The organism is Arthrobacter paludis, from assembly GCF_056782315.1.
Map to the genome: position 1 here is coordinate 1 of NZ_JBXAEW010000012.1, position 110,994 is coordinate 110,994.

At 73.7% G+C, this 110,994-nt stretch carries 105 protein-coding genes, 1 pseudogene and 1 riboswitch (1 of these 107 only partly in view); of the genes and pseudogenes, 55 read left to right on the forward strand and 51 right to left on the reverse strand.

Annotation, left to right across the window (positions count from 1 at the left end; genetic code table 11):
* Positions 1-188 precede the first annotated feature (188 nt).
* Both AC1Q5D_RS11280 and AC1Q5D_RS11285 read right to left on the reverse strand, forming a co-directional pair.
* Positions 189-1,070, reverse strand: coding sequence for a shikimate dehydrogenase (locus AC1Q5D_RS11280; RefSeq protein WP_481738691.1), 882 nt, complete (start codon positions 1,068-1,070; stop codon positions 189-191).
* Between the two features lie 17 nt (positions 1,071-1,087).
* Entirely contained in the window at positions 1,088-1,846 is a 759-nt protein-coding gene (locus AC1Q5D_RS11285) for an IclR family transcriptional regulator (protein WP_481738690.1), read from the reverse strand.
* 95 nt (positions 1,847-1,941) lie between these two features.
* On the opposite strand from AC1Q5D_RS11285, the gene AC1Q5D_RS11290 reads away from it, so the two are divergent.
* The 3 genes from AC1Q5D_RS11290 (at position 1,942) to AC1Q5D_RS11300 (ending at position 6,885) form a co-directional block, all read left to right on the forward strand.
* Positions 1,942-3,780 carry a bifunctional sugar phosphate isomerase/epimerase/4-hydroxyphenylpyruvate dioxygenase family protein gene (locus AC1Q5D_RS11290; RefSeq protein WP_481738689.1) on the forward strand — a complete coding sequence of 613 codons (1,839 nt, stop codon included), beginning with the start codon at positions 1,942-1,944 and terminating at the stop codon, positions 3,778-3,780.
* 83 nt (positions 3,781-3,863) lie between these two features.
* Complete coding sequence (locus AC1Q5D_RS11295) at positions 3,864-5,252, forward strand: MFS transporter (RefSeq protein ID WP_481738688.1); 1,389 nt, start codon at positions 3,864-3,866, stop codon at positions 5,250-5,252.
* 193 nt (positions 5,253-5,445) lie between these two features.
* Entirely contained in the window at positions 5,446-6,885 is a 1,440-nt protein-coding gene (locus AC1Q5D_RS11300) for a lipase maturation factor family protein (protein WP_481738687.1), read from the forward strand.
* A gap of 21 nt (positions 6,886-6,906) precedes the next feature.
* Here AC1Q5D_RS11300 and AC1Q5D_RS11305 read toward each other — a convergent pair whose 3' ends face one another.
* Positions 6,907-7,254, reverse strand: coding sequence for a MerR family transcriptional regulator (locus AC1Q5D_RS11305; RefSeq protein WP_481738686.1), 348 nt, complete (start codon positions 7,252-7,254; stop codon positions 6,907-6,909).
* Between the two features lie 160 nt (positions 7,255-7,414).
* Here AC1Q5D_RS11305 and AC1Q5D_RS11310 point away from each other — a divergent pair, with 160 nt between their 5' ends.
* Positions 7,415-8,938, forward strand: coding sequence for a SulP family inorganic anion transporter (locus tag AC1Q5D_RS11310; protein WP_481738685.1), 1,524 nt, complete (start codon positions 7,415-7,417; stop codon positions 8,936-8,938).
* Positions 8,939-9,028: 90 nt separating this feature from the next.
* Entirely contained in the window at positions 9,029-9,196 is a 168-nt protein-coding gene (locus tag AC1Q5D_RS11315; protein WP_481738684.1) for a hypothetical protein, read from the forward strand.
* A 57-nt stretch (positions 9,197-9,253) separates the two neighbouring features.
* Here the strand turns inward: AC1Q5D_RS11315 and AC1Q5D_RS11320 are convergent, their stop codons facing one another.
* Positions 9,254-9,691, reverse strand: coding sequence for a VOC family protein (locus tag AC1Q5D_RS11320; RefSeq protein ID WP_481738683.1), 438 nt, complete (start codon positions 9,689-9,691; stop codon positions 9,254-9,256).
* A 159-nt stretch (positions 9,692-9,850) separates the two neighbouring features.
* Between AC1Q5D_RS11320 and AC1Q5D_RS11325 the strand changes: the two genes are divergently transcribed.
* The 3 genes from AC1Q5D_RS11325 to AC1Q5D_RS11335 all read left to right on the forward strand — a co-directional run bounded on the left by AC1Q5D_RS11325 (position 9,851) and on the right by AC1Q5D_RS11335 (position 13,319).
* Positions 9,851-11,146 carry a GAF domain-containing protein gene (locus AC1Q5D_RS11325; protein ID WP_481738699.1) on the forward strand — a complete coding sequence of 432 codons (1,296 nt, stop codon included), beginning with the start codon at positions 9,851-9,853 and terminating at the stop codon, positions 11,144-11,146.
* Positions 11,147-11,264: 118 nt separating this feature from the next.
* The gene (gene adh / locus AC1Q5D_RS11330) at positions 11,265-12,788 is read left to right on the forward strand and encodes an aldehyde dehydrogenase (RefSeq protein WP_481738682.1); all 1,524 of its coding nucleotides are present in this window, start codon (positions 11,265-11,267) and stop codon (positions 12,786-12,788) included.
* A 153-nt stretch (positions 12,789-12,941) separates the two neighbouring features.
* Positions 12,942-13,319, forward strand: coding sequence for a DUF779 domain-containing protein (locus AC1Q5D_RS11335; RefSeq protein ID WP_481738698.1), 378 nt, complete (start codon positions 12,942-12,944; stop codon positions 13,317-13,319).
* 67 nt (positions 13,320-13,386) lie between these two features.
* Here AC1Q5D_RS11335 and AC1Q5D_RS11340 read toward each other — a convergent pair whose 3' ends face one another.
* Positions 13,387-14,394 (reverse strand): GTP-binding protein, encoded by a 1,008-nt coding sequence (locus AC1Q5D_RS11340; RefSeq protein ID WP_481738681.1) that lies wholly within the window; start codon positions 14,392-14,394, stop codon positions 13,387-13,389.
* An 84-nt stretch (positions 14,395-14,478) separates the two neighbouring features.
* Between AC1Q5D_RS11340 and ykgO the strand changes: the two genes are divergently transcribed.
* Both ykgO and AC1Q5D_RS11350 read left to right on the forward strand, forming a co-directional pair.
* The gene (gene ykgO / locus AC1Q5D_RS11345) at positions 14,479-14,601 is read left to right on the forward strand and encodes a type B 50S ribosomal protein L36 (RefSeq protein WP_481738680.1); all 123 of its coding nucleotides are present in this window, start codon (positions 14,479-14,481) and stop codon (positions 14,599-14,601) included.
* A 178-nt stretch (positions 14,602-14,779) separates the two neighbouring features.
* Positions 14,780-16,087: an SLC5/6 family protein gene (locus tag AC1Q5D_RS11350; RefSeq protein WP_481738679.1), complete on the forward strand. Its 1,308-nt coding sequence runs from the start codon at positions 14,780-14,782 to the stop codon at positions 16,085-16,087.
* On the opposite strand, the gene AC1Q5D_RS11355 is transcribed toward AC1Q5D_RS11350, so the two are convergent.
* Together AC1Q5D_RS11355 and AC1Q5D_RS11360 are read right to left on the reverse strand one after the other, a co-directional pair.
* Complete coding sequence (locus AC1Q5D_RS11355; RefSeq protein WP_481738678.1) at positions 16,084-17,241, reverse strand: MFS transporter; 1,158 nt, start codon at positions 17,239-17,241, stop codon at positions 16,084-16,086. The genes AC1Q5D_RS11350 and AC1Q5D_RS11355 overlap by 4 nt on opposite strands.
* 38 nt (positions 17,242-17,279) lie before the next feature.
* Positions 17,280-17,873 (reverse strand): HhH-GPD-type base excision DNA repair protein, encoded by a 594-nt coding sequence (locus AC1Q5D_RS11360; RefSeq protein WP_481738677.1) that lies wholly within the window; start codon positions 17,871-17,873, stop codon positions 17,280-17,282.
* A gap of 81 nt (positions 17,874-17,954) precedes the next feature.
* Between AC1Q5D_RS11360 and AC1Q5D_RS11365 the strand changes: the two genes are divergently transcribed.
* Together AC1Q5D_RS11365 and AC1Q5D_RS11370 are read left to right on the forward strand one after the other, a co-directional pair.
* A complete protein-coding gene (locus AC1Q5D_RS11365; RefSeq protein WP_481738676.1) occupies positions 17,955-19,163 on the forward strand; it encodes a hypothetical protein in 1,209 nt (402 codons plus the stop codon).
* Between the two features lie 4 nt (positions 19,164-19,167).
* Positions 19,168-19,761 (forward strand): DedA family protein, encoded by a 594-nt coding sequence (locus tag AC1Q5D_RS11370; protein WP_481738675.1) that lies wholly within the window; start codon positions 19,168-19,170, stop codon positions 19,759-19,761.
* Positions 19,762-19,795: 34 nt separating this feature from the next.
* Here AC1Q5D_RS11370 and AC1Q5D_RS11375 read toward each other — a convergent pair whose 3' ends face one another.
* From AC1Q5D_RS11375 to AC1Q5D_RS11435, 13 genes are all read right to left on the reverse strand, one after another.
* On the reverse strand, positions 19,796-20,323 hold the full coding sequence (locus tag AC1Q5D_RS11375; protein ID WP_481738674.1) for a DUF421 domain-containing protein: 528 nt from the start codon (positions 20,321-20,323) through the stop codon (positions 19,796-19,798).
* 43 nt (positions 20,324-20,366) lie between these two features.
* Entirely contained in the window at positions 20,367-20,813 is a 447-nt protein-coding gene (locus tag AC1Q5D_RS11380) for a pyrimidine dimer DNA glycosylase/endonuclease V (protein ID WP_481738673.1), read from the reverse strand.
* A 76-nt stretch (positions 20,814-20,889) separates the two neighbouring features.
* Complete coding sequence (locus tag AC1Q5D_RS11385) at positions 20,890-22,530, reverse strand: aldehyde dehydrogenase family protein (RefSeq protein ID WP_481738672.1); 1,641 nt, start codon at positions 22,528-22,530, stop codon at positions 20,890-20,892.
* The gene (locus AC1Q5D_RS11390) at positions 22,527-23,267 is read right to left on the reverse strand and encodes an HD domain-containing protein (protein WP_481738671.1); all 741 of its coding nucleotides are present in this window, start codon (positions 23,265-23,267) and stop codon (positions 22,527-22,529) included. The genes AC1Q5D_RS11385 and AC1Q5D_RS11390 overlap by 4 nt, the downstream gene beginning before the upstream one ends.
* 22 nt (positions 23,268-23,289) lie before the next feature.
* Positions 23,290-24,603, reverse strand: coding sequence for an NAD(P)/FAD-dependent oxidoreductase (locus AC1Q5D_RS11395; protein ID WP_481738670.1), 1,314 nt, complete (start codon positions 24,601-24,603; stop codon positions 23,290-23,292).
* 2 nt (positions 24,604-24,605) lie between these two features.
* Positions 24,606-24,926 carry a 2Fe-2S iron-sulfur cluster-binding protein gene (locus AC1Q5D_RS11400; RefSeq protein WP_481738669.1) on the reverse strand — a complete coding sequence of 107 codons (321 nt, stop codon included), beginning with the start codon at positions 24,924-24,926 and terminating at the stop codon, positions 24,606-24,608.
* A 47-nt stretch (positions 24,927-24,973) separates the two neighbouring features.
* A complete protein-coding gene (locus AC1Q5D_RS11405) occupies positions 24,974-25,732 on the reverse strand; it encodes an SDR family NAD(P)-dependent oxidoreductase (RefSeq protein ID WP_481738668.1) in 759 nt (252 codons plus the stop codon).
* Between the two features lie 188 nt (positions 25,733-25,920).
* Positions 25,921-27,816, reverse strand: coding sequence for a PEP-utilizing enzyme (locus tag AC1Q5D_RS11410; protein WP_481738667.1), 1,896 nt, complete (start codon positions 27,814-27,816; stop codon positions 25,921-25,923).
* 105 nt (positions 27,817-27,921) lie between these two features.
* A complete protein-coding gene (locus AC1Q5D_RS11415) occupies positions 27,922-29,169 on the reverse strand; it encodes a PEP/pyruvate-binding domain-containing protein (protein ID WP_481738666.1) in 1,248 nt (415 codons plus the stop codon).
* Between the two features lie 3 nt (positions 29,170-29,172).
* Positions 29,173-30,447: a cytochrome P450 gene (locus AC1Q5D_RS11420; RefSeq protein WP_481738665.1), complete on the reverse strand. Its 1,275-nt coding sequence runs from the start codon at positions 30,445-30,447 to the stop codon at positions 29,173-29,175.
* Positions 30,448-30,600: 153 nt separating this feature from the next.
* Positions 30,601-31,413 carry an IclR family transcriptional regulator gene (locus AC1Q5D_RS11425; RefSeq protein ID WP_481738664.1) on the reverse strand — a complete coding sequence of 271 codons (813 nt, stop codon included), beginning with the start codon at positions 31,411-31,413 and terminating at the stop codon, positions 30,601-30,603.
* A gap of 63 nt (positions 31,414-31,476) precedes the next feature.
* Entirely contained in the window at positions 31,477-32,154 is a 678-nt protein-coding gene (locus AC1Q5D_RS11430; protein ID WP_481738663.1) for an HD domain-containing protein, read from the reverse strand.
* A gap of 43 nt (positions 32,155-32,197) precedes the next feature.
* Positions 32,198-34,360, reverse strand: coding sequence for an HNH endonuclease signature motif containing protein (locus tag AC1Q5D_RS11435; protein ID WP_481738662.1), 2,163 nt, complete (start codon positions 34,358-34,360; stop codon positions 32,198-32,200).
* 970 nt (positions 34,361-35,330) lie between these two features.
* Between AC1Q5D_RS11435 and ectA the strand changes: the two genes are divergently transcribed.
* The 4 genes from ectA (at position 35,331) to thpD (ending at position 38,898) form a co-directional block, all read left to right on the forward strand.
* A complete protein-coding gene (gene ectA, locus AC1Q5D_RS11440; RefSeq protein ID WP_481738661.1) occupies positions 35,331-35,876 on the forward strand; it encodes a diaminobutyrate acetyltransferase in 546 nt (181 codons plus the stop codon).
* 142 nt (positions 35,877-36,018) lie between these two features.
* Positions 36,019-37,290: a diaminobutyrate--2-oxoglutarate transaminase gene (gene ectB, locus AC1Q5D_RS11445; protein ID WP_481738660.1), complete on the forward strand. Its 1,272-nt coding sequence runs from the start codon at positions 36,019-36,021 to the stop codon at positions 37,288-37,290.
* A gap of 180 nt (positions 37,291-37,470) precedes the next feature.
* A complete protein-coding gene (locus AC1Q5D_RS11450; protein ID WP_481738659.1) occupies positions 37,471-37,875 on the forward strand; it encodes an ectoine synthase in 405 nt (134 codons plus the stop codon).
* A gap of 120 nt (positions 37,876-37,995) precedes the next feature.
* Positions 37,996-38,898 (forward strand): ectoine hydroxylase, encoded by a 903-nt coding sequence (gene thpD / locus AC1Q5D_RS11455; protein WP_481738658.1) that lies wholly within the window; start codon positions 37,996-37,998, stop codon positions 38,896-38,898.
* A 220-nt stretch (positions 38,899-39,118) separates the two neighbouring features.
* Here thpD and AC1Q5D_RS11460 read toward each other — a convergent pair whose 3' ends face one another.
* The 3 genes and pseudogenes from AC1Q5D_RS11460 to AC1Q5D_RS11470 all read right to left on the reverse strand — a co-directional run bounded on the left by AC1Q5D_RS11460 (position 39,119) and on the right by AC1Q5D_RS11470 (position 43,183).
* Positions 39,119-40,021: an Orn/Lys/Arg family decarboxylase gene (locus tag AC1Q5D_RS11460; protein ID WP_481738657.1), complete on the reverse strand. Its 903-nt coding sequence runs from the start codon at positions 40,019-40,021 to the stop codon at positions 39,119-39,121.
* A 100-nt stretch (positions 40,022-40,121) separates the two neighbouring features.
* Positions 40,122-41,333: pseudogene (locus AC1Q5D_RS11465) on the reverse strand (Orn/Lys/Arg decarboxylase N-terminal domain-containing protein); the annotation flags it as partial.
* 209 nt (positions 41,334-41,542) lie between these two features.
* Positions 41,543-43,183 carry a PucR family transcriptional regulator gene (locus AC1Q5D_RS11470; protein WP_481738656.1) on the reverse strand — a complete coding sequence of 547 codons (1,641 nt, stop codon included), beginning with the start codon at positions 43,181-43,183 and terminating at the stop codon, positions 41,543-41,545.
* Positions 43,184-43,318: 135 nt separating this feature from the next.
* Here AC1Q5D_RS11470 and rlmN point away from each other — a divergent pair, with 135 nt between their 5' ends.
* Positions 43,319-44,794 (forward strand): dual-specificity RNA methyltransferase RlmN, encoded by a 1,476-nt coding sequence (gene rlmN, locus AC1Q5D_RS11475; RefSeq protein ID WP_481738655.1) that lies wholly within the window; start codon positions 43,319-43,321, stop codon positions 44,792-44,794.
* Between the two features lie 10 nt (positions 44,795-44,804).
* On the opposite strand, the gene AC1Q5D_RS11480 is transcribed toward rlmN, so the two are convergent.
* Complete coding sequence (locus AC1Q5D_RS11480; RefSeq protein WP_481738654.1) at positions 44,805-45,236, reverse strand: DMT family transporter; 432 nt, start codon at positions 45,234-45,236, stop codon at positions 44,805-44,807.
* A 2-nt stretch (positions 45,237-45,238) separates the two neighbouring features.
* On the reverse strand, positions 45,239-45,553 hold the full coding sequence (locus AC1Q5D_RS11485; protein WP_481738653.1) for a DMT family transporter: 315 nt from the start codon (positions 45,551-45,553) through the stop codon (positions 45,239-45,241).
* Positions 45,554-45,565: 12 nt separating this feature from the next.
* Positions 45,566-45,632, reverse strand: a riboswitch (guanidine-III (ykkC-III) riboswitch).
* Positions 45,633-45,740: 108 nt separating this feature from the next.
* On the opposite strand from AC1Q5D_RS11485, the gene AC1Q5D_RS11490 reads away from it, so the two are divergent.
* Complete coding sequence (locus AC1Q5D_RS11490) at positions 45,741-46,583, forward strand: oxygenase MpaB family protein (RefSeq protein WP_481738652.1); 843 nt, start codon at positions 45,741-45,743, stop codon at positions 46,581-46,583.
* Here AC1Q5D_RS11490 and AC1Q5D_RS11495 read toward each other — a convergent pair.
* Both AC1Q5D_RS11495 and AC1Q5D_RS11500 read right to left on the reverse strand, forming a co-directional pair.
* Positions 46,580-46,963, reverse strand: a complete 384-nt coding sequence (locus tag AC1Q5D_RS11495; RefSeq protein WP_481738651.1) for a VOC family protein — start codon at positions 46,961-46,963, stop codon at positions 46,580-46,582. The genes AC1Q5D_RS11490 and AC1Q5D_RS11495 overlap by 4 nt on opposite strands.
* 106 nt (positions 46,964-47,069) lie before the next feature.
* A complete protein-coding gene (locus AC1Q5D_RS11500; protein ID WP_481738650.1) occupies positions 47,070-47,576 on the reverse strand; it encodes a GNAT family N-acetyltransferase in 507 nt (168 codons plus the stop codon).
* 198 nt (positions 47,577-47,774) lie between these two features.
* On the opposite strand from AC1Q5D_RS11500, the gene AC1Q5D_RS11505 reads away from it, so the two are divergent.
* Positions 47,775-48,929 carry a pyridoxal phosphate-dependent aminotransferase gene (locus AC1Q5D_RS11505; RefSeq protein WP_481738697.1) on the forward strand — a complete coding sequence of 385 codons (1,155 nt, stop codon included), beginning with the start codon at positions 47,775-47,777 and terminating at the stop codon, positions 48,927-48,929.
* A 99-nt stretch (positions 48,930-49,028) separates the two neighbouring features.
* Here the strand turns inward: AC1Q5D_RS11505 and AC1Q5D_RS11510 are convergent, their stop codons facing one another.
* A complete protein-coding gene (locus AC1Q5D_RS11510) occupies positions 49,029-49,406 on the reverse strand; it encodes a hypothetical protein (protein ID WP_481738649.1) in 378 nt (125 codons plus the stop codon).
* 206 nt (positions 49,407-49,612) lie between these two features.
* Between AC1Q5D_RS11510 and AC1Q5D_RS11515 the strand changes: the two genes are divergently transcribed.
* From AC1Q5D_RS11515 to AC1Q5D_RS11530, 4 genes are read left to right on the forward strand one after another with little or no spacing between them, the layout of a single operon-like run.
* On the forward strand, positions 49,613-50,674 hold the full coding sequence (locus AC1Q5D_RS11515) for an ABC transporter ATP-binding protein (protein ID WP_481738648.1): 1,062 nt from the start codon (positions 49,613-49,615) through the stop codon (positions 50,672-50,674).
* On the forward strand, positions 50,671-51,426 hold the full coding sequence (locus tag AC1Q5D_RS11520) for an ABC transporter permease (RefSeq protein ID WP_481738647.1): 756 nt from the start codon (positions 50,671-50,673) through the stop codon (positions 51,424-51,426). The genes AC1Q5D_RS11515 and AC1Q5D_RS11520 overlap by 4 nt, the downstream gene beginning before the upstream one ends.
* On the forward strand, positions 51,423-52,517 hold the full coding sequence (locus AC1Q5D_RS11525; RefSeq protein WP_481738646.1) for a sensor histidine kinase: 1,095 nt from the start codon (positions 51,423-51,425) through the stop codon (positions 52,515-52,517). Before AC1Q5D_RS11520 ends, AC1Q5D_RS11525 begins: the two co-directional genes overlap by 4 nt.
* The gene (locus AC1Q5D_RS11530) at positions 52,514-53,119 is read left to right on the forward strand and encodes a response regulator transcription factor (protein WP_481738696.1); all 606 of its coding nucleotides are present in this window, start codon (positions 52,514-52,516) and stop codon (positions 53,117-53,119) included. Before AC1Q5D_RS11525 ends, AC1Q5D_RS11530 begins: the two co-directional genes overlap by 4 nt.
* A gap of 49 nt (positions 53,120-53,168) precedes the next feature.
* Here the strand turns inward: AC1Q5D_RS11530 and AC1Q5D_RS11535 are convergent, their stop codons facing one another.
* Positions 53,169-54,344: a metallophosphoesterase family protein gene (locus tag AC1Q5D_RS11535; protein WP_481738645.1), complete on the reverse strand. Its 1,176-nt coding sequence runs from the start codon at positions 54,342-54,344 to the stop codon at positions 53,169-53,171.
* A gap of 280 nt (positions 54,345-54,624) precedes the next feature.
* A complete protein-coding gene (gene purB / locus AC1Q5D_RS11540; protein ID WP_481738644.1) occupies positions 54,625-56,034 on the reverse strand; it encodes an adenylosuccinate lyase in 1,410 nt (469 codons plus the stop codon).
* 253 nt (positions 56,035-56,287) lie between these two features.
* Between purB and AC1Q5D_RS11545 the strand changes: the two genes are divergently transcribed.
* Entirely contained in the window at positions 56,288-56,707 is a 420-nt protein-coding gene (locus AC1Q5D_RS11545; RefSeq protein WP_481738643.1) for a hypothetical protein, read from the forward strand.
* Positions 56,704-58,122 (forward strand): alpha/beta hydrolase family protein, encoded by a 1,419-nt coding sequence (locus tag AC1Q5D_RS11550; RefSeq protein ID WP_481738642.1) that lies wholly within the window; start codon positions 56,704-56,706, stop codon positions 58,120-58,122. The genes AC1Q5D_RS11545 and AC1Q5D_RS11550 overlap by 4 nt, the downstream gene beginning before the upstream one ends.
* Before the next feature lie 88 nt (positions 58,123-58,210).
* Here the strand turns inward: AC1Q5D_RS11550 and AC1Q5D_RS11555 are convergent, their stop codons facing one another.
* From AC1Q5D_RS11555 to AC1Q5D_RS11570, 4 genes are read right to left on the reverse strand one after another with little or no spacing between them, the layout of a single operon-like run.
* Positions 58,211-58,618, reverse strand: coding sequence for a phage holin family protein (locus AC1Q5D_RS11555; protein WP_481738641.1), 408 nt, complete (start codon positions 58,616-58,618; stop codon positions 58,211-58,213).
* Positions 58,615-60,147, reverse strand: a complete 1,533-nt coding sequence (locus AC1Q5D_RS11560) for an FAD-dependent oxidoreductase (protein WP_481738640.1) — start codon at positions 60,145-60,147, stop codon at positions 58,615-58,617. The genes AC1Q5D_RS11555 and AC1Q5D_RS11560 overlap by 4 nt, the downstream gene beginning before the upstream one ends.
* On the reverse strand, positions 60,144-62,255 hold the full coding sequence (locus AC1Q5D_RS11565) for a molybdopterin oxidoreductase family protein (RefSeq protein ID WP_481738639.1): 2,112 nt from the start codon (positions 62,253-62,255) through the stop codon (positions 60,144-60,146). The genes AC1Q5D_RS11560 and AC1Q5D_RS11565 overlap by 4 nt, the downstream gene beginning before the upstream one ends.
* Positions 62,256-62,257: 2 nt before the next feature.
* The gene (locus AC1Q5D_RS11570) at positions 62,258-63,625 is read right to left on the reverse strand and encodes an MFS transporter (RefSeq protein ID WP_481738638.1); all 1,368 of its coding nucleotides are present in this window, start codon (positions 63,623-63,625) and stop codon (positions 62,258-62,260) included.
* A 141-nt stretch (positions 63,626-63,766) separates the two neighbouring features.
* On the opposite strand from AC1Q5D_RS11570, the gene AC1Q5D_RS11575 reads away from it, so the two are divergent.
* The 11 genes from AC1Q5D_RS11575 (at position 63,767) to AC1Q5D_RS11625 (ending at position 74,351) form a co-directional block, all read left to right on the forward strand.
* Positions 63,767-64,888: a histidinol-phosphate transaminase gene (locus AC1Q5D_RS11575; RefSeq protein WP_481738637.1), complete on the forward strand. Its 1,122-nt coding sequence runs from the start codon at positions 63,767-63,769 to the stop codon at positions 64,886-64,888.
* A 122-nt stretch (positions 64,889-65,010) separates the two neighbouring features.
* The gene (pdhA, locus tag AC1Q5D_RS11580) at positions 65,011-66,183 is read left to right on the forward strand and encodes a pyruvate dehydrogenase (acetyl-transferring) E1 component subunit alpha (RefSeq protein ID WP_481738636.1); all 1,173 of its coding nucleotides are present in this window, start codon (positions 65,011-65,013) and stop codon (positions 66,181-66,183) included.
* On the forward strand, positions 66,180-67,154 hold the full coding sequence (locus AC1Q5D_RS11585) for an alpha-ketoacid dehydrogenase subunit beta (RefSeq protein ID WP_481738635.1): 975 nt from the start codon (positions 66,180-66,182) through the stop codon (positions 67,152-67,154). Before pdhA ends, AC1Q5D_RS11585 begins: the two co-directional genes overlap by 4 nt.
* A 97-nt stretch (positions 67,155-67,251) precedes the next feature.
* The gene (locus AC1Q5D_RS11590) at positions 67,252-68,817 is read left to right on the forward strand and encodes a dihydrolipoamide acetyltransferase family protein (RefSeq protein WP_481738634.1); all 1,566 of its coding nucleotides are present in this window, start codon (positions 67,252-67,254) and stop codon (positions 68,815-68,817) included.
* 152 nt (positions 68,818-68,969) lie between these two features.
* Positions 68,970-69,911 carry a hypothetical protein gene (locus AC1Q5D_RS11595; RefSeq protein ID WP_481738633.1) on the forward strand — a complete coding sequence of 314 codons (942 nt, stop codon included), beginning with the start codon at positions 68,970-68,972 and terminating at the stop codon, positions 69,909-69,911.
* A gap of 175 nt (positions 69,912-70,086) precedes the next feature.
* Positions 70,087-70,974, forward strand: a complete 888-nt coding sequence (locus AC1Q5D_RS11600; RefSeq protein WP_481738632.1) for a LysR substrate-binding domain-containing protein — start codon at positions 70,087-70,089, stop codon at positions 70,972-70,974.
* Positions 70,971-72,074: an enolase C-terminal domain-like protein gene (locus AC1Q5D_RS11605; protein ID WP_481738631.1), complete on the forward strand. Its 1,104-nt coding sequence runs from the start codon at positions 70,971-70,973 to the stop codon at positions 72,072-72,074. The genes AC1Q5D_RS11600 and AC1Q5D_RS11605 overlap by 4 nt, the downstream gene beginning before the upstream one ends.
* Before the next feature lie 56 nt (positions 72,075-72,130).
* Positions 72,131-72,409, forward strand: coding sequence for a muconolactone Delta-isomerase (gene catC / locus AC1Q5D_RS11610; RefSeq protein WP_481738630.1), 279 nt, complete (start codon positions 72,131-72,133; stop codon positions 72,407-72,409).
* A 229-nt stretch (positions 72,410-72,638) separates the two neighbouring features.
* Positions 72,639-73,493, forward strand: a complete 855-nt coding sequence (gene catA, locus AC1Q5D_RS11615; RefSeq protein WP_481738629.1) for a catechol 1,2-dioxygenase — start codon at positions 72,639-72,641, stop codon at positions 73,491-73,493.
* A gap of 70 nt (positions 73,494-73,563) precedes the next feature.
* Positions 73,564-74,154 (forward strand): flavin reductase family protein, encoded by a 591-nt coding sequence (locus AC1Q5D_RS11620; RefSeq protein ID WP_481738628.1) that lies wholly within the window; start codon positions 73,564-73,566, stop codon positions 74,152-74,154.
* Positions 74,155-74,198: 44 nt separating this feature from the next.
* Positions 74,199-74,351 (forward strand): hypothetical protein, encoded by a 153-nt coding sequence (locus AC1Q5D_RS11625; protein ID WP_481738627.1) that lies wholly within the window; start codon positions 74,199-74,201, stop codon positions 74,349-74,351.
* A 132-nt stretch (positions 74,352-74,483) separates the two neighbouring features.
* Here AC1Q5D_RS11625 and AC1Q5D_RS11630 read toward each other — a convergent pair whose 3' ends face one another.
* Both AC1Q5D_RS11630 and AC1Q5D_RS11635 read right to left on the reverse strand, forming a co-directional pair.
* On the reverse strand, positions 74,484-75,098 hold the full coding sequence (locus tag AC1Q5D_RS11630) for a flavin reductase family protein (protein WP_481738626.1): 615 nt from the start codon (positions 75,096-75,098) through the stop codon (positions 74,484-74,486).
* A gap of 89 nt (positions 75,099-75,187) precedes the next feature.
* The gene (locus AC1Q5D_RS11635) at positions 75,188-75,790 is read right to left on the reverse strand and encodes an NAD(P)-dependent oxidoreductase (protein WP_481738625.1); all 603 of its coding nucleotides are present in this window, start codon (positions 75,788-75,790) and stop codon (positions 75,188-75,190) included.
* A gap of 83 nt (positions 75,791-75,873) precedes the next feature.
* Here AC1Q5D_RS11635 and AC1Q5D_RS11640 point away from each other — a divergent pair, with 83 nt between their 5' ends.
* The 4 genes from AC1Q5D_RS11640 (at position 75,874) to AC1Q5D_RS11655 (ending at position 79,958) form a co-directional block, all read left to right on the forward strand.
* Positions 75,874-76,269 carry a winged helix-turn-helix transcriptional regulator gene (locus AC1Q5D_RS11640; RefSeq protein ID WP_481738624.1) on the forward strand — a complete coding sequence of 132 codons (396 nt, stop codon included), beginning with the start codon at positions 75,874-75,876 and terminating at the stop codon, positions 76,267-76,269.
* Positions 76,262-77,038, forward strand: coding sequence for an NUDIX hydrolase (locus AC1Q5D_RS11645; protein ID WP_481738623.1), 777 nt, complete (start codon positions 76,262-76,264; stop codon positions 77,036-77,038). The genes AC1Q5D_RS11640 and AC1Q5D_RS11645 overlap by 8 nt, the downstream gene beginning before the upstream one ends.
* Before the next feature lie 119 nt (positions 77,039-77,157).
* Positions 77,158-78,261, forward strand: coding sequence for a flavin-containing monooxygenase (locus AC1Q5D_RS11650; protein WP_481738622.1), 1,104 nt, complete (start codon positions 77,158-77,160; stop codon positions 78,259-78,261).
* Between the two features lie 56 nt (positions 78,262-78,317).
* Positions 78,318-79,958 carry a LuxR C-terminal-related transcriptional regulator gene (locus AC1Q5D_RS11655; protein WP_481738621.1) on the forward strand — a complete coding sequence of 547 codons (1,641 nt, stop codon included), beginning with the start codon at positions 78,318-78,320 and terminating at the stop codon, positions 79,956-79,958.
* A 63-nt stretch (positions 79,959-80,021) separates the two neighbouring features.
* Here AC1Q5D_RS11655 and AC1Q5D_RS11660 read toward each other — a convergent pair whose 3' ends face one another.
* The gene (locus tag AC1Q5D_RS11660) at positions 80,022-81,314 is read right to left on the reverse strand and encodes an aminotransferase-like domain-containing protein (protein ID WP_481738620.1); all 1,293 of its coding nucleotides are present in this window, start codon (positions 81,312-81,314) and stop codon (positions 80,022-80,024) included.
* A 46-nt stretch (positions 81,315-81,360) separates the two neighbouring features.
* Complete coding sequence (locus tag AC1Q5D_RS11665) at positions 81,361-81,765, reverse strand: helix-turn-helix domain-containing protein (RefSeq protein WP_481738619.1); 405 nt, start codon at positions 81,763-81,765, stop codon at positions 81,361-81,363.
* A gap of 293 nt (positions 81,766-82,058) precedes the next feature.
* On the opposite strand from AC1Q5D_RS11665, the gene AC1Q5D_RS11670 reads away from it, so the two are divergent.
* The 3 genes from AC1Q5D_RS11670 to AC1Q5D_RS11680 all read left to right on the forward strand — a co-directional run bounded on the left by AC1Q5D_RS11670 (position 82,059) and on the right by AC1Q5D_RS11680 (position 85,169).
* Positions 82,059-83,237, forward strand: a complete 1,179-nt coding sequence (locus tag AC1Q5D_RS11670; RefSeq protein ID WP_481738618.1) for an NAD(P)-dependent malic enzyme — start codon at positions 82,059-82,061, stop codon at positions 83,235-83,237.
* A gap of 194 nt (positions 83,238-83,431) precedes the next feature.
* Positions 83,432-84,211 (forward strand): IclR family transcriptional regulator, encoded by a 780-nt coding sequence (locus AC1Q5D_RS11675; RefSeq protein ID WP_481738617.1) that lies wholly within the window; start codon positions 83,432-83,434, stop codon positions 84,209-84,211.
* Between the two features lie 64 nt (positions 84,212-84,275).
* Entirely contained in the window at positions 84,276-85,169 is an 894-nt protein-coding gene (locus tag AC1Q5D_RS11680) for a GntR family transcriptional regulator (protein ID WP_481738616.1), read from the forward strand.
* 72 nt (positions 85,170-85,241) lie between these two features.
* Here AC1Q5D_RS11680 and AC1Q5D_RS11685 read toward each other — a convergent pair whose 3' ends face one another.
* The 3 genes from AC1Q5D_RS11685 to AC1Q5D_RS11695 all read right to left on the reverse strand — a co-directional run bounded on the left by AC1Q5D_RS11685 (position 85,242) and on the right by AC1Q5D_RS11695 (position 88,182).
* Complete coding sequence (locus AC1Q5D_RS11685; RefSeq protein ID WP_481738615.1) at positions 85,242-86,564, reverse strand: MFS transporter; 1,323 nt, start codon at positions 86,562-86,564, stop codon at positions 85,242-85,244.
* A gap of 116 nt (positions 86,565-86,680) precedes the next feature.
* Entirely contained in the window at positions 86,681-87,613 is a 933-nt protein-coding gene (locus tag AC1Q5D_RS11690; RefSeq protein ID WP_481738614.1) for an EamA family transporter, read from the reverse strand.
* Positions 87,610-88,182 (reverse strand): TetR/AcrR family transcriptional regulator, encoded by a 573-nt coding sequence (locus tag AC1Q5D_RS11695; protein ID WP_481738613.1) that lies wholly within the window; start codon positions 88,180-88,182, stop codon positions 87,610-87,612. Before AC1Q5D_RS11695 ends, AC1Q5D_RS11690 begins: the two co-directional genes overlap by 4 nt.
* Before the next feature lie 223 nt (positions 88,183-88,405).
* On the opposite strand from AC1Q5D_RS11695, the gene hutU reads away from it, so the two are divergent.
* Entirely contained in the window at positions 88,406-90,100 is a 1,695-nt protein-coding gene (hutU, locus tag AC1Q5D_RS11700) for a urocanate hydratase (protein ID WP_481738612.1), read from the forward strand.
* A gap of 30 nt (positions 90,101-90,130) precedes the next feature.
* Entirely contained in the window at positions 90,131-91,681 is a 1,551-nt protein-coding gene (gene hutH, locus AC1Q5D_RS11705; protein WP_481738611.1) for a histidine ammonia-lyase, read from the forward strand.
* Positions 91,682-91,686: 5 nt separating this feature from the next.
* Here the strand turns inward: hutH and AC1Q5D_RS11710 are convergent, their stop codons facing one another.
* The gene (locus AC1Q5D_RS11710) at positions 91,687-92,691 is read right to left on the reverse strand and encodes an IS481 family transposase (RefSeq protein WP_481738610.1); all 1,005 of its coding nucleotides are present in this window, start codon (positions 92,689-92,691) and stop codon (positions 91,687-91,689) included.
* A gap of 229 nt (positions 92,692-92,920) precedes the next feature.
* Positions 92,921-93,946, reverse strand: coding sequence for a formimidoylglutamase (hutG, locus tag AC1Q5D_RS11715; protein WP_481738609.1), 1,026 nt, complete (start codon positions 93,944-93,946; stop codon positions 92,921-92,923).
* 343 nt (positions 93,947-94,289) lie between these two features.
* On the opposite strand from hutG, the gene AC1Q5D_RS11720 reads away from it, so the two are divergent.
* The 7 genes from AC1Q5D_RS11720 (at position 94,290) to AC1Q5D_RS11750 (ending at position 102,836) form a co-directional block, all read left to right on the forward strand.
* Positions 94,290-95,954 carry an ABC transporter substrate-binding protein gene (locus AC1Q5D_RS11720; RefSeq protein ID WP_481738608.1) on the forward strand — a complete coding sequence of 555 codons (1,665 nt, stop codon included), beginning with the start codon at positions 94,290-94,292 and terminating at the stop codon, positions 95,952-95,954.
* Positions 95,951-96,940, forward strand: a complete 990-nt coding sequence (locus tag AC1Q5D_RS11725; RefSeq protein WP_481738607.1) for an ABC transporter permease — start codon at positions 95,951-95,953, stop codon at positions 96,938-96,940. The genes AC1Q5D_RS11720 and AC1Q5D_RS11725 overlap by 4 nt, the downstream gene beginning before the upstream one ends.
* A 41-nt stretch (positions 96,941-96,981) precedes the next feature.
* Positions 96,982-97,860: an ABC transporter permease gene (locus AC1Q5D_RS11730; RefSeq protein ID WP_481738695.1), complete on the forward strand. Its 879-nt coding sequence runs from the start codon at positions 96,982-96,984 to the stop codon at positions 97,858-97,860.
* Positions 97,857-99,536, forward strand: coding sequence for a dipeptide ABC transporter ATP-binding protein (locus AC1Q5D_RS11735; RefSeq protein ID WP_481738606.1), 1,680 nt, complete (start codon positions 97,857-97,859; stop codon positions 99,534-99,536). Before AC1Q5D_RS11730 ends, AC1Q5D_RS11735 begins: the two co-directional genes overlap by 4 nt.
* Positions 99,533-100,771 carry an acyl-CoA dehydrogenase family protein gene (locus AC1Q5D_RS11740; protein ID WP_481738605.1) on the forward strand — a complete coding sequence of 413 codons (1,239 nt, stop codon included), beginning with the start codon at positions 99,533-99,535 and terminating at the stop codon, positions 100,769-100,771. The genes AC1Q5D_RS11735 and AC1Q5D_RS11740 overlap by 4 nt, the downstream gene beginning before the upstream one ends.
* Positions 100,768-102,159 carry an NtaA/DmoA family FMN-dependent monooxygenase gene (locus tag AC1Q5D_RS11745; protein ID WP_481738604.1) on the forward strand — a complete coding sequence of 464 codons (1,392 nt, stop codon included), beginning with the start codon at positions 100,768-100,770 and terminating at the stop codon, positions 102,157-102,159. The genes AC1Q5D_RS11740 and AC1Q5D_RS11745 overlap by 4 nt, the downstream gene beginning before the upstream one ends.
* 116 nt (positions 102,160-102,275) lie before the next feature.
* Positions 102,276-102,836: a DJ-1/PfpI/YhbO family deglycase/protease gene (locus AC1Q5D_RS11750; RefSeq protein WP_481738603.1), complete on the forward strand. Its 561-nt coding sequence runs from the start codon at positions 102,276-102,278 to the stop codon at positions 102,834-102,836.
* A 15-nt stretch (positions 102,837-102,851) separates the two neighbouring features.
* On the opposite strand, the gene AC1Q5D_RS11755 is transcribed toward AC1Q5D_RS11750, so the two are convergent.
* Positions 102,852-103,490, reverse strand: coding sequence for an HD domain-containing protein (locus AC1Q5D_RS11755; RefSeq protein WP_481738602.1), 639 nt, complete (start codon positions 103,488-103,490; stop codon positions 102,852-102,854).
* A 92-nt stretch (positions 103,491-103,582) separates the two neighbouring features.
* Between AC1Q5D_RS11755 and AC1Q5D_RS11760 the strand changes: the two genes are divergently transcribed.
* Positions 103,583-104,641 carry a GlxA family transcriptional regulator gene (locus tag AC1Q5D_RS11760; protein ID WP_481738601.1) on the forward strand — a complete coding sequence of 353 codons (1,059 nt, stop codon included), beginning with the start codon at positions 103,583-103,585 and terminating at the stop codon, positions 104,639-104,641.
* Here AC1Q5D_RS11760 and AC1Q5D_RS11765 read toward each other — a convergent pair.
* Positions 104,581-104,877: a DUF503 domain-containing protein gene (locus tag AC1Q5D_RS11765; RefSeq protein ID WP_481738600.1), complete on the reverse strand. Its 297-nt coding sequence runs from the start codon at positions 104,875-104,877 to the stop codon at positions 104,581-104,583. The two genes, AC1Q5D_RS11760 and AC1Q5D_RS11765, sit on opposite strands and share 61 nt — an antisense overlap.
* 80 nt (positions 104,878-104,957) lie before the next feature.
* Here AC1Q5D_RS11765 and AC1Q5D_RS11770 point away from each other — a divergent pair, with 80 nt between their 5' ends.
* Entirely contained in the window at positions 104,958-105,803 is an 846-nt protein-coding gene (locus AC1Q5D_RS11770; RefSeq protein ID WP_481738599.1) for an HpcH/HpaI aldolase/citrate lyase family protein, read from the forward strand.
* A 127-nt stretch (positions 105,804-105,930) separates the two neighbouring features.
* On the opposite strand, the gene AC1Q5D_RS11775 is transcribed toward AC1Q5D_RS11770, so the two are convergent.
* The 3 genes from AC1Q5D_RS11775 to rraA all read right to left on the reverse strand — a co-directional run bounded on the left by AC1Q5D_RS11775 (position 105,931) and on the right by rraA (position 107,466).
* Positions 105,931-106,581, reverse strand: a complete 651-nt coding sequence (locus AC1Q5D_RS11775) for an SDR family oxidoreductase (protein ID WP_481738598.1) — start codon at positions 106,579-106,581, stop codon at positions 105,931-105,933.
* Positions 106,582-106,671: 90 nt separating this feature from the next.
* The gene (locus AC1Q5D_RS11780) at positions 106,672-106,929 is read right to left on the reverse strand and encodes a GlsB/YeaQ/YmgE family stress response membrane protein (protein ID WP_481738597.1); all 258 of its coding nucleotides are present in this window, start codon (positions 106,927-106,929) and stop codon (positions 106,672-106,674) included.
* Between the two features lie 60 nt (positions 106,930-106,989).
* On the reverse strand, positions 106,990-107,466 hold the full coding sequence (rraA, locus tag AC1Q5D_RS11785; protein WP_481738596.1) for a ribonuclease E activity regulator RraA: 477 nt from the start codon (positions 107,464-107,466) through the stop codon (positions 106,990-106,992).
* Between the two features lie 147 nt (positions 107,467-107,613).
* Between rraA and AC1Q5D_RS11790 the strand changes: the two genes are divergently transcribed.
* Entirely contained in the window at positions 107,614-108,228 is a 615-nt protein-coding gene (locus tag AC1Q5D_RS11790; protein ID WP_481738595.1) for a class I SAM-dependent methyltransferase, read from the forward strand.
* Positions 108,229-108,235: 7 nt separating this feature from the next.
* On the opposite strand, the gene AC1Q5D_RS11795 is transcribed toward AC1Q5D_RS11790, so the two are convergent.
* The 3 genes in view from AC1Q5D_RS11795 to AC1Q5D_RS11805 are tightly spaced (at most 46 nt apart) and all read right to left on the reverse strand, a layout consistent with a single transcriptional unit that may run on beyond the window.
* On the reverse strand, positions 108,236-109,168 hold the full coding sequence (locus AC1Q5D_RS11795) for a ribokinase (protein WP_481738594.1): 933 nt from the start codon (positions 109,166-109,168) through the stop codon (positions 108,236-108,238).
* A gap of 14 nt (positions 109,169-109,182) precedes the next feature.
* A complete protein-coding gene (locus tag AC1Q5D_RS11800; protein WP_481738593.1) occupies positions 109,183-110,043 on the reverse strand; it encodes a fumarylacetoacetate hydrolase family protein in 861 nt (286 codons plus the stop codon).
* A gap of 46 nt (positions 110,044-110,089) precedes the next feature.
* A protein-coding gene (locus AC1Q5D_RS11805) for an HNH endonuclease signature motif containing protein (RefSeq protein WP_481738592.1) crosses the window boundary here: on the reverse strand, positions 110,090-110,994 show its 3' portion. It continues 427 nt past the right edge of the window; 905 of the gene's 1,332 nt are visible here — the last part of the coding sequence; the start codon falls outside the window, past its right edge; the stop codon is at positions 110,090-110,092.

Sequence of the window (110,994 nt, forward strand, 5' to 3'; positions counted from 1 at the left end):
TGCGAACCGACAAAACTGCCCGCAACTTCCACGCCGCCATACAACTCGCCTCAGCCCTAGTCTGGCTCGGAACCAGCTTTAGCAACACTCCCTAGCGGGCGCCTGCTCGGGAGCCCGGGGCTGGCCTGAGCGCGGGATCCGCGTGCCCGGCCGTGGGGCTTCGCTCCCGAGCGTTGGCGGGTCCCGAACTACCGGGCGCCCTCGCGCTGCGGCAGCAGGGACAGGAAGTGCGCGCGCATGCGGCCGCGGTCCGGCTCCACGCCCGTGATTAGGCGGAACGCATCGACGGCCTGCCCCACGGCCATGTGCCCGCCGTCCAGGACGGGGCACCCGGCGGCGCGGGCCGCGGAGACCAGCTCGGTCTCGATGGGCAGGTACACGACGTCGGCCACCCACTGCGTGCCGTCGAGCAGCGCCGTGTCGAACGGCGTGCCCTGATGTTGGTGCATGCCGACGGGGGTGGCGTTGACGACGCCGTCGGCCGCACGGATCCGGCTGGGCAGGTCGCCGGCGCCGACGGCCTCCACCGTGCTGCCCGAGTGGGCGGCAGCGAGCGCCGCGGCCCGTTCACGGGCCCGTTCCAGGTCGACGTCGTAGAGGCTGAGATGGGCGGTGCCGGCGTCCAGCAACGCGGCGGCGACGGCGGAGCCCGCCCCGCCCGTCCCGACCTGGACGACGTGGTCCCGTGCAGCGCCCGGCAGCCCGGCGGCCAACCCCGAGGCGAAGCCCGTGCGGTCGGTGTTGTGGCCGACGAAGCGGCCGTCCCGGATGAGGACGGTGTTGACCGCGCCGAGGACGGCCGCCGCCGGGTCCACCTCGTCGAGGTGCCCCAGGACCAACTGCTTGCACGGGTGCGTGATGTTGAAGGCGTTGAAGCCCAGGTCCCGCCCGGCGCGGAGCAGCTCCCCGACGTCGGCCGGTCCGCGCCCGATCGCGTCGAGGTCGATGGGGCGGTACAGGTAGTGGAGGCCGTGGTGGCGGGCTTCGGCCTCGTGCATGGGCGGGGTCAGGCTGCGGGTGATGCCGCCGCCGATGAGGCCGACGAGGTGGGACTCGGACGTGGTGCTCATGGTTCTCCTAGGGAGCGCTAGCGCTGGGGCAGGGTGAGGGCGAGTTCGGCGGCCGTGGACCGCAGCGCGGGCAGGAAGCGCCGCAGGCCGTCGAGGTCGGAACGGAAGACGGGGGAGGCGAGGGCCACGGCGGCGATCGTGCGGTCGCCATGGCCAAGGACCGGGACGGACAGGGCGGCCATGCCCACGTCGTTCTCCTCCTGCTGGCCGGCCCAGCCCTGGGCGCGAACGCGCTCGATCTCCTCCCGGAGGGTCGCCCGGTCGGTGATGGAACGCTCCGTGAGGGCCGGCAGCTCGAGGCCCTCCAGGAGCCGCTCCCGGTCTGCGTCGGGGGCGAAGGCCAACAGCACCTTGCCTAGGGCGCTCGTATGCAGGTGCCCCCGGTCGCCCGGATCGGTGGTCGTGCGGAACTGCGGCCCGTCCGTCTTGTGGACCGTCAGGAAGCGGTCGACGTCGAGGACAGCCAACAGGGAACTCTCGCCGGTCGCCGCCGTGAGCTGCTCCAGCAGCGGCACGGCCGCGCCGGCGAAGCCACGCGCGCTGGCCACCTTCCGGCCCAGCTGGTAGACGCGCAATCCCAGCCGGTACCGCTTCTCGCGCGGCTCGAACTCGGCGAAGCCCGTCTCCACCAGCGTGTTCAACAGCCGGTAGGCCGTGCTGAAGGGGTAGCCGACCGCCTCGGCAACCTCGCCCGCCGTCGCGCCCGACGGGTAGTCCCCCAGCAGGGTCAAGACGCCGAACGCCTTGCCGACGGTGCCGGACGCTTCCTTGGCCATGGCCCTCCTTGACAGTGTCGCGAGACCTACATCATACTCAACAACCAGAATACAGCAATCATTGCCAATATTTGGCAATTAGGTGAAAGGCGTTCATGCGGACATCCATCGCCACCGTCTGCCTCTCTGGCGGGCTCGAGGAGAAGCTGCATGCGTGCGCGGCCGCCGGGTTCGACGGGGTGGAGATCTTCGAGCAGGACCTGACCGTCAGCCCGCTCTCCCCCGAGGAGGTCCGCGCGCTCGCCGACCGGCTCGGCCTGCGCCTGGACCTGTTCCAGCCGTTCCGCGACTTCGAGGGCGTGACGGAGGAGGTGCTGGAAGACAACCTGCGCCGGGCCGAGGCCAAGTTCCGCCTCATGAACCGCCTCGGGGTCGACACGATGCTCGTGTGCAGCAACGTCGCCACCGCGTTGATCGACGACGACACCACCGCGGCCCTCCAGTTGCGTCGCCTCGGCGGGCTCGCCGCCCGGTACGGCGTCCGCATCGCTTACGAGGCGCTCGCGTGGGGCCGCTACGTCAACACGTACCGCCACGCCATGCGCATCGTCGAGCTGGCCGACCACCCCGCCGTCGGCACCTGCCTGGACAGCTTCCACATCCTCTCCCGCGGGGACGACCCGTCCGGCATCGCCGGCTTCGACCCGGACAAGGTCTTCTTCGTCCAGCTCGCCGACGCGCCCGTCCTCAGCATGGACGTGCTGTCCTGGAGCCGCCACCACCGCGTCTTCCCGGGCCAGGGCGGGTTCGACCTGCCCGCGTTCCTGGGCCACGTCGCCGCCTGTGGCTACGACGGCGCCGTGTCCCTGGAGATCTTCAACGACACCTTCCGCCAGTCCAACGTCGCGCGCACGGCCGTGGACGCCATGCGTTCCCTGCGCTGGCTGCAGGACCGGACGGCGGCGCGGCTCGCGGACGACGGCGGCGTCCCCGGCACCATGGCGCTGCACACGCTGCCGGCCGTCGCCGAGCCGGACGGCGTGGACTTCGTGGAGATCCGCACGGACGAGCCCGAGGACGTCGCACAGGTCCTGGCCCAGCTTGGATTCCGCTTCCGAGGCCAGCACCGCCGCAAGCCGGTGCAGCTGTGGGAACAGGGCGGGGCGCGCGTGGTCTTCAACGCGCAACGCGCCCGCGGCGGCGGGCCACGCGTCTCCGCCCTCGGCCTGCGCGTTGCCGACCCGACGGCCTCCGCGGCCCGGGCGCGCGAGCTCGCGGCCCCCCCGGTCGCGCGCCACCACGCGCCCGACGAGCAGGCCCTGGCCGGCGTGCGGGCCCCGGACGGCACGGAGGTCTTCTTCACGCCCGCCGGCGGCCCGCCCGAGTGGGCCGGCGAGTTCGGGACGGGCTTCTTGGGCGCCGGCGATGGGCCGATCAGCGCCGTCGACCACATCAACCTCGCGCAGCCGTGGCAGTCGTTCGACGAGGCGGTGCTGTTCTACGAGAGCACCCTCGGGCTGGTGGCGAACGCGCCGTCGGAGGTTCCCAGCCCCCGCGGACTGGTCCGGAGCCAGGTGCTGCGCAGCCGGGCCGGCGGCGTGCGGCTGGCGCTGAACCTCGTGCCGCAGTCCCTGGATTCCGGAACCTACCCGGCGCACGTCGCCTTCGCCACCCGCGACATCGTCGAGGTGGCCCGGCGCGCGAAGGAGGCGGGCATGGAGTTCCTCCCCGTGCCCGAGAACTACTACGAGGACCTCGCGGCGAGGTACCGGATCGATCCCGGAGACCTGGCCGTCTGGCGCGAGCTGGACCTGCTCTACGACCGCGACGGCGACGACGCGTTCCTGCACTTCTACACGGAGACCATCGGAGACCTGTTCTTCGAGGTCGTCGAGCGTCGCGACGGCTACGACGGCTACGGAGGGCCGAACGCCCCCGTCCGCCTCGCCGCCCAATTCGAGCGCAACCGCACCCGCGCCTGGTCCCGGCCCTAGCCGGAGACCGAAGGCGTCTCGTTCCGGCCGCACAGCCGGACCGACGGCGCCCCGCAGCCCCCACGGACACAAAGGACACCCCCATGAACCACCCCACCGCCCCGGCGGGCCCCCCAGTGGCCCACCGGAAGACCCCGAAGAAGGCCGCGCTGGCCAGCTGGATCGGCAGCGCGCTCGAGTACTACGACTTCGCCGTGTACGGCACGGCGGCGGCCCTGGTGCTGAACCACCTGTTCTTCCCGGATGCCACGTCACCGGGCGTCGCGATCCTGCTGTCGATGGGCACGGTGGGCGTCGCTTATGTCGTACGACCGCTTGGCGCGCTCGTCATGGGGCCGCTCGGCGACCGATTCGGCCGCCGCTTTGTTCTCATGCTGACGCTGTTCATGATGGGCGGAGCCACGTTCGCCGTCGGCTGCCTGCCCACGTACGAGCAGGTCGGCGTGCTCGCCCCCGCCCTGCTCGTCTTGTGCCGCATGGTCCAGGGGCTGTCCGCCTCGGGCGAGCAGGCGAGCGCCATCTCCGTCTCGCTCGAGCACGCCGACGAGGACCGGCGCGCCTTCACCACCAGCTGGACCCTGCAGGGAACCCAGTTCGGCACGCTGCTGGCCACCGCCGTCTTCATCCCCTTCACCCTGTTCCTGACCGAGGAGCAGCTCTTCGCCTGGGGCTGGCGCGTCCCGTTCTGGATCTCCGCGGTGGTGGTCGTCGCCGCCTACCTGATCAGGCGCCACCTGGAGGAGCCCCCGGCCTTCGAGGAGGCCGTCGCCGAGGAGGGCGGCCGCCGGGCCGCCACGCCGCTGGGCCTGGTCCTGCGCCACCACAAGGCGGCGGTCCTGCGCATCGCCGCCGCCGCCATGATCAACACGGTCAATGTCGTCTTCCTGGTCTGGTCGCTGTCCTTCGGGACTTCTGTCGTCGGCCTGGACCGCACCACGATGCTGTGGGTACCCGTCGCGGCGAACGGGTTGGCCCTGCTGACCATCCCGCTGCTGGGCGTCCTCGCCGACCGGGTCGGCCGCAAGAAGGTCTTCCTGGGCGGCGTCATCGGCTCTGCGGTGATGATGTACCCGTACCTTGCGGCCGTGTCCGCCGGGAACTGGGGCCTGATCTTCCTGCTCGGCCTGGTGCTCTCCGGGTGCTTCTACTCCATGTCCAATGCGATCTGGCCCTCGTTCTACGCGGAGATGTTCCCGACCCGCGTCCGCGTGACCGGACTGGCCCTCGGCACCCAGATCGGCTTCGCCGTCTCCGGCGGCCTAACCCCGGTCGTCGCCAGCGCCCTGGCCGGCGGGGACGGAGCCAACTGGGTGGCGGTCGCGCTGTTCACGTCCCTGGCCTGCGCCATCGCCGGGGTCGCGGCGCTGACCGCGAAGGAGACGCATCGCCGCACGCTCGCCGAGATCGACGTGCTGCACACGGACCGCACTGAGGCGGCCGAGCTCGGCCGGCTGCGGCCCGCCGCCCGGTAGAAGTTCAGACCACCGGGCGCCCGCGAGATCGCCCCCTGGTGCGGAAAATCGCCCCCTGCAACCGGTGATTTCGCGCCGGAGGGGTGATCTGGCGCCGGAGGGGTGATCTGGCGGCGAAAGGGTGGTGTCGCGCCGGAGGGGTGACGCCGCAGCGCCCCTTCGCCCCCGCGGGCGCGCGTCGTACCGTGGCCCCATGGAGTGGTTCACGGGCTGGCTGTCCGCCGGTGACTACGAGATCGCCCGCGAGATCCTGCAGCGCGGGGTGGCCGCGCTGTACTTCGTCGCGTTCCTGTCCACGCTGAACCAGTTCCCCGCACTGCTGGGGGAGCGGGGCCTGCTGCCCGCCCCGGACCTGCTCGCCCGCGGCGGGGCCCGGGGCTTCACGGTCTTCGCGCGCTGGGGCTACTCGGACGCCAAGCTGCGGGTCGTCTGCGCCGTCGGACTGGCCCTGGCCGCCGCCGTCGTCGTCGGGGTCCCGCAGGCCGGCCCGCCCTGGGTGCCCGTGCTCGTGTTCGGCGCGCTGTACCTGCTCTACATGTCGGTCGTGAACGTCGGCCAGACGTTCTACGGGTTCGGCTGGGAGATGCTGATCCTCGAGGCGGGCCTGACGGTCGGGTTCCTCGGGTCGCACCAGGTTCCGCCGCCCGCGCCCGTGCTGGTCCTGGTGGTCTGGCTTGTGTTCCGGCTGGAGTTCGGGGCCGGGATGATCAAGTGGCGCGGGGATCCCGCCTGGCGGGACCTCACGGCGCTGTACTACCACCACCAGACCCAGCCGATGCCCGGGCCGCTGAGCCGGCAGGCGCACCTGCGGCCGGCCTGGTGGCACCGGGCGGAGGCGGCCGGGAACCACGTGGCGCAGCTCGTGGTCCCGTTCCTGCTGTTCCTGCCGCAGCCGGTCGCGTCGATCGGCGCGGCGGTCGTCGTCTTCACGCAGCTGTGGCTCGTCGCTACCGGCAACTTCGCGTGGCTGAACTGGATCACGATCGTCCTGGCGTTCTGCGCCGTGTCCGACCGGGCCTTCCACGCGGTGCTGCCGTTCGTGCCCGAGGACCTCGGAACGGCCGCCGAGGCCCCAATCTGGTGGAACATCGCGGTCCTCGTGTTCGCGCTGCTCGTGGCGTTCCTGAGCATCCCGGCCCTGCAGAACCTGTTCTCCCCGCGGCAGCTGATGAACGCGAGCTTCAACGGCTGGCAGATCGGCAACGCGTACGGCGCGTTCGGCTCGATGACGAAGGAGCGGATCGAGGTCACCGTGCAGGGCACGCGCGACCCCGACCCCGAGCACGCCGCGTGGGAGGAGTACCAGTTCAAGGGCAAGCCGGGCGACGTGATGCGCCGCTCGCGCCAGTTCGCGCCGTACCACCTGCGGCTCGACTGGCTGATGTGGTTCCTGCCGCTCGGCACCGTCCACGAGCGCTGGTTCCACGCGTTCCTGGGCAAGCTCCTCGAGGCGGACCCGGCCGTGCTGGCCCTGTTGCGCGTCGACCCGTTCGGCGGCGAGCGGCCCGCGGCCATCCGCGTCCTCAAGCACCGCTACCGCTACGCGACCCGCGCCGAGCGCCGGAAGACCGGAGCCTGGTGGGTGCGCGACCACGAGCGCGAGGTCATCCCTCCCGTCGCGCTGCGCGGCTAGCGGACGACGGCGGCGCCCGGGCTAGGTGCGGACGCGCGCGGCCTCCAGCGCGGCGACGACGTCCTCCGCCGCCGCGAGGTGGCGGGCCAGCTTGTCCCGCCGGGCGCGGGCCGTGGCCAGCTGCTCGGCCACCCATCCCGGGTCCGCCGCGGACCCCTCGAGGACCTCGAGCAGGGCGGGCATCTCCTCGAGCGCGAACCCCATCGGCTTGAGCTTCATGACCAGCAGCAGGCGGTCGTGGTCCGCCTCCGAGAAGACGCGGAACCCGCCCTCGGTGCGCTGGGTCCCGGGGAGCAGGCCGAGCTCGTCGTAGTGCCGGATGCTGCGCAGGGACAACCCGGTCCGCTCCGCCAGTTCGCCGATGTGCACGCCGCCGCCTTTCCCGAGTGTGCGCTTCGGCTCATTCAAGCACGAACGGCCCTGGCAACCCTGACGCTGCGTTAGAGTTATCGGGTCGCGCCGCCGACGCCGCCGTCGCGTCCCCACCCGTACCGCCGCGCCCCCGCGCGCCCCGATCCGGAAGGCCGCCGTGTCCGCCACCGCAGCACCCGCCAGCGACGCGCTGGCGCCCGAGGAGCGACAGTCCGTCCTCCGCACGCTGAAGTCCCCCCGCCTGCTCAAGACCGAGGTCCTGGCCGGCCTCGTCGTCGCGCTCGCCCTGATCCCGGAGGCGATCGCGTTCAGCATCATCGCCGGCGTGGACCCCCGCGTCGGCCTGTTCGCCGCGTTCACGATGGCCGTGACCATCGCCTTCGTCGGTGGCCGCCCCGCCATGATCTCCGCGGCCACCGGCGCCGTCGCCCTGGTCATCGCGCCGCTCATGGCCAGCCACGGGCTCGACTACTTCATCGCGGCCGTCGTCCTGGCCGGCGTCCTGCAGGTGGTCCTCGCGCTGCTGGGGGTCGCGAAGGTGATGCGCTTCATCCCGCGCTCCGTCATGGTGGGCTTCGTCAACGCGCTGGCCATCCTCATCTTCATGGCCCAGGTGCCCGAGCTCATCGGAGTGCCGTGGCTGGTCTACCCGCTCACGGCCGTGGGGCTGCTCATCGTCTTCGGCCTGCCGCGGCTGACGACGGCGGTGCCCGCGCCCCTGGTCGCCATCGTCGTCCTGGGCGTCGCGGTGGTGGCCGCCGGCATCGACGTTCCCGCCGTCGGCGACAAGGGCGACCTGCCCGACTCCCTGCCCACGCTGTTCCTCCCGGACGTCCCCCTGACCGGCGAGACGCTCGGCATCGTCTTCCCGTACGCCCTGTCGATGGCGATCGTCGGCCTGCTCGAGTCGCTGATGACGGCGAAGCTGGTCGACGACGTCACGGACACGCGCTCCAACAAGTCCCGGGAGTCCTGGGGCCAGGGCGTCGCCAACGTGGTCTCCGGCTTCTTCGGCGGCATGGGCGGCTGCGCGATGATCGGCCAGACCATGATCAACGTCAAGGGCTCCGGCGCCCGGACGCGCATCTCCACGTTCCTGGCCGGCCTGTTCCTGATCATCCTGGTCGTGGCGCTGGGCGACGTCGTCGCGCTGATCCCCATGGCCGCGCTGGTCGCCGTGATGATCTTCGTGTCGATCGTGACGTTCGACTGGCACTCCGTGACCCCCGCGTCGCTCCGCCGGATGCCCAAGAGCGAGACCGCGGTCATGCTGGCCACGGTCGCGGTCACGGTGGCCACCCACAACCTCGCGATCGGTGTGGGCGTCGGCGTCCTCACCGCGATGGTGATGTTCGCGCGCCGCGTCGCGCACTTCGCGACGGTGGAGCGCAAGGTCATCGGCGCGGGCACGGACGCGATCGCCCGCTACGAGGTGGACGGCGAGCTGTTCTTCGCCTCCTCCAACGACCTGTACACGCAGTTCGACTACGCGGGCGACCCCGAGCGGATCGTCATCGACCTGTCCCGCTCGCATCTGTGGGACGCGTCGACCATCGCGGCGCTGGACGCCGTCGAGGCCAAGTACGGCCAGTACGGCAAGCGCGTCAAGGTCGTCGGCTTGAACCGGGCCAGCGAGGACATGCGCGCCCGGCTGGCCGGCAAGCTCGGCGCCGGCCACTAGGACGCGGCCCGTGCCACCCCTTAACCCTGCCGGGGCGCGGGGCTACAGTGGCGCTACCGGCACGGGCCGGCACGGGAAGGAGTGGAGGACATGGGCGACTACCACGCGTACACGGACGCGGAGAAGGCGACGTACCTGGCCCCGGTCTGCGACCGCTGCGGCCAGCACCGGCACATCGTGTGGGAGGACCTCGGCGAGGGCGAGCGGCACTGGGTGCCCCGCGACGCGGGCTGCTCCAACGAGGCCTGCGGAACCTAGCCGGACGGCTCCAGCGAGGGGGACGCCCGCCGGCCGGCCGTCCCCCGAGCGCCCGAGCTACTCGCCGGACTCCTCCGTGGGCACGGAGCCGTCGTCGGGCATGTCCATCCAGCCCAGCTCCCAGACGTGTCCGTCCGGATCCGTGATCGCGCCGGAGTAGAAGCCCGGCATTTCCTCCTTGGCCTGCCGGTAGACCGCGCCGCCGTTCGCCGTCGCGGCCTGCATCAGGCGGTCGACGTCGGCCCGGGAGTCGCAGGCGAGGGCGTTCAGCATCTGCTTGGAGCCGTCGCCGAAGGCCGGCCGGTCCCCGGGGGCCAGGAACGAGGTGAAGTAGTCCTCGTGGAGGACCATCGCCCAGATCTCCGGCGTGTACATCCACGCGGATGCCTGGTCGTTGGAGAAGTCGGGGTTCTTTTCGAAGCCGAGCCCCTGGTAGAAGCCGTCGGCGGCTGCCAGATTGCGGGTGGGGAGGTTGACGAAGATCATGCGGGCCATAGTCGTGTCCTCTCGGTCGGGGCGCGGGAGTGCACCAGTGCAGATTCTCCCGGGGGGACTGGCCGCGCACCAGTGCCGGGGCCGACCGGATTCGCCTATGCTGTGAGCCACGACACCCCGCCGGTTCCCGTGCCGCCGGCCCGGCCGCGCCCCTCCAGGATGGTGACCTTGCCGCTGACCTCTCCGGCCGCCGCCGCCCTGCAGCGCCGCGCCCTGCTCGCCCACACGGACCTCGGAACCGCCCGCGCGCTCGCCGGGCTCCGGCCCGTCGTCGCCGACTCGTGGACCCGGTCCCTCGCGCACCTGGGCGGGCCGGAGCGCGCCGTGCCGCGCCCCGTCCTGCCCGGGGGCGAGCTCGAGCGGCTGCGCCGCGGGAATCCGCTGGCGCTGGTCCGGCCCGTCTTCGAACGGCTCCTTGTCGAGCCCGCGCGGGGGACCGGCCTGCTCGTCGCCGTCGGCGATGCCCAGGGCCGGCTGCTGTGGGTCGACGGCGACGCCGCGGCCCGGCGCCGCGCGGAGGCCATGGCGTTCGAGCCCGGCGCCGACTGGTCCGAGGCCGCCGTCGGCACGTCGGCCCCCGGCACCGCGCTCGCCGTCGGCGCGGGGGTCCAGGTCGCGGGGGCGGAGCACTTCTCGCGGGCGGCGCACCAGTGGTCCTGCAGCGCGGTGCCCATCGCCTGCCCGGACACGGGGCGGCTGCTCGGGGTCGTGGACCTCACGGGCGACGAGCAGGCCGTCGCCGCCCATTCGCTGGCGCTCCTGCAGGCCGCCGTCGCCGCGGCGCAGGCAGAGATGCGGCTCGCGCGCCTCGCATTACCGCAGGGCGACGGCGGGGCCCGGCGCCCGGCCGCGGGCCGCGCGGCCCGAACCGCCGTCCTGTCGGTGACCGGCCCCGCCGCCGAGGCGACCGCGCCCGACGGGACCCGGCGCCCCCTGGGGCTGCGCCACGCGGAGATCCTCACCCTGTTGGCGCTCCACCCCGCCGGACTCACCGCGGAGGGCCTCGCCGACCTGCTCCACGCGGAACCGGACGCCGCCGACGTCGGGACGGTGCGCGCGGAGATGGTGCGGCTGCGCCGGGCGGCCGAGGCCATCAACCCGGTGCTCGTTCCCGCGTCGCGCCCCTACCGCCTGCGCGCGGGGGTGCGCACCGACGCCCAGTCCGTCCTGGACGCCCTCGAGGCCGGCGACCACGCGGCCGCGCTCGGAAGCTACCGGGGCCGGGTCCTGCCGCGCTCGGAGGCACCGGGGGTCGCGGCCCTGCGGGAGCGGGTCTCCGCCACGCTGCGCGAGGCCATGGTCGCGGATGCCGACGCCGACAGCCTGCTGGCCTACCTCGCGCTGCCCGAGGCCGCCGACGACGCCGACGGGCTGCGCACGGCCCTGCGCCTGTTGCCGGAAAGGTCGCCGCGGCGCGCCGCCGTCGTCGCCCGGCTCGAGGCACTCGGCGCGTAGGGCGCCGCCGTCGCCCCCGGCCGCGGGGAGGCGCCCGCTGCAACGTTGCTGCAACGTGGCGCTCCGTAGCGTGACGGGCACCACAGTCCACCGCTTCGGCGGCATCGAAGGAGTTGCCATGACCGTTTACGCGAACCCGAACACCGAGGGCGCGCTGATCGACTTCAAGCCCCGCTACGAGCACTGGATCGGCGGCGAGTGGAAGGCGCCGGCGCAGGGCCGGTACTTCGAGAACATCACCCCGGTCACGGGCAAGCCGTTCTGCGAGATCGCCCGCGGCACCGCCGAGGACATCGAGGCGGCCCTCGACGCGGCGCACGGGGCCGCCCCGGCCTGGGGGGCGACCAGCCCGGCCGAGCGCGCGAACGTGCTGAACCGGATCGCGGACCGCATGGAGCAGAACCTCGAGATGCTCGCCGTCGCCGAGACCTGGGACAACGGCAAGGCGGTCCGGGAGACGCTCAACGCGGACCTGCCCCTGGCCGTGGACCACTTCCGGTACTACGCCGGCGCGATCCGGGCCCAGGAGGGCCGGCTGTCCCAGATCGACGAGCACACCACCGCCTACCACTTCCACGAGCCGCTGGGCGTGGTCGGGCAGATCATCCCGTGGAACTTCCCGATCCTCATGGCCACGTGGAAGCTGGCCCCGGCCCTGGCCGCGGGCAACGCCGTCGTCCTCAAGCCGGCCGAGCAGACCCCGGCGTCGATCCTGGTCCTGATGGAGCTGATCGCGGACCTGCTGCCGGCGGGCGTGGTCAACGTCGTCAACGGGTTCGGGCTCGAGGCCGGCAAGCCGCTGGCCGCCAACAAGCGCATCCGCAAGATCGCGTTCACCGGCGAGACCACGACCGGCCGGCTGATCATGCAGTACGCCTCGGAGAACCTCATCCCCGTGACCCTCGAACTGGGCGGGAAGAGCCCGAACATCTTCTTCGAGGACGTCGCCGCCGCCAACGACGCGTTCTACGACAAGGCCCAGGAGGGGTTCGCCATGTTCGCGCTGAACCAGGGCGAGGTCTGCACCTGCCCGTCGCGCGCACTGGTCCAGGAGTCGATCTACGACGCCTTCATGGGCGACGCGGTCGCCCGCGTCCAGGCGATCCGGCAGGGCAACCCGCTGGACACCGACACGATGATGGGCGCCCAGGCCTCCAGCGACCAGCTGGAGAAGATCCTCTCCTACATCGACATCGGCCGGCAGGAGGGCGCGAAGGTCCTCACCGGCGGGGCGCGCGCGGACCTCGGCGGGGACCTGGCCGGGGGGTACTACGTGCAGCCCACCGTCTTCGAGGGCGACAACTCCATGCGCATCTTCCAGGAGGAGATCTTCGGGCCCGTCGTCTCGGTGGCCCGCTTCGGCGACTACGACGACGCGCTCAAGACGGCGAACGACACGCTCTACGGGCTCGGCGCCGGGGTGTGGTCCCGCGACGGCGCCACCGCCTACCGCGCCGGCCGCGAGATCCAGGCCGGCCGCGTGTGGGTGAACAACTACCACGCTTACCCCGCGCACGCGGCGTTCGGCGGGTACAAGTCCTCGGGCATCGGCCGCGAGACCCACCTGATGATGCTCGAGCACTACCAGCAGACCAAGAACCTGCTGGTGTCCTACAACGAGAACAAGCTCGGCTTCTTCTAGGAGGCGGGCGACGGCGGGCGCCGGCGCCGGGAACGCCCCGCCCCGGCGCCCCGCCACATGCCACAGGACGCATATTCCCGCGAAGGCATCCACCGGGTGGCGCGGGACGACCGGAAGGGGGCCGCCGTGGCGGCGACGATCGAGGCCAGTCCGATGGAGGGCGAGGACTTCTCCCGGGTGGCGCTGACGGCGGAGGCCGCCGGGCTGCTGCGCAGCCTGTGGGGCGTCCACGGGCCGCTGATGTTCCACCAGTCGGGCGGGTGCTGCGACGGGTCGGCGCCCATGTGCTTCCCGGACGGGGAGTTCAGGACCGGCTCGAGCGACGTCCTGCTGGGGACGTTCGACCTGGACGACGGCGCCGGCGGGCGGCTCGGCCCGATCGGCTTCTGGATGTCGGCCGAGCAGTTCGCCTACTGGGGGCACACGCACCTGACGGTCGACGTCGTCGACGGCCGCGGCGCCGGGTTCTCCGTCGAGGCGCCCGAGGGCAAGCGCTTCCTGATCCGCAGCCGGCTCATCGGCGCGGGGTAGCCGCGCGGCGGGCCGCCGGGTGGGGCCGCGGGAGGCCGGTGGCGGAAAGCACGCCGTGGCGGCGCCGCTAGCCTGCGCGGCCGTGCCGGCCCGCCAGGTCCCAGGCGGGCAGGGGGTCGTCGTATCCCGCCCACGCGTCGGGGCCGGCCAGTAGTTCGGCGTCCGTCAGGGCGGCCTCGTCGAGCCGCGCCGCGACGCCGGCGCGGTCCAGGTCCAGGCCGAAGACGGCGACGTCCTGCCCGGGACTGAGCGGCTCCCCGGCGCCGTCGACGGCGAGCGGGTCGAAGGAGGCCATGCCGCCGGCCTGCCGCCACTGCGCCGTCGCACCCGGGCGGGTGGCGAATCGGCAGAAGCCGACGGAGCGGACCAGCCGCCCGTGCCGGCCGGAGTCCAGGACCCGCAGCGCCTCCACGAGCCGGCCGGGGTGGAAGGGGCGCAGCTGCCGGTAGCGCAGGTGCCCGACGCGGCGGTGCCGGTGGCGCGGGGCGAAGTCGCCGTTGAGCACCGCGAGCCACCCGAAGCCGCCGCCCCCGGGGCGGGACCCGTCGTCCAGGGGCGGTGCCTCCGGGGCGTCGGCGAGCCAGAGGCGCGCCTCGGGGTTGAGGTGGGAGACGACGGCCAGGGCCACGTCCAGCTCCGCCGGGGGGACGAGCGAGGTGTTCAGCAGCACGACGCACGTGGCCCACTCGATGTGGTCGGCCAAGAGCTCGGCGTGCGCCGTCAGGTGCCCCGGCGCCCCCGCGGCGGGGGTGGCGAAGTACCCCTCCTCCCGCAGGTCGTCGAAGAACCGGGCGGCGTCGACGACCGCGACGGTGTGTGCCGTGCGGGCGCCGCCGTCGGCCCCCTCCGGCGGCATCGTCGCGACGACCTCCGCCGGGGCCCAGGCGGGCGGGCAATAGAGGACGACGCCCCCGCGCGGGGTGGCGCCCACGAGGGCCGCCGCGTCGCCGGGGCGCAGGGACAGGCCGGTTTCCGCGGGGGCCAGGTGGAGGTCGCCGCGCGCCTCGGCGAGGCGGCGGGCGACGGCGCGGCGCTGCGACGCGCACAGGCCGAACAGGGCGACGACGGGAATCACGGGTGGTCCTCTTCCGGGGTGGCGGGTTGCGGGCCGGACCAGCCTATACTGTTGCAATTGATTCTCAATAACAGGAGGTTTTCCGTGAAGGTCCGCGCATCCATCCGTTCGCTCGCCCGGCAGCCCGGCGCGCAGATCGTCCGCCGCCGGGGCCGGACGTTCGTCATCAACAAGCGCAACCCCCGGATGAAGGGCCGCCAGGGGTAGCCGGCGCGGCGGGGGCCCGGCGCCGCGGGCCCCCGATTCGGCGCGCCCGTGTGCCCTGCACTACACTCCCTTGCGGCCCCTGCCCGTCCCCACCGGGACCGTCGGGCGCGCCGCAGACCTGCGCAGAACCCGCGCGCCGCACCAACGGGGCAATCCCCCGCCCCACGAGGAGTACCAGATGGCATCCGGCCACCCGTCCCCGCCGCCCGGCGACCAGTCAGCCCCCGCCGCCCCCGCCCCCGCGGCCCACCCGGCCCCGCCGCGCTGGAACCGGTTCGACACCAGCTGGACCATCGGCCTCTTCGGCACCGCCGTCGGCGCCGGGATCCTGTTCCTGCCCATCAACGCGGGCCTCGGTGGCCTGTGGCCCCTGCTCATCGCGACCCTGCTCATCGGGCCGATGACCTACTTCTCCCACCGCGCCCTGTCCCGGATCGTGTGCGCGTCGCCGAACCCGGGCCGGGACATCACCGGCGTCGTCCGCGACTACTTCGGCGAGGGCGCCGGCCGCGTCGTCACCGTCCTGTACTTCCTGGCGATCTACCCCATCGTCCTGATCTACGGCGTCGGCATCACCAACACGGTGGACAGCCTCATGGTCAACCAGCTCGGGATGGACCCCTGGCCGCGCTGGCTGCTGTCCGGGATCCTCGTCCTGCTGATGTCCGCCGTGATGGTCGCCGGGCGCGGGATCATGCTCGTGGTCACGCAGTGGCTGGTCTACCCGCTGATCGCGGTCCTCTTCGTCGTGACCCTGCTGCTCATTCCGCGCTGGTCCTTCGACGGCTTCGGCGCCGTGCCGGCCGCCGGCGACTTCGCGATGTCCCTGTGGCTGATGATCCCGGTCATGGTCTTCGCCTTCAACCACTCGCCGGCGATCTCCCAGTTCTCCGTCTCCCTGCGCGGGCGCTACGGCGCCGGCTCCGTGCGCAAGGCCTCGTCGATCCTGCGGGTCACCTCCGTGATGCTGGTCGTGTTCACCATGGGCTTCGTCTGGTCGTGCGTGCTCGCCCTCGGCCCCGACGGCCTGCAGGAGGCCAAGGAGGCGAACCTCCCGGTCCTGTCCCACCTGGCCAACGTCATGGGCATGCCGATCATCGAGTGGCTTGGCCCCGCCGTGGCCGTGGCCGCCATCGGCTCCTCGTTCTTCGGCCACTGGCTCGGCGCCTTCGAGGGCGCGCAGGGCATCGTCCGCAGCATGGTGGACCCCGGGGCCCGGCGCATCGGCGACCGCGGCCTGCGGATCGCCATCTCCGCCTTCCTGATCGCGACGACCTGGCTGGCCGGCGTCATGAACCCGAGCATCCTGTCCCTCATCGAGTCGCTGGCCGGCCCGGTCATCGCGGCCGTGCTGTACCTGATGCCGATGTACGCGATCCGCAAGGTCCCGGCGCTCGCCCCGTTCCGCGGGAAGCTGTCCAACGTCTTCGTGGTCGTGGCCGGGATCGTCGCCGTGGGCGGGATCCTGATCGGGTTCCTCCCCTAGGCGCGCCGTCCCCGCGCCAGCGCCAGCGGCAGCGTCGCCAGCGAGAACGCCGCGCACGCGAGCAGGGCCGCGGGGAAGGACAGGCCGGCCGCGAGCGCGCCGACCAGGACCGACCCGATGCCCGTGCCGGCGTCGAACCCGACGTTCCACACGGCGCTGGCCAGCCCGTAGTCGCGGCGGCGGACGACGGCGAAGGACTCGACGAGCGTCAGGTTCTGCAGCCCGCCGTAGCTGACCCCGACGATCGCCAGGCCCAGCAGCAGCGCGGGGACGAGCGTCCGGTCGGGGTCGACGACGGCCCAGGCGGCCAGGCCGAGCCCGGCGATCGTCAGCAGGACCAGCGGGGCCAGGAACGCGTGGGCGCCGTGCCGGTCCGCCAGCCCGCCGAACCGCCACCGGCTGACCGCCGCCGTCGCCGTGAGCAGCAGCAGGCCGGCCGTCGTCGCGGCCGGGCTGGAGCTCATCTGGGGCGTGAACGTGATCAGGGCGCCGCCGGCCAGAGTCACGGCCAGGAGCAGGGCCATCGGCCGGACCAGCCGGGCGAGCGCGCCGCGGCGTCCGCCGTCCAGGCGTGCCGCGGCGCCGCCGTCGTCCGCACCATGCTCCACCGGCTCCGGCAGCGCGTGCAGGTGCCGCGCGAGCCGCACCGCCGGCAGCACCCCGAGCAGCGGCAGGGCGCCGAGCGCGAACACGGGCCAGAAGCCGATGTTCCCGGCGATCCACGGCGTCGCCGGGAGCAGGAGCAGCTGCGGCGCCGCGATCGCCAGCCCGTACGCGCCGATCGCCTTGCCGCGCCGCCCCGGCTCCACGAGCTCGGCGACGGCCGCGCTGCCCGAGACCGTGAGGATGCCGAAGCCCAGCCCGCGCACCGCGGAGAGCAGCAGGACCGGCACCAGCTCGGGCGACGCCGCGAACAGCAACGGCGGCACGCCGAGCAGCACCATGCCCGCGGCCAGGACCGGGGCCCACCCGAGGCGGCGCAACGCCCCCGGCACGAACGGCTGCGCCAGCACCGTGAACAGCATCAGGACGCCGTTGACGAGGCCGGACCCTCCGGCGCCGGCCCCGCCCTCGAGCGCCCACAGCGGCGCCGTGGGCAGCAGGGCGGAGAACCCGGAGAACCCGAACGCCGTCATCGTGAGCAGGGCCGGCATCCCCGGCGCCCGCCACACCGAGGGCGGCGGCGCGGGCGTCAACGCGATCCGCCGCGGGCGGCCTTCGCCTCGGCCTTCCGGCGCTTCTTCTCCGCGCGGACCTCGCCCAGGGACTCGGCGTCCACGACGTCCGCAATGGACAGCCGGGACCCCTCCGCCCCGTACTCGCCGGCGGCCTCGCGCCAGCCCGCCGGGTCCACGCCGCACTGCTTGCCGAGCAGGGACAGGAAGATCCGGGCCTTCTGGTCGCCGTACCCAGGCAGGGCCTTGAGCCGCTTGAGGACGGTCTTGCCGTCCGGCTCGCCGGCGGTCCACAGGGCGGCGGCGTCGCCGCCGTACTCCTCCACGAGGGCCCGGCACAGGGCCTGGATGCGGCCGGACATCGAGCCGGGGAAGCGGTGGACGGCGGGGGACTGCGCGCAGACCGCGGTGAACTCGTCCGGGGCCATGACGGCGATCCGGTCGGCGTCCAGGTGCCCGAGCCGCTCGCGCAGCTTCAGCGGGCCGGCGAATGCGGTCTCCATGGGCACCTGCTGGTCCAGCAGCATGCCGATCAGCAGCGCCAGCGGGTCCGCGGAGAGCAGTTGGTCGGCGGCGTCGTCGCCCGTCAGGTGCAGGTCGGGGGTGTTCATGGCTCCGATTCTGCCAGCCACCCGTGTCGCGTGGGGCAAGCCGTGCAAGAATCGGCGGCGGGGCAGCGAGCGGAAGGAGCGGTGGCCGAGATGGTGGAGGACGACGGCGGCGTCCGCGCCCGCCGCGACCCGCTGCGCCTGGAGTCCCTGTCGATCTGGTCGGCCGTCATCGCCGGCGCGCTCGCCGTGGCCGTCGGGCTCGTGTCCTTCCGCGGCTACCGGCCGCCGCTGGCCGGCGACGGGTCCGTGGCCATCTACTCCTCCGCCGTGTCCGGTGCCGCGGCGGGCCTGGCGTTCGTCGGCGGCTACGTCCAGTCCGCCCGCACCGTGCACCGGTGGCTCGGCACCCGGCCGCTCGTGCGCCAGGCCGTGGACGTCGTGGCCCTGGTCGTGGTGCACGCCGCGATCGCCGTCATGTCCTCCCTGACCGTGTTCCGCATGTTCCAGCAGGCGTTCTTCGGGCTCACCGTCGACGCCGTCGCGGGCGCGACCATGCTCGCCGTCGCGGCGGGGATCAGCGCGTACGCGGCCTTCACATCCGGGGCCCGGATCACGGCCGCGACCCTGTCCGTGCTGCTGGCCGTGTTCATGGCCTCCGGCATGCTCGTGAGCATGCTGTTCGCGGAAAACCCGCTGTGGTGGCACTCGATGTTCAGCGAGCTCGGCACCGGCCAGGCCGGGGCGACGTCGTTCTGGACGTTCAACACCACCATCACCACGTCCGGGGTCATCCTCACGACGCTCTCCTCGTTCCTGACCCGGGACCTCAAGCACTGGGCCGAGGTCCTCGGGCGCGCGGACGCCGCCATCGGCCGACGGCGCCGGCTGGCGCGCCCCCGCCCCGCCGTCGTGCGCTGGGGGCTGATCGCCGGCGGGCTGTGCATGGTCGGGATCGGCGTGTTCCCGGTCAACACGTTCACGGACGTGCACACGTTCTTCGTGCGGCTGCTGGCCGTGATCCTGCTGGTGCTGCTGCTGGGGGTGCCGCTCTGGCTGCCCGGGTATCCGGCCGCGTTCTATGTGCTGACGCTCCTCGCCGTGGGCGCCCTCATCGGGGCGGCCGCGCTCTGGTTCCCGCTGCGCTACTACAACCTCACGGCGCTGGAGCTGGCCGCGGCGGGGATCGTGTTCTCCTGGCTCGTGGTGTTCATCCGGAACACGACCGCCGTCATCGAGGCCGCCGGCATGCAACCCGTGGAGCTGGGCCACGGGACCGACGAGCCGGGGGAGGGGGACGACGGCGGCGCCCCCGCCGGCCCGACACCCGCGGAGAGCGGCGGGACGGGGTAGCGCCGTGGACGTCCTCTCGATGCTGCTGGGCCACCTCGACGCCTGGTGGGTGTACCCGGCCGCCGGCCTGGCCGTGGCCCTGTCCGGGGTCTTCCCGCCCGTGCCCAGTACGACGCTGTTCGTCGCCCTCGGCTCCCTGTCCGTCAGCACGGGGCAGCTGAACCCCTACCTGCTCGGCCTGGCGATGGTGGGCGGCGCCCTGGCCGGGGACCTCGCCGGGTACCTGCTGGCCCGGTACGCCGGGCTGGCCGGGTTCCGCCTGTTCCAGCGCCCGGGATGGCGGGCCACGCTCCGGGCGACGGGCCGCCGCCTCGAGCGGCACGGCCTCGTGTTGTTGACGACGTCCCGCTTCATCCCGCTGGGCCGGATCACCTCGAACGTCGCGGCCGGCCTCGTGCCGCTGGCCCCGGGGCGGTTCTGCGCGCTCTCGGCCGGGGCCGCGGTGCTCTGGGCGTCGTATTCGGTGGCCGTCGGCGCCGTCTCGGGGGCCTGGGAGGGCGTGCGCACCGAGTTCGCGGTCCTGTTGGCCATCGCGGCGGCCCTGGTCCTGGGCCGGGTCTTCTCCGGCCTGGCCGTGTGGTGGCAGAACCGGGCGTGAGGCCCGCGCGGGGGTCCTGCGGGGCGACGTCCGCTCAGGTGTCGAGGTCGTCGTCCCGGGGGGCCACATCGACCAGGGCGGACCCGTCCCCGTATTGCGCGCGCGGGATGACGCTGATCTTGCCGTTGGTCTCCAGAACCATCGCCTGGACCGTCGAGAGGTCGCCGATGCCCTGGAGCCGGGCGGCCTGCCGCAGTTCGGAAACCGTGAGCCGGTTGCGCCGGAGGGCCTCCTGGCGGATCTGGCCATCGGCGAGAAGCAGGGCCGGCTCGCTCGTAAAAACACCCCTGGCGCGGGGCCAGCGCGAGGAGGTCCAGGCGACGACGAACTGCAGGCTCGCCAGCAGCACCAAGGCCACCGTGCCTTCGGCCCAGGAGACCTCCGGGCTGAGCAGGATGGTGGCCACCGTCGAGCCGAGCGCAACGGTCACGACGAAGTCGAAGGCATTGAGCTGGCCGAGGGTCCGTTTCCCGGTGGACCGCAGCACCAGGACCAGTGCCGCGTAGGTCGCCGAGCCCACGAGCAGGATCCGCAGGATCGCGTCCCAAGAGTCAAACCACATGCCAAGCCCTTCCGCCGTCTGGTGTCAACGCGCCGTGGTCCCGTCAGCCCGCGGCCCGTTCCCACGCCTCGACCGGGCCCGGGACCAGGCGGAACGAGGGGTGGGCCCTGACGGGGTCGGCCGCCGCGAGGGCCGCGGCGCGCGCCGGGTCCCGGACGTCGAGCTTGGCGAGCAGGTGGCCGCGCTCGAAGGCGAGCTGGCCCTCCGTGAGGGGCAGGAGGGCCGCCGCGTCCGGGGCGTGCCCCGCCGGTCCGAGCTTGCCCCGGTCGAAGCGGTAGCCCCGCGCGTCGGCCTCGTCGACGACCCGCCCGAGGTAGGCGTCGACTGCGGCCAGCGGGTCGGCGCACGCCCGGAACCGGACCAGCTGCGGGTGGTTGGTGTACCCGCGGGTCTGCCCGGCCAGGACCTTGCGCGCCAGCAGGCCCTCGCGCCAGCACGCGAGGAGCCCCTTCGTGTCGAGGTAGGCGGGGTGCAGGCTCCACAGGCGCATGCCGACAGCGTCCCACACCCGCCGGTCCCGGCCGGCACGCCGGGTTCGCCGCCGCGCGGGGGTCCCGCCGCTCCCGCTACCGCCGGCGGTGGATCGACTTGTAGCTCAGGTACGCGGCGAGGCCCTCGGGCCCGTACTCGGTGCCGAGCCCGGAGTCGTGCCGGCCCCCGAACGGGGACGCGTGGTTGGAGGCGAAGAAGTTGATCCCCACGCTGCCGGAGTCGACCCGGTCCGCCACGGCCAGCGCGGCGTCCTCGTCCGTCCCGTACACGATCCCGCCGAGCCCGAAGCCGGTGTCGTTCGCCAGGGCCACGGCCTCGTCCACGCCGTCGTAGGCGATCACGGACAGCACCGGCCCGAAGACCTCCTCCCGGGCGATCCGCATCGACGGCGCGACGTCCGCGAACACGGTCGGCTCCACGAAGAACCCGCCCTCCAGGCCGCCGCCGGGCGCCGCGGCCTCTCCGCCCGTGGTCGCCCGCGCGCCCTCGGCGTGCGCCGACTCCACGTACTCCATGACGGTGCGGAACTGGGAGGCCGTCGCGGACGGCCCGAACACGGTGGCCGGGGCCAGCGGGTCGCCCTGCGGCTGGGCGGCGACCGTCGCCGTCGCCATGTCCACGACGTCGGCGTACCGCTCGCGCGGGGCGAGGATCCGGGTCGAGATGTAGCAGGTCTGCCCCGTGTTGCGCAGGCACGAGCGCACCAGTCCGCCGGACATCGCGTCCAGGTCGGCGTCCGGCAGCACGATCGCGCTGGACTTGCCGCCCAGCTCCAGTGTCACCGGCCGCAGCAGCTCCCCCGCCGCGGCCGCGATCTTCCGGCCCACCGGCGTCGAGCCGGTGAACGCGACCTTGTCCACGCCGGGGTGCCGCACGAGCGCGTCCCCGAGCCGGCCGGAACCGGTGACGAGGTTGACGACCCCGGCGGGCACGCCGGCTGCGGCGCACGCGTCGACGATGTGGCGGAAGGACAGCGGCGTCGGCGAGGCCGGCTTCATGACGACGGTGCACCCGGCCAGCAGCGCCGGCGCGAGCTTGATGGCCATCAGGTTGATGGGGAAGTTCCACGGCGCGATCAGCCCGCACACGCCCACGGGGTCGCGCCGCAGCACCGACTCGCGGTCCGGCGCGTTCGGGAACGGGCGCACCTCCTCCCCGTCGAGCAGCGGGGCGAGCGTCGCGAAGTAGCGCAGGATCCCCGCCGCGTTCGCCGCGGCGCCCCGGGACTCGGAGATGGGCGTGCCGTTCTCCCGCGTGTTCGTCAGCGCGATCTGCTCGGACCGGGCCTCGACCTCGTCCGCGATGCGCAGCAGGTACCCCGCGCGCTCCGCGGCGGACAGGCGCGGCCAGGGGCCGGCGTCGAACGCGCGGCGGGCGGCGCCGACGGCGCGGTCCAGGTCCGGGGCGCCGCCGTCGGGCACCGACCCCCACGCCTCGCCGGTGGCCGGGTCGGTCACGTCGTTGCGCCCCGGCGCGAGCGCGGGCACCCACGCGCCGTCCGCGAACACGTCGTCGACGTGCGCGTAGCGCAGGTCCAGCGCGGCGCGGGCCGCGGCGGCGGGGGAGGACGACGGCGGCGCCGCCGTCGGACCGGGCCCAGCGCCGGCGGGCGCAGCGCCGGCGCGCGCACCGGCGGGGACCGCGGCGGGCGCAGCTGCGGGGGCCGCGGCGGCCGCGCCCGCCTCGGGGCGGGAGGCCTGCGGCGCGGCGCTCATCGGATGGCCTCCGTCCGCAGCAGGGCGTTGGAGCGGGCCAGGTCGGCGCGGGCCATGGCGACGGCGGCCTCGGTGATGAGCTCCGGGACGATCTCCTGGCCGAGCCGGTCGCAGTACGTGGCCGGATCCATCCCGAACCAGGAGCTGGCCAGGGCGATCCCGGCGTGGTCGAAGCGCCACAGCCGGTCGGCGTCGCGGACGAGGGCGTCCTCGAGGGAGTAGGCGACGTGCCGGGTGTCGTGCCCGTCGATGATCTCGCAGACCCGGTCGACGAACTCCGGGCCGTGGCCCAGGCCCGGCAGGACGCGGCGCGCCACGGCGCAGCCCCGCTCCTCGTGCTCGAAGCGGATGGCGGCCTTGCGCCAGTCCCCGGAGAAGCCCTCGGACAGGATCCGGGACTCGTCCACGTGGGCCCAGCCGGTGTCGTGCAGCAGGATCGCCACGAGCACCAGCTCGCGGTCCGCCTCGGGGTAGGCGTCGCAGAGGCGCTGCGCGTAGGCGAGGGAGATCGGCAGGTGCACGTCGTTGCCGCGCGTGCGCGTCTCCGGGACGACGGCCCGCCACAGCGCGTCCAGCCCCGTGCTCGGGGTGAGGGCGATCGGACCCGTGTCCACGGGGCCTGCCGCGGGAAGGGGCCGGTCCGGGTGGGCTGCGGCGAAGGCGGCGGCGCGCGGGTCCGCGGCGTGCGCCGCCGGGTCGGCCGGGGCCCACTCGGCGTGGGTCTTGTCGGTGCTCATGTCTCTCCTTCCGCCCGGACGCTCAGGCGTCCGTCGCGAGGGTCTTCAGCGGGGTGGCCGGGTCCGCGGCCGCCGCGGCCGGGATGTTCTGGCCCTTGCCCAGCGCGTTCTTCACGGCCATGAAGTCCAGCGGGTGGTTGACGCAGTCCGCGGCGATGATCCGTCCGTCCCGGTAGTAGAGGACCGAGAAGCGGCCCTTGGCGTCGTCGCGGCGGACCACCGTGGAGTCGTGGCCCAGGGACAGGCCGGCGATCTGCAGCTTCAGGTCCGCCTGGTTGGACCAGAACCACGGGATGCCCGCGTACTCCTCCCGGCGGCCCATCAGCGAGTAGGCGGCGACCTTCGCGTGCTCGACCGCGTTGTTGACGCTCTCGAGGCGGAGGCGCTCGCCGGCCGGGGCGCCGGGCAGCGGGTTGGGCAGGTTGGCGACGTCGCCGACCGCGACCGTGGCCCCGTCGGAGGCCAGGGCGTTGCCGTCGACGACGATCCCGTTGTCGACCTCCAGGCCCATGGACTCCGCGAGCTCCGTGTTGGGGACGACGCCGATGCCGACCAGCACGATGTCCGCCGGCAGGACGGTGCCGTCCTCCAGCTCGACGCTGCTGACGCGGCCGCCCTCGCCGGCGATCCGCCGGATCCGCGTCTGGAGCCTGATGTCCAGCCCGCGCGCGCGGTGGGCCTCGAGGAAGTAGGCGCTCGTGGGCTCGCCGACGGCGCGGCCGATGAGCCGCGGCCCGTACTCCAGGACCGTGACGCGCTTGCCCATGCCGTGCAGCGAGGACGCGGCCTCCAGCCCGATGAACCCGCCGCCGACCACGACGACGTCGGCCGCCTCCGGGGCGAGGTCCTTCAGGGCGAGCGCGTCGTCGGCGTTGCGCAGGTAGACGACGCCGTCGAGGTCCGCGCCCTCGGCCTCCAGGCGGCGGGCGCGGGCGCCCACGGTGAGGGCCAGCCGGTCGAAGGCGATCCGCGACCCCGTGGCCGAGACGGCCGTGCCGGAGCCGTCGGCGTTCTTCTCGATCCGCTCGATGCGCTCCCCCTTCACGAGCGCGATGCGGTGCTCGGCCCAGTACTCGGCGGTGCGGAAGATCAGCTTCTCCTTGTCCACCTTGTCCTGGAGGAACTCCTTGGACAGGGCGGGCCGCTGGTAGGGGCGGTGGTCCTCGTCGCCGAGCAGCGTGATGTGCTCCGTGTAGCCGAGGGCGCGGAGGGACGCGGCCAGCTGCACGCCGGACTGCGAGGCCCCCACGATCAGCAGGCCGGTGCGGGTGGGCGCCTCGCCCGCGGCGAGGACGCCGACGGCGGGGTCGGCCGCGCGGGTCGTTTCGGTCGCCATGGCTACACCTGCGTTTCCGGCGTCGTGACGTGCAGGTCCTGGCCCTCGCACAGCTTCAGCTGGCAGGAGAGCCGGGAGTTCTCCTCGCGGTCGACGGCGGTGCCGTAGAGCATCTCGTCCTCCATGTCCTCCATGGGCGGCAGGTTCGGGAGGTCCCGCTCGTCGACGAAGACGTGGCAGGTGGCGCAGGAGAGGGACCCGCCGCACTCGGCGACGATGCCGGGCACGCCGTGGCGGACGGCCGTCTCCATGACGGAGTCCCCGGTGTTGCCTTCGATGTCGCGGACGGTTCCGTCGGCGTCGGTGAACTGGACGACTGGCATGGTGTCCTCCTCTGGTCTGGGATCCGTGGGGGATGCTGGGTGGTGGGCTAGATGAATTGGCGGCCGCCGTCGACCACCAGGGTCTGGCCGGTGACGTAGGAGCTGTCGGGGCCGGCGAGGAACAGGGCCGCGCCGACGATGTCCTCCGGCTGGCTGGAGCGCTTGAGCGCCCCGCGGTCCACGCCGTAGGTCTCCGCGTTGTCCATGAGCGAGTAGCTGGCCTCGGTGAGCGTGAAGCCCGGGGCGATCGCGTTGACGGTGATGCCGCGCCGGCCGAGCTCCTTGGCCATGACGCGGGTCAGGGCGACGACACCGCCCTTGGACGCCACGTAGTGCATCCACTGCTCGGAGCCGGAGTAGATCGTCGCGGAGGAGAGGTTGATGATCCGCCCGCCCTCGGGCAGGTGCGGGCTGGCGGCCCGGGAGACGAGCCACGGGCCCTTGAGGTTCACGCCCATGACCAGGTCCCATTCGGCGGGGTCGATCTCCTCGAAGGGGGAGCGGGTCACGGCGCCGTAGATGGCGGCGTTGTTGAGGACGACGTCGATGCGCCCGCCCCCGAACTCCGCCGTCCGGGCGGCGAGCTCCGCCGTCGACTCCGGGCTGGTGACGTCCGCCGCGAAGGCGGCGGCTTCGGCCCCGGCCCCACGGACCAGGGCGGCGGTCTCCTCGGCCCCGGCGGCGTTCGTGTCCGCGACGGCGACCCGGTAGCCGCGGCCGGCGAAGCCCAGGGCGAACGCCCGGCCCAGGCCGCCGGCGCCGCCGGTGACCAGGACGGTGCGGGCCGTGTCGGTGGTGTCGGTCATGTCAGTCGCTTTCGCTTCGGGGGTGCGGGACGGTTCGGGCGGTGGGCCCGAGGAGGGGGAGCGCGGCTGCCGGGCCGGCGGCGCCGGAGCGCCGATCGGGGGGAGGGCCGGCCCGGCAGCCGCCACCGGCCGTGCCGGTGGGATGCGGGGCGGCGGCCGCCGGGGGACATGGGCCGCCGCCCCGCTGGCTAGGCGGGGGCGTGCGTGGGCTCGTGCCCGTGGGCGTGGGAGTGGGCCCCCGGGCCTTCGACGGCGGGCGCGTCCGCGTCGTCGAGGATCTCCACGGTGCCCTTCGTCCCGTCCACGCGCAGGCGCTGCCCGGTGCGGATGGTCGTCGAGGCGTTGCCGGTCCCGGTGACGGCGGGCAGCCCGTACTCGCGGCAGACGATCGCGGCGTGGCTCATCATGCCGCCGATGTCAGTGACCGTCGCCCGGATCTTGCCGAAGATCGGGCCCCAGCTGGGCGCCGTGACCGTGGCGACCAGGATCTCGCCCTCCCGGACCTCGGAGAGCTGGTCCGCGTCGTGGACGACGCGGGCCGGGCCCTCGACCGTCCCCGGGGAGGCGGCCATCCCCTTCAGGCCGGTGCCGCCGTCCTCGTCCCCGGCCAGCCACTGCTGGACCTGCTCCGTGGTGATGCCCCAGAGCATCCGGGTGAACGGCTCCGTGATGGACGCCGGCGGGGTGTTCAGGGCCGGCGCGGGACGGGCCGTCTTCAGTGCGTCGACGATCCTCCGCCGGCGCTCGATCTCCTCCGGCCAGTAGGTCGGGCCGATCGGACCGGTCGGCGCGCCGACGCCCCACCCGGTGACGAGGTCGAACAGGGCGTCCCGGACCTCGTTGCGGTTCAGGTAGAGCAGGTCGTCCGGTTCGCTCCAGAAGCCCTCGGCGTGCATCATCCGGGACAGCTCCCGGACCTTGCGCCAGAAGACGCCCATGGTCCAGTGCTCGATGTAGAAGTTGTGGTTCTCCACGTACGGGTACGCGGTCGCGGCCAGTCCGCGCTTGGCGTCGAAGACCTCCGCGGCCTGCGGGTCGAGGATCTCGCGGTATTCGGCGACGATGCGTTCCTTCTCCGCGATCAGCTCCTCCTTGGGCCGCATGATCGTCTGGCCCTCGTCGAGGCGCCGGATGTAGTCGGCGATGTAGCCGAGCGGGATCTCCTGGTGGTCCTTCCAGTACTTGTCGTGCCCGTAGAAGCCGTTCCCGACCGTGAAGTTGAACCACGGGTCCTGCGCCTCCGCGTAGCGCTCCAGCCACCGGGCGCCGCCGTCGGCCGCCTCGAGGCCCGCGAGCGTGCCGGCGACGTCGTCCGTGTCCGCGAAGCGGGACTGCAGGCCGAGCTCGACCGCGAGCGTCGCGAGCGCCTTCAGCTCGTCGTCGGGCCGGAACAGCTCCATGTCCACGCCCTGGACCATCGTGGCGATGGACTGGTCCGGGATGTTCGGGAAGACCTCCTTGCAGAAGTTGAAGAAGTCCAGGTACGCGATGTAGCCGAGGTTGAGGAACTCGAAGTGGTACTGCCAGTTCTGGTACGCCAGCTGGATCAGCCGGTCGTAGTTCCCGAGCAGCACCTCCGACCCGTCCTGGGCCTTGCCGGAGGTGATGTCCTCCAGTGGCACCATGTCCGGCAGCTTCGCGAAGGACAGGGCCTCCATCTCGTCGATCGTGCCGCGGACCTTCCGCTTCCACTGCTCCAGCAGCGGCTCCCAGTTCCGGAAGTAGTGGCCCACCCGCTCCTCGAAGTGCGGCACCCGGGCGGCGATCTGCTCCTCCGGGACCGGGATCGGGGACATGTACAGGTAGCCGAGGTGCACGCGGAATTCGATCCCGTTCGCGTTGGGGATCATCAGGTGCCGCGCGTTGTACTGGCCCAGGCACTTGACCGCGAACTCGCCGCCGATGGTCTCGAACGGCTTGAAGACCGTCGGCCAGTGCTGGGAGTCGCAGAACCAGAACTTGGCGTCCTCGGCGTCCTGGAGCTGGTCCTGGAAGACCAGGTAGTAGGGGTAGATGCTCTTCCAGTCCTCGGCGCCCGCGGGAACCGGGAGCTCGGACGGCTTGGGGAAGGACTTCATGGACATCTCTGGGGTGTCCTCTCGGTCGGGGTTCGACGGTGAACCGTGGTGGGGGATGTCGGTGGTGCTCGGGAGGTGGCGGGGGAGGTACGGGGGAGCCGTGGCGGTGCGTCAGGGTGCGCTGCGGAGCAGGCTGGCGGTGATGGAGCCGAGGCCGAAGGAGCCCGACGGCGCGGTGCCCGCCGTCGGGCCGCCGTTCGCGGTGCTGGCCGTTGTGCCATCGCCGGCCGCCGTGGCGCCGCCGGCTGTGTCGCCGGAACCGGGGTGGCCGGGGCCAGGCGTTCCGGGCGGGTGCGCCGCCGTCGTGCCCGTTCCCGGGATGCCGAGGGCGGCGGCGAAGCCGCCGGTCCCCGCCGCGGCGGGCGCCTTCGACGAGTGCACGGTCTCGGGGCGGGACTGCAGGAGCATGAGGTTCTCGCCGTCGGGGAGGTCGGCGTCGAGGGCCCACTCGATGTCCTGCGGGCACCCGTAGTGCTTCTCGGCGCGCTTGGCCATGCGGGCGACGGCCTCCAGCTCGGCGTCGGTGAGGCTGCGGCGCCCGCGGCGGTCGGCGTCGACGGGGCGCTCCACCAGGGTGTGGGCGCCGGCGTCGGGCACGAGCTCGACGTGCTTGTCGCCGATGTGTTCGGTGACGACGGCGAGCGTGACCTTGTCGAGTTGGATGTTGTCCGGGGTGACCGTGCCGGAGACGACCGTTTCCCCGACGCCGTAGGAGGCGTCGACGGTGATCTTGGAGCGGTCCCCGTTGGCCGGGTCCAGGGTCATGGCGACGCCGGAGACCCGCGCGTTGGCCATCTTCTGGACGACGACGGCCATCGACAGGCCCTCGTCCTCGATGCCGTTCTTGAGCCGGTAGGTGATGGCGCGGGCCGTGTAGAGGGAGGCCCAGCAGCGCCGGACGTGCTCGGCGACCGAGTCGAAGCCCTCGAGCCAGAGGTAGGTGTCCTGCTGGCCGGCGAAGGAGGCGTCGGGCAGGTCCTCGGCGGTGGCGGAGGAACGGACGGCGACCGGGGCGGGGGCCGCGAAGCGCGACTGCAGCGCCTCGTAGGCGGCGCGGGTCTCCTGGCGCAGGCCGGCCGGGACCGGGCGGGAACAGATCTCCTCGCGGATGGCGGCAGACGCGGACTCCACGGCCGTAGGGTCGTCGGCGTCGAGCCCGGCCAGGCGGGTTCGGATGCCGTCCCGGATCCCGGCCTCGTCGATGAAGGCGTCGAACACGGCCGTGGTGACGACGAAGCCCGGGGGGACGGGCATGCCGGCGTCGGTCATGGTGACCAGCGACGCGCCCTTGCCGCCGAGACGCTCGAGCTTCGGCTCGATGCCTCCGTCGAAGGACTGGATGTAGTCGGTGCTTTCCATGGGTCAGGACTCCCAGGTGACGGGGACGGTTTCGGGGACGCGGAACGAGAGGTTCTCGCGGAAGGTGATGTCGTCGGGGGCGACGAGGCGCAGGCCGGGGGCGAGGCGGAGGGCCTCCTCGAGGGCGATTTTGGCCTGGAGCTTGGCGAGCATGTTTCCGAGGCAGTAGTGGATGCCGAACCCGAAGGAAAGGTGCTCGCGGGCGTTGTTGCGGGAGATGTCGAACTCCTCGCCGTGCTCGAAACGCTCCTCCTCGCGGTTCGCGGAGCCCATGACGAGCAGCAGCTCGCCGCCCTGGGGGATCCTCACGCCGCCGACCTCGGTGTCCTTGAGGGCCTTGCGGCGCCAGGCGACGATGGAGCCGGAGTAGCGGAGGACCTCGTCGACGGCGCCGGCGATCTTCTTCGGGTCCTCGGCGAGCTGCGCCCACTGGTCCTGGTGCGCGAGCAGGACGCGGAAGCAGTTGGCGATCAGCGTCGTCGTGGTTTCGTGGCCCGCGAAGAGCAGGGAGTAGAGGAGCGAGGCGATCTCGTGGTCGCTGATCTCGGCGCCGTCGGACTGTGCGCGGACCAGGTCGGCCGTGAGGTTGTCGCCGCCCTCCTCGTGGGCGACGCGGACCAGCCGGAGGCACTCCTGCCAGTAGTCGACCAGGTTGTGGGCGTGCGGGACCTGCTCCTCGTCGGACAGGTCGCCCCACGTCATGGCGGCCCGCGAGTCGGACCAGGCCTTGAACGTGTCCAGCTTGGACACGTCCGCGCCGATCAGGGTCAGGATCGTGACCGTGGGGACCTCGTAGGCCAGGTCGCGGAAGATGTCGCCGTCGCGGTCCGGGCGCGCCAGCATCTTCTCGACGAGCCGGACGACGTTCTTCCGGATCTCCGGCTCGAGGACCTTGTAGCGGCGGGGCGTGAAGGCCTTCTGCGCGACGGCGCGGATCCGGGTGTGCTCCGGCGGGCGGCGGGCCGACAGTCCGGAGTAGGCCGTGAAGCCGCCCTCCTCCATGATCTTCGTCGCGGCGGCGCCCCGCCGGCGGACGGGGGCCTGGGCGTTCTCGGAGGAGAACGTCTCCCAGTCGTCGAAGACGGCCTTCACGTCGTCGTACCGGGTGACGACGTAGTAGCCGACGCGCTCGTCGAACATGACCGGCTGCTCGGTCCGCAGCGCCTGGTAGGCGGGGAACGGGTCCTTCTGCTGGAACGGCTCGAAGCCGTGGTGGTCGGCCGGCGCCTCGGCGCCGTGGCCGAACGGGCAGCGGGCGGTGTCCGTGGTGGAAGGCATCTGAACTCCTGGGAAGGCTTCCCGGGCCGCTAGGCGGTTCCCGGCTTGGCTTCCTCAAGTGTTACTCAGGTCACGCGATGGCACTCACTCCACTATCCCACTGAGTGGAAGAGGTGTTGGGGTTCGGCCGGTTGCTCCGGGTCCCGCGTTTGCCTAGTGCTCGCGCGGCTCGTCCGGCAGGGGGTCGATGAGGCTGCCCAGAAGGGTCTCCAGGGGGATATGGGCGGTGGCGCGCTCGATCCGGCTGGAGATTCCCCGCAGGGCCGGGAGGTGCCGGGTCATGGTCGCGCCGTGCGTCGACGGGACCACGAGGCCGATGCTGCAGCCGATCCGGCCCGTATGGAAGACCGGCACGGCGATCGAGCACGAGCCGCCGCGCATCTCCTCCAGGGTCACGGCGTAGCCGCGCTCGCGGACCTCGTCCAGTTCCTCCGCCAGCCGCGCCGGGTTCGTGTGGGTCTGGGGCGTGGGCCGCTCGAGGTCGCGCTGCAGGTAGGCGGTCCTGACCCAGGGCTCGTCGAAGGCGAGGATCACCTTTCCCACGGCCGTGGCGTGGAGGGGCAGCCGGCCGCCGACGCGGGAGGCCCGGGGGACGCGCATCGTGCCGTAGACGCGCTCGATGTAGAGCGCGGAGTTGCCGTCGCGGACTGCCAGCTGGCTGGTTTCGCCCGTGAGGGAGAAGAGGTCCTGGATGAACGGGCGTGCGGTGTCGCGCAATTGGCGGCCGGCGTTCTGAGCGATGGCCCACAGCCGGAGGCCCAGCTGGATGTTCCCGTTGGCGCCCCGCGACAACAGGCCCCATTCGACCATTTCCCCGACCAGGCGGTGCGTTGTGGACAGGGGGACGCCGGCCTGCTCGGAGAGTTCGGTCAGGGACATCGAGCGGCGCGAGGTCTCGAACACGCCGATGATGGCGAGGACCTTGGACGTGACGCTCCGCCCAGGCTCCCTGTTGCCACCCGCCATGTCGCCTCCTCCGCTGGAACCAGTCTAGGGAGGGCGGCGCCGGGCGGCGCCCGTCCCGTAGGGTCAGCCCAGGGCCTGCCGCTCCGGCCAGAGCGTGGCGGACTCGAGGGCGGCCAGGCCGCCGGCGACGGCGGTGGCCTCTTGCGTGAAGAGGTGTCCGAGGACGCGCGACGCGCAGAGTCGGAGGGTCTGGGCGCGGTCGAGTCCGAACCAGTCCATGATCGTGTCGATGCCGTGGGGGCTCAGTCGCCAGACCTTGTCGGCGTCCTTGACGAGGGCGTCCTCGATCGAAAGGGCCTCCCGCCGCGAGTCGTGCCCGTCGATGATCCGGGTAATCCGGTCGCGGGTGTCGGGTGGGCAGCCGACCTGGTCGAGGATGTCGCGGGCCAGGCGGGCTCCCTCGCGCTCGTGGAGCAGCACGAGGTCCCGGTCGCCCCCACCAGGGGCGATGGCCGAGAGTACGTCGTCGGCGGGGACCTGCGACCACCCGATGTCGTGGAGCAGGATCGCCGGGAGGACGACCCGGGCGTCGGCCTCCGGGTGGGCCGCGAGCAGCGACCGGGCGAGGGCGTACGCGTAGAGCGTGTGGGCGTCGTTGTCCCGGACCGCCAGCAGGGGAGCCGCGAGCCGCCACGCCCCCGCGTCGTCGGGCTCGAGGATCTGCGGGCCTGGCGCAGCAGCGGGCACGTGGTCTGCGACGTCCTGGCCATAGAGGTTTGATGCCGGCTCCATTTTCGTCATGGCCCCAGCGTCCCGCCTTCGACGGGGTGCGCCAAGCGGAGTTTCAAAAGGGCGGCTCATCGTCGGGTGGCGGATCTGCCGGGTCCGGTGCTGGGGGCGGTTCCGCGGGAAGGGCACGCGCGGCCACCTGGCGTCTGAGGTCGTCGAGGTGCATGGCCCAGATGCGGTCCTCATGGGGATTCGGGTACCGCGGGGGCAGGGGGCCAGCCGGCTCTGGTGGGGGTGGCGGTCCCTGCATGGCCCAGGGGATCTCGGGGGCCGTGGTGTGGCGGCGTCCGGTGACGGTGGTGAATTCGATGGCACCGTTGCCAAGCGGCCGGGAGTGCAGCAAGCCGCCCGTGTCCAACGCATGGTGGCGCCGGCAGTCCGGGTGGAGGTTATCCAGGCTGGTGTGGCCGCCGGCGGCCCATTCCGTGGCGTGGTCGTTCTCGCGGGCGGGCGTGTTGCATCCGCCGACGCTGCAGGTCGGCTGCCGGGCCTTGAGGACGCGTTCCTGTGCGCGGCTCGGCCGATAGCGGGTCCTGCCGTAGCTGGGCCGGGCCAACGCCCGGGGCGGTGCGTGGAGACGGTCCCAGGCAGGCGGCGGCGGGCCTCCTGGAGCCATTCCCGTCCCCCTCACGCCGAGGGGCGCGCGGAGGGCCGCGCGAAGGGCCTCGCGTTCGGCTTCGGTGGGTCGGTACTTCGTGGCGGCCATCCCGATGATGGTGCGGCCGTCGGCGCCCGTGTAGAGCCTGTCCCAGGTCGCGGCGGAAGCGGCGAGGCGCAGTGCCGTCGCGGTGTCGATGGGACCGTGGCCGACCAGGTGTGCCCCTGCCGTCGGGTCGGGGCCTCCCATCGGTGGGAGGGCGTCGCCAGGGGCGGCCTCGAGGATGTCTTCCTCGTCGTCTCCGTCCGTGCGGCCACCACCGTCCGCGGCCGCCCCGGGGCGTACTGGCGTGGCCAGGGCGCTTCCGGATCCGTGCGGGAGGGCCTCCGGGGTGTGCCCCGGTGCCTGCGCCTTCTTATCGTCGGCGCTCCCGGCGCTGGAGCTGGCGTTTGCGTCCGCCCCGGCGCTGGAGCTGGCGTTTGCGTCCGGCCCGGCGCTGGAGCTGGCGTTCGCGTCCGGCTCGGCGCTGGACGTGGCGTCCGCGCTCGCGTCGGCGTTCGAGTGCACGTTCGGCTCGGCGCTGGGGCTGGTGTTCGGCTCGGTGCTGCGGGGGGCGGGTGTGCCGGGCAGACAGGTGTGGGGGAGCAGAACCATGACTTCGGCGCGGATGTTCTCCCAAGCGGCCGAGTCCTCGGTCCCCAGCAGGAGCTCCACGAGGACGTCTGTCTTGAGCTGGGCCATGGTGCGGGTTTCGCCAGGTTCGCGTTTCAGGGTGGCCGCAATGTGCGCGAGGCGGTCGGCGACAGCGATGCCGTATTCGGCCGGGATCTGGGCGAAGAGTTCACTCATGCCCTCCTCGCCGGGGGAGATGACGACGACCCGGTCGGCCCGGTTGCGCCTGGCGCGTTCGGCAGCGGTGCCGGGGCCGAGCCGGTGGCGGAGGTCTTTGGATTTGCGGCGCAGCGTGGCCGGCGTGGTGGTCGGAGCGGCGGTGAGGAGCTCGCCCTCGAGCCAGGCCCGGCGCAGGGCGTTGTGGGCCAGTTCCGTGGAGACTGCGCGGAGGTAGGCCTCTCGGTCCGCTTCGCTGGCGTCCACGGCGGGCAAGTCGGGCATCTCTGGCTGGACGTCCTGGCAGGCCTCGACGATGGTGCGGGCGTGCTGGCCGGAGATTTCCCCGGTCGAGAGGGCGGCCAGCGTGGCGGCCCTTTCGTGGTGGAGCTCAAGGGCTTCGTCGATGCGGTTGCAGACCGTGCGTTCGGACAGGTGCAACGCTTGCGACAGGGTGAAGGCCAACGCGGTCTCGCTCCAGCTCGCCCAAGCGGGGGTGGGGCCACCGAGGTCGCAGCGGAGCCGGGCTGCGTTGTCCGCGTCTGCGGCCTGGTTTCCCGAGAGGTCGGCTAGTTCGGTGATCTCGCGGTGGTACTCGGTGCCCATGGCGGTGGCGGCGCGGGCAAGGACCACGTGGCTATCGGCTTCGAGGCCCCTCCGCCGTGCCTCGAGGGCCATCGACAGGGCCTCGGCCTCGGACAGGGACAGGTCCGCCTCGGGGGCAAGCCATAGCCGTCCATCGACGAATCCGGCCCGGGACGAATCCACGCCGGGGACCGGGACCAGATCCACCGGAGCGTCGGGGCCCGGGGTGGGCGGAGTGAAATCGTGCACCTGGATCTGGGCGGCGGGCTCTGCGGGACTGCCTGGCGCCGCCGGGGCTTGTGCGTCCGATCCGCTGGCGGGTTTATCTGCGCCGGTGGCGGGCGCGTCTGGACCACTGACGGGCGTGTCCGTGCCGCTGGCGGGTGCGCCAGGGGCGCAGGGCGGGTGCGCGGCAGCAGGCGAGGAAGCGGGCCGTGCCTCCGACGCCCCGCGACCGACCGCGTCGTCGCTGCCGCGCCCCGGTGCGCGGCCCTCGTCCAGATCCATGCCCCCAATATTAGAAGAGATGTACGACACATTGGCTCGACAGAATGGGAATGTGGAAAGAAATTCCGACTTAATCGGAGCGTGTAGTGCCGCCGTGGCTGGGCTGGCGTTGTCGCCTCTGCGGAGTGTCGGCGGGCTTCTGCCCGCGCCAATGGGTTGGGATGGGTCGGTGTCCGCGCGGGGGGCGCCGGCGCACCCATGCCTGCGCCGGGGGCGCCGGCGCACCCATGCCCGTGCCCGCGCCGGGGGGTGCCGGCGCACCCATGCCCCCAGCGGTGGGCCGCCGGCGGGTTCCGTCCGACGCCGGTGCGCGGCAGGCGTACCCATGCCCGCACCCGACGGATGGCCGGTGGGCCAGGGTCGCGTCCATGGGCGGCTGGCGACCCATGCCCCGCACTGCTGGCGGCCGTCGGGCGGGGCTTCGGTTACTCCGGGGTATCGGCGGCCGAAGCCCGAAAAGTGGCATGCCTCACGCATACGTTAAATAACAAAACGGTAACGTTCCTCACCCCCCGTGGTACTCGTCGCGGGATCCGCGTGCATCCCGCGCCAGCTTTGGGATGCACGGGGGCCGCTCATGAGCGCGATCGAGGCCGAACTTGAGCCGAAAGCTGTCAAATGCGGGACCCCGGGGGTTGAGATCGAAAATGATCCCGGTACGTTGAAATGGATGGCTGATCAAACAGAAAACGTCCTGTCCGAGCCTATTCTCCGCCAGCCCGAAACGGCTGACGGCCACGCCATGTGGTGCATGGCCAAGGACTCCCAGGTCCTCGACCTGAACTCGTCCTACTCCTACCTGCTGTGGTGCCGCGACTTCGCGGAGACCAGCGTGATCGCCGAACTCGACGGCGAGCCCGTCGGCTTCGTCACCGGCTACAACCGCCCCGACGAGCCCGGCACGCTGATGATCTGGCAGGTCGCCGTGGACTCCGCCGCACGCGGACGCGGTCTCGCCGGCACGATGCTGGACGAGCTCGCGCTGCGCACCGGCGCGAAGGCGCTGGAGACCACCATCACGGACGACAACGCGGCGTCCAACCGCCTGTTTGCCTCGTTCGCCGAGCGCTACGGCGCGGACCACGATGTCACGGCCCTCTTCACCCCGGAGATGTACCCGGACGGCCACGACACGGAGTACCTGCACCGCATCGGCCCGCTCGCGGCCGACCGCGCCGCACGACCGGCCGCGAAGGCCACCGTCGGAGCGAACTAGCCCCGACGCCGCCGTCGTCCCCGGCGCCGCCCCGCGGCGCCCCGGCGCCTCCCGCCCGGGAAAGGGACCGGCACGCAGCCACCACCGCACTTCCACCTTGAGCGCGGAACCACCGGGTTCCGCACCGCCGAAAGGGAACACCATGGACACCACGATTTTCGAAACCCTCGAGTCCGAGGTCCGCGGCTACAGCCGCAGCTGGCCCGCCGTCTTCACGAAGGCCAGCGGCGCGACCCAGACCGCCGAGGACGGCACCGAGTACCTGGACTTCTTCGCCGGGGCCGGCGCCCTGAACTACGGCCACAACAACCCGGCCCTGCAGGCCCCCCTGGTCGAGTACCTCACCAGCGGCGGCGTCGTGCACTCGCTGGACATGATGACCCCGGCCAAGCGCGAGTTCCTCGAGACGTTCCGCGACGTCATCCTCAAGCCGCGCGATCTGGACTACAAGGTCATGTTCCCCGGCCCGACCGGGACGAACACCGTTGAGGCGGCCCTGAAGCTGGCCCGCAAGGTGACCGGCCGCCAGCACATCCTGTCCTTCACGAACGCGTTCCACGGCATGACGCTGGGTTCGCTGTCCGTGACCGGCAACTCGATGAAGCGCAAGGGCGCCGGCATCCCGCTGACCAACAGCTCCAAGATCCCGTACGACGACTACTTCGACGGCGAGACCCCGGACTTCCTGTGGCTCGAGCGCGTGCTCGAGGACTCGGGCTCGGGCGTCGACAAGCCCGCCGCCGTCATCGTCGAGACCGTTCAGGGCGAGGGTGGCCTGCGCGCCGCCCGCGCCGAGTGGCTCCGCGGCCTCGCTGCGCTGTGCAAGCGCCACGACATCCTCCTGATCGTCGACGACGTCCAGGCTGGCTGCGGCCGCACCGGGTCCTTCTTCAGCTTCGAGGAGGCCGGGATCGAGCCGGACATCGTCTGCCTGTCGAAGTCGATCTCCGGCTACGGCCTGCCGATGGCGCTGACCCTGTTCCGCAAGGAGCTCGACGTCTGGTCCCCGGGCGAGCACAACGGCACGTTCCGCGGCCAGAACCCGTCCTTCGTCACGGCCACCGCCGCGCTGAAGAAGTACTGGGCCGACGACACGTTCCAGAACGAGCTGGCCGGCACCATCGCCGAGATGCACCGCCGCCTCGAGGAGATCGCCGCCTCCGTGGAGGGCGCCTCCGTCCGCGGCCGCGGCCTGCTCGCCGGCGTCCGCTTCGAGGACCCGGAGATGGCCGGCAAGGTCGCCGCGGAGTCGTTCGCGAACGGCGTGCTCGTCGAGACGTCCGGCCCCGAGGACGAGGTCCTGAAGGTCATGCCGCCGCTGACCATCACGGCCGAGGAGCTCAAGCGCGGCCTGGACACCATCGCCGAGGCCGTCCGCGCGGTGGCCGGGCAGCCCGCCCTGGCCGGCGTCTAGGACGCCGCCGTCGGATCCCACGCGCCGCGCGCGTGGGGGGCCGACACCGGGCGCCGGGAGGCGCCCCGAAGACAACGGACGACGGCGGGGCCCGCTCCCGCCGTCGCCCGCTGCCCGGGCCGGCCCCGCGAGGGGCCGCTCCGGGCGGGAACGAAACCACCACGACCCAGAGGAGCCGACATGCTCGTTGTGAACCGAGACGACCTGAACGAGACCGAGCGCGACATCCAGTCCGAGACCTGGCGCAGCCGCCGGATGGTGCTGGCCAAGGAGGGCGTGGGCTTCTCCTTCCACGACACCGTCATCTACGCCGGCACCACCTCGACGTTCCACTACGCGAACCACATCGAGGCCGTGTACTGCGTCCAGGGCGAGGGCACCCTCACCAACGAGGTGACCGGCGAGGTGCACGAGCTCAAGGACGGCACCATGTACCTGCTGGACGGGCACGAGAAGCACACGGTCCGCGCCACCACCGAGCTGCGCATGGCCTGCGTGTTCAACCCGCCCGTCACCGGCCGCGAGGTCCACGACGAGAACGGCGTGTACCCGCTCGTGGTCGAGCCCGAGGGCGCGAACGCCTAAGACCACCGGTCCGGCAAGCCCGACCAGCCCCGCCAGGCTGGCCGGGCTTTCGCCGTCCCGGAATGGGCGCCGGCGGCAACGACGCCGCGGCGCAAGGAAAACAACACCGAGGAGGAACGCATGACTGCTGTGGCAGAACAGAACCGAATCGATGCCTACCCGACCCGCGCCGGCCAGGTGCAGGTCATGCCGCGAGAGGACAAGGTGGTCTGGGGGACCGCGGCCGATGGCCCCATGGACCAGGCGACCCTTGACCACTACGAGGCGAAGGGCTATCTCACCATCGACGAGCTGGTCTCCCCGGAGGAGCTCGAGGAGCTCCGGGGCGAGCTGAAGCGGCTCTCGGAGGACCCGACCGTCCGGGCCGACGAGCGCTGCATCGTCGAGGCCAAGAGCCAGGAGGTCCGCTCCGTCTTCGACGTCCACCGGACGTCGGAGGTCTTCAAGAAGATCGCGAACGACCCGCGCGTGGTCGGACGGGCCAAGCAGCTGCTGGGCTCGGACGTCTACATCCACCAGTCCCGCGTGAACTACAAGCCCTCCTTCGAGGGCAAGGACTTCATGTGGCACTCGGACTTCGAGACGTGGCACGCCGAGGACGGCATGCCCCGGATGCGCGCCGTGTCGATCTCGATCTCGCTGACGGACAACTACTCCTTCAACGGCCCGCTGATGATCATGCCGGGCTCCCACAAGGAGTACGTGTCCTGCGACGCCGCCACGCCCGAGGACAACTACAAGAAGTCCCTCGTGATGCAGGGTGCCGGCACGCCGGACAAGGCCACGCTCACCGAGTTCGCCGACCGCTTCGGCATCGACGTGCTCGAGGGCAAGGCCGGCGGGGCGATCATGTTCGACTCGAATTGCATGCACGCCTCCAACGGCAACGTGACGCCGTTCTCGCGGTCGAACATCTTCATCGTGTTCAACTCGGTCGAGAACACGACGCAGGAGCCGTACGCGGCGTCGAAGCCGCGTCCGGAGTTCGCCAGCTCGACGGACTTCACGCCGGCCGGCCAGTAGCGGGGCACGCGACCGGCCTGCCTCGGGCGAGGCCCCCTGGAAGGGGCCCGGAGTAACGGGGTGGCGCGGTCGCGCTCCCGGCGCGCCGCGCGGCGTGGCGCTGGATTTCCCGGCGCCGCGCCCCGCGCGGCAGGGCGCTGAACCGAAGGAAGGGGACGACGGCGGGGCCCACCCGCCGCCGTCCCCTTCCGCGTCCCCGGGCCTCCCGGGCGGGGCGGCGCTATTCCCTGATGCAGATCACCGATCGCGGCCGGCCGTCCGCCGCCTCCGTCATGCCATGCGTGAGGGTCTCGAAGCCGGGGAACAGGGCGTTGCAGCCCTCCTCGAACTTCAGGTACCGCATGATCGTCGAGTTGATGCGCTCGCCGGGCACGAGGAGCGGGATTCCCGGCGGGTAGGGCGTGAGCAGCACGGCGGTGATGCGGCCCTCGAGCTCGTCCAGGGGCACGTGCTCGACGTCGCCGGCCGTCATGGCCCCCCACGCCTGCGTGGGGAGCATCGCCGCGTCCAGGCCGGACGTGTAGATCTCCGTGGCCAGCCTCGCCACGTCGTGGGCCCGATATTCTGCGTGGATCGCCTGGCAGAGGTCCCGCAGGCCCGTCCTCGCATACCGCGGCTGCTCGGCGGCGAGGCCGGGCATCGCCTCGGCCACGGCTGCGTTCGCGTCGTAGGCGTCCTTGAACCGCTGCAGCTCCGAGATCATGGTGTTCCACCGGCCCTTGGTGATGCCGATGGTGAAGAGGATGAAGAACGAGTACAGGCCCGTCTTCTCGACGACGATCCCGTTCTCCGCCAGGTAGCGCGAAACGATCGAGGCCGGGATGCCGGATTCCCCGAACACGCCGTCGACGGTCAGGCCCGGCGTGAGCACGGTGACCTTGATCGGGTCGAGCATGGTGAAGCCCTCGTCGACCGCCTCGAAGCCGTGCCAGTCGTCGGAGCCCGTGAGCTCCCACTCCTCGCGCGCGGCCAGGCCCTCGCGGGCCGGGGTGTCCGGGCCCCAGACGCCGAACCACCAGTCGGCCGGGCGCTCCTCGCCGATGCGGATGATCGCGCGGCGGAACTCCATCGCCTCGGTGATGGCCTCCTCCACGAGGGCGTGCCCGCCGCGGCCCTCCATCATGGCCGCGGAGACGTCGCAGCTCGCGATGATCGCGTACTGGGGGGCTCGTCGACGTGTGCATGAGGAACGACTCGTTGAACACGGTCTGGTCCAGGGCGCGCTCGCGGGACTCCTGGACGAGGATCTGGGAGGCCTGAGACAGGCCGGCCAGGAGCTTGTGGGTGGACTGGGTCGCGTAGACCATGGACCGGCCGGGCCGGGGCCGCCCGCGCCCGATGGCGTGCATCCCCTCGTAGAGTTCGTGGAACGCGGCGTGCGGCAGCCACGCCTCGTCGAAGTGGAGCGCGTCGACGTACCCGTCGAGGACCGACTTGATTTCCTCGGCGTGGTAGATGATGCCGTCGTAGGTGCTCTGCGTCAGGGTGAGGACCTTGGGGCGCTGGGTCTTGTTGCCGATGAAGGGGTTGGCGTCGATCTTCGCCTGGATCGACTCGGGCGTGAATTCGCTGCGCGGGATGGGGCCGATGATGCCGGCAAGATTGCGGGTCGGCGTCAGGAAGATCGGGATGGCGCCCGTCAGGATGATCGCGTGGAGCACCGACTTGTGGCAGTTGCGGTCGACGACGACGATGTCCCCCGCGCCGACCATCGAGTTCCACACGATCTTGTTCGACGTCGACGTGCCGTTGGTGACGAAGTACAGGTGGTCGGCATTGAACGTGCGGGCGGCGCGGCGCTCCGATTCGGCCACCGGCCCCGTGTGGTCGAGCAGCTGGCCGAGCTCCTCGACCGCGTTGCACACGTCGGAGCGCAGGAGATTCTCGCCGAAGAACTGGTGGAACAGCGTGCCGGCCGGGCTTTTCAGGAACGCGGTCCCGCCCGAGTGGCCCGGGCAGTGCCACGAGTACGCGCCGTCCTGCGCGTACTTCATCAGGGCGGAGAAGAACGGAGGGGCCAGCTGGGCCACGTAGTTCGACGCCTCGCGGGCGATCGACCGGGCCACGAACTCCGGGGTGTCCTCAAAGGCGTTGATGAACCCGTGCACGTGGCGCAGGACGTCGCTCGGGATGACCCGCGCCGTCAGCTGTTCGCCGAACAGGAAGAGCGGGACGTGCTCGTTGCGGCTCCGCACCGCCGACACGAAGGACCGGATGTCGTCGACCGCCCGCCGCTCCGTCCCGTCCTGCCCGCGGGGGGCGGCCACCGCGTAGACCATGGCCGAGACCCGGCTGGTCATGGACCCGAACGTCGTGACGTCCTGGGCGTCGGGAACGCGGACCAGGTCGAGCCCCGACTCCTCCAGCGCGGCGGACAGGCCCTTGAGGGCTGCCGGGCCCGCGCCGTCGCCGTCCAGGCCGCTGGACACGATCATGATCGGGAAATCGAGCTTCACTGCTGCTCCTGCTCCTCGGGGGTGCCGCCCACGGGGATGGGCCGGCGTCCATCGTCGCAGTGGCACGGCTCACGCTCTTGGTGGAAGCCGACAACAGGGGCTCTGGCCGGAGGTGGGAACCGACAACAGGCGGCCGGCCGAAGGTGGGAACCGACAAGCGGGACGCCCGCCCGCTCCGGGGCGCGCGGCTACCGGTCCCGGGCCCGAGCGCCCGCCGTGCCGGCGGTCCGCAGTTCGAGCCAGAGGGCGAGTCGCGTGTCCGGGTCCGCAAGGTCGAGCCCGAATTCCTCGGCGGCGCGGCGCACGCGGTAGCGGACGGTGTTCTCGTGCACGCCGAGCGACCGCGCAGCGGCCGCGACGTTCCCCGACGCGTCGAACCACGCCAGTAGGCTCGCCGCAGAGCCGGTGCCGTGGTCGGCATCGTGCCGGAGCAGTCGGGCCAGGGCGCCGCTGCGCGCCCAGGGGGTGGCCGCGAGCGCGGCCCCGGCCGCCCGCAGGGACAGCGTGGCCCGGGACTCGTCCGCGACGGCGACGCCGTCGTCCCCCGCGGGCAGGCCGGCGTCGAGCATCGCGTCCACCTCCGCGCGGCCCGCCGCGAAGCGGGCGACGGTCCCGTCCCCGGAGCCGACGGCGGCGCGGACGCGGTCCCCGACGATGTGGCGGACGCGGGACACCGCCGACCGGGCGAGGCGGGGCAGTTCCTCCGGGTGGCGGGGATGGGCCAGGACATACAGGCGGTGCCCGGCGACCACCACCTGGGCGTGGCTCAGGAAGGCCGCGTAGGCGCGGGCCAGCGTGGACCTGACCTGGTCCATGACGAGGGGCGGCACGTGCTCGGCGTCGAGCCCGAACGCCGTGACCGCCAGGGGCGCGTCCGCCGACAGGCCCAACTCGGCGAGGTCGCCCTCGTCGAGGCCCTGGCCCGAGAGCAGCCGGCGCACGGCCTCGAGGTGCGCCCGCCGGCCGTCGGTGCGCAACTGCAGCGCCTCGACCAGGGCGCCGGCGGCCTCCTGGCCGGCGGCGCGGAGGGCCTCCAGTTGCGCGTCGGGCGCAGCGTCGCCCCCGTCGGTCCGGATGGCCCAGATGGTCCCGAGGTTGATGGTGCCCGAACGGATGGCGACCCCCGCGCGCGGCAGCTGCTCGGGGGAGCCGGGAAAGCAGAGGGCGTCGTCGCTGCGCAGCACCGCCCGGTACCGGTCGTCGTTGAACGGCGACGCCGAGGCGCGCCGCCCGAGGATCCCCTCGACGCGCAGCGGGTCGATGGCCTGTCCGGGGACCGACGAGTAGGCCAGGACGCTGCGCCCGAGATCCTCGACCGCGACGGCGCCGCCGAAGACCTCGGCGAGCGAGTTGGCCAGGTCGTGGAGCGAGCGGGCGGGCCCCGACTGGGGGCGTCCGAGGGAGTCGTGCTCGCCCAGGGCCCGGGCCACCAGGGCGTCCACGTAGCGCCACGGAATGTGCGGGGCGAAGCGCAGGAGCGGGACGCCCGCTGCGGCCGCCAGGCCAGCCAGAGCCGCGGTCGTGTCCGGGGAGGACTTCACGGCGACGGCGCTGCAGCGGGCCGCCGCCGCCCGGCGCAGCAGCTGGTCGAAGCCCCCGTTCGGCGCCGTGCCGAGGGCATCGGCGGACGTGACGTGCAGCAGCAGCCCGGGCGTTTCCGGCGGTTCCGACGCGGTGTCGGCGAACTCCGTTCCCGTGACGACGGGGTAGGCGCCCGGAGGGGCGGCCAGGACCTCGACGGACTCCTCGCCGAGTGCGCCGATGAGCTCGTCGAGGGTCATCGGTGCGCCGCTCGTCGCGACGCCGTTTGGCGAAATCCATGAATCCACGGAGAAAGCCTAAGTGGAATCCACAACCCCGCGTACAGCCCGGCGGGCACGTGGACGACAGCCTCCCTCGCCGTCGTCGTTCCCGGGCGCGCCCCGGCGTTCCCGCCCGCCGGGTTTCTTGGGACAATGGAACGGATGACTTCCACCCAGCCCCGCCCCCAGGACCACGAGCCCGCAGGACCGGGCGCGCCGGCCACCCACGCGGCCGAGGAGCTCCACCCGGCCGACGGCCACCACCGAACCGGGACCTCCAGGCACCACGCCCGACGCCCCGACGCCCCCTCCGCGGGACCGCTGCGCGGCGTCCCCGGGGCGGAGGGCACGCGTCCGGGGGACCGTCCCGCGGCCGGCGCCGCCGGCGAGGCGGCCGCCGTCGGGCGCCCGGGAACCGCCGCCCGCGACGGCCTCGACGCGCGCGCCCGCCGCGAGGGCCGCGCCCAGGTGCGACCGACCCCCGAGGGGTGGAAGCAGGCCATGGGCCCGGACGGGCGCCCGCAACTGCAGTTCGCGCAGCGGCCCCGCGTCACCCAGCCGCCCACGCACCTGGCCGACCTCACGCTGGAGGAGCGGCAGGCCAAGCTCAAGGAGCTCGGGCTGCCCGCGTTCCGGGCCAAGCAGCTCTCCCAGCACTACTTCCGCCGCTACACCACCGACCCCGCCGCCATGACGGACCTTCCCCAGGGGGGCCGGCAGGAGCTCGTCGACGCCCTGTTCCCGACCCTGCTGACCGAGGTCAAGCGGCTCACGACCGACAACGGGGACACCGTCAAGTTCCTGTGGCGGCTCTTCGACGGGTCGCTCGTCGAGTCCGTGCTGATGCGCTACCCCGGCCGGATCACGCTCTGCGTCTCCAGCCAGTGCGGCTGCGGCATGAACTGCCCGTTCTGCGCGACCGGGCAGGCCGGCCTGACCCGCAACATGTCCACCGCCGAGATCCTGGACCAGATCGTGCAGGCCAACCGGGTCATCGCCGAGGGCGGCCTGGGCCCGTCCGCGCGCGAGGACGGCGAGCCCGAGCGCGTCAACAACATCGTCTTCATGGGCATGGGCGAGCCGCTCGCCAACTACAAGCGGGTCATGGCCGCCGTGCACCGCATGGTCGACGAAGCGCCCGAGGGCCTGGGGATGAGCGCCCGCGGCATCACGGTCTCCACGGTCGGGCTGGTCCCGGCGATCCGCAAGCTCGCCGACGAGGACCTGCCGTTCACGTTCGCGCTGTCCCTGCACGCACCCGACGATGAGCTGCGCGACGAGCTGATCCCCGTGAACTCGCGGTGGAAGGTCGACGAGGCCCTCGACGCCGCGCACGAGTACTACCGGCGGACCGGCCGGCGCGTCTCCATTGAGTACGCGCTGATCAAGGACATGAACGACCACGGCTGGCGCGCCGACCTGCTCGCCCGCAAGCTCAACGCACGGGGCCGCGGCTGGGTCCACGTCAACCCCATCCCGCTGAACCCCACGCCGGGATCGATCTGGACGGCGTCCGAGCGGGACGTCACCCGCGACTTCGTCTCGCGCCTCAACGACGCCGGGATCCCGACGACGCTGCGCGACACGCGGGGCAAGGAGATCGACGGCGCCTGCGGGCAGCTCGCCGCCGCCGAGTAGCCGGGGGAGGTCAGCGACGCGCCTGCCGCGGCTCGCGGTCCCCGGCCGGCCGGGAGGGCGCTCCGGCCCCGGACGCCGCGCCGTCCCCGGCCCCCTCGCCGCCCCCGGTGGCGCGGGGACCAGGCTCGGTCTTCGTGAACTTCAGCCCCGCGACGCAGGCGATGATCCCCGCCAGGAAGACGACCTTCAGGGCGGACACGGGCTCGTTCCCGGTGGCCATGGCCCACGCGACGGTGAGGGCGGCGCCCACGCCGGTCCACACCGCGTAGGCCACGCTGATCGGGATGCGCTTGGCGGCCAGGCCGAGGCCCGCCATGCTCAGGACGAGGAAGACGGCGAACGCCGCCGTCGGACCGGGTCGGGTCAGGCCGTTGGACTCGCCCAGGGCGGTGGCCCACACGGCCTCGAAGACGGCGGAAACCAGCAGCAGCGCCCACGCCACGGCTACGCCACCGCCTTGAGGCCGACGACGCAGCCGATCAGGCCGATCAGCAGCAGCGAGCGCACGAGCGTCGCCCGCTCCCGGCCGGAGACGATCGCCCAGAGGACCGTGAGGCCCGCACCGGTCCCGGTCCAGACGGCGTAGGACGTTCCGGTCGGGAGCTCGGCCATCGCGTAGGCCAGCCCGGCCATCGAGACGACGAGCGCCCCGGCGAAGAGCAGGGTGGGCTTCCACTTCCGGAAGCCCTGGGTCGCGCCGAGCGCCGAGGCCCAGACGGCCTCCAGGACGCCGGAGAGAATCAGGACGAGCCATGCCATGGCCAACACCTCCATGGCCCGTCTTGTCGCTGTGCGGGTACGGGTCCCCTCGTCCGCGGGGCCTGTTGCGGCGCCCGGATTAAGGTTCGCACGCGGTTGCGGGGGCGGCAAGGCGCTGTCGGGAACGCCACCGGTCGGCGCCGGCGGGCGGGCCCGGCCGCTCCCGGCCGCGCGGTAGCCTCGAAGTATGGCCGTGTCCGAACCCCTGCGCAGCCTCGCCCCCGAGGCCGTCTTTCTCGCGGGCGCCGGCCGCGCGATCCTGCTGCAGATCGCCCACCCCGCCGTCGGCCGCGGCGTCGCCGAGCACAGCCGGTTCGCCGAGGACCCCATGCGGCGCTTCCACGGCACCCTCAGCTACATCTACGCGCTCACCAACGGCACCGACGAGCAGGCCCAACGCGTCCGCGCCCGGGTCGACCGGGCGCACGCCCCGGTGCGCGGAACGCGCCGGGCGGACCATGGCGCCCATTCCGGCCGTGGCGGGGCGCGGCCGACGCCGACCCGCCCGTCCGCCGCGCAGTCGGAGGCCGCGCCCGCCTACAGCGCCCGCGACCCCAGACTGCAGCGGTGGGTCGCCGCCACGCTCTACGATTCCGCGATGCTGGTCCAACACGCCGTCCTGCCGCCGCTCGCCCCCGGCGAGGCCGATGCGCTGTACCGGCAGTACGCCGTGCTCGGGACGGCCCTGCAGATGCCGGCGGGCCTGTGGCCCGCCGACCGGAGGGACTTCGCCGCCTACTGGGAGCGGGAATCGTCCCGTCTGGCGGTGACGCCCGCGGCCGCGGAGGTCGGGCGCACCCTCCTGCACGCGACCAACGTGCCGGTGTGGGCGCGCGCAGCCCTGCCGCTGGCCCGGCTGCTCACGGCGGGCATGCTCCCGCCCCAGCTGCGGGAGGCCTTCGGGCTTCACTGGTCCCGCGGCCGCGACACGGCCTACCGGGCGGCCATCCGGGGCGCCGCCGCCGTCTTCCCGCGCCTTCCGACGGCGGTGCGGCACGCGCCCATGCGGCACTACCTCGCGAAGATCTAGGGGGCCTCGGCCCCGGCAGGGCCAGCGTCGGCCGCGCCGCCGGTGGGCGCCCCGCCGAAGCCGAGCTCGTTCCCGTCGGGGTCCCGGTAGACGGCCTTGCGCACGCCGTTGCCGTACGTCTCCCGCGTATCGGGCTCGAGCCCGCGCTCGGCGGCGGCGCCGGTGAACGCGTCCAGGTCGTCGAGGAAGACCGTGGCGAGGCCGTGGCCGGCCCTGTCGGGGCGCACCTCGATGTACAGCCAGCCGTGCTCGGCCACTTCCCACACGGCTTCGGACTCGTTCGGCAGGAAGCTGGGGCCCGTCCCGAGCAGGCGCCCGTACCAGTCGAGGGCCCGGTCGTAGTCGCTGACGGGCAGTCCGGCGAACAGGTCGGCAGCCATGGCCCCAGCGTACGGCCCAGTGCCCGCACGCGGTACGTCAGTCCCTGCACGCGGTACGGCTCAGTGCCCGCACGCGGTACGGCTCAGTGCCCGCACGCGGTACGGCTCAGAGCCCGAACGCGTCCGCGTAGCGCACCGTCCCGACCGGAAGCGGGACGCCGCCGCGCAGCCCGAGAGCCATGAAGGCCTCGTCGGGGACGTCCATCGGGGCAGCGATGCCGAACCGCGAGGCCGGGGCGAAGCCGAAGCGCGGGTAGTAGGCGGGGTGGCCGAGGACGACCACCGCGTGCTCGCCCCGCTCCCGGGCCGCGTCCAGCGCGGCGCGGATGGCGGCCGACCCAGCGCCCAACCCCTGCCGGGCCGGGACGACGGCGCACGGCGCCAGGGCGAGGGCCGGGGCGGCACCGACATGGCAGCGGGTCAACAGGCAGTGGCCGACGACGGCGCCGTCGTCCTCGACCACGATCGACAGCCCGGGCACCCACGCGCCGCGGTCCGCGCGGAGGGCGTCGACGAGGTCGGCCTCCGCCCGGGTCGGGAATGCGGCGGCGTTGACCCGGTGGACGGCGTCGACATCGGCGGCGGACTCGGACCGCACGGTCCACTCCGGCATGGCGTTCCTTCCGGTCGGGCGGGGTCCCATCGTCGCACGGGGCTGCGGAGGCGGGGGCCGGTAGGGCGCCCGCTCCCGGGGCTTAGGCTGGTGCGGAACCCGTGGCGCCACGACGCGGCGCCGCACGTCCCAGGAGCCGCCGCAGTGAACCACCGCCTCGCCGTCGCCCGCCGGGCCCAGGTCCCGCCGTTCCAGGTCATGGACATCCTGCAGCGCGTGGCGGAACTGCGGGCCGCCGGCCGCGACGTCGTCTCCCTCTGCGCGGGGGAGCCCGGCGGGGGTGCCCCGGCTCCCGTCTCCGACGCCGCGGCCGCCCTCCACGCCTCGCACGCGCCCCTAACGTACACCCCGGCCCTCGGCCTCCTCGCGCTGCGCGACGCCATCGCCGCCCACTACTCCCGCTGGTACGGGATCGACCTCCCCGCCCGGAACGTCGCCGTCACCACCGGCTCCTCCGGGGCGTTCATGCTCCTCTTCCTGGCCGCGTTCAACCCCGGCGACCGGGTCGCGCTCGCCCGGCCCGGCTACCCCGCGTACCGCAATATCCTCCGGGCCCTCGACGTGGACGTCGTCGAGATCCCCTGCGGCCCCGAGACGCGCTACCAGCCCACTCCCGAGCTGCTCGAGGCAGCGGCCGGAGAGCATGGGCCGCTGGCCGGCCTCGTGCTCGCCTCCCCGGCCAATCCCACCGGGACGATGGCAACGCGCGCGGAGCTCGCCGCGTTGGGGGCCTGGTGCGCCGGTCACGGCGTCCGCCTCGTCAGCGACGAGATCTACCACGGCATCACCTACCCGGCCCCCGGCCAGCCCGACCCCCGCGGGGTCTGCGCCTGGGAGCTGGACCGCTCCGGCGCCGTGGTCTCGAGCTTCTCCAAGTACTGGGGCATGACCGGGTGGCGGATCGGATGGGCCCTCGTGCCGGACGACCTCGTTGCGGCCGTGGATGCGCTCGCCGGCAACGTGGCCCTCTGCCCGCCCGCCCCGGCCCAAATCGCCGCGCTCGAGGCCTTCACCCCGGAGTCCTACGCGCAGGCCGAGCGAGCCGTCGCCGGGTTCGCCGAAACCCGGGCCGCCCTTCTGGACGCGCTGCCCCGCCTCGGATGGGGCGACGCGGCCCCCGCGGACGGCGCGTTCTACCTCTATGCGGACCTCGGCGCCGCCCTGGAGGGCTTCCGCGACTCGGCCGCCTACTGCGCGGCGCTCCTCGAGGCCGAGGGCGTCGCCCTGGTGCCCGGCGCCGACTTCGACGGCGAGGGCGGCCGCCGCGCCGTCCGGCTCAGCTTCGCCGCGGGGGCCGACGCGGTCCGGGAGGCCGTGGAGCGGATCGTCCGGTTCCAGGCGGGCCCGCGGTAGAACGCGGCGGCTGGCAGCCGGTCGGGGAGACCCGCGTCCGCCGCGCATCCCGGTCCTGCCCGCCCGCAGCGGACCCGGCCGTGGCATCCTCGCGCCCGCTCACCGGCGCGGGATCCTGAGCCACAGGCAGCACGGCTGCGTCGAGCCGCGGCGTACGCCGTGGCACACCGGCATGGGCTCAGTGACGAAGTCCCCCTCGGCGTCGACCGCGAAGAACCGCGGGTTCGGCTGGTAGGCGTTCCAGAACACCTCGCATTCGCAGCAACACGCCCCCATCCGCGCCAGCCGCCGGAGCAGGGCCGTGGCCCGGGGCGCGCACAGGTCGCGGTAGCGCGCCGTGAACTCGTGGCCGCGGCACCCGAACTCCAGCATCCGGTAGAGGTAGCAGACCAGACACTCGGCGGCTTTCGGCCGGGTCATCTCGTCCGAGAGCCGCCGCAGCTCGTCCGCGAGGCCGTCAACATCCACCTGGTCCATGCCCTTGCTCCCTTCGCCGGCCGGACGGTCGCCCGGACCTCGAGCATGGCCGCGGTCCGGGCGCCGTGGGGGCGCGGACTCCGCCGTTGTGGACGGCGGGCCGGGCCGCGGGATGGTGGAGGGGAGGTCGGGCCGTGACATCTGTCAGGGCCGTCTCGTGACGGTCTCCCCTGCCGCCGGCGTCCGCGCGCGGGAAGAGTGGAGGCATGAAGCCCACCGCATCCCCCTCCAGCGGCCGCGCCGCGCCGGCCGCTCCCCGGCCGGCCTCGGCCGCACCTCCCGGTCCCCGCCCCGGCGCGGTCGCATCGTCGGGTCCCCGCCCCGGCACGGCCGGATCGGCCGGAGCACGCCCCGGCCCCGCCCTCCGCCTGGACGGTGTCCGCAAGGCGTTCAGGACCGCGCGGGGCCGGGTCGCCGCCGTCGACGGGATCGACCTCTCCGTCCGGCCGGGGGAGATCGTCGCCTTCCTGGGTCCCAACGGAGCCGGCAAGACCACGACGATCGACATGGTCCTGGGGCTCACGCTCCCGGACTCCGGAACGGTCGACGTGCTCGGCACGACCCCGCGCCGGGCCGTCCGGGAGGGCCGCGTTTCGGTCGTCCTGCAGACCGGCGGCCTGCTGCGCGATCTCACGGTCCGTGAGACCGTTCAGGCGATCGCCTCCCTGCACCGCGCCCCGCACCGGGTCGCCGACGTCATGGCGCGCACCGACACCGCCCGGATTGGGGCCCGCCGGGTCTCCAAGTGCTCCGGCGGCGAGCAGCAGCGCCTGAAGTTCGCCCTCGCCCTCCTGCCGGACCCGGACCTGCTGATCCTGGACGAACCCACCGCCGGGATGGACGTGGCGGCGCGGCGCGGGTTCTGGGACGCCATGCGCCAGGACGCCGACGCCGGCCGGACCGTCCTCTTCGCCACGCACTACCTCGAGGAGGCCGAACGGTTCGCCCACCGCACCGTCCTCGTCGTTGGCGGCCGCGTCGCCGCAGACGGCCCCACCGAACGGATCCGCGCCCTCGCCGCCGGCCGGACGCTCGGCGCCACCGTGGACGACCCCGACGCCGTCCTGGCCGCGCTGCGGTCCGACCCCGCCGTCCGCTCCGCCGAACGCGCCGGGGCCCGCCTCGACGTCACCGCCACGGACACGGACCGGATCGCCCGGACCCTGCTCACCGAGCACGGGGCGCGGGACCTGGAGATCTCCGCGCCCAGCCTCGAGAAGGCCTTCATCGACCTGACCTCCCCCGCGCCCGAAGGAGCCCGGCCGTGAACGCGACCTACCTGCGCATCGACCTGGTCCGCCAGCTGCGCGACGTCAGCAACGTCCTGTTCGTGGTCCTCATGCCGCCCCTGATGTACGTCGTCTTCGGGGCGTCCGCCCCGTTCGGCGACGAGCGGTTCGGCGCCGGGAACGTCAAGTTCTACACCATGGCCTCCATGGCCGCGTACGGTGCCGCGCTCGCCGCGACGACCGCCACCGGGGGCGCCGCCGTCGAACAGCTCCAGGGCTGGGGGCGCCAGCTCGGCCTCACCCCGGCCCGGCCGGCCGCCGTCGTGGCCGGGAAGGTCGTGAACGCGCTGGCCATCACGGGCGTGTCCATCCTCGGCGTCTACGCCGTGGGCGCCGCCACGGGGGCCCGCGCCGCCGGGCCGGGCGTCTGGGCCGCGACGTTCGCGCTGACGCTCGCCGGGGCCGCGGCGTTCGCCCTGTTCGGCTACGCCGTCGCGATGCTGTTCAAGAGCGAGTCCGCGCTCGGCGTCGCCACCGGCGTGCTGGTCCTCATGTCCTTCATCGGCAACGTGTTCATGCCGCTGACCGGGGCCATGCTGGACCTGGCCCGGTTCACGCCGATGTACGGCTACGTCGGCCTGCTGCGCTGGCCCCAGCTCGAGGGGGCGCTCGCCAGCGCGGGCGAGGCCCCGGACGCGCTGCCCGCGCTGCTCGCTAATCTGGGGGCATGGATCCTCGTGTTCGGCGCGGCGGCCGTGGCCGGGGTGCGCCGCGGCCGCAGGCGGCAGTGACGCCCCCGGACCGCGGCCTCGCCGGCGCCTGGGCGCGCTTCGGGTGGATCCTCCCCGCGGTGTGGCTCGTCTTCCTGGCCTTCACCGTCCGCTCGGTGCTCGGCTCCGGCCTCCCGGCGGGCGCGACGGCGGCCGCCCTGGCGCTGGTGGGGCTGTTCGCGGCGGTGTACGTCGGCGGCTTCTTCGGCATGGCCCGGTGGGGCGCCCGGCGCGTCCTGGGCCTCCCGTGGAACTGGGCCGGCCTGGCGCTCCTCGGGATCCTCGCCGCGGCCCTGGCGCCGTTCATCGGCCTCGACGCGCTCTTCACCACGCCATTCGTCCTCGCGTACGCCTGCTACCTGCTCCCGCGCCGGGCCATGTGGGCCATCGGGGCGGGAACCATCGCCGGGACGCTGCTGCTCACCGCCGCGGCCGGACGCTTCGCCGAGTACCTGTTCATCGCGGCCATCCAGACCGGCGTGTTCGCCGCCAACGCCGTCCAGCGCGCCCTCATCGACTCGGAGACCCGCGCGCACTCCGCCGCCCGGGAGCTCGCCGTCGTCAGCGAACGGGAGCGCGTCGCCCGCGACGTCCACGACGGCCTCGGCCACACGCTGACGGTCATGTCCCTCAAGGCCGAGCTCGCGGAACGCCTCGTCGGCACCGACCCGGCCCGCGCCCAGGCGGAGCTGGCGGAGCTGCACGGCATGGTCCGCGCCGCGCTCGCCGACGTGCGCGCCACCGTCGGCGGGCTCCGGTCCGTGGACCTGCCCACGCAGGCGCGGGCCCTCGAGCTCGCCCTGCGCGACGCGGGGCTCGACGTCCGCACCGACGGCGACCCCGGCGCCGTCGACCCCGCGCTGCGCCCCGTGCTCGGCTGGATCCTGCGCGAGGCCGGCACCAACGTGCTGCGCCACGCGCATGCCACCTCGTGCAGGCTCAGCTTCGCCGAGCGGCGGATCGCGGTGGAGGACGACGGCGACGGCCTCCCCGTGCCCCACACCCCGGGCAACGGCTTGCGCGGCATGGAGGAGCGGCTCGCGGGCACCGGCGCCCGGCTCACCGTGGGCACGGCCCCCGCCGGCGGGACCCGGGTGGAGGTGGCGTGGTGATCCGCGTCGTGGTCGCCGACGACCAGGCCCTCGTACGCGGCGCGATGGCCGCGCTCCTGAACCTGGAGGCCGACCTCGAGGTCGTGGCGGAGGCGGCCGACGGCGGGGCCGCCGTGGACGCGGCCCGCAGGCACGAGGCGGACGTGTGCCTGCTGGACATCCAGATGCCCGGCGTCGGCGGGATCGAGGCGCTGGCCCGGCTGCGGGCCGAGGCCCCGGGCTGCCGGGCGCTGATGGTCACCACGTTCGGGCGCACCGGCTACCTGCGCCGGGCCCTGGAGGCGGGGGCCAGCGGATTCGTCGTCAAGGACACGCCCGCAGCGCAGCTGGCCGACGCGATCCGGCGCGTGGCCGCCGGGCTGCGCGTCGTGGACCCGCAGCTCGCCGCCGAGTCCCTGGCGGAGGGCACCAGCCCGCTCACCGGACGCGAGCGGGAGGTCCTGGCCCTGGCCCGGGACGGGCTGCCGGTCGCGCGGATCGCGGCCCAAGTGCACCTCTCGCCCGGGACCGTGCGCAACCACCTCTCCAGCGCCATCGGCAAGACCGGGGCGGCGAACCGGATCGAGGCCGCGCGCGTGGCCGCGGACCGGGGGTGGATCTAGGGGGACGACGACGGCCCCGCGCGGGCGCCGCCGTCGTCCCCCGAACCCGCTACGGCAGGGGCAGCGGCTCGTCGATCGGCTGGGACTCCGGCGCCATGTCGATGCCGAGGTCCTTCGCGAACACGGTGCGGGTGCCGGTGTAGACGCCGTCGGCGGACTCGTCGAGCTCGAACACGCGCGCGCCGCGCAGGTGGTGCTCCCCGGCCCCGCCCAGGCCGTACGTGCCGAATCCGGTGCCCGGGCCGTAGCCCAGCTCGATGCCGAAGTAGTCGCCCATGTACGTGTTGATGTGGTCGTGCCCCACGTACACGCCGCGGACGTCGCCGCGCTCCTGCAGCGCCGCGTACAGGCCGGAGTTAAACGCGCCGGTGTAGACGCCCTCGTTCTTGACGCCCACGATGCCGTGCTTCTCGACGGCGGCCGCGTGCTTCGACTCGTCCGAGTCGAACTGCGAGCCGTACCAGAGGTGGTGGTGCTCGAAGAGGGGGATGTGGAAGAACATCAGGGACTGGACCTTGCCGCCGAACTTCTGCTCCGTGGCCGCGGAGGCCTCGCGGTACCACTGGATCTGGCTGGGGCGGATCCAGTCGTAGCCCATCAGGCCCTCGAAGTCCTGGCCGCCGAGCGTCTCCGGGGCGTAGCGGCCCGAATCCAACAGCCACACGCCGAACGCCGGGCGGTTGCCGCGCGAGGAGCGGACCAGCAGCTGCCGGTTGGAGTGCCCGGCCACGGCCTCCTCGGGCGCCGGGTTCAGGTTGTGCTTGTACGCGCCGCGGATGAACTCGAGGATCTTCGGCTCGGTCATGCCCGTGCCGTTGCCGAGGGAGTCCTCGTCGTGGTTGCCGAACGTCAGGGCCCACTTGATGCCGCGGGACTCCATCGGCTGGACGACGTTGTTGACGGCCTGCTTGACCTGCTCGGCGCTCTTCGGGGAGCCGTTGATGACGTCGCCGTTGATCAGCGCGAAGCCGGGCTTCTCCCGGTCCAGGACGCGCTCGATCAGCTGGATGGTGCGGCGGTCGGTGCGCGGGCCGTCCTGGGTGTCGTTGAACTGGACGATCCGGAACCGGCCGTCGGCGCCGAACTGCAGGGGCATGTTCTTCGGGGCCCCGGCGGGGGCGGCCTGGGCGGGCGTCGCCGTGGCGGCGAACATGCCCGCCAGTGCGGCGGCGCCACCGGCCGCGAGGACTCCGCGCCGGCCGACGCCCTGGTTCTGCTGGGTCACGTGGGTTGCCTTTCTCGTGCGCCGGCCGCGGCGGGGGAAGGCCCGGCCCCGGGGGTCGGGGCGGTCGGCCGGCCCACCGAGGCTAGGAGGCCCCGGTGATCGGAAGGTGGACCACCGGCGAATGGCCGGGAACGCGCGGGTGAGGGGCCGCGGGGGGCCGGGCGCGGGGGACGCGCGGGCGGGCCTGGCGGGCATGCGAAGGCCCCGCCGTCGCGCCCGCCCCGAACGGGGGGAGGGCGCGACGGCGGGGCCGGCGCGGAGGGCCCGTCCGGGCCCGCTCCTACTTCTTGAGGTGGTCCACCAGCTGGGACGCGATGCCCCGGTAGGTGGCGGGCGTGAGGTCGAGCAGCCGCTGCTCGGCGTCGGCGGACAGGCCGAGGGAGGTGACGAACTCCTTCATGCGCTCGGCGTCGACGCGGTGGCCGCGCGTGAGGTCCTTGAGTCGCTCGTACGGGTTCTCCATGCCGGGGACTCCGGCGATCGCCTCGGCCCGCATGACCATCTGGATCGCCTCGCCGAGGACCTCCCAGTTGGACTCGAGGTCGTCGGCGAGGACCTGCTCGGCGACCTTGAGCTGTCCCAGGCCCTTGAGGACGTTGGAGATGGCGAGCAGCGAGTGGCCGAACGCGGTGCCGATGTTGCGCTGCGACGAGGAGTCGGTGAGGTCGCGCTGCCAGCGCGAGGTCACCAGGGTGGCGCCGAGCGTGTCGAGCAGGCCGTTGGAGATCTCGAGGTTGGCCTCGGCGTTCTCGAAGCGGATCGGGTTGACCTTGTGCGGCATGGTCGAGGAGCCGGTGGCGCCGGCGACGGGCACCTGCGCGAAGTAGCCGATCGAGATGTAGCTCCACACGTCGGTGCAGAAGTTGTGGAGGATCCGGTTGAACCGGGCGATGTCGGCGTACAGCTCGGCCTGCCAGTCGTGGGACTCGATCTGGGTGGTCAGCGGGTTCCAGGTGAGCCCGAGCGACTCGACGAACGTGCGCGAGACGCTCTGCCAGTCGGCCGTCGGCACGGAGGCGTAGTGGGCGGCGTAGGTGCCGGTCGCGCCGTTGATCTTGCCCAGGTACTCGGTGGCCGCGACCCGGTCCAGCTGCCGGCCGAGGCGCCAGGCGACGACGGCGAGCTCCTTGCCGAGCGTCGTCGGCGTCGCGGGCTGGCCGTGGGTGCGGGACAGCATCGGCACCTCGCGGGTGTCCTCGGCCATCTGGGCGATGCGGGCGACGAGCTCGCGGGCCGCGGGGAGCCAGACGTCGGCGACGGCTCCCTGGACGCCGACGGCGTAGGAGAGGTTGTTGATGTCCTCGGAGGTGCAGCCGAAGTGGACCATCGGCTTCAGGTGCGCCAGGCCCATGTCGTCGAGGCGCCGGCCGATGAAGTACTCGACGGCCTTGACGTCGTGGACCGTGACGGCCTCGATCTCGGCAAGTTCCCGGACGGACTCGGCGTCGAAGGAGGTGACGATCAGGCGCAGGGCCTCCTGCTGGTCCGCCGTGAACGGTTCGGTCCCCGGCAGGACGCGGTGGGCGGCGAGGTGGATCAGCCATTCGACCTCGACGTGGACGCGGTCGCGGTTCAGGGCGGCCTCGGACAGGTAGTCGACGAGGGGCGCGACGGCGGAGCGGTAGCGGCCGTCGAGGGCCCCGAGGGCGATCGGTTCGGAGGCGAGGGAGGTGCGCGCGGATTCAGCCATGGGTCCGATTATCCCATGCGGTCCGCGGGTCCCCGGGGCATGGGCCCCGTCGTCCGGCTCCAGGGGACGGCCCGGACGGCCCCGGTCCGTCCCGCCCCCGGTGCGTCCCACCTTCCTTGGTCCGTCCGGCCCTCCACAGGCCGCCGCGGCCCGCGGGCCCTCCACACCCCGGCGGCCGCCGCCGCGGGCCGGCTGCGCCCGGGCCTACCGTGGTGCGACCGGGGCGGCGCCGGACACCGGGAAGGGGAGGGACATGGATTGGTTCGACGGCGGTTGGGACGAGCGGCTGGCGCGGACGAGGGCGGCCGCGGCTGGGATCGAGGAGGCGGGCGGCTGTCTCGCCCCGCTCGGGACCCTGCGGTGGGAGTCGCCCGCCGGCCGCGCGTTCCGGGTCCAGCTCGAGCTGCTCACCGCACAGGTCCGCTACCTCTCCGGGATCGTGGAGGCGGCCGAGGTGGCGGTGGCCAGGGCCCAGGCGGTCGCCGTGGCTGCCGTGGAGACGCGCCGGGCCGCCGGCGAGATCATGCAGGAGGGGATGCGCGTCGCCGCGGAGGCGGGCGTGGAGATGATGGGGTCCATGGTCACGGCCGGGACGCCGGGGGACTTCCAGTACCCGGCCGGGACGGTCAGGGGCGGCCCCGACCCCGTTCCCCGCCGCCCGCCCGGCCCATGATCCACGACACCCGGGGCGGGACGGGCCGGGTCGAGGCGAACTTCGACGAACTCGAGCGGGGCACGGCCCTGCTGCACCGGGCGGCGGACGCGCTCGCCGGCGCGGCGGGCCACCTGGCCGCACGTCCCTGGGCGGCGGTCTGGGGGCCGCGCGGCTGGGAGGAGATGGCCGCCGTGGCCGCGGCGGAGGCGCTGCTCGGGGAAGCCGCCGACCTGTGCCGCGTCCTGTGGGGCGAGGTGGCGGCGACGGCCGAGGCGGTCGGGCGCAGCAGGGCGGTGTACACCGTGGCCGAGGAGGCCGCCGCGCGCGCCGTCCACGAGGCCCGGGTCCACCTGCTGCCGTGGCTCGTCTCCGGGGACCTCGCGACGAACGCGGGGCGTCCGCGGCAGGGGACGGTCGAGGACCTCGTCAACCAGTCGCCGGCCGTGGCAGGGACGCTGCTCGGGCTGCTCTTCCCCGCGGCCCTTCCGGTCGCGGGGTCCGCGCCCCTCCTTCGCGACACCCGCCACGGCGGGGTGTTCGACACCCGCGTCGCGGAGCGGCTGTATCCGGTGCTGGCGGGAACCGGGTCGCGCCACGGGTGGGTGGATGTGCGGCCGATCGGGGTCGTCGGCGTCGAGGACGCGGGCACCGCCGCCTTCAGGGGGACCCTGACCGACGTCACCGACCTCCAGCAGCGGGCCGAGGCGGCCGGCGACGGCCGGCTGCTCGTGGCCACCACCAACGGCGAGGCCGGGCCCGTCCACGTCGTCGTCCTGCCCGGGACGCAGACGGGAACGCCGCTGGGCCGGGCCAACCCGTGGAACGAGGGCGGGATCGTCGAGGGCGCGGGGCTGGGGAGCCAGCACGTGTCGGCCGCCGTCGGCGACGCGCTGCGCGCGGCCGGCGTGGAACCGGGGGAGCGGATCGTGCTCACGGGCTACAGCCAAGGCGGGATCCATGCCGCGAACATCGCGGCGGACCCGCGGATCAACCGCGTCTACGACGTCGACCACGTCGTGACGTTCGGGGCCCCGGTCGGCGCCAAGGACCTCCCCGAAGGGGTCCGCGGGCTGCATCTGGAGCACCTCGACGACCCCGTCCCGGGGGCCGACGGCGTCCAGAACCCCGACGTGCGCGACCGGGTCACCGTTCGCCTCGACGGCTACGCCCCCGGGACGGACCGGTCGGCCCCCGGCTTCGGGGCGGCCCACGGCCTGGACAACTACGCGTTCGGGGCCGGGGCGGCCGAACTCTCGACCGACCCGACCGTCGTCGAGGCCACGGGCGCGCTGGGGGCCGTGTTCGCCGGGGCCGGCACGGCGCGCATCCAGGCCGTGGCGCTCAAGCGGAGGGTCCCGCCCGGGCAGCTCCCGGCGCGCCGGCCCACGGGACCGGAGTTCAGGGACCGGCGGGATTGGTTCCCCGGGCGCTGACGGCATGGTGCCGCGCCTCGGGACGCGGACGCTGGCCGACGGTGCCGTGCCGTGGGCACGGGACCGCCCGGCAGCGGGCCCCGCGGGCCTACTTCCGGTCGCCGGGAACCAGCCAGCCGATGACGGCGGCGACGATGCTGATGATGATCGAGCCGAGGATCGCGTCCCAGAAGAACGACTCCACGTGGAAGCCGATGGGCGTGTAGCCCATGATCCAGGACGTGAGCATCAGCATCGCGGCGTTCAGCACGATGGCGAACAGGCCCAGCGTCAGGCACGTGATCGGCAGCGACAGGAAGCCGAGGACGGGCCGCACCACGGCGTTGACGACGCCGAAGACGAGGCCCACGAACAGGTACGACACGGCAGTCCCCACCGCCTCGCTTCCGGTGGCCCGCTGCGTGGCCTCGGCCCCGACGTCGATGCCGGGGAGGAGCCAGGCCGCTGCGGCCAGGGCGAGGGCGTTGATGACGACGCGCACGAGGAAGCCGATCATGGGCCCATCCTCGCACGCCCGGCCCCCGACCCGGCCGGGGCCGGGGCGGCCGTCCCCAGGAGGACCTCGATCCGTTCGCGGCAGCCGCCGCAGCCCGTGCCGGCCCGGCAGGCGCGCCCCACGGCGTCGGCGTCCGCGCAGCCGGCCGCGACCGCGTCGGCCACGTCGCGGTGGGTGGCCCCGCTGCACCGGCACAGCACGTCGTCGGGGGAGGGGGCCGATCCGCCCGGATGGCCCGCGGCGGGACCGTCGAGGCGCAGCAGTGTGCTGCGGTCCGCCGGCAGCTCGGCGCCGCGCTCGTACAGCAGCACCAGTTCGGCCGCCGTACGGGGGAGGCCGATGGCGACGAAACCGGTCAGGACGCCGTCCCGCGTGGTCATCCGGCAGTAGCGGCCGTGGTCCGGGTCCGCCCAGACGGCCGTGCGGGCCGGGCCGGGGCCCCACATCCCACCCGAGACGTCGCCGGCCGCGGCCAGATCCAGGCCCCGGGCCTTGAGCAGAATCAGCGGTCCCCCCGGCCTCGGGGGTGCCGGGGAGGCCGTGGCTTGGGGCACGGAGGGCCCAGCGGCTCCCGCGTCGAGCCGGCGGGCCAGCGCATCGGCCTGCTCCCATCCCGGGCCGATCAGCCCGCTCGGCGCCGAGCCGTCGACGGCCGCGCAGTCGCCCACGGCAAACACGTGGCCCTCCGTGTCGGCCTGCAGGCCGCGGTCGACCCGGATCCCCCGGCCGGTCGGCAGGCCGCACCCGGACGCGAGTTCGTCGCGCGGGCGCACGCCGCAGGAGAGGACCAGGAGGTCGCCCGGCACGTCGGGCGCGTCGTCCAGCTCCAGGGCCGCGAAGCGCCCGGCGTGCCGGGAGACACCCACGGCCCGCGCACCGCCGACCACGCGGACCCCGGCGGCCTCGAGCCTGGCCGCGAGGAGCCGCCCGCCGTCGGCGTCCAGGCTGCGCGCCAGGGGGTGTGGTCCGTGGTGCACGAGGACGGCGGAGGCGCCCTCTTCGGCCGCCGCCACGGCCGCTTCGACGCCGAGGATCCCTCCGCCGAGGACCACGATCCGGCCGCCCGCGCGGACCACGGGCAGGAGCCGGGCCGCGTCGTCGAGCGTGCGTAGCGCGACGACGCCGTCGGGCAGGTTGGGCTCGCGGTGCGGCTCGAAGTCCAGCCCCCGCAGGGTCGGCACGACGGGGCGGGCCCCGGTGGCGAAGACCAGCCGGTCGTAGCCGCGCCAGGCGCCGCTCGCGAACAGGACGCGCCGCGCGGCGCGGTCCACGCGGACGGCCGCCGTCCCGGTCACGACGGCGACGCCCCGGCGCCGGAGCTCGTCCGCGTCCGCGAGGTCGAGGGCGCGGGCCGGGGTGCGCCCGACCCCCACGTCGGCGACCAGCACGCGGTTGTAGGCGGTCCGCGGCTCGGCGCCCACGACGGCCAGCTCGATCCGGCCGGCGTCGACGGCGGGAAGCAGTCCGTCGACCAGCCGCGCGGCGACGGGACCGAACCCCAGGACGAGGACCCGCTCCGGCCCGTTCACCGGCGACCCGCCCGTTCGATCGTGGCGGCGGCGTTCTTGAAGGCGGGCATCCCGCTCACCGGGTCCGTGGCGGCGTTCGTCAGGGAGTTGGCGCGCCCCCCGCCGGGGAAGTGAAACGGCAGGAACACGCAATCGGGCCGGATGTCCTCCGTGAGCAGGGCCTTGGCCCTGGCCCGTCCCCGCGCGGTGGAGACGACGACGTCGTCGCCGTCGGCGATCCCCGCCGCGTGCGCCGTGGCCGGGTGCACCTCGGCCCGTGGCTCCGGGGCGGACTCGAACAGCTCCGGGACGCGGCGCGTCTGCGCGCCCGACTGGTAGTGCTCCAGGAGGCGACCCGTCAGCAGCGCCACCGTGCCCGGCGCGTGCAACGGCTCGGCCGCCCCGCCGGGCGCCACGGGCACGAGCAGGGCCCGGCCGTCCGGATGGGCGAACCGGTCCAGGAACGGACGCGGCGTCCCCGGCCCGGCCGGTTCCGGGCACGGCCAGTAGGCTTCGCGCCCCGCGTCCAGATCGGCATACGAGAGCCCGGAGTAGTCCGCCGGCCCGCCGGCCGACGCGGCGCACAGCTCCGCGAAGACGTCCGCCGGGTCGGTGGGCCACCGGCCCGGGGCGTCCAGCCGCCGCGCCAGTTCGGACAGCACCCACAGTTCCTGGGCCACCCCGGCGGGCGCGTCCACGGCCCGGCGGCGGCGCAGCACGCGGCCCTCGAGGTTGGTCATCGTGCCCTCCTCCTCCGCCCACTGGGCCACCGGAAGCACCACGTCGGCCACCTCGGCCGTCTCCGAGAGGAAGAAGTCGCAGACGACGAGCAGGTCCAGCCGGCGGAGCGCCTCGACCGTGCGCGCGGCGTCCGGGGACGACACGACGGGGTTGGAGCCGTGGACGAGAAGCATCCGGGACCCGCCGGGCAGGCCGAGGGTGTGCAGCAACTCGGTCGCCGGCAGGCCGGGCCCCGGCAGCGCGGCGGGGTCGACGCCCCACACCGCCGCCACGCGGGCGCGGGCGGCCGGGTCCGTGATCTTGCGGTACCCGGGCAGCTGGTCCGCCTTCTGCCCGTGTTCCCGTCCGCCCTGTCCGTTGCCCTGGCCGGTGAGGGTCCCGTAGCCGCCCGCGGGGGTTCCGGGCAGGCCGAGCAGCAGGGCGAGGTTGATGGCTGCGGTGGTCGTGTCCGTGCCGTTCGCGTGCTGCTCGACGCCGCGGCCGGTCAGCACGTAGGCGCCCGGGCCGCCCGCGCGGCCGGCCCGGGCCGCGGACGCCAGGCGGCGAGCGGCCTCGCGGACCTGGGGCGCGGGGACTCCCGTTGCCGCCTGCACGCGCTCCGGCCACCACGGCGCCACCGACCGGCGGACGGCCCCGGCCCCCCGGGTCCGGGCCGCGAGGAAGCCGGCGTCGTCCAGCCCCTCGGCCACCACGACGTGCGCGAGCCCGAGCAGCAGCACCAGGTCGGTGCCCGGCGCCGGTTGCAGGTGCAGTCCGCCGCCGTCGTCGGCCAGCCGGGCGGTCGCGGAGCGGCGGGGATCGACGACGACCAGGCCGCCGCGGGACCGGGCCCCCTCCAGGTGCCTGACGAACGGGGGCATCGTGTCCGCGGCGTTGGAGCCGAGGAGCAGGATGGCGCCCGCGCCGCCGAGGTCCGCCAGCGGGAAGGGCAGGCCGCGGTCCAGCCCGAAGGCCCGCTGCGCCGCCGCGGCCGCGGAGGCCATGCAGAACCGGCCGTTGTAGTCGATCCGGGACGTCCCGAGCGCCAGCCGCGCGAACTTCCCGAGCTGGTAGGCCTTCTCGTTGGTCAGGCCGCCCGCGCCGAACACGGCGACGGAGTCGGGCCCGTACCGCTCGCGCAGCGACCGGGCCGACGCGGCCACCCGGTCGAGCGCCTCGCTCCAGGCCGCGGGCCGCAGGCGGCCGCCGGCGTCGCGCACCAGGGGCGTCGTCAGCCGGTCCGGTGCGGCCAGGACCCGGGCCGAGGACCAGCCCTTCCGGCAGAGGCGTCCGCCGTTGGTCGGGAAGTCGCGGCCGGCGACGGCAGGGACGGCTCCGGGAGCGGGGGCCGCCAGCTCCATGGCGCACTGGAGGGCGCAGTAGGGGCAGTGTGTGGGCGTGCCCGCCATGCTCAGACCCCCTTCCGGGCCAGAACGGCCCCGCGCCGGACGTAGGTCGCCCACGTCAGCGCCCCGAGGGCCGCATAGGCGGCGACGAGCGCGGTGAAGGCGGCGGCGTAGCCGCCGGTGGCCGTGGCGCTGGCCCCCATGGCCTGCGGGACGAGGAACCCGCCGTAGGCGCCGACGGCCGACACGAGTCCGAGGGCGGCCGCGCCCCGGCGCCCCGCACTGATGCCGCCGAGGTCGCCACGGAGGGCGAACAGGGCGGGCAGCATGCGGTAGGCGGAACCGTTGCCCAGCCCCGCGGCCCCGAACAGGACCAGGAACAGGCCGAGGAACGGGCCGAAGCGTCCGGCCGACAGCACCGGGACGACGGCGGCGGCCGCGGCGGCCATGAGGGCCAGCGCGGCGACCGTCACCCGGGCCCCGCCCCAGGCGTCGGCCAGCCGGCCGCCCAGCGGCCGGGCCAGGGACCCGACGAGCGGGCCGAGGAAGGCCAGCGAGAGCGTGGCGCCGGCGAGGGGGAGCCCCGCGTACTGGGGGAACGTGTCGAGGATCAGTTTCGGGAACACCGCGGAGAAACCGACGAAGGACCCGAAGGTGCCGATGTAGACCACCGCGACGATCCACAGGTGCGGCTCCCGCAGGGCCGAGCGCACGGCCCGCCCGTCGCTGCGCGCATCCGTGAGGTTGTGCATGTGGCGCCAGGCGCCCCACGCGGCCAGCAGGAGCAGCGGGATCCACAGGAGGCCGGCCACCGGGAGGGCCAGTGCCGCGCCGCCGAGCGCGGACACGGCGACCGGGACCGCCAGCTGCGCGGCCGCCGCGCCCAGGTTGCCGCCGGCCGCGTTGACCCCCAGGGCCCGCCCCTTCTCGCGGGCCGGGTAGAAGTGGGTGATGTTGGCCATCGAACTGGCGAAGTTGCCCCCGCCGAGCCCGGCCAGGGCGGCCGCGAGCAGCAGGACGGCGAACGGCGTGCCGGGATCCGACACCGCCCAGGCCAGCGCCGCGGCCGGAAGGACCAGCAGCAGGGCCGACGCGACGGTCCAGTTCCGCCCGCCCCAGCGGGCGACCGCGAAGGTGTAGGGCACCCGCAGGGTGGCCCCCACGAGGCTCGGCACGGAGATCAGCCAGAACACCTGGCCGGTGTCGAGGTCGAAGCCGGCGGCCGGCAGCTGGACGGCCACGACCGACCACAACTGCCACACGACGAACCCGAGGAACTCGCAGAAGACCGACCAGCGCAGGTTCACGGCGGCGGTTCCCCGCCCGGTGGAGCGCCAGAACGAGGCGTCCTCGGGGGTCCATTCGTCGACCCACCGGCCTGGGCGCAGGCGCAGCCCAGGCTCCGGGGCGGTGGCGCGGGTGTTCGTGGCCATGGATTCTCCGTTCGTCGGGGACGCTGCCCACGCTCGCAGGCCCCCGTTTCGCCCCGTGGCCGGGCGCGTTTCGGCCCCGGAAAACCCGCCTCACGCGCCGGGCCGGGCGGGAGTGAGCCACGCGCCGCTAGGCTTGGGTCCATGACCACCGAGAACCACGTCACACGCCGCGAGGTCACCCCTCGCCCGGTCATCGACCGGCTGCCCAAGTACGTCGCCGGGAAACCCCCGGCCGCCGCCCCGGGCCTGACCCCGTTCAAGCTCTCCTCCAACGAGAACCCGATGCCCCCCGTGCCGGGCGTCCTGGAGGCGATCGCGGCGGGCGTCGACTACAACCGCTACCCCGACCCGCTCTCCACGAACCTGCGCGAGGCGCTCGCCGGGCACCTGTCGGTCCCGGCCGAAGACATCGTCACGGGCGCCGGCAGCCTGGGCGCCCTGACGCAGATCGTCAGCGCGTTCGCCGGGCAGAACGACGACGGCGTCGCCGACGAGGTCGTGTACGCGTGGCGCTCCTTCGAGGCCTACCCGATCGTCATCCAGACCGCGGGCGCCACCGCCGTCCCGGTGCCCGTGCTCGCGGACGGACGGCACGACCTCGAGGCCATGGCCGCGGCCGTCACCGAGAACACCGCCGTCGTCCTGCTGTGCACGCCCAACAACCCGACCGGGCCGATCCTCACCGCCGACGAGGTCGAGGGATTCCTGGCCAGGGTGCCCCGCGACGTCGTGGTCGTCATCGACGAGGCCTACGTCGAGTTCGTCCGCGCGGAGGACGCCGTGGACGGGATCGAGATGTACCGCAAGCACCCCAACGTCGTGGTGCTCCGGACCTTCTCCAAGGCCCACGGGCTCGCCAACCTGCGGGTGGGCTACTCCGTGGCGCAGCAGGGCATCACGGCACACCTGCGGGTCGTGGCCGTTCCGTTCGCCGTCTCCACGCTCGCCGAGACCGCGGCCGTCGCGTCGCTGCGGAACCTCGACGCGGTTGTGGAAAGGGTACAAGGGCTCGTCGACGAGCGGACGCGGGTCGTGGCCGGCCTCCGCGAGCTCGGGTGGGAGATCCCGGACGCGCAGGGAAACTTCGTCTGGCTCGGCCTCGGCGAGCACACCCAAGACTTCGCGCGGGTCGCGGGGGAGCGGGCGCTGGCCGTGCGCGCCTTCGGGAACGAGGGCGTCCGGGTGTCGATCGGCGAGGCGGAGGCCAACAGCCGCTTCCTGGAGCTTTGTAGGACCTATCCAAACGCCCCCCGGCTTTCCTAGTCGGTCACAAATCCCGGGGCGCGCCCTGGCGGCCAGTAGGCTGGAGGGCGACTAGCCACATATGCCTGGCGGGGAATGCATGCCCCGCCAGGCATATATATCCACGTGAGGGGCCCTCGCCTATGACGCCCAGCCGCCCGCAGGCCGGACTGATCGCCGCCGCGGAAGAGCTACCGGACGACCTCGCGCAGCTGCAGCTGCTGACGCCCGGCGGCGAACTGCGGACCGACCCGGTCTTCTCGCCGTACCTCGAGGACGTCGACGACGAGGCCCTGCGCGGGTTCTACCGCGACATGGCGGTCACCCGGCGCTTCGACGAGGAGGCCACGGCCCTCCAGCGGCAGGGCCAGCTCGCGCTCTGGGTCCCGCTGCGCGGCCAGGAGGCGGCCCAGATCGGCTCCGGGCGGGCGACGCTCCCGCGCGACTACGTCTTCCCGACGTACCGCGAGCACGGCGTCGCGCTGACCCGCGGCGTGGACTTCGCCGAGATGCTGCGGATCTTCCGCGGCATCTCCAACGGCGGCTGGGACCCCCGGGAGACCGGCTTCCACCTCTACACGATGGTCCTCGCCGCCCAGATGCCGCACGCGACCGGCTACGCCATGGGCATCCAGCGCGACCAGGCCGGCTGGGACGCCGAACGGCTCGAGCGCGAGGGCGAGGCCGTGCTGGCGTACTTCGGCGACGGCGCGTCGTCCGAGGGCGACGTCCACGAGTCGATGGTGTTCGCGGGCAGCAACCGCTCGCCGGTCGTGTTCTTCTGCCAGAACAACCAGTGGGCCATCTCCGTGCCGTTCCACGTCCAGTCCCGCGTGCCGCTCGCGCGCCGCGCGGCCGGCTACGGGTTCCCCGGCCTGCGCGTGGACGGCAACGACGTCCTCGCCGTCCACGCGGCCACGCGCTGGGCGCTCGAGCGGGCCCGGCGCGGCGACGGTCCCGTGCTGATCGAGGCCGAGACCTACCGCCTCGGCGCCCACACGACGGCCGACGACCCCACGAAGTACCGCACGTCCGACGAGGAGGAGGCCTGGGCCGCCAAGGACCCGCTGCCGCGCCTCGAGCGGCACCTGCGCTCGACCGGCGCCGGCGACGACGCCTTCTTCGCCGACGTCGCGGCGCAGGGGGACGCCCTGGCGCAGCGCGTCCGCGCCGAGGCGCTGGCGTTCCCGGGGCCGTCCCTCGCGGACGCGTTCCGCCACGCCTACGCGGAGGCGCACCCCCTGGTCCGCGAGGAGCTGGACGCGCACCTCGCGTACGAGGCCGGATTCGCCGACGCCGAGGAGGGCGCCCGATGACCATGATGACCCTGGCCAAGGCCACGACGGCCGGCCTCCGCCGCGTCCTCGAGGAGAACCCGAAGTCGCTGCTGATCGGCGAGGACATCGGGCGGCTCGGCGGCGTGTACCGGATCACCGAGGGCCTCCAGGCGGACTTCGGCGCCGACCGCGTCGTCGACTCCCCGCTCGCGGAGTCCGGCATCATCGGCACCAGCATCGGGATGGCGCTGCGCGGCTACGCGCCGATCGCCGAGATCCAGTTCGACGGCTTCGTCTTTCCGGGCTTCAACCAGATCACGACGCAGCTGGCCAAGATCCGCTCCCGCTCCGAGGGCCGGCTGGGCGCCCCCGTCGTCGTCCGGATCCCCTACGGCGGCGGCATCGGCTCCATCGAGCACCACTCGGAGTCCCCGGAGGCGCTGTTCGCCCACACGGCGGGCCTGCGCATCATCACGCCGTCCAACCCGCACGACGCCTACTGGATGATCCAGCAGGCCGCCGCGTGCCAGGACCCGGTGATCGTCTTCGAGCCCAAGCGCCGGTACTGGCTCAAGGGCGAGGTCGACACGGAGAACCCGGGGCAGGACGCCTTCGGCGCGCAGGTGGTCCGCGAGGGCACCGACGCGACGATCGTCGCGTACGGTCCGCTGGTTCCCGTCGCCCTGGCCGCGGCCGCGGCCTCCGAGGAGGACGGCCGGAGCGTCGAGGTCATCGACCTGCGCTCCATCAGCCCCATCGACTTCGACACCGTCACGGCCTCCGTCGAGAAGACCGGCCGGCTCATCGTCACCCACGAGGCCCCGGTCTTCGGCGGGATCGGCGGCGAGATCGCGGCCCGCGTGTCCGAGCGGGCGTTCCTGCGCCTGGAGGCCCCGGCCCTGCGCGTGGGTGGTTTCCACCTGCCCTACCCGGTCTCCAAGGTGGAGGAGCAGTACCTGCCGGACATCGACAAGCTGCTCGACGCGCTCGACCGCTCGTTCGCCTACTAGCCCCGACCCGCCAGGAGACCGCGCCGGCCGCCAGCCCCGGCCGGCCCCGCCCGCCAGCACGACCCGCGGCCCCGCCGCAGACCCGCCAGGAGGCACCATGAGCACGTTCAACCTTCCCGACGTCGGCGAGGGGCTGACCGAGGCGGACATCGTCTCCTGGAAGGTCAAGCCGGGGGACACGGTGGCCGTGAACCAGGTCTTCGTCGAGATCGAGACGGCCAAGTCGCTCGTGGAGCTGCCGAGCCCGTTCGCGGGCACCGTCTCCGAGCTGCACGCCGCCGAGGGCGAGACGCTCGAGGTCGGCTCCCCGCTCTTCTCCGTCGACGAGGCCGCCGCCGGCGGCGCGGGTGCCCCCGCCGGGGGGACGACGGCGCCGCCCGCCCGCGGTGGAGCGGCCGCGGAGGCGGAGGCCGCCGCGGCCGGCCCGGACGAGCCGCAGCTCCCGGCCGGGGTGCCCGCGCCGGCCCCCGCCCAGGACCAGGCCGAGGCCGCGGCGCCCGGACCGCTCGTCGGGTCCGGCCCGAAGGCCGACCCGGCCAAGCGCCGCCCGCGCCGCAACCGCCCAGCCCCGGGGAGCCTCCGCGGCCCCGCCGCGCGCCGCCCGGGCGGCTCCGCGGAGGCGCCGCCGTCGTCCGCCCCGGCGCCGACTCCGACGGCGGCGCCCGCCCCGGGTTCGGCGCCGGCCGCGGGTGCGCCGGCCAACCCCTCGGGCACGGCTTCCGCCACCGCGGGCGCGGCGGCGGCGGGCCGGGCCCGCGTCGGCGAGCTGCTCGGCCGCGTGCTCGCGAAGCCCCCGGTGCGCAAGATCGCCAAGGAACTCGGCATCGACCTGTCGAAGGTCCCGGGAACGGGCGGCGGCGGCGAGGTCACCCGCGAGGACCTGCTGTCCTACCAGGCCCAGCGCGAGGCCGAGCAGGCCGCGGCCGGGACGTTCTGGACGGCCCAGCCCGGCCAGGGCGACCGGGTCGAGCGCGTCCCCGTCAAGGGCGTGCGCAAGGCGACGGCCAAGGCCATGGTCGAGTCCGCGTTCACCGCACCCCACGTCAGCATCTACGTCGACGTCGACGCGACGCGCACCATGGAGTTCGTGCAGCGGCTTAAGGCCTCGCGCGACTTCCAGGGCATCAAGGTCTCGCCCCTGCTGATCCTCGCGAAGGCCGTCATCTGGGCCGCGGCCCGCAACCCCAGCGTCAACGCGAGCTGGGTCGAGCAGCCGGACGGCTCCGCGGAGATCCACGTCAAGCACTTCATGAACCTCGGCATCGCCGCCGCGACCCCCCGCGGCCTGCTGGTCCCGAACATCAAGAACGCCCAGGACCTGAGCCTCAAGGAGCTCGCCGTGGCCCTGAGCGACCTGGCCACCACCGCGCGGGCCGGCAAGACGCCGCCCGCCGACATGCAGGCCGGCACCCTGACGATCACGAACATCGGTGCCCTCGGCATCGACACCGGCACGCCGATCATCAACCCCGGCGAGGTCGCGATCGTCGCGTTCGGCACGATCCGGCAGAAGCCGTGGGTCGTCTCCGGCGAGGTCATCCCGCGCTGGATCACCACGCTCGGCGGCTCGTTCGACCACCGCGTCGTCGACGGGGACCTCTCCGCCCGGTTCATGGCCGACGTCGCCGCGATCATGGAGGAGCCCGCGCTGCTGCTCGACTAGGGAGGGCGGAGGCCGCCGGGCGCCGGGCGGCGAAGGGGGCCGTTTCGTCACCGGATCGTGACGGCGGGGCGCACCGTCCCGGCCTACGGTTGATACAGACGCGTCTGGGATCCCCTCCGGCGCCCGCCGGGGCCCGACACACGGAGCCAGCCATGCGCACCACCCCTGCTCCCAGCCAATCCACCAGCCGGCGGTCCCGCCGCCGCGCCGGGCTCGCCGCGGTGGTCGCCGTGCCGCTGCTGCTCGCCGGGTGCGGCGCGCCCGAGGCCGCGCCGCCCGGCCAGGGGGACGACGGCGGCGCGACCGCGACGGGCGCGTCCCCGACCGGCGGAACCGACTCCGGGAGCCCCGGGACGCCGGACGATGCGTCCACTGCCGACCCGGACACGCCGACCTCCGATGGCGGCTCCGCCACCGACGGCGCCACCGCGCCCGGTGCCGGCGGCGCCACCGCGCCCGGTGCCGGCGGGGCGGCGTCGACCTCCGCGGCGCCCGGCGCGACCGGCGGCGCGGCGCGCGGAAGCTCCGGCGCCGGCGCGGCCGAGATCCCCATGGACGACTGGAAGACCTTCACCGGCGGGGGCCTGTCGTTCCGCTACCCGGCCGTGTGGTCCCTGGAGGGCGGATTCACGGAACACCAGGGCGTCTTCGAGATCATCGACGGCCGCGGCCGGCCCATCGCGCAGTTCCAGACGAACGTCGTCACGGACACCGACGGGGACGTCGGGTCCTACGAGCGCGCCGACCTCGACCGGGGCACCGTCCAGGGCCTGGCCCGAGAGGGCCGCGTCGACTGGGTCTATACGTACCGGACCATCACGGACACCACGGCCCCGGACGCCCCTCCGGACCGGTCCGTCCTCTTCGCGGTCGCCGACACCGCCAACCTCGCCCGCCGGACGGAGCAGCCGCACCTCTACACCTTCCCGAATCCCCCGGCGGGCGTCGCCTGGCTGATCACCACCGAGCACTTCGTCAACACACCGGGCACGGACCCCGACCGGTTGACGGAGGCCGAGGCCAAGGCCTTCATGTCCACCGAGCGCTACCAGGCCATGGTCCAGATCGCCGGGTCGCTCCGGTACACGGACTAACCCGGGGAGCCCGTTCCCCCGAGGGACCGGGACCGACGCGACCCCGCGACCGCCACCCACGATTCAGAGCGCCTCCATATGAATCCAAGCCGATTTGGTATTTCAGTCGGGGAATAGGTCGACCTACGCTGGGTGAACGCGCCGCTGCGGCGCGCCCACGCGACAGGAGGACCCGATGGAGCTGCGCCAACTGCGGTACTTCGTCGCGGTCGCCGAGGAGCGGCACTTCGGCCGGGCGGCCGTGCGCCTCCACATGGCCCAGCCCCCGCTGTCGCAGCAGATCAAGCAGCTCGAGGAGCAGCTGAACACGCGCCTCCTGGAGCGCACGACGCGCCGCGTGGACCTGACCCCGGCCGGAGAGCTGCTGCTCGAGCGGGCCCGCTCGCTGCTGGCCGAGGTGGACCAGCTCGCCCACGACGTCGAACTCGTCGGCCAGGGCGCCAGCGGAGTCGTCCGCATCGGGGTGGTCGGCTCGGCGACCTACCGGCTGCTGCCCCGGATCGTGGAGAACGCCCGCCGCCGCATGCCCGGCCTGAAGCTGCACGTCACCGGCGAGATGCTCACCCCCGACCTGGAGCGCGCCCTCGAGGACAACCGCGTCGACGTGGCCGTGCTCCGGCCGCCCGTCCACTCGACCGCGATCGAGACGCGCCTGCTCGAGCAGGACGAGCTCGTCGTCGCGCTGCCCGAGGAGCACGAGCTCGCCTCCCGGGGCACGCTCCGCCTCGAGGACCTGCGCGACGAGCCGTTCGTCGGCTACCCGCGCGGCTCGGCGGTCAGCGGGATCACCCTCGAGGCCACGGGCCGGCGGGGCTTCCGTCCGCGCGTGGTCCAGGAGGCCGGCGAGACCTCGACCCTGCTCTCGTTCGTCGCCGCCGGCCTCGGCGTCGCGCTCGTCCCCACGACGCGCCGCAACTTCGCCCTGCGCGGGATCGTGTTCCGGCCCCTGCGCGACGCCCCCGCCGTCGACCTCGCCATCGCGTGGCGGCGCGGCAACGACTCAGCCCTCATCACCAACTTCGTCGCCCTCTTCGGCGGCGATCCGGAAGGAACACCCGAGTGAAAATCGAACGCATCGAGGCGATTCCGTACGCCATTCCGTACACGCACCCCCTGCGCTTCGCCAGCGGCGAGGTCCACACCGCGGACCACGTCCTCATCCGCGTCCACACGGACGACGGCGTCGTCGGCACCGCGGACGCACCCCCGCGGCCGTACACGTACGGCGAGACGCAGGCCTCGATCGTCGAGATCGTCGAGAACGTCTTCGCCCCGCAGGTCACCGGCCTCGAGATCACCGACCGCGCCAAGGTCCACGAGATCCTGAACCGCACCATCCACAACCAGGTCGCCAAGGGAGCGCTGGACATCGCCCTCTGGGACGCGCTCGGCCTCACGCTCGGCCAGCCCGTGCACAAGCTGCTCGGCGGCTACACCGACTCGATGCGCGTGAGCCACATGCTCGGCTTCCGTCCCGCCCAGGAGCTGCTCGACGAGGCGCTGCGCTTCGGCGAGGAGTACGGCATCACCACGTTCAAGCTCAAGGTCGGCCGCCGGCCGCTGGCCCTCGACATCGAGGCGTGCCACGTGCTGCGGGAGGGCCTCGGCGAGGACGTCGAGATCTACCTCGACGCCAACCGCGGCTGGACCGCCAACGAGGCCCTGGAGGTCCTGCGCCGGACCGACGGCCTCGGGCTGACCCTGCTCGAGGAGCCGTGCGACGCCAAGGAGGCCATGAGCCGGCGCCGCCTGGTGGAGAAGTCGCCCATCCCCGTGGTCGGCGACGAATCGGTCCCGACCGCCGGCGACGTCTCCCGCGAGCTGCTCTCCGGCGGCTGCAACGCCATCTGCATCAAGACCGCGCGCTCCGGGTTCACGGAGGCCCAGCAGATCCTCGGCCTCTGCACGGGCCTCGGCGTGGACGTGACCATGGGCAACCAGATCGACACGCAGGTCGGCTCGCTCGCCACCGTCACGTTCGGCGCCGCCCACGAGGCCTCCAGCCGCCGGGCCGGCGAGCTGTCGAACTTCCTCGACATGGCCGACGACCTGCTGGCCGAGCCGATCCGGATCGTCGACGGGTCCATCGCCGTGAGCTCCGTGCCCGGCGTCGGCGCCGCCATCGACGAGGACAAGCTCACGAAGTACCGCACCGACGCGTAGCGGCGCGGCGCCCGCGCGCCGCCGTCGTCCCCCCACCCCCCACGCAAGGAGAGAGCATGCTGTTTCTGGCCCGCATGGACGTGACGTTCCCGCCGCACCTGACCCCCGAGCAGGTCGCGGACTTCCAGGTCCGGGAGAAGGAGTACTCGGGCGAGCTGCAGCGCAGCGGCAAGATGGCCGGCATCTGGCGGATCGTCGGCGAGTACGCGAACCACTCGCTGTTCGACGTCGAGTCCAACGACGAGCTGCACCGGATCCTGAGCGGGTTCCCGATGTACCCGTACATGAAGATCAAGGTCACCCCGCTCGCGAAGCACCCCAACGCGATCGGCTGACCCGGCCGGCGGCACCGGTTCGGGGAACCCCGGGCACCCACGGGTGCCCGGGGTTTTCCGCGCCGCCTCCTCCATTAGGTTGCCCTGCGTCTCAATCCGCACGGAAAGAGTATTTCTCTTCGAAGAATCGCGCCCCTAAGGTGGAAACCAACGTCACGCAGCTGTGACGCACCGCATAGTTGCAGATCACCACGGGGCGGCCGGCAGGCCGTCGAGACAAGGACACGACATGAGCACCGAAACCGCTTCCGCTGCCGCCTCCGGCAACGCCGCCACCGACCGCTTCCGCGCCTCCGGCAAGACCGCCTCCATCCAGGCCAACCAGGAGCGCGTGAACCTGCTCGCGAGCAAGCTCGTCAAGGCCGCGAACGACATCGTGCTCGAGGAGCGCGTGACCTACGACGAGTTCAACGCGCTGAAGGCCTGGCTGATCAAGGTCGGCGAGGACGGCGAGTGGCCGCTGTTCCTGGACGTGTGGCTCGAGCACTCCGTCGAGGAGGTCGCCACCAGCCACCGCGAGGGCAACAAGGGCTCCATCGAGGGCCCGTACTACATCCCGGACTCCCCGGAGCAGAAGACCCCGGCCAAGATCTCCATGCGCGAGGACGAGAAGGGCACCCCGCTGCGCTTCCAGGGCCAGGTCCGCTCCACCGACGGCGCCCCGCTCTCCAACGCCAAGATCGAGCTGTGGCACGCCGACGAGGAGGGCTACTACTCCCAGTTCGCCCCGAACATCCCGGAGTGGAACCTGCGCGGCACGTTCATCGCCGACGAGGAGGGCAACTTCCAGATCGACACCATGCAGCCGGCCCCGTACCAGATCCCGACCGACGGCGCCTGCGGCCAGCTCATCGCCGCCGCCGGCTGGCACGCCTGGCGCCCGGCCCACCTGCACCTGAAGGTCTCGGCCCCCGGCCACGAGCTGCTCACCGCCCAGCTGTACTTCCCGGGCGACGCGCACAACGACGACGACATCGCGACGGCCGTGAAGCCGGAGCTGATGCTGGACATCCAGCCCGCCGAGAGCGGCAACGGCGTCCAGACCACCTACGACTTCGTGCTCGACCCCGAGCGCCAGTCCTAGCACCCGACCGCGCCAGGGGACGCGGCCCCGCGGGCCCCGGCGCGCCACCAGCACCTCCGGAAGGACCACCGTGACGACGACAGCATCCCGGGCCGCCACGGGCTCCGACCCCGACGGCGTGCGCCGCGCGTTCGGCCGCTTCTGCAGCGGCGTCAGCGTCGTCACCACCCGCGGAGACGACGGCGTGCCGCACGGCGCCACCGCGAACTCCTTCACGGCCGTGTCCTGCGACCCGCCGCTGGCCCAGGTCACGCTCCTGCGGACCGCGCGGGCGGCGCGGATCCTCGGCAACGAATCCTTCGCGATCAACGTCCTCTCCGCCGGCCAGGCGGATGCGGCGCGGCACTTCGCCGGCGATGAGGCCGCGGCCGAGCCGGACTGGGAGGCCGACGGCGGCGTCCCCGTCCTGCGCGGCAACCTCGCCACCCTGCTCTGCCGGCCGTGGAACATCTACGACGGCGGGGACCACATCATCGTCGTCGGCGAGGTCGTCCGCCTCGACACGGCGGACGCGGAGCCGCTCGTGGCGTTCGGCGGCGGCTTCCGCCGCCTCGGTGGGCCGCTCGAGCAGCCCGCGGCCCCGGCGGCCGCGGACGACGGCGGCGCCCGCGGCTACGCGGCCGCCTACGCGTTCCGGCCGTTCGGCCAGGCGGACCACTAGCGCCGACCAACCACCCCGTCACCACCGACAGGAAAGGCAGCACCATGAACACGATCCGGAAGACCACCGCCATGGTTCTCGGCACGGTGTCGGGCACCTGCTGCGCACTCGCCAACACCGCCTGGAAGTCCGGCGCCGGCAGCCCCGCCATGGGGCCGCACGCCTGGGCCGGCTCCGAAGAGCCCGCCCGCGCCTAGGGCGGGCACGGCGCCGACGGGGCGCGGGGACAGCGTCGTCCCCGCGCCCCGTCGGCGTTCCGGGCCAGTCGTTCCGGCCCCGGGGCGCCCGAGCCCCGCCCCGGCAGGGCGCGTTCCCCGGGGCGCGTTCCCTCAGGCCCCCGGCGCGCGGTAGTCGTCGACGCCCATCCGGCGCAGCTTCGGGGTCCCGCCGAGCGTGCCGTAGTAGCTGCCGCCCAACCGAGCCAGGGGGTCGAGCAGCGTCGGGTCCGGCCGGCCCTGGGCGTCGAGGACCGACCGGTCGACGGCGATGTGCCGGACCAGCCCGAGGACCAGGAACGAGTCGCCGACAGGCACGACCCGCTCCAGCGCGCATTCGATGGCCGCGGGGGACTCCGCGATCCGCGGTGGGGCGACGGTGGCGCTGGGCTCCGGCGTCAGGCCGGCCTTCGCGAACTCGTCCACCCCGGCCGGGAACGGGGTGCCGGTCGCGTTCACGTACTCCAGCAGCCGGCGGGGCGCGAAGTTCACGGTGAACTCGCCCGTGGCCTCGACGTTGCGCAGCGTGTCCTTGCGCCGGACCGAGGTGAACTGCACGATCCCGGGATCCGCCGACGCGACCGTGAAGAACGAGTGCGGGGCGAGGTTTACGCGACCCTCCGCGTCCACGCTCGAGACCCAAGCGATCGGCCGCGGGATGACGAGGTTCGTCAGCAGCCGGTAGACGTCGAGGGCGGGCAGGTCCGCGGGGGAGTGGTCGATGCGCATGGCTTCATCGAAGCACAGGCCGGCGCGGCCGGCGCGGCCGGCCGCGCGCCACCGGCGGGGCCGCCCCGCGGCGCGGCCCCGCCGCCGCCCTAGTTGGCGACCGTGAAGCGGCGGTGCCGGTTCTTCGGCTCCTCCAGCTCGTCCAGGACGGCGACCGCGAAGTCCTGCGTGGAGATCGAGTCGCCCACGGGGGAGTCGACGCCCGTGGTGTACTCGCCCGTGCGCTCGCCCGGCTGGATCACCGGGGCCGGCGCGAGCATCGTCCAGTCCAGGCCGGAGGCGGAGTTGTAGGCCTCGAGGACGTGCGCCATCGTCAGCGACTCCGCCTTGTACGCCTCCGGGAAGTCGGGCGCGTCGACGAGGCGGTGGCCGCCGGCGTTCAGGGCGCCGGCGCCGCCGACGACGAACACCCGGGCCGGGACCAGCGTCTCGGTGATCTCCTCGTGCGCGGCCACGTACGGCCCGTGGTCGCCGCCGTCGCGCGACGGGGGGACGGAGAGGACGACGGCGTCGTGCTCGCCCGCGAGCCGGCGGTACGTCGCGAGGTCGCCGAGCTCCGCGGCGACCGCCGCCGTGCCCTCCACGGCCGTGCCGTGGCGCGTCACGGACGTGACTTCGTGGCCCCGGGAGAGCGCCTCCCGGACGATCTCGCGCCCCACCATCCCGGTGGCGCCGTACACGGCAATCTTCATGGGTCGTCCTTTCGTCACAACGATGCTGGTGGAGCAAAGGTATCCGCTGGATACCGGATACCTCAACGTCATATAGTTCCCCCATGGATACCGTGTCGCGGGATTTCAACGTCATGGTGCCGGACTGCCCGTCCCGCGCCGTGCTGCAGCGGATCGGCGACAAGTGGACGCCGCTGGTGGTCCACGCGCTCGAGGGCGGGCCGCTGCGCTTCTCGGCGCTGCGCGCCGCCGTCGGCTCCGTGACGCCGAAGGTGCTGACCCAGACGCTGCGGACGCTCGAGCGCGACGGGCTCGTCGGGCGAGCCGCCTTCGCCGAGGTGCCGCCGCGCGTCGAGTATTCGCTGACCGAGCTCGGCCGCTCACTGCTCGGGCCGCTGCACACGGTCCGCGAGTGGTCCGAGGCGCACGCGGCGTCGATCCTCGAGGCCCGCGCCGCGTACGACGACGAGGCCGTGATCCCGGAGGTGCGCGGTGCCTGAGAACGCGGCGGGAACGGCACCCGACCCCCACGGTCCGGCCGGGGCCTGGGCCGGCGACGGGGGCACCGGCCCCGGCGGCGGTCCGCGCTTCCACGGCGAGGCGGCGACGGTCGTGCTGCTGCGCGACGGCCGGCCCGGCCTCGAGGCCCTGCTGCTTGAACGTCCCCAGCGCGGCTCGTTCGCCGGCGCGTGGGTGTTCCCGGGCGGGCACGTGGACCCGGAGGACCTGGAGGCCGAGGACTCGGGCCCCGACGCCGCGTCCTTCGGCGCGGTCCGGGCCGCACGGCGGGAGGCCCTCGAGGAGACCGGGCTGGAACTCGACCCGGCCGGGCTCGTGGCGATCTCGCTCTGGATCCCGCCGGCGCAGGCGCCCAAGCGCCTGCTGACCAGGTTCTTCCTCGCCGCGGCCCCCGAGGGGCCCGTCCGGCTCAGCGCCGACGAGCACGTCGGCCACGCGTGGCTCGCCCCCGCCGAGGCGCTGGAGCGCCACGCGCGCGGGCAGATGCGGCTCGTCGCGCCGACTTGGGTGACCCTCCACGACCTCCAGGTCGCCGCATCCGTCCACGACGCCCTGGCCGCGGCCCGCTCCGCCGAGCCGCGCGAGTTCCACAGCCGCCGGCAGACCACTGCGGACGGGCGGCAGCTGATCCTGTGGTCGGGGGACGCGGAGTACGACGGCGACGCGGTCCCGGGCGCGGACCTCCCGTCGGGGCGCCGCCACCGGATGGACATCACGGACCTGCCCTGGGTCTACGAGCGTTCGCACTAGGCGGGCACCGGGTCCGTGGGCGGGCCATGCCGGTGGGCAGGACGACCCATCCCGGGGCCGGAGCGGAATGGGTCATCCGCCCGACGCGGGTGGGTGCGGCGCGAGCCTAGCGTGAAGGCATGAAAACGAACCCAGCCATCATCGAGACCGTCATCGTGGGAGGCGGCCAGGCCGGTCTCGCCACGGCGTACCACCTGACCCGGGCCGGGCACGAGTGCGTGGTCCTGGAACGCAACGCCCGCGTCGGCGAGCAGTGGCGCCGGCAGTGGGACAGCCTGCTGCTCTATTCCCCGGCCCGGTACGACGCCCTGCCGGGCCTGCCGTTCCCCGGCGACCCCTGGCACTTCCCCGGCAAGGACGAGGTCGCCGACTACCTCGAGGCGTACGTCCGGGAGTTCGACCTGCCCGTGCGCACCGGGGTCCGGGTCCTCCGGGTGCGGCCGGCCGCGGAGGGCCACCTCGTCGCCACCGACTCCGGGGAGTACCGGGCCCGGAACGTCGTCGTCGCCAGCGGGACGTACGGGCGGACGCCGGCGGTGCCGGCTGCCGCGGCCGAACTCGATCCGGGGATCGTGCAGCTGCACTCGAGCGAATACCGCAACCCGGGCCAGCTGCCGGAGGGCACCGTCCTCGTCGTCGGGGCCTCCCACTCCGGGTTCGACATCGCCCACGAGCTCGCCGCGACCCGGCACGTCGTGCTCGCCGGCCGCGACTGCGGACAGCTGCCACTGAAGTTCGGCACCCGCCAGCTGCGCCTGGCGTTCCCGTTGCTCTGGTTCGTCTGGGGGCACGTGATGGACCGGCGCACGCCCGTTGGCCGGAAGATGTTGGCCGAGGCGCGGTTCCACGGGGCCCCCGCCCTGCGGGTCAAGCGCGGGGACCTGGCCGCCGCCGGCGTCGAGCGGGTGACCGAACGCGTCGTCGGGGCCGAGGGCGGCCGCCCGCGGCTCGCCGACGGGCGTGTGGTCGAGGCCGCCGCCGTCGTTTGGGCGACCGGCTTCCGGCAGGCGTTCGATTGGATCGAGCCGGACGTCCTCGGCGAGGGAGGGTGGCCCCGGGAGGACCGGGGCGAGGTGCCGGAGGCCCCGGGGCTGTTCTTCACGGGCCTGTGCTTCCAGAGCTCCTTCCGGTCCATGCTGCTCGGCGGGGCGGGCGACGACGCGGCCCATGTGGCCGGCCGCGTCCAGGCCCGTGCCACGGCCTCCCCGGCCATGGCGGCCTGACGGACTGACAGCGGCAGGTGGCGGGCGTATCGTGGCCGGGAGAGGCAGGTGCGCCCGTGGCCGTTGCCGAGGAGCTGGAACGGGGACGCGAGGCCTTCGAGCGCCGGGAGTGGGCCGCGGCCTACGAACGGCTCGCCGAGGCCGACGCGGGAGAGGGCCTGTCCCCGGCCGATTTGGCCCGCTGGGCCACGGCCGCCTACCTGCTGGGCCTCTATGCCGAGTGCCAGCGGGTGCTCCAGGAGGCCCTCCACCTCCACGAGTCCGCGGGACGACCCGCCGAGGCCGCGCGGTGCTGTTTTTGGTTGGGCCTTGCGGCCCTGTTCGACGGCGACCAGGCCGTGGCCGGAGGCTGGTGGGGCCGGGCGGCGAGCCTGCTCGAGGACGCCCCGGATGCGGCGGCGGAACGCGGCTACCTGCTCGTTCCGGAGGCCATGCGGCGCGGCGCGGCCGGAGACGGCCAGGGCACGCTGGAGGCCGGGGACCGGACCGCCGCCATCGGACGGGAGGTCGGCGACGAGGACCTCGTGGCCATGGGCCTGCACGCCCAGGGGCGCGGGCTGTTGATGCTACCGGGGCGGGCCGGCGAGGGGCAGGCCAAGCTGGACGAGGCGATGGCGCACGTGCTCTCGGGCGGGGTGGCGCCGGTCTTCGCCGGGATGATCTATTGCAGCGTCGTCGAGGCGTGCCAGGAACTCGGCGACTTCGACCGGATGCGGCAGTGGACGGCCGCCCTGACGCGGTGGTGCGACCAGCAGCCGGACCTGGTCCCCTTCACGGGCCAATGCGCCGTCCACCGGGGGCAACTCCTGCGCCTCGACGGGGCCTATGCCCGCGCCGTGGACGAGTTCGACGCCGCGATCGAGCGGTACACGCAGGCTGGCCAGGCCCAAGCCGTGGGCCTGGCCCACTACGAAGTCGGCGAGGTCCACCGGATCGTTGGGGACGCGGCCGCCGCCGAGGCCGCATACCAACGCGCCAGCCGGGCCGGGTTCCAGCCCCAGCCCGGGGCCGCCCTGCTCTGGCTGCAGCGCGGCCGGGCCGCCGCGGCGCGGGCCGTCGTCGACCGGCTGGCCGGCGAGGACGCGCCCCCGCCCGCGCGGGCGCGGCTGCTGCCCGCCGTGGTCGAGGTGCGGCTGGCCGTCGACGACCTCCCCGGCGCCCGGGACGCCGCCCGGGAATTGGAGACGCTGGCGGACTCGCTGGAGTGCGCGTGGGTCGGCGCGCACGCGCACTGCGCCACCGGGCTGGTCCGCCTGGCCGACGGGGACGCCGCCGGCGCGCTGCCCGCCCTGCGCCGCGCCGTGCGCGCCTGGACCGCCCTGCGGGCACCCTACGAGACGGCGCGGGCCCGGGTCGCGGTGGCCCGGGCGTGCGCGGCGCTGGGCGACGACGACACCGCGCGGATGGAGGCGGACGCGGCGTGTTCGGCCCTGCGCGAGCTCGGGGCCGCCCCGGCGCACGACGAAGCCGCCGAACTGGCCCGCTCCCTCGCCGCGCGGCCGGCGGGCGGTCTCTCGCCCCGCGAGGTCGAGGTCCTGCGCCTCGTCGCGTCCGGGTGCAGCAACGCCGAGATCGCTGCGGAGCTGGTCCTCAGCACGAAGACCGTCGCGCGGCACCTGTCCAACATCTTCACGAAGATCGGCGTCACCTCCCGCACCGCCGCGGCGGCGTACGCGTTCGCCCACGGGCTGGCCTAGGGCCCGGGGCGGGCCCGCCGGGGCTCCCCGCGACGCGCGGCGCCCGCCGTGGCGCGGCGGAGCCTAGCGGGAGCCGGCGAGGGCGCGCTCGAGGACGGGCGCCAGCCGGCGCACGCCCTCGCGGATCGACTCCTCGTCGACCGCGCTGAAGGACAGGCGCAGCCGGTTGCTCGGCTCGTCGCCGGGCGTGAACGCGGCCCCCGGGATGAAGACGACGCCGGCGTCGATGGCCTCGTGCAGCAGCGGGTAGGTGTCCACGCCCTCGGGCAGCGTGACCCAAACGAAGAAGCCGCCCTGGGGCGTGGTCCACTCGACGCCGTCGGGCATGTGCTCGGACAGCGCGTCGAGCAGGGCCGCGCAGCGGCCGGCGTACAGCTCGCGGTACGTGTCGATCTGTCCGCGCCAGTCGTGCCCGGAGAGGTATTCGCTGATCAGCATCTGGTTCAGCGTGGGCGGGCACAGGGTCACGGCCTCGCTCGCGAGGTAGAACCGGCGGTGCAGGTGGCCCGGCACCAGCGCCCAGCCGATGCGCAGGCCGGGGGCCAGGATCTTCGAGAACGAGCCCATGTAGAGGACGTCGTCCGGGTTGGCGGCCCGCATCGGGGTGTGGGGCTTCCCGTCGAAGCGCAGGAGCCCGTACGGGTTGTCCTCCATGACGAGGATGTTCGCTTCCCGGCAGATGTCGACGACCCGCTGGCGGCGCTCCTCGGCGAGCGTGATGCCTGAGGGGTTGTTGAAGTTGGGGATCGTGTAGAGGAGCTTGATGCGCCGGCCCTCGGCGTGGAGCCGGCGGACGGTCCGCTCGAGCTCCTCGGGGACCAGCCCGTCGTCGTCCATGGGCACGGGGATCGGCTGGACCTGCTGCGCCTCGAACGCGTTCAGGGCGCCGACGTAGGTCGGGTCCTCCACGAGGACCACGTCGCCGGGGTCGCAGAAGACCTTCACCGCGACGTCCTGCGCGGACTGGGACCCCGCAGTGACCACGACGTTCTCCGGATCCGCGTCGGTGATGCCCTCCGCCGCCATCACCTCGCAGATCTGGGTGCGCAGCTCCTCGGTGCCCTGGCCGCCGCCGTACTGGAGCGCGACCATCCCCTCTTCCGCGATGATGCGGCGGGCCATCTCGCCGAGCTTGTCCAGCGGGAGGGACTGCAGGTACGGGTTGCCGCCCGCCAGCGAGACCAGGCCCGGGCGCATCGAGATGTCGAAGACGTCGCGCACGGCCGACTGCTTGATGTTCGCGGCACGCTCCGAGAACAGGGTCTCGTGGCGTCGGGAGGCCTCGGCGCGGGCCAGCGCCAGGTCGGTCTCGGAGGGCACGTTGGGGTCGAGGGCGCGCTTCGTCGATGTGGTCACGGCCACAGTCTCGCAAACGAGTTACCGAATAGGCAACAACCGTTCCCTACTGATGTTCCCTGGGGGAGGCGGCCTGCTCACGCGCGGCGACCCACGCGAGCACGTCGGCGGGCCGGATCCGCCGGTGCGTGCCGCGGTACTCGACCGGGATGGTCCCCGCGTCGGTCAGGTTGCGCATGTAGGTGTTGGACACGCCCGCCAGCTTCGCGGCCTGGGAGGTGTTCAGCCAGCGCTCGGCGGTACTCACGGTGACGGCCTCGCCCGCGGAGAGCCGGAGCAGCACGTCCATGACGGCGTCGACGGCGGCGCCCGGCAGGCGCACGGCCGTCCCGTTGACGAAGACGGTCGCGTCCGCCGACTCCTCGAGGGCGCGGGCCAGGCGCGCGGCGTCGGCCGCGGGCAGGGCCTCGTGGTGGGTGGTGCGGCTCAGCGCCGTGGTTTCCGAGGGCATGGGACCATCATGCCCCGGCGGTCCCGGTCCCGCGCCTGCCTGCTGCGCGCCCGGCGCCCGGCGCGGGGTGGCTTTCCGCGGACGGCCCCGATTCGGTACCGTGGACACCACGGTCTAAAGAAAGTACTGACCACTGCGCCCGTGCGTGCGCCCCCCATCCCGGGGCTGCCCCGCGCAGAGCGAGGCAAGGACGCCGCTGCCGCACCGCCCTCTGCCCGGAAGCGGCCGACGCCCGTCCCGCGCAATCCGCGACACGCCCGCTGGACTCAGACACTTTCAACGAAGGAGCCACCATGACCGCCACCGCCGGCCACCAGACCGATTCCGCCCCGATCAGCGAGGAGGAGATCTTCTCCTCCCACGAGGGCGGCAAGCTGACCGTCCAGACCACGATGCCGCTGGACTCCAAGCGCGCGCTGTCCATTGCCTACACCCCCGGCGTCGCCCAGGTCTCCCGCGCCATCGCCGCCGACCCGGCCAAGCACGCCACCCACACCTGGGCCTCCCGCCTGGTCGTCGTCGTCTCCGACGGCACCGCCGTGCTGGGCCTGGGCGACATCGGCGCCGCCGCGTCGCTGCCCGTCATGGAGGGCAAGTCCGCCCTGTTCCGCGAGTTCGGGGGCCTGAACTCCATCCCCCTGGTGCTGGACACGACGAACGTCGACGAGATCGTCGAGACCCTCGTCCGCCTGCGCCCGAGCTTCGGCGCGGTGAACCTCGAGGACGTCTCGGCGCCGCGCTGCTTCGAGCTCGAGCAGCGCCTCATCGAGGCCCTGGACTGCCCGGTCATGCACGACGACCAGCACGGCACCGCCGTCGTCGTCCTCGCCGCGCTCACCAACGCCGCGCGCGTCGCGGGCAAGGCGTTCGGCGACATGCGCGTCGTCGTCTCGGGCGCCGGCGCCGCCGGCATCGCCATCGCGGAGATCCTCATCAACGCGGGCGTCGGGGACGTCGTCCTGGTCGACTCCCGGGGCACCATCCACCGCGAGCGCAACGACCTCAACGCCATCAAGGCCGAGTACGCCGCGAAGACGAACAAGGACGACATCATCGGCGGCGTCGCCCAGGCGCTCGACGGCGCGGACGCGTTCGTCGGGGTCTCCTCCTCCAAGGTCGCCGAGGAGGACATCGCGCGGATGAACGAGAACGCGATCATCTTCGCCCTGTCCAACCCGGACCCGGAGGTCATGCCGGACGTCGCGGCCAAGCACGCCGCCGTCGTCGCCACCGGCCGCTCGGACTTCCCGAACCAGATCAACAACGTGCTCGCGTTCCCGGGGATCTTCCGGGGCGCGCTCGACGCCGGCGCGCGGAAGATCACCCCGGAGATGAAGATCGCGGCCGCGCAGGCGATCGCCGACCTCGCCGCCGAGGACCTGGCCGCCGACCACATCGTGCCCTCGCCGCTCGATCCGCGGGTCGCCGGCGCCGTCGCCGAGGCCGTCGGCCGCGCCGCCGCGGGCCAGTAGCAGGCCGGCCCCAGCAGGCCGCGCCGTGTCGGGGGCCAGTACGACGGCGGGTCAGCGCGACGGTGGCGTCCCCCGGCGGGGCCTGCGGCCCCTGGGCGGCGGAGCCCCCGGCCGACACGGACTCCCGCCCGCGGCCCCGGGCGGGTACCGTCGGATTCCATCGATCCACCGCCCCCCGAGAAGGAGGTGGGCCCGTGGCGTCCCCCGTCAAGGTCCCGGCAGCGCACCACACGCTGCGCATCCTGAAGTACCTCGCCGCCCGCCGGGGGCCGGTCGCCGCGTCCGCCATCGCGTCCGCCCTCGACCTGCCCCGCTCCAGCGTCTACCACCTGCTGGCCGTGATGGAGGACGCCGGGTTCGTGATGCACCTGCCCGAGGAGCGCCGCTACGGGCTGGGGATCGCGGCGTTCGAGCTTTCCTCGGCGTACTCGCGGCAGGAGCCGCTCTCGCGGATCGGGCGCCCGCTGGTGGACCGGCTCGTCGACCGCGTGGGGGAGAGCGCCCACCTGGCTGTCCTCCACGGACGCGACGTGCTGTACGTCGTGGAGGAGCGCGCCAAGAACCGGCCCTCGCTCGTGACGGACGTCGGCGTCCGGCTGCCGGCCCACGTGACGGCGACCGGCCGGGCCATCCTCGCGTGGCTGCCCAAGTCCCAGGCCCGCGCGCTGTACCCGAACGCGGCCGCGTTCACCACCCGGCACGAGACTCCGACGACCGTCACGACCTACACCCAGCTGCGGCGCCTGCTCGACGAGACGGCCCAGCGCGGGTACGCCACCGAGGATGGGGACGTCACGCCGGACTTCGCGTCCATGGCCGTGCCCGTCCTGGACCACCAGGGCTGGCCGGTTGCCTCCGTGGCGGTCACCTACCTCAGCGACAGGCTGCCCGAGGACCGGCGGCCCGCCCTGCTCGAGGGGATCCGGGACGTCGCGGACGAGCTTTCCGCGAGGATCCACGGCCGCCGCGCGTAGCCTTTGGTATTTTCCTCACTGATACCCCAACGACTCGGCCGCCCAGCCGCGGAAAGGAACGCCGATGCGCGCCACCGACCCCTCGCCGCTGGTCGCCTCGGTCGCCGCGGAGATCCTGCGGCACGTGGCCGAGGCCGGCCTGCCGGAGGGTGCGCGGCTGATCGAGCGGAAGCTCGGGGAGCGGCTCCGCGTCTCCCGTTCGCCCGTGCGCGAGGCGCTGCGCCTCCTCGAGGCCGACGGCGCGGTCCGCCGGGCCGAGCGGGGCGGCTACGTGGTCGCCCTCCCGCCGGAACGCCTCCCCGCCCCCGCCGTCGGCCCCACCGGGGCCTCCACCGAGGAGCGGTACCACCGGATCGCCACGGACCGGCTCGAGGGGCGCCTCCCCGACCGCGTCACGGAGAGCCAGCTCATGCGCAGCTACGGCTTCACCCGGGCCGAGCTCGCCGAAACGCTGCGGCGCATGTCCAACGAGGGGTGGATCGACCGCGCGCCCGGCTACGGGTGGGAGTTCCTGCCGACGCTGGACTCGTTGCGGGCGTACCGGGAGAGCTACCGCTTCCGGCTCGTCATCGAGCCCGCGGCGATCCTCGAGCCCACCTTCACGCTCGACGTCCCGGCGCTGCAGCGGTGCAGGGAGCAGCAACAGCGGCTCGTCGACGGGGCGATCTGGGAGGTGTCGCCTGCGGCGCTCTTCGACGCGAACACCGCGCTGCACGAGTCGGTCATGGACTGCTCCCGCAACGCCTTCTTCGCCGAGGGCCTGCGCCGCGTGGACCGGCTCCGCCGGCTGATCGAGTACCAGAAGGCCCTGCCCCGGGACCGCGCCCTCGCCCGGTGCCGAGAGCACCTCCAGCTCATCGACCTGCTCCTGGCCGGGCACAACGAGGCCGCCTCGGCGTTCATGCGCGAGCACCTCAGGAGCGCCGGCGAGGAGAAGACCGCCGCCCCGGAGGAGTAGGCCGCCCTCCCTGGCGACGGGGGCGACGACGGCGGGGCGACGGTGCCGGGGCCGGGGGTGCCGGAGCCGGCGTCACCGGCGGAGCGTCTTCTCCAGGCCGCTGACGCCCAGCAGGGCCGTGGTGAACCAGATGGCGCCCGCGGGGCCCCAGCCCACGGCCGCGGTGCCGGCGGCCAGCGGCAGCACGACCTGGCCCAGCCGGTTGCCCATGAGCCGCACGGCCAGGGCCGCGCCCCGCCAGCGGGCCGGAACGGACATGGACACCAGCGACATCGTGATCGGTTGGCCCAGCCCGAGGAAGAACCCGCCGAGGCCGAGGAACGCCGCGGCCCACCAGGGCGAGGAGATCAGCACGGGGGGCAACGCCAGCGCCGCGCCGGAGCCGTAGAGGCTCGCCAGCAGGAGGGTCCGCCGCGAGAACCTGGAGGACAGCCAGGGCAGGAAGGCGCGGGAGAGGATGGACGCGCCTCCGCGGACCGCCAGCAGCGCGCCCACGACGGCCGGGGCGACGCCCGCCCGCTCGCCGACCACCGGCAGGAACGCGGTGAGGATATCGAGCATGGCCAGCAGCGACAGCGACGCCAGCATGTGCGAGCGCATCCCCGGGAGCGCCAGGATCCGGGCCATCGTCGCCCGGCCCTCCTGCGCCCCGGGACCGTCCCCGGAAGAGGCCCGGCCGCCCCCGGAAGAGGCGCGGCCGCCCGCGGACTGGGCCGCCCCCGCGTCCGCGGGTTGGCCGGCGCCGTCCGGACGCACTCCGTCCGCCGGCCCTCCGTCCGCCGGCCCGGCGCCCGCCCGGCGGGGCTGCGCCCAGGCGGTGGCCAGCGCGGGCACTGCGAGCAGCGACACGGCCGCCCCGATCCAGAGTGCCAGCGCGACGTCGGCGGCCCGCTCCGGGGAGGCCGTCGCGCCATGGCCGCCCAGGATCAGGCCGGCGGCCAGCGGTCCGGCCAGCTGCCCGGCCGCGTAGGCCGCCGTGAACCAGCCGAACCCGCGGTCCAGCTGGTCGTCGGGCAGCCAGCGTGCGACGGCCGCCTGGCCGGCGATGGTGAAGACGAGGTGCCCGAGCCCGAGCAGCGCGCTGCCCGCGGCGACGGTGGGCACTCCCGGGGCCGCCGCGAGCCCGGCCGCGCCCACGGCGAGCAGCACGGCGCCGCCGCTCATCATGTGGCGCAGGCGGCCCACCCTGGCCGTGACCCGGCCCAACCACATCGCGCTCACGAGCGGAAGCAGCGCGTAGACCGCGGTCACGAGGCCCACGACGAGGGGACCGGCGCCCAGCCCCAGCAGCTTGTACGTCGTCACCGGGCGCACCAGGTTCAGGGCCGTCTGGGTCAGCAGGGCGGCGGCCACGAGCAGCCAGAGCCACGCGCCCGCCCGGAGGGCGCCCCTCATCGTGGCTCCCCAGGGACGGCCCAGCGGGGACGCCGGGAGGCGGCGCGCGACGGGCGCGGCCGACGGGTGCCGGTGGGGCCGGCCACTGCCGGGGATTCGTTCGGGGACACGTTGGTTTATGTTATCCGCAAAATGCCATCAGGCGCGTCCCGGGTCGCGGGGGCGGTGGCCGGCGCCACGGCCAGGACCACGAGTGCGGCGCCGACGATCCCCAGCCCGGCCCAGCCCGCCGGGCCGAGGCGCTCGCCGACGACGGCGACGGCCAGGACCGCGGCGACCGCCGGCTCGCTGAGCGTGATGGTGGTGGCCGTGCTGGCCGCGACGCGCGCCAGGCCGTACCCGAAGAGCAGGTAGCCGAGGAACATCGGGACCAGCGCCATGTAGGCCGCCACCGCGAAGGCCTCCGGCGTGGCGACGAGCGGGGCCCCGGTGAGGGCCAGCATCGGCAGGAGCAGCGCGCCGCCCGTGCCGAAGACGGCGCCCATCGAGGCGGCGCGGCCCACGCCGCGGTGCATGAGGCTGCGCGCGGCCCACGAGTACGTCGCGTAGGCGGCCCCCGCGACGAGGCCGAGCGCGATGCCGGCCAGCGTCGGGCCGGCCTCGCCGGCGGCGCCGGTGGCCTTGGCGAGACACAGCAGCGTGCTGCCGACGATGCCGAGCCCGGCGGCGAACAGCCACCACCGGCTGACCGGGGCGCGGTGCGCCAGCCACTCCAGCACCCCGGAGGCCAGCGGGGCGGAGGCGAGCGAGACGACGGTGCCGATCGCGACGCCCGCCAGGTGCATCGAGCCGTAGAACGCCAGCGGGTAGACGGCGACGGCGGCCGCCCCCAGGCCGACCAGCCGCGCGTTGCGGCGCAGCTGCGGCCGGGCGGCCCGGAGCGCGGGGAGTGCGACGGCGGCCTGCAGGAGGCCGCCGAGGCCCATCGCCGCGGAACCGATCGCCAGGGGGCCGGCGGCGGGGGCGAACGTCGCCGCCGTGCCCGTGGTGCCCCACAGGATGGAGGTCGCCGTGATCGCGGCGAGGGCCCCGGTCCTGCCGCTCCTCACGCGGCGTCCAGCCAGGACGCGGCGACGGCGCGGGCGCGGGCCAGCCGGTCGGGCGACCCCTCGAGGCCAGCGCGCGAGACGGCGCCCTCGAGCAGGAACGCGAGCTGCTCCGCCCGGGCGGCAGCGCCCGCGGCGCCCGCCAGCGCGTCCGCGAGGATCGCCTCGACCTGTTCCTTGTGCCGGCGGACCGCGTCCCGTCCGGGGGATCCGGCGGGCAGTTCGGCGGCGGCGTTGAGGAGCCCGCAGCCCCGGAAGCCGTGGACGTACGCGGCGCCGGCGTGGTCGAGGTAGGCGTCGAAGACGGCGAGCACCCGCTCCCGCGGCGTCTGGGCGTCCGCGGCCCGCCGCTCGTGCAGGTCCAGCCACTCGCGGTGGCGGGCCTCGAGGTACGCGAGGACCAGCTCGTCCTTGGACGCGAAGTTGTTGTAGAGGCTCTTCCGTGCGACCCCGGCCCGCTCGGTGATGGAGTCGATGCCCGTGGCGGCCATCCCGTGGGCGTAGAACAGCTCCGCGGCGGCCTCCAGCAGCCGTTCGCGGGCGGGGCGCGGCCGCGGCGTCGTCGTCGCCATGGGAACCTCCAGTCGCTAGTAGTTAGACCAGTCTACCTATGGGCTTCGTGCGACGCGCAAGGCCCCGGCGGGAGCCGGGCCCCGCCGTCGGGCGCCTTGTCTGGCATCCCGGACAGGCCTTGCCGGAACCCCGTGGTTGCCGGGCTCCCGAGGGGGTTTCATGGAGATATACCCCCGGGCCAGTGGCCCGCACCACACCTCGACCCGAAGGCAGGAACCCACGATGGCCCTTCCCGGAGCACGCACCGTCCGCGCCGCCCGCGGCACCGACCTGACGGCCAAGAACTGGCAGAGCGAGGCAGCGCTGCGCATGCTGCACAACAACCTCGACCCCGAGGTGGCCGAGCGCCCGGACGACCTCGTCGTCTACGGCGGCACCGGCAAGGCCGCCCGCACGTGGGAGGCGTTCGACGCCATCAGCCGCACCCTCGAGACCCTCGACCCCGACGAGACGCTGCTGGTGCAGTCCGGCAAGCCCGTCGGCGTCTTCCGCACGCACGAGTGGGCGCCGCGCGTCCTGATCGCCAACTCCAACCTGGTCGGCGACTGGGCCAACTGGCCGGAGTTCCGCCGCCTCGAGGCCGAGGGCCTGATCATGTACGGCCAGATGACGGCCGGCTCCTGGATCTACATCGGCACCCAGGGCATCCTCCAGGGCACGTACGAGACGTTCCACGCGATCGCGAAGAAGCGCTTCGGCGGCTCGCTGGCCGGCACGCTCACGGTCACCGGCGGCTGCGGCGGGATGGGCGGCGCCCAGCCCCTGGCCGTCACGCTCAACGGCGGCGCCTGCCTGATCGTGGACGTCGACGAGACCCGCCTGCGCCGCCGCCTGGGCAAGCGCTACCTCGACGACGTCGAGACCGACCTCGACGAGGCCATCCGCAAGGTCCAGGCCGCCAAGGCCGAGCGCCGCGCCCTCTCCGTCGGCTACGTCGGCAACGCCGCCGAGGTCTTCCCCGAGCTGCTGCGCCGCCACGCCGCGGGGGAGCTGCACGTGGACATCGTCACCGACCAGACCAGCGCCCACGACCCGCTGTCCTACCTGCCGACCGAGTACACCGTCGAGAACTGGCACACCGAGGCCGAGGCCGACCCGGAGGGCTTCACGAAGAAGTCCCGCGAGTCCATGGCCGCCCAGGTCAAGGCCATGGTCGAGTTCCAGGACGCCGGCGCCGAGGTCTTCGACTACGGCAACTCGATCCGCGACGAGGCCCGCCACGCCGGCTACACCCGCGCGTTCGAGTTCCCCGGCTTCGTCCCCGCCTACATCCGCCCGCTGTTCTGCGAGGGCCTCGGCCCGTTCCGCTGGGTCGCCCTCTCCGGCGACCCGAAGGACATCGAGGTCACCGACCAGGCCATCAAGGAGCTGTTCCCGGAGAACGAGCACCTGCACCGCTGGATCGACGCGGCCCAGGAGCACGTCGAGTACGAGGGCCTGCCGGCCCGCATCTGCTGGCTCGGCTACGGGGAGCGCCACAAGGCGGCCCTGAAGTTCAACGAGCTCGTCCGGGACGGCAAGGTCTCCGCGCCGATCGTCATCGGCCGCGACCACCTGGACTCCGGCTCCGTCGCCAGCCCGTACCGCGAGACCGAGGGCATGAAGGACGGCTCCGACGCCATCGCCGACTGGCCGCTGCTCAACGCCCTGACCGCCGCCAGCTCCGGAGCCACCTGGGTGTCCATCCACCACGGCGGCGGCGTCGGCATCGGCCGCTCGATCCACACCGGCCAGGTCTCCGTCGCCGACGGCACCGACCTCGCCGCGCAGAAGCTGGAGCGCCTCCTCACCAACGACCCGGGCATGGGCGTCATCCGCCACGCCGACGCCGGCTACGAGCGGGCCCTCGAGGTCGCCGACGAGCGCGGCGTGCGGATCCCGATGCGCGAGAACTCCCGCGCCGGAGCCTCCGCCTAGCCAGCCCCCACCAACCCCGAAAGGCATCCCATGACCGCCACCACCGCCACCGGGACCGTCGTCCTCGGGCAGTCCGGCACGACGGCCGAGGACGTCGTCGCCGTCGCCCGCCACGGCGCCCACGTGACCCTCGACCCCGCCGCCCGCGAGCACGTCGCCCGCGTCCGCGCGGCCGTCGACGAGATGGCCGCCTCCGACACCCCCGTCTACGGCGTCTCCACCGGGTTCGGCGCGCTCGCCACCCGCCACATCCCGCAGGAGCAGCGCACCCAGCTGCAGAAGTCCCTCATCCGCTCGCACGCGGCCGGCATGGGGCCGGCCGTCGAGCGCGAGGTCGTGCGCGCCCTGATGTTCCTGCGCGCCAAGACCCTGGCCACCGGCCGCACGGGCGTGCGCCCCGTCGTCCTCGAGACCATGATCGCCCTGCTCAACGCCGGCATCACCCCCGTCGTCCGCGAGTTCGGCTCCCTCGGCTGCTCCGGCGACCTCGCGCCCCTGTCCCACTGCGCGCTCGTGCTCATGGGCGAGGGCGAGGCCACCGGCCCCGACGGCGTCGAGCGGCCGACGGCGGAGCTCCTCGCCGAGGCCGGCATCGAGCCGGTGACCCTCGTGGAGAAGGAGGGCCTGGCGCTGGTCAACGGCACCGAGGGCATGCTCGGCATGCTGCTCATGGCCTTGGCCGACCTGCGCGACCTCGCCGACGTCGCCGACGTCACCGGCGCCATGTCCGTCGAGGCCCTGCTCGGCACGGACCAGGTCTTCCGGCCGGAGCTCCACGAGCCGCTGCGCCCGCACCCGGGCCAGGCCACCAGCGCCGCCCGCATGCTCGGCGCCCTGGACGGCTCCCCGGTCGTGGCGTCGCACCGCGAGGGCGACACCCGCGTCCAGGACGCGTACTCGCTGCGCTGCTCCCCGCAGGTCACCGGCGCGCTGCGCGACACGATCGACCACGCCGCCACCGTCGCCACCCGCGAGCTCGCCGCCGCGATCGACAACCCCGTGGTCCTGCCGGACGGGCGCATCAGCTCCAACGGCAACTTCCACGGCGCCCCCGTCGCCTACGTGCTGGACTTCCTGGCCATCGCCGCCGCGGACACCGGCTCCCTGGCCGAGCGGCGCACCGACCGGATGCTCGACCCGGCCCGCTCGCACGGGCTGCCGGCGTTCCTCGCCGACGACCCGGGCGTCGACTCCGGCCTGATGATCGCCCAATACACGCAGGCCGGCCTGGTCTCCGACATGAAGCGCCTGGCCGTGCCCGCCAGCGTCGATTCCATCCCGAGCTCGGCCATGCAGGAGGACCACGTGTCCATGGGCTGGCACGCCGCCCGCAAGCTGCGCCAGGCCGTGCTGAACCTGCGCCGCATCCTCGCCGTCGAGCTCGTCGCCGCGGCGCGCGCCCTCGACATGCGCGCCCCGCTGGAGCCCGGGCGGGTCTCCGCCGCGGTGCTCGGGGTCCTGCGCGAGCGCGTGCCCGGCCCCGGGACGGACCGCTTCCTCTCCCCGGAGCTGCGCGATGCCGAGGAGCTGCTCGCCGAGGGCGCGATCCAGCGCGCCGCCGAGGCCGCGATGGCCCGCTAGCTGTACTACCCCGCGAGGTTGGTGACGCCGGCGGGGGTTCGGCTGACCGGAGGCCGGCCTCCGAGTGCGGTGTGAGGTCGAGTGTAGTTGTAGCGGTCTAGGAAGCCTTGGAGGGCTGCGACGCGTTCGGCGTTGCTGGTCCAGGCCTGTTGGCGGGCCCACTCGCGGGCGAGGGTGCGTTGGTAGCGCTCGACCTTGCCGTTGGTCTGCGGGCGGTAGGGGCGGGTCCACTTGTGCCGGGTGCGGGATTTGGCCAGGGCGGTGTTGAACAGCCAGGAGCGGTAGCAGGATCCGTTGTCGGTCAGGACCCTGCGGATGCGCTTGATGCCGTGGTTGCGGAAGAACTTCACCGCCCGTTCCCAGAACGCGGCGGCGGTGGCGCCCTTCTCGTCGGGCAGTTCCTCGGTGTAGGCCAGTCGGGAGTGGTCATCCACCGCCGAATGCAGGTAGACGTACCCGGCGCGGGCCCCGGCGTTCTTGGCCCGGCTGGTGGACTTGTGCTGGGCCGAGCCCCGGCCGTGGATGGCCCAGCCGCCGCCGTCGGGGATGCGCCCGATCTTCTTGATGTCGACGTGGACCATGTCCCCGGGCCGGTCCCACTCGTAGCGGCGGACCGGTTCGCGCAGGTCCTCCCCGTCCACGTCGATGTCGCGCAGCCGCGCGATCCCGTGCCGGTCCAGGATCCGGTGGATCGTCGAGGCGGGCACGTGCAGGCCCTCCTCGGCGAGCTTGCCCACCAGCTGCACGGGCCCGACCTTGTGTTTCCGGCGCAGCTGGCACACCCGTGCCTCGAGGTCGGGGGCGGTCTGGTTCGGTCTGGACCCGGGCCGGGAGGACCGGTCCTGCAGCCCGGCCTCGCCCTCGTCCTGCCAGCGCGCGTACCAGCGCCCCAGCGTCTGGCGGGCGATGCCCGCCTCGGAGGCCACATGGCAGATCGGCCGGCCCGCGTCGACGCGCTCGCACAGGCGACGACGGCCTTCCGGAGTAAGCGGGGCGTTACGGTGGGACACGAGAGCCTTTCCTTCCGTTGGTGTTGCCTCTACATCCACCGACTCAGGAAAGGCTCTCGTCGTTCAACCACCCACGCCGCGCGTCACCAACGTTCCTAGGCAGTACAGCTAGCGCCCGGCAGTCCGGCCGCCGCCCCGTCCACGCGGGGCGGCGCCCGGCGCCCCGCCGCCGCGAACGGCAACGGCCGCCGCACCCCCCAGGGGGCGGCGGCCGTTGCCGTGGTGCGGGCTACGCGCCGGACGCGCGGTGTTCGGCGACCACGGTGTGGATCAGCCGGGCCGCGGCCCGTGCCGTGCGGGCATCGACGTCGAGGGACGGGTTCAGCTCCACGACGTCGGCCAGGGCCAGCTTGCCGGAGGCGGTGGCCTGGCGGACGACGTCGTGCACCACCTCGAACGGCACGCCGTACCCGGCCGGTGCGCTGACGCCCGGCGCCACGGCGGCCGGCAGCACGTCCAGGTCCACGGTCAGGTAGAGCACGTCGACCGAGTCGATGAAGCCCCGCACGAAGTCCCTGACCCGCTCGAGCTGGAGCAGGCCCGCCTCGTCGTCGCGCAGGTGGCGCACGCCCAGCCGCTCGGCGGTGTCGAAGAGGACGCGCGTGTTGTTGGCCGGGCTGATCCCGACGACGGCGTAGTCGAACCCGCGCCCGGCGGCCTCCTCGTCCCGGGCGATCTGCAGGAAGGGGGTGCCGGAGCTGGCGACCTCCTCGTCGCGCAGGTCGAAGTGCGCGTCCAGGTTCAGGATGCCCAGCCGCGGGGCGGCGCCGCCGCGGGCGCGCAGCAGCGCGGAGCCGGCGAGGCCGAGGTAGGAGGCGTAGGCGGTCTCGTGGCCGCCACCGAGGACGACGGCGAGGGCGCCGCCATCGAGCACCTCCGCGACCCGCTCGCCGAGGCGCGCCTGCCCCGCCTCCAGTTCCCTGCCGGACACGGTGGTGTCGCCGGCGTCCAGCAGGGGGCCTGCCGCGTCCGGGAACGCCAGCGGGGCCAGGGCGGAGCGCAGGGCGTCGGGGCCGGCGGCCGCGCCGGTGCGGCCCCGGTTGCGGCGGACGCCCTCGTCGGAGGCGAAGCCGAGCAGGACCGCGGGCCGGGCGCCGGTGTCCGCCGCCGGGGAGTCCGCGGCGGGGCCCCAGGGCCGGACTGCGGTGTGCCAGCGCAGGTGCTCGGGGCCGGGACCGTCGTCGCGGCCGGACCAGGCGGCGGACAGCGCGCCGGGGGTCCCGGGGCGCGGGGAATCGAGGGACTGTTCCGTCATGGTCCCAGCACACCGCGCATCGGCCGCGCGATCCAGCCGGGTGCGGCCGGTACTGTCCGGGATTCCGGACGCGGACGGGGACGGTGATGGCGAACGGTGCGGGACGCGGTGCGTCATGTGACGGCGCATGACTGCATCGCGCACGTCATCGACTGCGGTACAGGCGTCATGTGACGGCGCGCAACGGAAGTCTGCGGCGCATGAAGCCGGTGCTGGCCGGGCCGTTCCGGCCGCCGATACAACGGATGGGACAGCCGACCGGCCCCCGCCGGCGGACGCGCAATCCAGGAGAAGCACCGTGAAAAACCGCCAGCCGGCGTACCCCAGACCACCATTGAGCCCCGTGAGCGGCAGCCGACGGCGCGGTGCCGCGACCGCGGCAGCCGCTCTCGCCGCCGTCCTGGCGCTCACCGCCTGCTCCGACAGCGCAGAAGCGGGGAGCGGTGCCCCTGCGGGCGAGCCGGTCCGCGGCGGGACCCTGGTCTACGCAACGGGCGACAACGAGCCCCCCTGCCTCGACCCCATCGTCACCGGCAACGTGCCCCAGGCGCTGGTGTCCACGCAGTACCTGGAACCGCTGTTCTTCCAGAACCAGCAGGGCGGGATCGAACCGTGGCTCGCCGAGTCGTGGGAGTGGTCCGCGGACCGGCTGTCCCTGGACGTCACCGTCCGCGACGACGTCCACTTCACCGACGGCCAGCAACTCAACGCGGAGACCATTACCGCGAACGTCGAGTACATCAACGACCCCGACACGCTCTCCAGCACCGCGCGTCTGGCGATCGAGAAGATCGAGTCCGTCGAGATCGTCGACGAGTTCACCGCCCGGATCCACCTCTCGGCGCCCGACAACGCGCTGCTGGAGCACTTCGCCCAGGTGTGGGTTCCCATCCAGTCGCAGAAGGCCCTCGCCCGCGGAGCCGAAGAGAACTGCCTGTCGCCCGTGGGAACGGGTCCCTTCACCGTCGCGGGATGGGAGAAGCAGCGACAGATCACCCTGGTCCGCAACGACGAATACCACACGCCCGCCCCGACGGCCGGCCACACCGGCCCCGCGTACCTTGACCGGATCGTGTGGCGGTTCCTGCCGGACCACGCCGCCCGGTTCGCGGCGCTGCAGTCCGGGGAGGTCGACGTCATCGACGTGATCCAGCCCCAGGACGCCGTCGCGGCCAACTCCGACCCGGCGTTGGACACCCTGATCGGCTCCCGTCCGGGGCACGTCGTCAACCTCGCGCTCAACACCAGGCGGGCCCCCTTCGACGATGTCCGGGTCCGCGAGGCGTTCGTCCGCGCCGTGGACATCGACGCGGCCCTCAAGAGCATCTTCCTCGGCACCGTCGAGCGCTCGAACTCGATGCTGAGCAGCATCACCCAGTACAACCTGCAGGAGCCGGAGGTCTTCGCGACGGACCCCACGGAGGCGAACCGCCTGCTGGACCAGGCCGGCTGGACGGGGCGCGACGAAGCGGGCTACCGGACGAAGGACGGGAGGCGGCTCAGCGCGACCGTGCTCCAATCGGACGCGGTCCTGGTGCCGGTCCCCGTCCTGGAGCAGTTCCAGGCCACGCTCAAGGAGATCGGCTTCGAGCTCCTGATCAGTCAGGAGGAGCCGAGCACGTTCACGGAGAAGCGCAACGCCTGGCAGTACGACGCGGTGCCGCTGTACTACACGAAGAATTCGCCGGCCGTCCTGAACCTGACCCACGACTCCTCGCAGAGCGAGTCCCTGATCAAGGGCGGCTACCACTCCAACGCCAACGGACTCGACGGACCGGTCGCCCGCAGGATCGATGCGGCCCTCCGCCGCGCCGCGGCCACGGGCGACACCGCCGAACGCGGCCGCCTCTACACCGAAGCGCAGCACCTCATCGACTCGCAGTACGTCAACCTGCCCATCTTCGACCAACAGACCCGGCTCGGGTTCCGCTCCGACGTCGAAGGAGTCCGGCTCCTCTCCCCGCTCGGCATGCCCACCTTCTACGACACCTGGTTGGATCGCCCATGACCACGACACCAGCACCCGCTCCGACCGTCCCCGCCACGGACCCGTCCATCCGCCGGTTCCTCGCCCCCGTGGCCCGCCGGCTGGCCGGTTCCGGCTTCGTCGTCTGGGCCGTCGCGACCCTCGCGTTCTTCGCCCTGCGACTGGTCCCCGGAGATCCCGTGGACGCCCTCCTGGGTGGCCCCGGAAGCAACGCCACCGAGGAAATGCGCGAACAGGCCCGCGCCGAGAACGGCCTCGACCGCCCCCTCGGCGTGCAATACCTCGCCTACCTCGGCCGGCTCGTGCAGGGAGACCTCGGCACCTCGTACCAGCTGCGGCAGCCGGTGGCCACCGTCCTCGCCGAGCAGTTGGGCAATACGCTCCTGCTCGCCGTCCTGGCCCTGGCCGCCGCCTGGGGCATCGCCCTGGCCCTCGCCCTGTGGGCCGCCCGCGGCGGCAGGACGGCCGCCGCCGTCGGCAACCTGCTCGAGATCGTGTCCGCGGCCGTGCCCCACTTCTGGCTCGGCACGCTGGCGATCCTGTTGTTCAGCGTCTCGCTCCAGTGGCTGCCGGCCACGAGCGGGGCGCCCGGGGCCGCGAGCCTGGTCCTGCCCGTCCTGACGCTCGCCGTCCCGCTGGGAGGGTTCCTCGGCCAAGTCATGCGCAGCTCCATGCGGGACGCCATGGACTCGCCGTTTGCCCTCTCCGCCCGTGCACGGGGCGAGTCGGAGAGCGGAGTCAGCCTTCGGCACGCCGTCCGTCACGCCGCCCTGCCAGCCATCGGGCTGTCCGGGTGGGCGGTCGGTTCACTCATCAGCGGCGCCGTCGTTGTCGAAACCGTCTTCGCGCGGCCCGGGATCGGCAGGACGCTGCTCCAGGCGGTCGTCGTCCGCGACGTGCCGGTCGTCCTCGGCGTCGTCGTGCTTGTCGCCGTCATCTACGTGGTCGTCACCCTGCTCAGCGACATCGCTGACCGCCTCGCCGACCCGCGGCTGGTGGACGCATGAGCGCCGCGCCCCCGCCAACCCAGACCACCCCGGAGGCCACCATGACCCAGACCCTCGCCCCCCAATCGGCGGCCGAAGCGCCGACCCGGCAGCCCGCCGCCCGCCGGCCGTCCATGCGCCGCGTCAGGGCATCCGTCGCCATCCCCGCCGCCGCGCTCGCCCTGCTCGTCGTTGCCGCCGTCGCCCCCGGCGTCTTCGCGCCGGGCGACCCGCTCGCCATGGAACCGGCCCGGGCGTTCGCGCCCCCGTCGTGGGCCCACTGGTTCGGCACCGACGAATCGGGCCGCGACGTGTTCACCCGCGTCGTCCACGGGGCGCGCGACTCCCTGGTGATCGGCCTGCTCGCCACGGCCATCGGCCTGGGCGTCGCCGTCGTCCTCGGCGGGATCGCCGGCCTCGGGACCCGGGCGGTCGACTTCGGCGTCTCACGCTTCCTCGAGGTCCTGTTCGCTTTCCCCGGGCTCCTCCTGGCCCTGCTCGTCATCACCATCCTCGGCCCCGGGGTCGTCACCACGACCCTGGCGGTGGGACTCTCTACGGCCCCCGGCTACGCGCGGCTGATCAGGACCCAGGTCCTGTCCGTGCGCCGGTCCGGGTACGTGGAGGCCTCCGTCGTGCAGGGCCGGTCCCGGTGGTTCATCATCCGCCGCCATGTCCTCCCCAACGTCGCAGCCCCGCTGTTCGTCCTGGCCACCTTGGGCATCGGGCAGGCCATCGTGTGGGCGTCGGCGTTGAGCTTCCTCGGCCTCGGGACCACCCCGCCGGCCCCTGAATGGGGATCCATGCTCGCGGCCGGGCGCACCTACCTCGGCATCGCCTGGTGGCTCACGTTCTTCCCGGGCCTGCTGATCGTCGTCAGTGCGGCCGCCACTACCGTCCTCGGACACGCCATCCAGCACACCCTCAAGGAGCAGCCATGACCACCGCCCAAGCACCCGCCGTGCGGGTGAGGAACCTGCGCGTGGCCTTCGGCACGGGTTCCACCGCCGTCCCCACCGTGCATGGGGTGGACTTCGAGATCGAGCCCGGCCGCTGCCTGGCCCTCGTCGGCGAGTCCGGGTCGGGGAAGTCCGTCACCGCCCGGTCGCTGATCGGACTCACCGGCCCGGGAGCGCGCGTCGAAGCCGACGCGCTCGAACTGGCCGGGCGGGACCAGCGGGCCAACTCCGAGCGCGATTGGCGGCGCGTCCGCGGCGAGCAGGTCGGCTATGTCCTGCAGGACGCGCTCGTGTCCCTCGATCCGCTCCGGAGGATCGGCCGCGAGATCGACGACGCCCTGCGCTTGCACACGCGCCGGCCGGCGGCCGAGCGGCGCGAGGGTGTCTTGGGCCTGCTGGCCGACGTCGGGATCCCTGAGCCCGAGCAGCGCATCAACCAGCTCTCCGGCGAGCTTTCCGGCGGCCTGCGCCAGCGGGCCCTCATCGCCTCGGCGATCGCCCTGGACCCGCCGCTGCTCGTGGCCGACGAGCCGACGACGGCGCTGGACGCCACCGTCCAGCAGCAGATCCTCGAACTGATCGGCGGGTTCAAGGAGCGGGGGACTGCGGTCCTGCTCATCAGCCACGACCTGGCCGTGGTCGCCCAGATGGCCGACGACATCGCCGTCATGCGGCAGGGCCGGATCGTCGAGGCGGGGCCGGCGGCGGAGGTCCTCTCCAACCCGTCGCACGAGTACACGCGCCGGCTCCTCCGCGCGGTCCCCACGGACCGGCCGCGCGGCACCCGGCTGTCCGACGGCCAGGTGTCCCTTTCCGAGCGCCAGCACGCCCTGGTCGCGCGGCGCCGCGAAACGGCGGGCCCGGCGGCCGACGGGCCGGTCCTCGTCGGCAACGGGCTGCGGAAGACGTTCCGCAACCCCGACGGCACCCGGCGAACCGCGGTCTCCGACGTGTCCTTCGCGCTCTCCCGCGGCACGACCCTCGGCATTGTGGGGGAGTCCGGTTCCGGCAAGAGCACCGTCGCCCGCATGGCCCTCGGCCTCGCCACGCCCGACGCCGGCCAGGTCCGCTTCCTCGGACGCGACTGGAGCGGGCTCGCCGAAAAGGACCGGCGCCCGGACCGCCACCGGATTGCCGCCGTCTACCAGGACCCGCTCGGGTCGTTCGACCCCCAGTGGAGCGTCGGCGCGATCCTGGAGGACGCGCTTCTGGACACGGGGCGCCTCTCGCGCCGCGACCGGCGTTCCGAGGTCGGCCAGCTGCTGGAGGCGGTCGGCCTCGTGCCCGCCATCGCGGACCGGAACCCGCAGCGACTGTCGGGGGGCCAGCGCCAACGCGTGGCCATCGCCAGGGCGCTCGCCTCCGGCCCGGACGTCATCGTCTGCGACGAGCCGGTGTCCGCCCTGGACGTTTCCGTCCAGGCCCAGGTCCTCGACCTGCTCGACGAGCTCCAGCGCGAGTTCGGACTCAGCTACCTCTTCATCTCGCACGACCTCGGCGTCGTCCGGCACGTCAGCGACGAGATCCTCGTGATGCAGTCCGGACGGGTCGTCGAAGCCGGCCGGGCCGAGGAAGTCTTCGCGCATCCCGCTGAGGACTACACGAGGGAACTGCTGGCGGCCGCCCCGCGGCTAGCGGTGCCAGGAGCCGCACGGTGACGGCCGCCGCCGTCGTCCCCGCCCAGGCGGGACCGGGGGAGCGCCTGCGGGCGCTCCGCGCCCAGTTCGCCCCGACGCTGGAGGGGATCGCCGCGGGCGCCCCGGCCCGGGAGGCCGCCGGAACGCCCGACCACGGCGCGGTACGGCGCCTGGCCGACGCAGGACTGACCGCGATCCGCCTGCCCGAGGAGGACGGCGGGTCCGGGGCCAGCCTCGAGGAGACGCTGCTCCTGCTGGCCGACCTCGGGGAGGCCGACCCGAACCTCGTCCAGGCCCTGCGCTCGCACTTCGCCACCGTCGAAGGGCTTGTCTCCTCGCCGGATCCCGAATACCGGGCCCTGTGGCTCCCCCGCGTCGCGGCGGGCGAACTGTTCGGCAACGCCACCACCGAGAAGGGAAACCAGCAGGGCCGCAACGCGACCGTCCTGGAACGGCGCGACGGGGAACTCGTCCTGAACGGGACGAAGTACTACAGCACGGGAAGCCTCTACGCCGACTGGATCAGCGTCCACGCCGACCTGCCCGGGGGCGGCAGCGTCCGCGCCGTGGTCCACCGGGACGACGACGGCGTACAGCTCCTCGACGACTGGGACGGATTCGGGCAGCGACTGACGGCCTCCGGGACGAGCAGGTTCACGGACGTCGCCGTCGACCCCGCCCACGTCACCCCGTACCGGGGGGCGGTGCGCGGAACGGTCACGGCGTACGTCCAAGCCGTCCTCCTCGCCGCACTGGTCGGCATCGCCCGGGCCAGCCTTCGTGATGCGACGGCCTTCGTCCGTGGCCGGGAACGCGCCTTCTCACACGGCGTCGGGGACGTTCCCGCCCGGGATCCGCTGGTCCAGGAGGTGGTCGGGCGCATCAGCAGCACCGTCTTCGCCGTGGAGGCGGCCTTCGGGCGCATCGCCCGGGCCATCGACGAGGCGGCCCGGGCGCACGCCGTCGGGGGCTTCGGCGACGGGGCGGTCGAGGAACTGGACACGCTGGTCGCCGAGGCGCAGCTGTTCATCGCGGAGGCCACCCTCGACGTCGCCAACCGGCTCTTCGAGGTCGGCGGGGCCTCCGCCACCTCCGAGTCGCTCCGTCTGGACCGGCACTGGCGCAACGCGCGCGTCCTGGCCCAGCACAACCCCCTCGCCTACCGGGCGCGGGCCGTCGGCCAGCAGCGCCTGACCGGCGACCACCACACGACCCCCGTCTACGTCGGGGCCAGCGGAAAGGACCCTCGCCCATGAGCCGCCCCCTGCACTTCAACGCGTTCCTCATGAACACGGCCAGCCACATCCACCACGGCCAGTGGCGCCACCCCGACGCCCGGCAGGACGAGTTCAACAGGCTCGGCCTCTGGACGGAGCTGGCCCGCACGCTCGAGGACGGGCTGTTCGACGCCATGTTCTTCGCCGACGTCACCGGCCTCTACGGGCCGGCCGGCGGCGACTACGCGGCGAACGCGGCCGAGGGCCTGCAGATCCCGTCGAACGACCCGGCCATCCTGCTCGGCGCGCTCGCCGCGACGACGCGCCGCATCGGGCTCGCCTACACGTCCAACGTCATGCAGAACCACCCGTTCAACTTCGCGCGGCAGGCCTCCACGCTGGACCACCTCTCGAACGGCCGCGTCGCGTGGAACATCGTCACCTCGACCCAGGAGAACGCGGCCCGCAACTTCGGGCTCGACGCCCTCGTGGAGCATGACGCCCGCTACGACTGGGCCGACGAGTACCTCGACGTCGTCTACAAGCTGTGGGAGGGGTCCTGGGACGAGGACGCGGTGCTCGTGGACCGGGCCGGCGGGCGGTTCTCCGACCCGTCCCGGATCCACAAGATCCACCACGCCGGCCCGCGGTACCGCGTCGAGGGCCCGCACCTGCCCGCGCCGTCGCCCCAGCGCACGCCCCTGCTCTTCCAGGCCGGCGGGTCCGACCGGGGGATCCGGTTCGCCGCCCGGCACGCGGAGGCCGTGTTCATCGGCCCGCCCACGCCCCAGGTGGCGCACCGGCACACGGAGCGCACGCGGGAGCTCGCCGTGGCCAACGGCCGCGCCGCCGGGGACGTGAAGTTCTTCCAGGGGCTCACGTTCATCGTCGGGTCCACCCACGCGGAGGTCGACCGGCGCCGCGCGGAGCACGAGGCCTACGCCTCCGCCGTCGGCTACCTCACCCACGCCTCGATTGGCACGCTGCCCGACGGGACCCAGCTGCCGCCGGAGACCGAACTGCGCGCGATCGAGAACAACGGCGGGCGCGGGTTCGTGGACTGGCTGCGCGCGGCCCACCCGGACCGCGAGCCGACGCTGGCCGACCTCGCCCGCGAGCGCACCCGCCGCGGCATCGTCGCGGGGACCCCGGACGGGATCGCGGACCGGCTCGAGGAGTGGCGCGCGGCCGGCGTCGACGGCATCAACGTCATGAACTGGCGGCTGCCGGACACGTACACGGAGTTCGTCGAGCGCATCGCGCCCACGCTGCGCCGCCGCGGCCTCGCCCAGTCCGAGTACGGGGACGGGACGCTGCGCGGGCGGCTCTTCGGCCGCGACCGGCTCCCGGACACGCACCCGGCCGCCGCCTACCGCGGCGCGTTCGGGGAGCCCCGGCGGCGCGACGCGGCCGCCGGCGCGCGCTAGGGGGACGACGGCGGCGCGCCCCGCCGTCGTCCCCTCCCGGAAGGGTTGGGCCGTCCGCGCGTCGCGTGGCATGGTGGCCGCGTCAACCCGGACCACCGACCGAAGGGAGTTGCGCCATGGCCGACCTGACCGGACGCAAGGTGCTCGCCGTCGTCTCCAACCGCGGCGTCGAGCAGGACGAGTTGAAGGTCCCGATGGAGCGGCTCCGGGCGGCGGGGGCCTCGGTGGTCGTCGCCGCGCCCGAGCCGGGGACCATCAAGACGCTGCTCCACGACTGGGACCCCGGCGAGGAGATCCAGGTCGACAAGGCCCTGCCGGACGTCTCGGACGGGGACTACGACCTGCTGCTGGTTCCCGGCGGGACGCTCAACGCGGACAAGCTGCGCCTGGACCCGGACGCGACCGGCATCGTGCGGTCCTTCGCCCAGTCCGGGCGCCCGATCGCCGCGATCTGCCACGGGCCGTGGGTCCTCATCGAGGCCGAGCACGTGCGGGACAAGACCATGACCTCCTACATCTCCGTCAAGACCGACGCCATGAACGCCGGCGCCAACTGGACGGACGAGGCCGTGGTGCGCGGGACCGAGCACGGCTGGACGCTGATCACCTCCCGCAACCCGCGCGACCTCGACCCGTTCTGCGCCGCGATCGAGGAGGAGCTGGCCGCGATGGCCTAGCCCGGCTCCCCGCAGCTACTCCGCCCAGGCGTTGCCCTTGATGACCTCCACGAAGTCGCCGCGCTGGAAGCCGGGCACGAAGTGCTCGAGGACGTCGGCCTTGACGTTGCCGAACGTCGTCTCGGGGCGGTCCTTGATGCCGTCGGTGAAGGCGGCCAGGATCCTGTTCTTGAAGTCCGGGCGGGGGTGCGCCTCGACGACGGCCCGCCGCTCCTCGTCGGAGACGGCGTCGTAGCCGAGGCCCAGGACGTCCAGCTCCACGCCGCGTGTCACGAGCGCGACCTCGGGCTCCATGTGCAGCGGGATCTCCGGGGTCGTGTGCAGGGCGATCGCATTCCAGACCCGGCCGGCCGCCTCGCCCGTGACGCCGTGGGACCCGAGGAACCGGCGGGCCTCGTCCGCGCCGTCGATCTCGAAGCGCTGGTCCGTCCGGCGGAACCGCTCGGTGAGCCCGAGGTCGTGGAACATGGCCCCGACGTAGAGGAGCTCGGGATCGAACTCCAGGCCCTGCTCGCGCCCGCGCAGCGCACCGAAGACGAACACGCGGCGGGAGTGGTCGAAGATCAGCGGCGACGCCGCGTCGCGCACCAGCTCGGTCGCCTCGCGCGCCAGGGCGCTGTCGGGGATGGTCACGCCGGCAATGGTCTCGGCCATGGGGGGGTCCTTTCGTCGTGGGGGCTGCCCGCCGGGGACGCCGGAAGGGGGCAGCGTCCCTCCATCCTCGCCCCGTCGGCTACGGTGGCGCCATGTCTTTCCGGACCGCCCAGCCACAGATCCAGACACCCCACCGCGTGGCCCTGGTGGTCTTCGACGGCGTGACCATGCTGGACGTCAGCGGCCCCGGCGAGGTCCTGCACCAGGCCGGCGCGGACGGCCACCCGTACTCCACGGTCCTCGTCTCGCCCCGAGGGGGAACCGTCACGGTGTCCTCGGGGATGGCGCTGGCCGGGACGGTGACCGCCGCCGAGGCCGGCCCCGTCGACACCGTCGTCGTCGCCGGCGCCCCGAGGCTGGCCGATGCGGACTTCGCGGACGGGCTGCTGCCCCTGGTGGAGTCGCTCGCGGCGGGCGCGGCCAGGGTCGCCTCCGTCTGCACCGGCGCCTTCGCGCTCGCCGAGCTCGGGCTGCTCGACGGGCGGCGGGCGACCACGCACTGGCGCCACGCCCGGGCCCTGGCCCGCCTGCACCCGCGCGTCCGGGTCGATCCGGACGTGATCCAGGTCAGCGACGGGCGCTACGTGACCTCGGCGGGCATCACCGCCGGCATCGACCTCGCCCTGGCCCTCGTGGAGGAGGACTACGGCCCGGACGCCGCCCGGCGCGTCGCCCGCGAACTCGTGGTCTACCTGCAGCGTCCGGGTGGCCAGTCCCAGTACTCCGGATCCCTGGCGGGACGGCCCGCCGCCGGCAGCCTCCTGCGCCCGGCCACCGACGCGGTCCTGGCCGACCCCGCGGGGGACCACGGCTTGGCCGGGATGGCCGCCGCGGCCGCCGTCAGCCCGCGGCACCTGACCCGGCTGTTCCAGGCCGAACTGGGCACGACGCCGGGCCGGTGGGTCGAACGCGTGCGCCTCGACGTGGCGCAGCGGCTCATCCTCGACGGCCAGGGCGTCACGGCCGTCGCGCGGCGCAGCGGCTTCGGCAGCGACGAGTCCCTCCGCCGCGCCTTCGCCCGCCACCTCGGCAGCACGCCGACGGACTACCGCCGGAGGTTCGCGACGACGGCGGCCCCGCCGTCGTCCCCCTACTCGTCGTCGGGCGTCAGCAGCCGCCGGCGCGCCGAGAGCAGGTCGACGCCGGGGTAGTAGGCGACCAGCCGCTCGGCCGCGTCCAGGACGTCGACGGCGTGGGCGCGGTCCGCGGAGACCAGCCCCACGGCCAGTCCCGCCCGCCGGTGCAGGTCGTGGTGCCCGGTCTCGGCGACGGAGACGTCGAACCGCTTGCGCAGCTCCGCGAGCACCGGCCGGACGACCGCGCGCTTCTCCTTGAGGGAGTGCACGTCGCCGAGCAGCAGGTCGAACTCGATCCACCCGAACCACATCCCCCCAGCATGGCGGGCGCCATCCGCCGGGCCAACCCCTGCGGTGGAACGCCGCTCGCCGCACTCGATAGGCTTATGGCATGGTCCTTCGTAACCGGCGCGCGGCCGCCCTTCCCGCCAAACTCTCCCGCTCGTGGCTCCTCGTGAACGCGCTGCACAAGGACCAGTACCCGGCGGCCCTGGCGTCCGAGGCCGACTCGGTCATCTTCGACATGGAGGCCGCCGTCCCGGACGAGCAGAAGGAGACGGCCCGGGACTACGTCGTCGAGGCCCTCAACTCCGGCATGACGGCCTGGGTGCGCGTCAACGGGATCGAGACCGAGTACTGGGCCGATGACCTGGCCGCCCTGTCCAAGACCAAGGGCCTGCGCGGCGTCATGCTGGCCATGACGGAGAAGCCCGAGCAGGTCACGCACACCGCCATGCGCCTGCAGGCCGGCACGCCGGTGCTGGCGCTGATCGAATCCGCGCTGGGGATCGAGAACGCCACCGCCATCGCCTCGGCCCCCGGCACCTTCCGCCTGGCCTTCGGGACCAACGACTTCCGCAAGGACACCGGTGTCTCGGAGGAACCGATGGCGCTCGCGTACGCGCGCGGCAAGCTCGTCGTCGCCTCCCGCGTCGGGCAGCTGCCCGGCCCCATCGACGGGCCGGCCGGCGCCACGGCGCAGGGACCGGAGGTCCTGGCCAGCTGCGAGACCACCCAGTCGATGGGCATGACCGGCAAGCTCTGCCTCAACGTCTCCCAGGTCGAGGACGTCAACCGCGGCCTGTCGCCGAGCGAGGACGAGCTCAAGTGGGCGCACGAGCTGCTGGACGCCCACGCCTCCGGCGCCGCCGTGGGCGACGGGTCCTACCTGCCGCGCCTCGCCCGCGCCAAGAAGATCGCGGACCTCGCGGACTCGTACGGCCTCTGGAACGCCTGACCCGCGGGCAGCGAATCCGCCAGCGCGAGGCGCCCCGTCCGGGACGAGAGAACCCGCCGCGGCCGAGACACCCCGATACTCCGGGGCTTCTCGACCGCGGCGGGTCTTTTCGTGGCTGGCGACCTGCCTACGCGCGGATCCACTCCTCGATCGGCTGGCCGCCGTCGCGGAAGTTCAGCGTCTTGCCGATCGACTCCGGGGCGTCGAGGGCCGCGACGATCGCCTGAGCGACGTTGTCGCGCGACGTGTCGCTCGGCTCGCCGCGCCCGCCGGTCACCGGCTCCACGCGGCCGGTCGGCTCGTCGAGAGTGAGCTTGCCCGGCCCGAGGACGGTCCAGTCCAGGGATGAGCCGCGCAGCGCGTTGTCGGCGGCGATCTTGGCGTCCATGTAGGGGCGGAACGGGTCGTCCTCCGGGACCAGGTGCTTCTCGTCGGCGGTCGCGAAGGAGACCATGACGTAGCGCTTCACGCCGGCGCGCTCGGCGGCCTCCATCGAGCGGATCGCGGCGTCGCGGTCGACGGCGAAGGTCCGCTGCGGGTTGCCGCCGCCGGCGCCGGCGGACCAGACGACCGCGTCGTGCCCGCTCAGGGCCTCCGCCAGCATCTCGACGTCCGCCGTCTCGACGTCGAGGACGAGCGGGGTCGCTCCCGCGGCCTCCACGTCCGCGGCGTGGTCCGGGTTGCGGACGATGGCGTCCACCCGGTGGCCTCGGTCCGTCAGTAGGCGGGACGCGCGCAGGGCCACCTTGCCGTGGCCTCCGATGATGGCGATGTCCATGGTGCTTCCTCTCGGGGTCGGGGTTTATGGGCTGGGTTCCGCGGGCGGCCGTCCGCGTCCCGGCAGGGGGCCGCGCGCCGCCGTCGTCGCCTACCGGGTGCGGCGGCGGCTGGCGATCGCCTCCGCCGTGCCGACCAGCAGCACGGCGGCGATCACCGCGACGACGAAGCCGAGCACGTTCAGCTCGAAGATCCCGCCGGTGCCCAGCAGGTTCGCGACCAGCCCACCGATCACTGAGCCGGCCAGGCCGAGCAGCAGCGTCGCGAGCAGGCCGAGGTTCTGCCGGCCGGGCTTGATGAGGCGGGCGAGGGCGCCGATGACGAGGCCGGCGACGATGAATCCAATCATGGGTGTCTCCTGATGTGGGTGTCGGGCGGGGACGACGGCGGCGCCGCCGCGACCGGACGCCTAGCCGGTGACGAGGATTCCGTCTTCGTCGCTCCAGAGGGTGGCGCCGGGGCGGAAGACCACGCCCCCGAAATCGACCGGGACGTCGACCTCGCCCGCCGAGTCCTTGGCGGACTTGCGGGGGTTCGAGCCGAGCGCCTTGACGCCCAGGTCCAGACCGGCGAGGGCCACCCGGTCGCGGACGGCGCCGTTGATGACGACGCCGGCCCACCCGTTGGCGACGCCGGCCGCGGCGATCAGGTCCCCCATCAGGGCCGACTCGAGCGAGCCGCCGCCGTCGACCACCAGCACCGCGCCCCCTCCCGGCGAGTTCAGGAGGGACTTCACGAGCCCGTTGTCGCGGTGGCAGCGCACGGTGCGCACCGGCCCGGTGAAGCGGGCACGGCCGCCGAGGTTCGCCAACTGGAGCGACACCGACTGCAGGGACTCGTCGGCGTCGAACAGGTCGCAGGTCGTGAACGTGGTCGTCTCGGTCATGGTCCCCACCCTAGCGGCGGGGCAACACGCGACCAGAGGCGCGGGTCACACGGGGGTGGCCGCCGGTGGCCACCGACGCCCGCCATGGCGGCGCCCCGGCATTGCCGCGCGTGCGGCGCGCGGCCACACTGGGACGCGGAGGTGCCCATGGGCCTGTACGCCGACCACGTCCTTCCCCGGCTGATCCACCGGGCTTGCCGGCTGCCCGTGTTCGCGCCGTGGCGCGAGAGCCTCTGCCGCGGCCTGTCAGGCCGTGTCTTGGAGATCGGCTTCGGCTCCGGGACGAACCTGCCGTTCTACCCGGACGCCGTCCGCGAGGTCCTGGCCGTCGAGCCGAACGCCGTCGCGCGGGGCATCGCGAGCCGCCACGGCGGGCGGCCGGCGGTCGAGTACGCGGGGCCGGACGCCCAGTCGCTGGCCCTGCCCGACGCGTCCGTGGACCACGCCGTGAGCTCGTTCGCCCTCTGCACCATCCCCGACGCGGCGGCCGCCCTGGCGGAACTGCGTCGCGTCGTCGCCCCAGGCGGCACGCTGCGCTTCCTCGAGCACGGGCTGGCCCCGGAGCCGCGCGTGCGGAGGTGGCAACGCCGGCTCGAACCGCTGCAGCGGCGCCTGGCCGGAGGCTGTCACCTGACCCGCGAACCCCTGGTCCTGGCCGTGGCCGGCGGGTGGGAAGTCGTCGACGCCACGCAGGAGTACCTCGGCGAGGGACCCAAGTTCGAGGGGTACCTGACCCTCGCCGTCGTCCGCCGTCCCCGATGATGCGTGGCTACGGCCCCGCGAGAAGTGCGGCGACCTCGTCCGCGGTGGGGTAGGCGCCCTGCGTGCCGCGCCGCGTCGTGGACAGCGCCGCGGCCGCGGAGGCGAACCGCGCGGCGACGCGGAGGCCATCGCCCGCGGCCAGCCGAGCCGCGAGGCCGCCCAGGAACGCGTCGCCGGCCCCCGTCGTGTCGAGAGCCCGGACGGGGACCGGCGGCACGGGAGCGGCTCCGCCGCCGTCGGCCTCCAGGACGACCGCGCCCGCGGCACCCAGCGTCACGACAGCCCGCCGCGCGCCGCGCTCGGCGAACCCGGCCTGGACCGCCGCCCAGTCGTCGCCGGGGGAGTGGGGCACCGCGGTGCCGCCGAGGAACGCCGCGGCCTCGGTCCGGTTGACGAGCAGGACGTCCACGAGGTCGACCAGCCCGGGCGGCAGCGGCGCGAAGGGCGACGGGTTCAGGACGATGGCCGCCCCCGCGTCCCGGCCGGCCCGGGCGGCGGCCTCCACGACGTCGAGAGCCACCTCGAGGCACAGGCAGACGGCGGCGGCCCCGTCGAACGCGTCGGCCGCGGCGGCGACGTCGGCCGGGGCGAGCGCCGCGTTCGCGCCCGGGGTGACCACGATCGTGTTCTCGCCCGAGGCGTCGACGGTGATGACCGCGACGCCGGTCGGTTCGCCGGGCACGCGCCGCACGCGCGCAACGTCGACGCCGGCGTCCGCGGTGGAGCCCCGCAGCAGCGCCCCGTGCGGGTCGTCGCCGACCGCACCGACCAGCGCCACGGTGGCACCCAGCCGCGCCGCCGCGACGGCCTGGTTGGCCCCCTTGCCGCCGGGCGAGACCGCGAAGCCGCTCCCGCGCACCGTCTCGCCCGCCGCCGGGAACCGCTCGCAGGAGACGGCGAGGTCGGCGTTGAGGGAGCCGACGACGACGATCCGGCCCACGAAACGCGCCCCCGTCAGGCGCCGGTGGGCGCCGTGAACTCGTTGCGCTGGACGCCGAGGCCCTCGATCTCGGTCTCCAGCACGTCGCCGGGCCGCAGCCACGGGTGCCGGCCCTCCTCGTTGCGCCGGCCCAGGGCCACACCCGCGGGGGTCCCCGTGAGGATGAGGTCGCCGGGGCGCAGGGTGACCATCGTGGACAGGTAGGAGACGAGGGCGGCGGGCGGGAAGACGAGGTCGTTCGTGGAGTCCGACTGCACCGTCTCGCCGTTGACGCGGGTGGCGATGCGGGCGCCGTCGGCGAACTCGTCCGGCGTCACCAGGTACGGGCCGACGGGCGTCGCGGCCTCCCAGCACTTGCCCTGCGTCCACTCCGGGGTCCGGCCCTGCCAGCCGCGCATCGACACGTCGTTGGAGACGGCGAAGCCCGCGATGGCCTGGTCCGCGCGCTCCTCGGGGATGCGGCGGCCGCCGTCGCCGACGACGATCGCCAGCTCGCCCTCCCAGTCGATCCGGTGCTCCTCGGCCGGGATCTCAATGGCGTCGTTGGCGCCGCACAGGGAGTCCGCGAACTTCGTGAACACCGTCGGGTACTTCGGCACCTCGTTCCCGGTCTCGAGGATGTGGTTGCGGTAGTTCAGGCCGATGCAGAAGACCTTCGACGGGTTCACGACCAGGGGCGCGAAGTCGGCCTCTTCGACGGGGATGCCCGTCGAGCCGGACGCGGACGCGACCGCCGCGTCGCGGGCCCGCTTCTCCAGGGCGAGGAACGCGCCGACGTCGGCCACACCGGACAGCTCGGTGGCGGTCGCGCCGTCGACGAGCGCGGCGAAGGTCTCTCCGGGGGCGCCCGGGCGGCGCAGGGTCGCGAGTCTCATGGGGACATCCCACCACAAGGGACTCGCGGCGCGTGGAGTGTTGCGCTCAAGCGTCCGCAGGTGGTGCCCCTTCCTCTGGCGTTGAGGTGTCGGTGTGGAAGTAGGTGTTGAGCAGGGGCGTTCGGGTGGGGTCGATGTAGGCGGGTGGGATCCAATGGGGGCGGCCTTTGATCATGCGGATCTGCCAGTCTCCTTCCTCGGCGAGGTGGTGGTGCCAGGGACAGCAGAGGCAGCCGCGCTGGACGTCGGTCTCGCCGCCGCCGGACCAGGGATCGAGGTGGTGGGCCTCGGTCATGCTGGCCGGGACCATACAGCCGGGGGCGGTGCAGCCGCGGTCGCGGGCATAGAGCATGCGCTGTTGCTTCTCGGTGAAGAGGCGTTGGCTGCGGCCGACGTTGAGCAGTTCCCCGGCCCCGCCGAGGACGACGGGGATGATCCCGGCGTTGCACGCGAGCCGGCGGATGGTGCGGGGGTTGACCGGACCTTGGTACATGGATTCGGACTGGCCGGTGGTGCCGGGGGCCAGCTCCCCGCGCAGCGTGTTGTAGTCGATGGTGACCATCACCTGCGGGCGCATGCCGCCGGTGTCGGGCACGGCGCCGGTGGCCAGGCTTTGCCGCACGGCGTGGATCAGCGCGTCCAGGCGCACCTGGGCCTTCGTCGGTCCGGACCCCGGAACGGTTCCACCCCCGGGCAGGGCGCCGGGCGGGTCCGCGCCGAACAGCGCGGAGGTGTCGGGCGAGGCGCCCGGCGGACTGCCGCCAAACCACGCGGGGGTCTCCGGCGCGGCGCCGGGCGGGCTGTCGCCGAACAGCGCGGACGTGCCGGGGCGGGCTGCCTGCGCACTGGCCGCCGGTGCCTCCGCGTCGGAAGCGCCGGTCTCGGGGCCGGCCCCGGATGCGGTTCCGACCGGGAACCCACCGGCGAGCGGCTCTTCGTCGTCAACGTCGC

Bases quoted from the DNA above. Each gene is read 5' to 3' on its own strand.
- AC1Q5D_RS11800 (WP_481738593.1), bottom strand. From the start codon at position 110,043: ATGAGACTCGCGACCCTGCGCCGCCCGGGCGCCCCCGGAGAGACCTTC.
- AC1Q5D_RS11630 (WP_481738626.1), bottom strand. From the start codon at position 75,098: ATGCGCATCGACCACTCCCCCGCGGACCTGCCCGCCCTCGACGTCTAC.
- AC1Q5D_RS11770 (WP_481738599.1), top strand. From the start codon at position 104,958: ATGGTCCTTCGTAACCGGCGCGCGGCCGCCCTTCCCGCCAAACTCTCC.
- AC1Q5D_RS11570 (WP_481738638.1), bottom strand. From the start codon at position 63,625: ATGGCCACGAACACCCGCGCCACCGCCCCGGAGCCTGGGCTGCGCCTG.
- AC1Q5D_RS11360 (WP_481738677.1), bottom strand. From the start codon at position 17,873: ATGAACACCCCCGACCTGCACCTGACGGGCGACGACGCCGCCGACCAA.
- hutH (WP_481738611.1), top strand. From the start codon at position 90,131: ATGACCGCCACCACCGCCACCGGGACCGTCGTCCTCGGGCAGTCCGGC.
- AC1Q5D_RS11385 (WP_481738672.1), bottom strand. From the start codon at position 22,530: ATGAGCGCCGCGCCGCAGGCCTCCCGCCCCGAGGCGGGCGCGGCCGCC.
- AC1Q5D_RS11775 (WP_481738598.1), bottom strand. From the start codon at position 106,581: ATGGACATCGCCATCATCGGAGGCCACGGCAAGGTGGCCCTGCGCGCG.
- catC (WP_481738630.1), top strand. From the start codon at position 72,131: ATGCTGTTTCTGGCCCGCATGGACGTGACGTTCCCGCCGCACCTGACC.
- AC1Q5D_RS11500 (WP_481738650.1), bottom strand. From the start codon at position 47,576: ATGCCGGAGTGGACCGTGCGGTCCGAGTCCGCCGCCGATGTCGACGCC.
- AC1Q5D_RS11765 (WP_481738600.1), bottom strand. From the start codon at position 104,877: ATGTGGTTCGGGTGGATCGAGTTCGACCTGCTGCTCGGCGACGTGCAC.
- AC1Q5D_RS11375 (WP_481738674.1), bottom strand. From the start codon at position 20,323: ATGTGGTTTGACTCTTGGGACGCGATCCTGCGGATCCTGCTCGTGGGC.
- AC1Q5D_RS11695 (WP_481738613.1), bottom strand. From the start codon at position 88,182: ATGGCGACGACGACGCCGCGGCCGCGCCCCGCCCGCGAACGGCTGCTG.
- AC1Q5D_RS11295 (WP_481738688.1), top strand. From the start codon at position 3,864: ATGAACCACCCCACCGCCCCGGCGGGCCCCCCAGTGGCCCACCGGAAG.
- AC1Q5D_RS11450 (WP_481738659.1), top strand. From the start codon at position 37,471: ATGCTCGTTGTGAACCGAGACGACCTGAACGAGACCGAGCGCGACATC.
- AC1Q5D_RS11335 (WP_481738698.1), top strand. From the start codon at position 12,942: ATGGAGGGCGAGGACTTCTCCCGGGTGGCGCTGACGGCGGAGGCCGCC.
- AC1Q5D_RS11685 (WP_481738615.1), bottom strand. From the start codon at position 86,564: ATGAGGGGCGCCCTCCGGGCGGGCGCGTGGCTCTGGCTGCTCGTGGCC.
- AC1Q5D_RS11325 (WP_481738699.1), top strand. From the start codon at position 9,851: ATGGTGACCTTGCCGCTGACCTCTCCGGCCGCCGCCGCCCTGCAGCGC.
- AC1Q5D_RS11735 (WP_481738606.1), top strand. From the start codon at position 97,857: ATGACCACCGCCCAAGCACCCGCCGTGCGGGTGAGGAACCTGCGCGTG.
- AC1Q5D_RS11460 (WP_481738657.1), bottom strand. From the start codon at position 40,021: ATGATGGAGGGCCGCGGCGGGCACGCCCTCGTGGAGGAGGCCATCACC.
- AC1Q5D_RS11380 (WP_481738673.1), bottom strand. From the start codon at position 20,813: ATGCGCCTGTGGAGCCTGCACCCCGCCTACCTCGACACGAAGGGGCTC.
- AC1Q5D_RS11565 (WP_481738639.1), bottom strand. From the start codon at position 62,255: ATGGCGGGCACGCCCACACACTGCCCCTACTGCGCCCTCCAGTGCGCC.
- hutU (WP_481738612.1), top strand. From the start codon at position 88,406: ATGGCCCTTCCCGGAGCACGCACCGTCCGCGCCGCCCGCGGCACCGAC.
- ectB (WP_481738660.1), top strand. From the start codon at position 36,019: ATGGACACCACGATTTTCGAAACCCTCGAGTCCGAGGTCCGCGGCTAC.
- AC1Q5D_RS11425 (WP_481738664.1), bottom strand. From the start codon at position 31,413: ATGGCGGGTGGCAACAGGGAGCCTGGGCGGAGCGTCACGTCCAAGGTC.
- AC1Q5D_RS11490 (WP_481738652.1), top strand. From the start codon at position 45,741: ATGGCCGTGTCCGAACCCCTGCGCAGCCTCGCCCCCGAGGCCGTCTTT.
- pdhA (WP_481738636.1), top strand. From the start codon at position 65,011: ATGACGCCCAGCCGCCCGCAGGCCGGACTGATCGCCGCCGCGGAAGAG.
- AC1Q5D_RS11545 (WP_481738643.1), top strand. From the start codon at position 56,288: ATGGATTGGTTCGACGGCGGTTGGGACGAGCGGCTGGCGCGGACGAGG.
- AC1Q5D_RS11290 (WP_481738689.1), top strand. From the start codon at position 1,942: ATGCGGACATCCATCGCCACCGTCTGCCTCTCTGGCGGGCTCGAGGAG.
- AC1Q5D_RS11600 (WP_481738632.1), top strand. From the start codon at position 70,087: ATGGAGCTGCGCCAACTGCGGTACTTCGTCGCGGTCGCCGAGGAGCGG.
- AC1Q5D_RS11285 (WP_481738690.1), bottom strand. From the start codon at position 1,846: ATGGCCAAGGAAGCGTCCGGCACCGTCGGCAAGGCGTTCGGCGTCTTG.
- AC1Q5D_RS11485 (WP_481738653.1), bottom strand. From the start codon at position 45,553: ATGGCATGGCTCGTCCTGATTCTCTCCGGCGTCCTGGAGGCCGTCTGG.
- AC1Q5D_RS11350 (WP_481738679.1), top strand. From the start codon at position 14,780: ATGGCATCCGGCCACCCGTCCCCGCCGCCCGGCGACCAGTCAGCCCCC.
- AC1Q5D_RS11595 (WP_481738633.1), top strand. From the start codon at position 68,970: ATGCGCACCACCCCTGCTCCCAGCCAATCCACCAGCCGGCGGTCCCGC.
- AC1Q5D_RS11320 (WP_481738683.1), bottom strand. From the start codon at position 9,691: ATGGCCCGCATGATCTTCGTCAACCTCCCCACCCGCAATCTGGCAGCC.
- adh (WP_481738682.1), top strand. From the start codon at position 11,265: ATGACCGTTTACGCGAACCCGAACACCGAGGGCGCGCTGATCGACTTC.
- AC1Q5D_RS11755 (WP_481738602.1), bottom strand. From the start codon at position 103,490: ATGGCCGAGACCATTGCCGGCGTGACCATCCCCGACAGCGCCCTGGCG.
- AC1Q5D_RS11405 (WP_481738668.1), bottom strand. From the start codon at position 25,732: ATGACCGACACCACCGACACGGCCCGCACCGTCCTGGTCACCGGCGGC.
- AC1Q5D_RS11760 (WP_481738601.1), top strand. From the start codon at position 103,583: ATGTCTTTCCGGACCGCCCAGCCACAGATCCAGACACCCCACCGCGTG.
- AC1Q5D_RS11280 (WP_481738691.1), bottom strand. From the start codon at position 1,070: ATGAGCACCACGTCCGAGTCCCACCTCGTCGGCCTCATCGGCGGCGGC.
- AC1Q5D_RS11430 (WP_481738663.1), bottom strand. From the start codon at position 32,154: ATGACGAAAATGGAGCCGGCATCAAACCTCTATGGCCAGGACGTCGCA.
- AC1Q5D_RS11505 (WP_481738697.1), top strand. From the start codon at position 47,775: ATGGACATCCTGCAGCGCGTGGCGGAACTGCGGGCCGCCGGCCGCGAC.
- AC1Q5D_RS11790 (WP_481738595.1), top strand. From the start codon at position 107,614: ATGGGCCTGTACGCCGACCACGTCCTTCCCCGGCTGATCCACCGGGCT.
- AC1Q5D_RS11400 (WP_481738669.1), bottom strand. From the start codon at position 24,926: ATGCCAGTCGTCCAGTTCACCGACGCCGACGGAACCGTCCGCGACATC.
- AC1Q5D_RS11300 (WP_481738687.1), top strand. From the start codon at position 5,446: ATGGAGTGGTTCACGGGCTGGCTGTCCGCCGGTGACTACGAGATCGCC.
- AC1Q5D_RS11315 (WP_481738684.1), top strand. From the start codon at position 9,029: ATGGGCGACTACCACGCGTACACGGACGCGGAGAAGGCGACGTACCTG.
- AC1Q5D_RS11585 (WP_481738635.1), top strand. From the start codon at position 66,180: ATGACCATGATGACCCTGGCCAAGGCCACGACGGCCGGCCTCCGCCGC.
- AC1Q5D_RS11670 (WP_481738618.1), top strand. From the start codon at position 82,059: ATGACCGCCACCGCCGGCCACCAGACCGATTCCGCCCCGATCAGCGAG.
- AC1Q5D_RS11635 (WP_481738625.1), bottom strand. From the start codon at position 75,790: ATGAAGATTGCCGTGTACGGCGCCACCGGGATGGTGGGGCGCGAGATC.
- AC1Q5D_RS11730 (WP_481738695.1), top strand. From the start codon at position 96,982: ATGACCCAGACCCTCGCCCCCCAATCGGCGGCCGAAGCGCCGACCCGG.
- AC1Q5D_RS11395 (WP_481738670.1), bottom strand. From the start codon at position 24,603: ATGGCGACCGAAACGACCCGCGCGGCCGACCCCGCCGTCGGCGTCCTC.
- AC1Q5D_RS11780 (WP_481738597.1), bottom strand. From the start codon at position 106,929: ATGATTGGATTCATCGTCGCCGGCCTCGTCATCGGCGCCCTCGCCCGC.
- AC1Q5D_RS11420 (WP_481738665.1), bottom strand. From the start codon at position 30,447: ATGCCTTCCACCACGGACACCGCCCGCTGCCCGTTCGGCCACGGCGCC.
- AC1Q5D_RS11515 (WP_481738648.1), top strand. From the start codon at position 49,613: ATGAAGCCCACCGCATCCCCCTCCAGCGGCCGCGCCGCGCCGGCCGCT.
- AC1Q5D_RS11590 (WP_481738634.1), top strand. From the start codon at position 67,252: ATGAGCACGTTCAACCTTCCCGACGTCGGCGAGGGGCTGACCGAGGCG.
- AC1Q5D_RS11750 (WP_481738603.1), top strand. From the start codon at position 102,276: ATGGCCGACCTGACCGGACGCAAGGTGCTCGCCGTCGTCTCCAACCGC.
- ectA (WP_481738661.1), top strand. From the start codon at position 35,331: ATGGCTGATCAAACAGAAAACGTCCTGTCCGAGCCTATTCTCCGCCAG.
- rlmN (WP_481738655.1), top strand. From the start codon at position 43,319: ATGACTTCCACCCAGCCCCGCCCCCAGGACCACGAGCCCGCAGGACCG.
- AC1Q5D_RS11510 (WP_481738649.1), bottom strand. From the start codon at position 49,406: ATGGACCAGGTGGATGTTGACGGCCTCGCGGACGAGCTGCGGCGGCTC.
- AC1Q5D_RS11625 (WP_481738627.1), top strand. From the start codon at position 74,199: ATGAACACGATCCGGAAGACCACCGCCATGGTTCTCGGCACGGTGTCG.
- thpD (WP_481738658.1), top strand. From the start codon at position 37,996: ATGACTGCTGTGGCAGAACAGAACCGAATCGATGCCTACCCGACCCGC.
- AC1Q5D_RS11665 (WP_481738619.1), bottom strand. From the start codon at position 81,765: ATGCCCTCGGAAACCACGGCGCTGAGCCGCACCACCCACCACGAGGCC.
- AC1Q5D_RS11725 (WP_481738607.1), top strand. From the start codon at position 95,951: ATGACCACGACACCAGCACCCGCTCCGACCGTCCCCGCCACGGACCCG.
- AC1Q5D_RS11650 (WP_481738622.1), top strand. From the start codon at position 77,158: ATGAAAACGAACCCAGCCATCATCGAGACCGTCATCGTGGGAGGCGGC.
- AC1Q5D_RS11745 (WP_481738604.1), top strand. From the start codon at position 100,768: ATGAGCCGCCCCCTGCACTTCAACGCGTTCCTCATGAACACGGCCAGC.
- AC1Q5D_RS11575 (WP_481738637.1), top strand. From the start codon at position 63,767: ATGACCACCGAGAACCACGTCACACGCCGCGAGGTCACCCCTCGCCCG.
- AC1Q5D_RS11410 (WP_481738667.1), bottom strand. From the start codon at position 27,816: ATGTCCATGAAGTCCTTCCCCAAGCCGTCCGAGCTCCCGGTTCCCGCG.
- catA (WP_481738629.1), top strand. From the start codon at position 72,639: ATGAGCACCGAAACCGCTTCCGCTGCCGCCTCCGGCAACGCCGCCACC.
- hutG (WP_481738609.1), bottom strand. From the start codon at position 93,946: ATGACGGAACAGTCCCTCGATTCCCCGCGCCCCGGGACCCCCGGCGCG.
- AC1Q5D_RS11495 (WP_481738651.1), bottom strand. From the start codon at position 46,963: ATGGCTGCCGACCTGTTCGCCGGACTGCCCGTCAGCGACTACGACCGG.
- AC1Q5D_RS11550 (WP_481738642.1), top strand. From the start codon at position 56,704: ATGATCCACGACACCCGGGGCGGGACGGGCCGGGTCGAGGCGAACTTC.
- AC1Q5D_RS11355 (WP_481738678.1), bottom strand. From the start codon at position 17,241: ATGCCGGCCCTGCTCACGATGACGGCGTTCGGGTTCTCCGGGTTCTCC.
- AC1Q5D_RS11415 (WP_481738666.1), bottom strand. From the start codon at position 29,169: ATGGAAAGCACCGACTACATCCAGTCCTTCGACGGAGGCATCGAGCCG.
- AC1Q5D_RS11555 (WP_481738641.1), bottom strand. From the start codon at position 58,618: ATGATCGGCTTCCTCGTGCGCGTCGTCATCAACGCCCTCGCCCTGGCC.
- AC1Q5D_RS11640 (WP_481738624.1), top strand. From the start codon at position 75,874: ATGGATACCGTGTCGCGGGATTTCAACGTCATGGTGCCGGACTGCCCG.
- AC1Q5D_RS11680 (WP_481738616.1), top strand. From the start codon at position 84,276: ATGCGCGCCACCGACCCCTCGCCGCTGGTCGCCTCGGTCGCCGCGGAG.
- rraA (WP_481738596.1), bottom strand. From the start codon at position 107,466: ATGACCGAGACGACCACGTTCACGACCTGCGACCTGTTCGACGCCGAC.
- purB (WP_481738644.1), bottom strand. From the start codon at position 56,034: ATGGCTGAATCCGCGCGCACCTCCCTCGCCTCCGAACCGATCGCCCTC.
- AC1Q5D_RS11390 (WP_481738671.1), bottom strand. From the start codon at position 23,267: ATGAGCACCGACAAGACCCACGCCGAGTGGGCCCCGGCCGACCCGGCG.